This is a genomic window from Bradyrhizobium sp. 61 (assembly GCF_023073075.1).
Taxonomy (GTDB): Bacteria; Pseudomonadota; Alphaproteobacteria; order Rhizobiales; family Xanthobacteraceae; genus Bradyrhizobium; species Bradyrhizobium barranii.
This window is the reverse complement of sequence record NZ_JADPIU010000050.1, coordinates 1-111,824: the sequence shown is the minus strand read 5'-3', so window position 1 is coordinate 111,824 and position 111,824 is coordinate 1. Positions and strand designations below refer to the sequence as shown.

The 111,824-nt window shown below is 64.5% G+C and carries 103 protein-coding genes, 1 tRNA gene and 1 pseudogene (1 of these 105 running past the window's edge); 52 read left to right on the top strand and 53 right to left on the bottom strand.

Annotation, left to right across the window (positions count from 1 at the left end):
• A protein-coding gene (gene gltB / locus IVB46_RS14565) for a glutamate synthase large subunit (RefSeq protein WP_247315752.1) crosses the window boundary here: on the bottom strand, positions 1-3,523 show its 5' portion. 1,211 nt of this gene lie to the left of the window's left edge; 3,523 of the gene's 4,734 nt are visible here — the first part of the coding sequence; its start codon is at positions 3,521-3,523; its stop codon lies off the left edge, out of view.
• A 491-nt stretch (positions 3,524-4,014) separates the two neighbouring features.
• On the opposite strand from gltB, the gene IVB46_RS14560 reads away from it, so the two are divergent.
• Positions 4,015-4,788, top strand: a complete 774-nt coding sequence (locus IVB46_RS14560) for a hypothetical protein (protein ID WP_247315751.1) — start codon at positions 4,015-4,017, stop codon at positions 4,786-4,788.
• Between the two features lie 106 nt (positions 4,789-4,894).
• Here the strand turns inward: IVB46_RS14560 and IVB46_RS14555 are convergent, their stop codons facing one another.
• Together IVB46_RS14555 and IVB46_RS14550 are read right to left on the bottom strand one after the other, a co-directional pair.
• Positions 4,895-5,665, bottom strand: coding sequence for an alpha/beta hydrolase (locus tag IVB46_RS14555; protein ID WP_247315749.1), 771 nt, complete (start codon positions 5,663-5,665; stop codon positions 4,895-4,897).
• A 153-nt stretch (positions 5,666-5,818) separates the two neighbouring features.
• Positions 5,819-6,280, bottom strand: a complete 462-nt coding sequence (locus IVB46_RS14550; protein ID WP_063985698.1) for an Hsp20 family protein — start codon at positions 6,278-6,280, stop codon at positions 5,819-5,821.
• 207 nt (positions 6,281-6,487) lie between these two features.
• On the opposite strand from IVB46_RS14550, the gene IVB46_RS14545 reads away from it, so the two are divergent.
• Positions 6,488-7,435: an alpha/beta hydrolase gene (locus IVB46_RS14545; protein WP_247315748.1), complete on the top strand. Its 948-nt coding sequence runs from the start codon at positions 6,488-6,490 to the stop codon at positions 7,433-7,435.
• 34 nt (positions 7,436-7,469) lie between these two features.
• On the opposite strand, the gene IVB46_RS14540 is transcribed toward IVB46_RS14545, so the two are convergent.
• Together IVB46_RS14540 and IVB46_RS14535 are read right to left on the bottom strand one after the other, a co-directional pair.
• Positions 7,470-10,280, bottom strand: a complete 2,811-nt coding sequence (locus IVB46_RS14540; protein ID WP_247315745.1) for a di-heme-cytochrome C peroxidase — start codon at positions 10,278-10,280, stop codon at positions 7,470-7,472.
• A 190-nt stretch (positions 10,281-10,470) separates the two neighbouring features.
• Positions 10,471-12,267 carry a tetratricopeptide repeat protein gene (locus IVB46_RS14535; protein WP_247315742.1) on the bottom strand — a complete coding sequence of 599 codons (1,797 nt, stop codon included), beginning with the start codon at positions 12,265-12,267 and terminating at the stop codon, positions 10,471-10,473.
• Positions 12,268-12,480: 213 nt separating this feature from the next.
• Here IVB46_RS14535 and IVB46_RS14530 point away from each other — a divergent pair, with 213 nt between their 5' ends.
• Both IVB46_RS14530 and IVB46_RS14525 read left to right on the top strand, forming a co-directional pair.
• Positions 12,481-13,113: a LysE family translocator gene (locus IVB46_RS14530; protein ID WP_071909427.1), complete on the top strand. Its 633-nt coding sequence runs from the start codon at positions 12,481-12,483 to the stop codon at positions 13,111-13,113.
• A gap of 66 nt (positions 13,114-13,179) precedes the next feature.
• A complete protein-coding gene (locus IVB46_RS14525) occupies positions 13,180-13,590 on the top strand; it encodes a GFA family protein (protein WP_247315740.1) in 411 nt (136 codons plus the stop codon).
• Between the two features lie 3 nt (positions 13,591-13,593).
• On the opposite strand, the gene IVB46_RS14520 is transcribed toward IVB46_RS14525, so the two are convergent.
• Positions 13,594-14,346 carry a sulfite exporter TauE/SafE family protein gene (locus tag IVB46_RS14520; protein WP_028148087.1) on the bottom strand — a complete coding sequence of 251 codons (753 nt, stop codon included), beginning with the start codon at positions 14,344-14,346 and terminating at the stop codon, positions 13,594-13,596.
• 92 nt (positions 14,347-14,438) lie between these two features.
• Between IVB46_RS14520 and IVB46_RS14515 the strand changes: the two genes are divergently transcribed.
• Entirely contained in the window at positions 14,439-15,329 is an 891-nt protein-coding gene (locus IVB46_RS14515; protein WP_247315737.1) for a LysR substrate-binding domain-containing protein, read from the top strand.
• 204 nt (positions 15,330-15,533) lie between these two features.
• On the opposite strand, the gene IVB46_RS14510 is transcribed toward IVB46_RS14515, so the two are convergent.
• From IVB46_RS14510 to IVB46_RS14500, 3 genes are all read right to left on the bottom strand, one after another.
• Complete coding sequence (locus IVB46_RS14510; RefSeq protein WP_247315734.1) at positions 15,534-16,499, bottom strand: tripartite tricarboxylate transporter substrate binding protein; 966 nt, start codon at positions 16,497-16,499, stop codon at positions 15,534-15,536.
• Positions 16,500-16,532: 33 nt separating this feature from the next.
• Positions 16,533-17,315, bottom strand: a complete 783-nt coding sequence (gene hisN, locus IVB46_RS14505; RefSeq protein ID WP_247315731.1) for a histidinol-phosphatase — start codon at positions 17,313-17,315, stop codon at positions 16,533-16,535.
• A gap of 547 nt (positions 17,316-17,862) precedes the next feature.
• Positions 17,863-18,753: an N-formylglutamate amidohydrolase gene (locus IVB46_RS14500; protein ID WP_014491809.1), complete on the bottom strand. Its 891-nt coding sequence runs from the start codon at positions 18,751-18,753 to the stop codon at positions 17,863-17,865.
• 329 nt (positions 18,754-19,082) lie between these two features.
• Here IVB46_RS14500 and IVB46_RS14495 point away from each other — a divergent pair, with 329 nt between their 5' ends.
• Together IVB46_RS14495 and IVB46_RS14490 are read left to right on the top strand one after the other, a co-directional pair.
• Positions 19,083-19,442 (top strand): response regulator, encoded by a 360-nt coding sequence (locus tag IVB46_RS14495; protein ID WP_007597092.1) that lies wholly within the window; start codon positions 19,083-19,085, stop codon positions 19,440-19,442.
• 73 nt (positions 19,443-19,515) lie between these two features.
• A tRNA-Val gene (locus IVB46_RS14490) sits at positions 19,516-19,590 on the top strand.
• Positions 19,591-19,779: 189 nt separating this feature from the next.
• Here the strand turns inward: IVB46_RS14490 and IVB46_RS14485 are convergent.
• Both IVB46_RS14485 and IVB46_RS14480 read right to left on the bottom strand, forming a co-directional pair.
• Entirely contained in the window at positions 19,780-20,304 is a 525-nt protein-coding gene (locus tag IVB46_RS14485) for a DUF4440 domain-containing protein (protein WP_247315728.1), read from the bottom strand.
• A gap of 158 nt (positions 20,305-20,462) precedes the next feature.
• Complete coding sequence (locus tag IVB46_RS14480; protein ID WP_247315725.1) at positions 20,463-21,761, bottom strand: heme-binding protein; 1,299 nt, start codon at positions 21,759-21,761, stop codon at positions 20,463-20,465.
• Between the two features lie 472 nt (positions 21,762-22,233).
• Between IVB46_RS14480 and IVB46_RS14475 the strand changes: the two genes are divergently transcribed.
• Positions 22,234-22,707 carry an L-2-amino-thiazoline-4-carboxylic acid hydrolase gene (locus tag IVB46_RS14475; protein ID WP_208084414.1) on the top strand — a complete coding sequence of 158 codons (474 nt, stop codon included), beginning with the start codon at positions 22,234-22,236 and terminating at the stop codon, positions 22,705-22,707.
• Positions 22,708-22,719: 12 nt separating this feature from the next.
• Positions 22,720-22,965: a hypothetical protein gene (locus IVB46_RS14470; RefSeq protein ID WP_247315723.1), complete on the top strand. Its 246-nt coding sequence runs from the start codon at positions 22,720-22,722 to the stop codon at positions 22,963-22,965.
• Positions 22,966-23,091: 126 nt separating this feature from the next.
• On the opposite strand, the gene IVB46_RS14465 is transcribed toward IVB46_RS14470, so the two are convergent.
• The gene (locus tag IVB46_RS14465; RefSeq protein WP_247315719.1) at positions 23,092-23,571 is read right to left on the bottom strand and encodes a tautomerase family protein; all 480 of its coding nucleotides are present in this window, start codon (positions 23,569-23,571) and stop codon (positions 23,092-23,094) included.
• A gap of 164 nt (positions 23,572-23,735) precedes the next feature.
• Here IVB46_RS14465 and IVB46_RS14460 point away from each other — a divergent pair.
• Together IVB46_RS14460 and IVB46_RS14455 are read left to right on the top strand one after the other, a co-directional pair.
• Positions 23,736-23,901, top strand: a pseudogene (locus IVB46_RS14460) (L-2-amino-thiazoline-4-carboxylic acid hydrolase); the annotation flags it as partial.
• 14 nt (positions 23,902-23,915) lie between these two features.
• Complete coding sequence (locus IVB46_RS14455) at positions 23,916-24,158, top strand: hypothetical protein (protein WP_063985692.1); 243 nt, start codon at positions 23,916-23,918, stop codon at positions 24,156-24,158.
• Positions 24,159-24,169: 11 nt separating this feature from the next.
• On the opposite strand, the gene IVB46_RS14450 is transcribed toward IVB46_RS14455, so the two are convergent.
• Positions 24,170-24,637, bottom strand: a complete 468-nt coding sequence (locus tag IVB46_RS14450) for an NUDIX hydrolase (protein ID WP_247315716.1) — start codon at positions 24,635-24,637, stop codon at positions 24,170-24,172.
• Between the two features lie 230 nt (positions 24,638-24,867).
• On the opposite strand from IVB46_RS14450, the gene IVB46_RS14445 reads away from it, so the two are divergent.
• Positions 24,868-25,290: a RidA family protein gene (locus tag IVB46_RS14445; RefSeq protein WP_247315714.1), complete on the top strand. Its 423-nt coding sequence runs from the start codon at positions 24,868-24,870 to the stop codon at positions 25,288-25,290.
• A gap of 12 nt (positions 25,291-25,302) precedes the next feature.
• On the opposite strand, the gene IVB46_RS14440 is transcribed toward IVB46_RS14445, so the two are convergent.
• Entirely contained in the window at positions 25,303-26,391 is a 1,089-nt protein-coding gene (locus IVB46_RS14440; protein WP_247343017.1) for an enolase C-terminal domain-like protein, read from the bottom strand.
• Between the two features lie 195 nt (positions 26,392-26,586).
• Here IVB46_RS14440 and IVB46_RS14435 point away from each other — a divergent pair, with 195 nt between their 5' ends.
• Positions 26,587-28,149, top strand: coding sequence for an adenylate/guanylate cyclase domain-containing protein (locus IVB46_RS14435; RefSeq protein ID WP_247315710.1), 1,563 nt, complete (start codon positions 26,587-26,589; stop codon positions 28,147-28,149).
• A gap of 293 nt (positions 28,150-28,442) precedes the next feature.
• On the opposite strand, the gene IVB46_RS14430 is transcribed toward IVB46_RS14435, so the two are convergent.
• The 5 genes from IVB46_RS14430 to IVB46_RS14410 form a co-directional block, all read right to left on the bottom strand.
• On the bottom strand, positions 28,443-29,666 hold the full coding sequence (locus IVB46_RS14430) for an ABC transporter substrate-binding protein (RefSeq protein ID WP_247315708.1): 1,224 nt from the start codon (positions 29,664-29,666) through the stop codon (positions 28,443-28,445).
• Positions 29,667-30,041: 375 nt separating this feature from the next.
• Positions 30,042-30,974 carry a carboxylesterase family protein gene (locus IVB46_RS14425; RefSeq protein ID WP_247315707.1) on the bottom strand — a complete coding sequence of 311 codons (933 nt, stop codon included), beginning with the start codon at positions 30,972-30,974 and terminating at the stop codon, positions 30,042-30,044.
• Positions 30,975-31,117: 143 nt separating this feature from the next.
• On the bottom strand, positions 31,118-31,633 hold the full coding sequence (locus IVB46_RS14420; RefSeq protein WP_247315706.1) for a hypothetical protein: 516 nt from the start codon (positions 31,631-31,633) through the stop codon (positions 31,118-31,120).
• A 20-nt stretch (positions 31,634-31,653) separates the two neighbouring features.
• On the bottom strand, positions 31,654-33,276 hold the full coding sequence (locus tag IVB46_RS14415; protein WP_247315705.1) for an NAD(P)/FAD-dependent oxidoreductase: 1,623 nt from the start codon (positions 33,274-33,276) through the stop codon (positions 31,654-31,656).
• Between the two features lie 328 nt (positions 33,277-33,604).
• Positions 33,605-34,174: an alpha-ketoglutarate-dependent dioxygenase AlkB gene (locus tag IVB46_RS14410; RefSeq protein WP_247315703.1), complete on the bottom strand. Its 570-nt coding sequence runs from the start codon at positions 34,172-34,174 to the stop codon at positions 33,605-33,607.
• 79 nt (positions 34,175-34,253) lie between these two features.
• On the opposite strand from IVB46_RS14410, the gene IVB46_RS14405 reads away from it, so the two are divergent.
• On the top strand, positions 34,254-34,394 hold the full coding sequence (locus IVB46_RS14405; protein ID WP_007597071.1) for a hypothetical protein: 141 nt from the start codon (positions 34,254-34,256) through the stop codon (positions 34,392-34,394).
• Here IVB46_RS14405 and IVB46_RS14400 read toward each other — a convergent pair.
• The 3 genes from IVB46_RS14400 to IVB46_RS14390 are packed head-to-tail and all read right to left on the bottom strand — an operon-like array spanning position 34,391 to position 38,191.
• Positions 34,391-35,977 carry an ATP-binding protein gene (locus IVB46_RS14400; RefSeq protein ID WP_247343013.1) on the bottom strand — a complete coding sequence of 529 codons (1,587 nt, stop codon included), beginning with the start codon at positions 35,975-35,977 and terminating at the stop codon, positions 34,391-34,393. The genes IVB46_RS14405 and IVB46_RS14400 overlap by 4 nt on opposite strands.
• On the bottom strand, positions 35,974-36,678 hold the full coding sequence (locus IVB46_RS14395) for a response regulator transcription factor (RefSeq protein ID WP_247315700.1): 705 nt from the start codon (positions 36,676-36,678) through the stop codon (positions 35,974-35,976). The genes IVB46_RS14400 and IVB46_RS14395 overlap by 4 nt, the downstream gene beginning before the upstream one ends.
• Before the next feature lie 16 nt (positions 36,679-36,694).
• Positions 36,695-38,191 (bottom strand): DUF4173 domain-containing protein, encoded by a 1,497-nt coding sequence (locus tag IVB46_RS14390; RefSeq protein WP_247315699.1) that lies wholly within the window; start codon positions 38,189-38,191, stop codon positions 36,695-36,697.
• 189 nt (positions 38,192-38,380) lie between these two features.
• On the opposite strand from IVB46_RS14390, the gene IVB46_RS14385 reads away from it, so the two are divergent.
• Positions 38,381-39,724: a glycoside hydrolase family 3 N-terminal domain-containing protein gene (locus IVB46_RS14385; protein ID WP_247315696.1), complete on the top strand. Its 1,344-nt coding sequence runs from the start codon at positions 38,381-38,383 to the stop codon at positions 39,722-39,724.
• Here the strand turns inward: IVB46_RS14385 and IVB46_RS14380 are convergent.
• Together IVB46_RS14380 and IVB46_RS14375 are read right to left on the bottom strand one after the other, a co-directional pair.
• Complete coding sequence (locus tag IVB46_RS14380; RefSeq protein WP_247343009.1) at positions 39,721-41,343, bottom strand: ABC transporter substrate-binding protein; 1,623 nt, start codon at positions 41,341-41,343, stop codon at positions 39,721-39,723. The two genes, IVB46_RS14385 and IVB46_RS14380, sit on opposite strands and share 4 nt — an antisense overlap.
• An 88-nt stretch (positions 41,344-41,431) precedes the next feature.
• Positions 41,432-42,313, bottom strand: a complete 882-nt coding sequence (locus IVB46_RS14375; protein ID WP_247315665.1) for a LysR family transcriptional regulator — start codon at positions 42,311-42,313, stop codon at positions 41,432-41,434.
• 97 nt (positions 42,314-42,410) lie between these two features.
• Between IVB46_RS14375 and IVB46_RS14370 the strand changes: the two genes are divergently transcribed.
• Both IVB46_RS14370 and IVB46_RS14365 read left to right on the top strand, forming a co-directional pair.
• On the top strand, positions 42,411-43,088 hold the full coding sequence (locus tag IVB46_RS14370) for a peroxiredoxin-like family protein (RefSeq protein ID WP_247343007.1): 678 nt from the start codon (positions 42,411-42,413) through the stop codon (positions 43,086-43,088).
• Between the two features lie 104 nt (positions 43,089-43,192).
• A complete protein-coding gene (locus IVB46_RS14365) occupies positions 43,193-43,942 on the top strand; it encodes an SDR family oxidoreductase (protein ID WP_247315656.1) in 750 nt (249 codons plus the stop codon).
• Positions 43,943-43,949: 7 nt separating this feature from the next.
• Here the strand turns inward: IVB46_RS14365 and hydA are convergent, their stop codons facing one another.
• Complete coding sequence (gene hydA, locus IVB46_RS14360) at positions 43,950-45,404, bottom strand: dihydropyrimidinase (RefSeq protein WP_247315653.1); 1,455 nt, start codon at positions 45,402-45,404, stop codon at positions 43,950-43,952.
• 114 nt (positions 45,405-45,518) lie between these two features.
• Entirely contained in the window at positions 45,519-46,127 is a 609-nt protein-coding gene (locus IVB46_RS14355; protein ID WP_247315652.1) for a TetR/AcrR family transcriptional regulator, read from the bottom strand.
• A 103-nt stretch (positions 46,128-46,230) separates the two neighbouring features.
• On the opposite strand from IVB46_RS14355, the gene IVB46_RS14350 reads away from it, so the two are divergent.
• The 6 genes from IVB46_RS14350 (at position 46,231) to IVB46_RS14325 (ending at position 50,464) form a co-directional block, all read left to right on the top strand.
• Entirely contained in the window at positions 46,231-46,926 is a 696-nt protein-coding gene (locus tag IVB46_RS14350) for a PspA/IM30 family protein (RefSeq protein WP_247315651.1), read from the top strand.
• A 40-nt stretch (positions 46,927-46,966) separates the two neighbouring features.
• Positions 46,967-47,242 (top strand): YiaA/YiaB family inner membrane protein, encoded by a 276-nt coding sequence (locus tag IVB46_RS14345; RefSeq protein ID WP_014491840.1) that lies wholly within the window; start codon positions 46,967-46,969, stop codon positions 47,240-47,242.
• A gap of 261 nt (positions 47,243-47,503) precedes the next feature.
• Positions 47,504-48,565, top strand: a complete 1,062-nt coding sequence (locus IVB46_RS14340) for an amidohydrolase family protein (protein WP_247315650.1) — start codon at positions 47,504-47,506, stop codon at positions 48,563-48,565.
• A gap of 71 nt (positions 48,566-48,636) precedes the next feature.
• The gene (locus IVB46_RS14335; protein ID WP_247315649.1) at positions 48,637-49,749 is read left to right on the top strand and encodes an amidohydrolase family protein; all 1,113 of its coding nucleotides are present in this window, start codon (positions 48,637-48,639) and stop codon (positions 49,747-49,749) included.
• A gap of 21 nt (positions 49,750-49,770) precedes the next feature.
• Complete coding sequence (locus tag IVB46_RS14330) at positions 49,771-50,184, top strand: Rieske (2Fe-2S) protein (protein WP_247315647.1); 414 nt, start codon at positions 49,771-49,773, stop codon at positions 50,182-50,184.
• A gap of 73 nt (positions 50,185-50,257) precedes the next feature.
• A complete protein-coding gene (locus tag IVB46_RS14325; protein ID WP_014491844.1) occupies positions 50,258-50,464 on the top strand; it encodes a hypothetical protein in 207 nt (68 codons plus the stop codon).
• 159 nt (positions 50,465-50,623) lie between these two features.
• Here the strand turns inward: IVB46_RS14325 and IVB46_RS14320 are convergent, their stop codons facing one another.
• Positions 50,624-51,469, bottom strand: coding sequence for an SDR family NAD(P)-dependent oxidoreductase (locus tag IVB46_RS14320; RefSeq protein WP_247315643.1), 846 nt, complete (start codon positions 51,467-51,469; stop codon positions 50,624-50,626).
• 183 nt (positions 51,470-51,652) lie between these two features.
• Between IVB46_RS14320 and IVB46_RS14315 the strand changes: the two genes are divergently transcribed.
• From IVB46_RS14315 to IVB46_RS14300, 4 genes are all read left to right on the top strand, one after another.
• Positions 51,653-53,149 carry an aldehyde dehydrogenase family protein gene (locus IVB46_RS14315; protein WP_247315642.1) on the top strand — a complete coding sequence of 499 codons (1,497 nt, stop codon included), beginning with the start codon at positions 51,653-51,655 and terminating at the stop codon, positions 53,147-53,149.
• A gap of 208 nt (positions 53,150-53,357) precedes the next feature.
• On the top strand, positions 53,358-54,221 hold the full coding sequence (locus IVB46_RS14310; RefSeq protein ID WP_247315641.1) for an outer membrane protein: 864 nt from the start codon (positions 53,358-53,360) through the stop codon (positions 54,219-54,221).
• Between the two features lie 156 nt (positions 54,222-54,377).
• A complete protein-coding gene (locus tag IVB46_RS14305) occupies positions 54,378-55,505 on the top strand; it encodes an alkene reductase (protein WP_247315640.1) in 1,128 nt (375 codons plus the stop codon).
• Between the two features lie 226 nt (positions 55,506-55,731).
• Entirely contained in the window at positions 55,732-56,238 is a 507-nt protein-coding gene (locus tag IVB46_RS14300; protein ID WP_231143646.1) for a GFA family protein, read from the top strand.
• Here IVB46_RS14300 and IVB46_RS14295 read toward each other — a convergent pair.
• On the bottom strand, positions 56,192-56,623 hold the full coding sequence (locus IVB46_RS14295; RefSeq protein ID WP_247315638.1) for a TfoX/Sxy family protein: 432 nt from the start codon (positions 56,621-56,623) through the stop codon (positions 56,192-56,194). The genes IVB46_RS14300 and IVB46_RS14295 overlap by 47 nt on opposite strands.
• 151 nt (positions 56,624-56,774) lie before the next feature.
• On the opposite strand from IVB46_RS14295, the gene IVB46_RS14290 reads away from it, so the two are divergent.
• Positions 56,775-58,436, top strand: coding sequence for a thiamine pyrophosphate-binding protein (locus IVB46_RS14290; RefSeq protein WP_247315636.1), 1,662 nt, complete (start codon positions 56,775-56,777; stop codon positions 58,434-58,436).
• A gap of 229 nt (positions 58,437-58,665) precedes the next feature.
• Here IVB46_RS14290 and IVB46_RS14285 read toward each other — a convergent pair whose 3' ends face one another.
• Positions 58,666-60,045, bottom strand: coding sequence for an LLM class flavin-dependent oxidoreductase (locus IVB46_RS14285; RefSeq protein ID WP_063985670.1), 1,380 nt, complete (start codon positions 60,043-60,045; stop codon positions 58,666-58,668).
• A gap of 295 nt (positions 60,046-60,340) precedes the next feature.
• Here IVB46_RS14285 and IVB46_RS14280 point away from each other — a divergent pair, with 295 nt between their 5' ends.
• The 6 genes from IVB46_RS14280 (at position 60,341) to IVB46_RS14255 (ending at position 66,089) form a co-directional block, all read left to right on the top strand.
• Positions 60,341-61,726, top strand: a complete 1,386-nt coding sequence (locus IVB46_RS14280) for a M20 family metallopeptidase (protein WP_247315633.1) — start codon at positions 60,341-60,343, stop codon at positions 61,724-61,726.
• Between the two features lie 100 nt (positions 61,727-61,826).
• A complete protein-coding gene (locus IVB46_RS14275) occupies positions 61,827-62,738 on the top strand; it encodes an amino acid ABC transporter substrate-binding protein (protein ID WP_063985668.1) in 912 nt (303 codons plus the stop codon).
• Positions 62,739-62,854: 116 nt separating this feature from the next.
• The gene (locus IVB46_RS14270) at positions 62,855-63,586 is read left to right on the top strand and encodes an amino acid ABC transporter permease (protein WP_071909464.1); all 732 of its coding nucleotides are present in this window, start codon (positions 62,855-62,857) and stop codon (positions 63,584-63,586) included.
• A 4-nt stretch (positions 63,587-63,590) separates the two neighbouring features.
• Positions 63,591-64,283, top strand: a complete 693-nt coding sequence (locus IVB46_RS14265) for an ABC transporter permease subunit (protein ID WP_166083568.1) — start codon at positions 63,591-63,593, stop codon at positions 64,281-64,283.
• A gap of 12 nt (positions 64,284-64,295) precedes the next feature.
• Complete coding sequence (locus IVB46_RS14260; RefSeq protein WP_247315630.1) at positions 64,296-65,027, top strand: amino acid ABC transporter ATP-binding protein; 732 nt, start codon at positions 64,296-64,298, stop codon at positions 65,025-65,027.
• 201 nt (positions 65,028-65,228) lie between these two features.
• Complete coding sequence (locus tag IVB46_RS14255; RefSeq protein ID WP_063985665.1) at positions 65,229-66,089, top strand: D-amino-acid transaminase; 861 nt, start codon at positions 65,229-65,231, stop codon at positions 66,087-66,089.
• Positions 66,090-66,229: 140 nt separating this feature from the next.
• Here IVB46_RS14255 and IVB46_RS14250 read toward each other — a convergent pair whose 3' ends face one another.
• From IVB46_RS14250 to IVB46_RS14240, 3 genes are all read right to left on the bottom strand, one after another.
• Positions 66,230-66,691 (bottom strand): carboxymuconolactone decarboxylase family protein, encoded by a 462-nt coding sequence (locus IVB46_RS14250; protein ID WP_007615070.1) that lies wholly within the window; start codon positions 66,689-66,691, stop codon positions 66,230-66,232.
• A gap of 40 nt (positions 66,692-66,731) precedes the next feature.
• The gene (locus tag IVB46_RS14245; protein WP_247315628.1) at positions 66,732-68,348 is read right to left on the bottom strand and encodes an MDR family MFS transporter; all 1,617 of its coding nucleotides are present in this window, start codon (positions 68,346-68,348) and stop codon (positions 66,732-66,734) included.
• Between the two features lie 116 nt (positions 68,349-68,464).
• Complete coding sequence (locus tag IVB46_RS14240) at positions 68,465-69,616, bottom strand: HlyD family secretion protein (RefSeq protein WP_247315625.1); 1,152 nt, start codon at positions 69,614-69,616, stop codon at positions 68,465-68,467.
• Positions 69,617-69,757: 141 nt separating this feature from the next.
• Between IVB46_RS14240 and IVB46_RS14235 the strand changes: the two genes are divergently transcribed.
• A complete protein-coding gene (locus tag IVB46_RS14235) occupies positions 69,758-70,666 on the top strand; it encodes a LysR family transcriptional regulator (RefSeq protein WP_071909470.1) in 909 nt (302 codons plus the stop codon).
• Between the two features lie 117 nt (positions 70,667-70,783).
• Here the strand turns inward: IVB46_RS14235 and iaaH are convergent, their stop codons facing one another.
• Positions 70,784-72,202, bottom strand: a complete 1,419-nt coding sequence (gene iaaH, locus IVB46_RS14230; protein WP_247315621.1) for an indoleacetamide hydrolase — start codon at positions 72,200-72,202, stop codon at positions 70,784-70,786.
• Between the two features lie 76 nt (positions 72,203-72,278).
• Positions 72,279-75,728, bottom strand: a complete 3,450-nt coding sequence (locus IVB46_RS14225; RefSeq protein ID WP_247315618.1) for an indolepyruvate ferredoxin oxidoreductase family protein — start codon at positions 75,726-75,728, stop codon at positions 72,279-72,281.
• A 152-nt stretch (positions 75,729-75,880) separates the two neighbouring features.
• On the opposite strand from IVB46_RS14225, the gene IVB46_RS14220 reads away from it, so the two are divergent.
• The gene (locus tag IVB46_RS14220) at positions 75,881-76,336 is read left to right on the top strand and encodes an Lrp/AsnC family transcriptional regulator (RefSeq protein ID WP_247315615.1); all 456 of its coding nucleotides are present in this window, start codon (positions 75,881-75,883) and stop codon (positions 76,334-76,336) included.
• Between the two features lie 253 nt (positions 76,337-76,589).
• Here the strand turns inward: IVB46_RS14220 and IVB46_RS14215 are convergent, their stop codons facing one another.
• The 3 genes from IVB46_RS14215 to IVB46_RS14205 are packed head-to-tail and all read right to left on the bottom strand — an operon-like array spanning position 76,590 to position 79,830.
• Positions 76,590-77,375: a fumarylacetoacetate hydrolase family protein gene (locus tag IVB46_RS14215; RefSeq protein ID WP_208084445.1), complete on the bottom strand. Its 786-nt coding sequence runs from the start codon at positions 77,373-77,375 to the stop codon at positions 76,590-76,592.
• Between the two features lie 15 nt (positions 77,376-77,390).
• Positions 77,391-78,758, bottom strand: coding sequence for an LLM class flavin-dependent oxidoreductase (locus tag IVB46_RS14210; RefSeq protein ID WP_247343002.1), 1,368 nt, complete (start codon positions 78,756-78,758; stop codon positions 77,391-77,393).
• A 19-nt stretch (positions 78,759-78,777) separates the two neighbouring features.
• Complete coding sequence (locus IVB46_RS14205; protein ID WP_247315611.1) at positions 78,778-79,830, bottom strand: Ldh family oxidoreductase; 1,053 nt, start codon at positions 79,828-79,830, stop codon at positions 78,778-78,780.
• Positions 79,831-80,125: 295 nt separating this feature from the next.
• Here IVB46_RS14205 and IVB46_RS14200 point away from each other — a divergent pair, with 295 nt between their 5' ends.
• Entirely contained in the window at positions 80,126-84,241 is a 4,116-nt protein-coding gene (locus tag IVB46_RS14200; RefSeq protein ID WP_247315609.1) for a GAF domain-containing protein, read from the top strand.
• Here IVB46_RS14200 and IVB46_RS14195 read toward each other — a convergent pair.
• From IVB46_RS14195 to IVB46_RS14175, 5 genes are all read right to left on the bottom strand, one after another.
• Positions 84,215-84,556, bottom strand: coding sequence for a hypothetical protein (locus IVB46_RS14195; protein ID WP_247315607.1), 342 nt, complete (start codon positions 84,554-84,556; stop codon positions 84,215-84,217). The genes IVB46_RS14200 and IVB46_RS14195 overlap by 27 nt on opposite strands.
• Positions 84,557-84,779: 223 nt before the next feature.
• Positions 84,780-85,772 carry a UDP-glucose 4-epimerase GalE gene (gene galE, locus IVB46_RS14190; RefSeq protein ID WP_247315605.1) on the bottom strand — a complete coding sequence of 331 codons (993 nt, stop codon included), beginning with the start codon at positions 85,770-85,772 and terminating at the stop codon, positions 84,780-84,782.
• A gap of 19 nt (positions 85,773-85,791) precedes the next feature.
• Positions 85,792-86,598, bottom strand: a complete 807-nt coding sequence (locus IVB46_RS14185; RefSeq protein ID WP_247315603.1) for a WecB/TagA/CpsF family glycosyltransferase — start codon at positions 86,596-86,598, stop codon at positions 85,792-85,794.
• On the bottom strand, positions 86,591-88,969 hold the full coding sequence (locus tag IVB46_RS14180) for an exopolysaccharide transport family protein (RefSeq protein WP_247342999.1): 2,379 nt from the start codon (positions 88,967-88,969) through the stop codon (positions 86,591-86,593). Before IVB46_RS14180 ends, IVB46_RS14185 begins: the two co-directional genes overlap by 8 nt.
• A 282-nt stretch (positions 88,970-89,251) precedes the next feature.
• Entirely contained in the window at positions 89,252-90,052 is an 801-nt protein-coding gene (locus IVB46_RS14175; protein WP_247315599.1) for a class I SAM-dependent methyltransferase, read from the bottom strand.
• 396 nt (positions 90,053-90,448) lie between these two features.
• On the opposite strand from IVB46_RS14175, the gene IVB46_RS14170 reads away from it, so the two are divergent.
• Entirely contained in the window at positions 90,449-91,477 is a 1,029-nt protein-coding gene (locus IVB46_RS14170; RefSeq protein ID WP_247342995.1) for a glycosyltransferase family 2 protein, read from the top strand.
• Between the two features lie 6 nt (positions 91,478-91,483).
• On the opposite strand, the gene IVB46_RS14165 is transcribed toward IVB46_RS14170, so the two are convergent.
• Entirely contained in the window at positions 91,484-92,470 is a 987-nt protein-coding gene (locus IVB46_RS14165) for a glycosyltransferase (RefSeq protein WP_247315894.1), read from the bottom strand.
• Positions 92,471-92,718: 248 nt separating this feature from the next.
• On the opposite strand from IVB46_RS14165, the gene IVB46_RS14160 reads away from it, so the two are divergent.
• The 3 genes from IVB46_RS14160 (at position 92,719) to IVB46_RS14150 (ending at position 96,449) form a co-directional block, all read left to right on the top strand.
• On the top strand, positions 92,719-93,786 hold the full coding sequence (locus IVB46_RS14160; protein ID WP_247315594.1) for a glycosyltransferase family 1 protein: 1,068 nt from the start codon (positions 92,719-92,721) through the stop codon (positions 93,784-93,786).
• A gap of 50 nt (positions 93,787-93,836) precedes the next feature.
• Positions 93,837-95,189 carry an O-antigen ligase gene (locus IVB46_RS14155; protein WP_247315591.1) on the top strand — a complete coding sequence of 451 codons (1,353 nt, stop codon included), beginning with the start codon at positions 93,837-93,839 and terminating at the stop codon, positions 95,187-95,189.
• A gap of 117 nt (positions 95,190-95,306) precedes the next feature.
• A complete protein-coding gene (locus tag IVB46_RS14150; protein WP_247315588.1) occupies positions 95,307-96,449 on the top strand; it encodes a GNAT family N-acetyltransferase in 1,143 nt (380 codons plus the stop codon).
• Between the two features lie 21 nt (positions 96,450-96,470).
• Here IVB46_RS14150 and IVB46_RS14145 read toward each other — a convergent pair whose 3' ends face one another.
• Positions 96,471-97,010 (bottom strand): alpha/beta fold hydrolase, encoded by a 540-nt coding sequence (locus tag IVB46_RS14145; RefSeq protein ID WP_247315586.1) that lies wholly within the window; start codon positions 97,008-97,010, stop codon positions 96,471-96,473.
• 122 nt (positions 97,011-97,132) lie between these two features.
• On the opposite strand from IVB46_RS14145, the gene IVB46_RS14140 reads away from it, so the two are divergent.
• Together IVB46_RS14140 and IVB46_RS14135 are read left to right on the top strand one after the other, a co-directional pair.
• Positions 97,133-97,609 (top strand): Lrp/AsnC family transcriptional regulator, encoded by a 477-nt coding sequence (locus tag IVB46_RS14140; RefSeq protein WP_014491880.1) that lies wholly within the window; start codon positions 97,133-97,135, stop codon positions 97,607-97,609.
• A gap of 113 nt (positions 97,610-97,722) precedes the next feature.
• Positions 97,723-98,607 (top strand): methyltransferase, encoded by an 885-nt coding sequence (locus IVB46_RS14135; protein WP_247315583.1) that lies wholly within the window; start codon positions 97,723-97,725, stop codon positions 98,605-98,607.
• Positions 98,608-98,622: 15 nt separating this feature from the next.
• On the opposite strand, the gene IVB46_RS44890 is transcribed toward IVB46_RS14135, so the two are convergent.
• The 4 genes from IVB46_RS44890 to IVB46_RS14120 all read right to left on the bottom strand — a co-directional run bounded on the left by IVB46_RS44890 (position 98,623) and on the right by IVB46_RS14120 (position 101,151).
• Positions 98,623-98,757, bottom strand: coding sequence for a hypothetical protein (locus IVB46_RS44890; protein WP_256468604.1), 135 nt, complete (start codon positions 98,755-98,757; stop codon positions 98,623-98,625).
• Between the two features lie 129 nt (positions 98,758-98,886).
• A complete protein-coding gene (gene wrbA, locus IVB46_RS14130) occupies positions 98,887-99,486 on the bottom strand; it encodes an NAD(P)H:quinone oxidoreductase (protein WP_208084459.1) in 600 nt (199 codons plus the stop codon).
• Between the two features lie 163 nt (positions 99,487-99,649).
• Positions 99,650-100,348 carry a pirin family protein gene (locus tag IVB46_RS14125; RefSeq protein WP_247315580.1) on the bottom strand — a complete coding sequence of 233 codons (699 nt, stop codon included), beginning with the start codon at positions 100,346-100,348 and terminating at the stop codon, positions 99,650-99,652.
• 50 nt (positions 100,349-100,398) lie between these two features.
• On the bottom strand, positions 100,399-101,151 hold the full coding sequence (locus IVB46_RS14120) for an SDR family oxidoreductase (RefSeq protein WP_247315577.1): 753 nt from the start codon (positions 101,149-101,151) through the stop codon (positions 100,399-100,401).
• A gap of 117 nt (positions 101,152-101,268) precedes the next feature.
• Between IVB46_RS14120 and IVB46_RS14115 the strand changes: the two genes are divergently transcribed.
• Both IVB46_RS14115 and IVB46_RS14110 read left to right on the top strand, forming a co-directional pair.
• Complete coding sequence (locus IVB46_RS14115) at positions 101,269-102,207, top strand: LysR family transcriptional regulator (protein WP_028147962.1); 939 nt, start codon at positions 101,269-101,271, stop codon at positions 102,205-102,207.
• 129 nt (positions 102,208-102,336) lie between these two features.
• Positions 102,337-102,858 carry a transposase gene (locus IVB46_RS14110; protein WP_247315575.1) on the top strand — a complete coding sequence of 174 codons (522 nt, stop codon included), beginning with the start codon at positions 102,337-102,339 and terminating at the stop codon, positions 102,856-102,858.
• A 128-nt stretch (positions 102,859-102,986) separates the two neighbouring features.
• Here the strand turns inward: IVB46_RS14110 and IVB46_RS14105 are convergent, their stop codons facing one another.
• A complete protein-coding gene (locus tag IVB46_RS14105; RefSeq protein ID WP_247315573.1) occupies positions 102,987-103,244 on the bottom strand; it encodes a hypothetical protein in 258 nt (85 codons plus the stop codon).
• Between the two features lie 150 nt (positions 103,245-103,394).
• Between IVB46_RS14105 and IVB46_RS14100 the strand changes: the two genes are divergently transcribed.
• Positions 103,395-104,381 carry a tripartite tricarboxylate transporter substrate binding protein gene (locus tag IVB46_RS14100; RefSeq protein WP_247315892.1) on the top strand — a complete coding sequence of 329 codons (987 nt, stop codon included), beginning with the start codon at positions 103,395-103,397 and terminating at the stop codon, positions 104,379-104,381.
• A 95-nt stretch (positions 104,382-104,476) separates the two neighbouring features.
• Positions 104,477-104,830, top strand: coding sequence for a cysteine rich repeat-containing protein (locus IVB46_RS14095; RefSeq protein WP_063985643.1), 354 nt, complete (start codon positions 104,477-104,479; stop codon positions 104,828-104,830).
• Positions 104,831-104,902: 72 nt separating this feature from the next.
• Here the strand turns inward: IVB46_RS14095 and IVB46_RS14090 are convergent, their stop codons facing one another.
• The 3 genes from IVB46_RS14090 to IVB46_RS14080 form a co-directional block, all read right to left on the bottom strand.
• Positions 104,903-105,769, bottom strand: a complete 867-nt coding sequence (locus IVB46_RS14090; RefSeq protein ID WP_247315571.1) for an adenylate/guanylate cyclase domain-containing protein — start codon at positions 105,767-105,769, stop codon at positions 104,903-104,905.
• A 188-nt stretch (positions 105,770-105,957) separates the two neighbouring features.
• Positions 105,958-106,425, bottom strand: a complete 468-nt coding sequence (locus IVB46_RS14085; protein WP_247315569.1) for a YbaK/EbsC family protein — start codon at positions 106,423-106,425, stop codon at positions 105,958-105,960.
• 41 nt (positions 106,426-106,466) lie between these two features.
• Complete coding sequence (locus tag IVB46_RS14080; protein ID WP_247315568.1) at positions 106,467-107,198, bottom strand: haloacid dehalogenase type II; 732 nt, start codon at positions 107,196-107,198, stop codon at positions 106,467-106,469.
• Positions 107,199-107,730: 532 nt separating this feature from the next.
• On the opposite strand from IVB46_RS14080, the gene IVB46_RS14075 reads away from it, so the two are divergent.
• From IVB46_RS14075 to IVB46_RS14065, 3 genes are all read left to right on the top strand, one after another.
• Positions 107,731-108,327 (top strand): Fe-Mn family superoxide dismutase, encoded by a 597-nt coding sequence (locus tag IVB46_RS14075; protein WP_028147969.1) that lies wholly within the window; start codon positions 107,731-107,733, stop codon positions 108,325-108,327.
• Between the two features lie 71 nt (positions 108,328-108,398).
• On the top strand, positions 108,399-108,992 hold the full coding sequence (locus IVB46_RS14070) for a hypothetical protein (RefSeq protein ID WP_247315566.1): 594 nt from the start codon (positions 108,399-108,401) through the stop codon (positions 108,990-108,992).
• Between the two features lie 38 nt (positions 108,993-109,030).
• A complete protein-coding gene (locus tag IVB46_RS14065; RefSeq protein ID WP_247315565.1) occupies positions 109,031-109,528 on the top strand; it encodes a heme-binding protein in 498 nt (165 codons plus the stop codon).
• Between the two features lie 98 nt (positions 109,529-109,626).
• Here IVB46_RS14065 and IVB46_RS14060 read toward each other — a convergent pair whose 3' ends face one another.
• On the bottom strand, positions 109,627-110,511 hold the full coding sequence (locus IVB46_RS14060; RefSeq protein ID WP_028147972.1) for an amidohydrolase family protein: 885 nt from the start codon (positions 110,509-110,511) through the stop codon (positions 109,627-109,629).
• A 329-nt stretch (positions 110,512-110,840) separates the two neighbouring features.
• Between IVB46_RS14060 and ykgO the strand changes: the two genes are divergently transcribed.
• Both ykgO and IVB46_RS14050 read left to right on the top strand, forming a co-directional pair.
• Positions 110,841-110,966 carry a type B 50S ribosomal protein L36 gene (ykgO, locus tag IVB46_RS14055; protein WP_006611362.1) on the top strand — a complete coding sequence of 42 codons (126 nt, stop codon included), beginning with the start codon at positions 110,841-110,843 and terminating at the stop codon, positions 110,964-110,966.
• Between the two features lie 107 nt (positions 110,967-111,073).
• The gene (locus IVB46_RS14050; protein WP_094184308.1) at positions 111,074-111,730 is read left to right on the top strand and encodes a tetratricopeptide repeat protein; all 657 of its coding nucleotides are present in this window, start codon (positions 111,074-111,076) and stop codon (positions 111,728-111,730) included.
• Positions 111,731-111,824 lie beyond the last annotated feature (94 nt).

Genomic DNA, 111,824 nt, shown 5'->3' with positions numbered 1-111,824 from the left:
TGAGGTGGCACTTGCGCATCATGATGCAGCCGGCCGCGATCAGCGGCGCGGTGGCGAAGCCGAACTCGTCGGCCCCTAAAAGCGCGCCGATCACGACGTCACGGCCGGTGCGGAACCCGCCGTCGACCTGGACCACGATGCGGCTGCGCAGCCGCTCGCGCACCAAGGTCTGGTGGGTTTCGGCAAGGCCGATCTCCCACGGTGAGCCGGCATGCTTGATCGAGGTCAGCGGCGAAGCGCCGGTGCCGCCCTCGAAGCCCGCGATGGTGACATGGTCGGCGCGTGCCTTGGCAACGCCGGCGGCGACGGTGCCGACGCCGATCTCGGAGACCAGTTTGACCGAGACGTCGCCCGTCGGGTTGACGTTCTTGAGGTCGTAGATGAGCTGCGCCAGATCCTCGATCGAGTAGATGTCGTGATGCGGCGGCGGCGATATCAGGCCGACGCCCGGCGTCGAGTGACGGACCTTGGCGATGGTCGCGTCGACCTTGTGGCCGGGCAGCTGGCCGCCTTCGCCGGGCTTGGCACCCTGCGCCATCTTGATCTGCATCATGTCGGAGTTGACGAGATACTCCGTGGTGACGCCGAAGCGGCCCGAGGCGACCTGCTTGATCGCCGAACGCATGGAATCGCCGTTCGGCATCGGCTTGAAGCGGTCGGCTTCCTCGCCGCCTTCGCCGGTGTTCGACTTGCCGCCGATCCGGTTCATGGCGATCGCGAGCGTGGTGTGCGCCTCGCGCGAGATCGAGCCGAAGCTCATCGCACCGGTGGCGAAGCGCTTGACGATGTCCTTGGCCGGCTCGACCTGGTCGATCGGGATCGGCTTGCGCTTCTCCTCGTCCGCGTTCTTGATCCGGAACAGGCCGCGCAGCGTCAACAGCCGCTCCGACTGCTCGTTCAGGATCTTGGCGAAGGCGCGGTAGCGTTCCAGCGAATTGCCGCGGGCGGCGTGCTGGAGCAGCCCGACCGACTCCGCGGTCCATGCATGGTCCTCGCCCCGGCTGCGATAGGCATATTCGCCGCCGACGTCGAGCGCGGTCTTGTAGACCTGCGCCTCGCCGAACGCGTCGGCATGACGGCGCACCGCTTCTTCCGCGATCTCGGCAAGGCCGACGCCCTCGACACGGGTGTGGGTGCCGGCGAAGAACTTGCCGACGAAGTCCGCCTTGAGGCCGACGGCGTCGAAGATCTGCGCGCCGCAATAGGATTGGTAGGTCGAGATGCCCATCTTGGACATCACCTTGAGCAGGCCCTTGCCGATCGACTTGATGTAGCGCTTGACGATCTCGTAGTCGTCGAGCGAGCCGGGCAGGCGGTCCTTCATCGCGATGATGGTTTCGAACGCCAGATAGGGATTGATCGCTTCGGCGCCGTAGCCGGCCAGGCAGGCGAAGTGATGCACTTCGCGCGGCTCGCCGGATTCGACGACGAGGCCGACCGAGGTGCGCAGTCCGACGCGGATCAGATGATGATGCACGGCGGCGCAGGCCAGCAGTGCCGGGATCGGCACCCGGTCGCTGCCGACCATGCGGTCGGACAGGATGATGATGTTGACGCCCTCGCGGACGGCGGCTTCCGCACGCGCGCAAAGCTCGTCGAGCACCTGGTCCATGCCGGCAGCACCGAGACCGGCGTGGAAGGTGGTGTCGAGCGTGCGCGACTTGAAATGCGACTCGGCGACGTCGGAGATCGAGCGGATCTTCTCGAGATCCGCATCGGTCAGGATCGGCTGGCGCGCTTCGAGACGCTTGGTGGTGGCGAGGCCTTGCAGGTCGAACAGGTTCGGCCGCGGTCCGATGATGGAGACGAGGCTCATCACCAGCTCCTCGCGGATCGGGTCGATCGGCGGGTTGGTGACCTGCGCGAAGTTCTGCTTGAAGTAGGTGAACAGCGGCTTGGCCTTGTCCGACAGCGCCGAGATCGGCGTGTCGTTGCCCATCGAGCCCGCGGCTTCCTCGCCGGTGGAGGCCATCGGCGTCATCAGGATGGAGATGTCTTCCTGGCTGTAGCCGAACGCCTGCTGGCGATCGAGCAGCGACAGGTTGGAGCGCACGCCGGTGGTCGGCACCTTCGGCAGCTCTTCCAGCACGATCTGGGTCCGCTCCAGCCACTCCTTGTAGGGATGGCTCCGGGCGAGTTCGGCCTTGATCTCGTCGTCCGGAATCAGGCGGCCCTGCTCGAGGTCGACCAGCAGCATCTTGCCGGGCTGCAGCCGCCACTTGGTGATGATCTGGTCCTCGGGGATCGTCAGCACGCCCATCTCGGACGCCATCACGATGCGGTCGTCCTTGGTCACGAGATAGCGCGCCGGCCGCAATCCGTTGCGGTCGAGCGTGGCGCCGATCTGGCGGCCGTCGGTGAAGGCGATCGCGGCGGGGCCGTCCCACGGCTCCATCAGCGCGGCATGATATTCGTAGAAGGCGCGGCGCTTCTCATCCATCAGAGGATTGCCGGCCCACGCCTCCGGAATCATCATCATGACGGCGTGAGGCAGCGAGTAGCCGCCCTGCACCAGGAATTCGAGCGCGTTGTCGAAGCAGGCGGTGTCCGACTGGCCTTCGTAGGAGATCGGCCAGAGCCGGTTGATGTCCTTGCCGTAGAGCTCGGAGCTCACGGAAGCCTGGCGCGCCGCCATCCAGTTGGTGTTGCCGCGCAGCGTGTTGATCTCGCCGTTATGCGCGATCATGCGATAGGGATGCGCCAGCGACCAGGCCGGGAAGGTGTTGGTCGAGAAGCGCTGATGCACCAGCGCCAGCGCGCTCTCGAAGTCCGCCTCGTGCAGATCGGGATAGTACTTGCCGAGCTGGTCGGCGAGGAACATGCCCTTGTAGATCACGGTGCGGCACGACATCGAGCAGGGGTAATAGCCCGCAAGGCCGCGGTCGCGGCGCTGGTAGATCGCCTGCGAGATCGACTTGCGCAGGATGTAGAGCCGGCGCTCGAAATCGTCCTCGGTCTTGGCGGTGCCGTTGCGGCCGATGAACACCTGCATGCAGGCGGGCTCGGTCGGCTTCACGGTGACGCCGAGCGAGGAATTGTCGGTCGGCACGTCGCGCCAGCCGAGCAGGGTCAGGCCCTCTTCCTTGATCTGGTCGGCGATGATGCTCTTGATGACGTTGCGCCAGGCGGTGTCGCGCGGCATGAACAGCGCGCCGATGGCGTATTCGCCCGGAGCCGGCAATGCGAAGCCAAGCTCCCCGGCCTTGCGGCTGAAGAAGGCGTGCGGGATCTGCACCAGGATGCCGGCGCCGTCACCGGCGCGCGGGTCGGCGCCGACGGCGCCGCGATGCTCGAGGTTGCAGAGGATGCTGAGCGCGTCCGCGACGATCTCGTGGGACTTCTTGCCCTTGATGTTGGCGATGAAGCCGACGCCGCAGGAATCCTTCTCCAGGCTCGGATCGTACAGACCTACAGCCGGCGGGCGCGAATTGTGTTCCTGAATCGGATCAGTCGTTTTCGAGGCGACCGTCGCCGACAGTTCTTCTGCCACGATGTTTGCGCGCTCGAATTGCGACCCGTTCATTGTTCCAATCCTCTCCATGCGGCAAGCTGCCTCACCGCTATCTTCGGCGCACCTTGGGCGTTCCGCGGCACCCGCCTCTGGGTCACCGCTCGTCCGCTGCGAGCCGCATTTTCTTAAATTCAGGCCAAGGCGTTCTTCGTCCCCGAGAACGGCTTTGCCTGTTGCCTTCCTGGCGCTCGAAAGCACCGACTTTCGTTGCAATCCGTATGCCGGAACTACAAGCAAAATTGAGACAGTCTTCCTGTCCTAACCATCACCTTGCCAAATTTTTGTCTATCACACAAGCGCGCGGAAGTCCCGATTCCCAGAGTGTCAATCAGCGCTTTCCGCATGGCACGCGGCCCCGGTTTTGAAGCAAACGCGCCCTGATCCGGCCCTGCCGACGCCGAAATCCCGAATGAAGCTTCGGATCAGCCCTTCGAAAGGCGCGCCACGCCGCAAGAAGCGAAAGAGCGCGAGGCATTCGGGGGCCTGACAGGAGCGTGTCGACCATGAAGTTTTTCACAGGATGTGTGGCCGCTGCCACGCTGGCGCTGGTGGCAACGGCCGCCGAGGCACAAGTTCCGGCAAACGGCGCTGCGCGGGGCGCCTATATCGCGGTCTCGGATTTCGACGGACCCTATGGGCCGCCGGAAGCCGCGCCGCCACCGCCGCCGCGTTACGGCTACGGCTATGGCTACGAGGAGCGTGGCCCGGCGCCGGCGCTGCTGCCGTCGATCGAGGTCTACGCGGTGCTGCGCGACAACGGCTTCTCGCCGCTCGGCATCCCGCGCCTGCGCGGCAGCGTCTACACCATCGCGGTGATCGACCGCCGCGGCGACGACGGCCGGCTGGTGATCGATGCCCGCGACGGGCGAATTTTGCGCTTCATGCCGGCCGCTGACGCCTTCGGCATGGCCCCCAGTGATGAGGTGCCGACGGTTGCACCTTACCGTCCGCAAAGCGCGCTGCCGCCGCCGACCATGGTCCGCGGCGGCCCGCCGCGTCCGCCGGCCTCGATCCCGCATGTCGCCAGCCGCACCGTGCCGCTGCCGAAGGCCGCCCCGCGCCGCGGCGAGGCGCCTGTCGCCGCCGCCAAGCCGGCCGCGCCAGCTGCGCAGCAGGCAGAAGCGCCGCAGGCGCAGCCCGCACAACAGACCGCTGCGGTGCAGGCAAAGCCCACTGAAGCCGCAACTCAAACCGCCGCGCCAACCGTCGGTCAGGCCAAGCCGGCCCCGACGATCATGCCGACGCAGGAGATGCCGGCGGCGCAGGGGCTGGACTAGCGCGCGCTAGTTTGACGCGACTGCGCGCCACGCGCCGGACGGAGACCTGAGCAAAACAAAAGCGCCCGAAGACCTCGGGCGCTTTTTCATTGCGGCGATCGCGTGCTCAGCTGCGCGCATACCCCGCGGCTTCCAGGATCAGGTTCGCCACGTCCTTCGGATGCGACACCAGCGAGAGGTGGCCGGCATCGAGCTCGATCGTGGTTGCGTTCATGCGCTTGGCGAGGAAGCGTTCGAAATCGGGATTGATGGTGCCATCGTTCTTCGACACCGCGTACCAGCTCGGCTTCGTGTGCCATGCAGCTTCCGTGGTGCGGCCGGCGAAGATCGAGGCGGCCGTCGGCCATTGCACGGCGTAGAGCTCCCTGGCCTGCTCCGGCTTCACGCCATTGGCAAAATACTTCAGGAAGGCGTCTTCCGAGAGTTTTGTGTAGCCGTCGCGCTCGACGATGCCGGCGCGGGCCGGGCCTGCCGGAAACTGCTTCGACAGCGCGACGAAGTCTTCGTTCGCATCGGGCGCGCGTGCGGCGACGTAGACGAGGCCGGTGACCTTGGGGTCGTTGCCGACCTGGCTGATCACGGTGCCGCCCCAGGAATGCGCGACCAGCACGGTCGGACCATCCTGTTCGGCCAGCGCACGCTTGGTCGCCTCGACGGAGTCCGCAAGCGACGACAGCGGATTTTGCACGGCAGTGACGTGCAGGCCCGCGGCCTGGAGGATCGGGATCACCTCCGACCAGCTCGATCCGTCGGCCCAGGCGCCGTGCACCAGCACGACGTTCTTCGCCTTCACCGTCTGCGGCGTCTGCGCGTGAGCAAGGCCGATGGGGGCCGCCAGCAGGCTCGCTGCGACGAAAAGGCTGCGCCAAAGTGACATGATCGTGCTCCGTAGTGTTTTTGCTGCGATGCCCAAAGGACGGAGCGCGTGGTCGCGGCGTTACGTGTCCTCACCGTTCTGTGATGCAATGCAAAACGAAAAAACGCCCCGGGGCACCGGGGCGTTTTCGCAACTTGGCGGCTGTCGGCGTGCTTAGGCGGCGACCGAGCTCTCGATCACCTGCGCCTTCGGCGCGCCCGCGTTGATGGCGATCTGGCGCGGCTTCTTGGCTTCGGGAATCTCGCGCACGAGGTCGACGTGAAGCAGCCCGTTCTCGAGCGAGGCGTCCTTCACCTGCACGAAGTCGGCAAGCTGGAAGGCGCGCTCGAAGGCACGCGCGGCGATGCCGCGGTAGAGCACTTCGGACTTCGAGTTCTCGTTGGCGACTTTCTCGCCCTTGATCGTCAGCGTGTTTTCCTTCGCGACGAGGGAGAGCTCGTCCTTGGCGAAGCCGGACACCGCAACCGTGATGCGGTAGGTGTTCTCGCCGGTACGCTCGATGTTGTAGGGGGGATAACCGGGGCTGCCGTCCGAACCGGCCTGGTCGAGCAGGCTGAAGAGGCGGTCGAAGCCGACGGTGGAACGGTAAAACGGAGTCAGGTCGTAGGTACGCATGGTCTAGTCCTCCATTGAGCGACTGTTGGCAACCCGCCCGCCAATCGGGCCGGGCTTTAGTCTGTGTGCAGCCTGATGTTCCGGTTCCGAAACACTGGTAGCGGCCTGCACCATGGTGATATGGGTTCAGGGGAACGGCGTTCAAGAGGGCGGCAAGTTGCGCCTTTTCGGCGCTCCAGCCCCTTGATTTGCAGCATTTCTCGCCCAATGACGCTGATCTCGATTCCGTCCAATCCCGTTCCCGAAGACGTCGTCAGCGGTACCATCAAGACGCCCGATGGCGCCGAGCTGCGCTTTGCGCGCTGGGCGCCGCCGGCGAACCGCAAGGGCACGGTCTGCGTCTTCACCGGACGCAGCGAGCAGATCGAGAAATATTTCGAGACCGTGCGCGACCTGCGCGACCGCGGCTTCGCGGTGGCGATGATCGACTGGCGCGGGCAGGGCCACTCCTCGCGCCGCCTGCGCGATCCGCGCAAGGGCTATGTGCGCGACTTCTCCGATTTCGAGATCGACGTCGAGACCTTCGTGCAGCAGGTGGTGCTGCCGGATTGCCCGCCGCCGTTCTTCGCGCTCGCCCATTCCATGGGCGGCACGGTGATGCTGCGGGTGGCGCACGCGGGCAAGCGCTGGTTCGACCGCATGGTGCTGTCGGCGCCGATGATCGACCTGCCCGGCCGCGCCACCTCGTTTCCGGCGCGGGCGCTGCTGAAGACGATGCGCCTGATGGGGATGGGCGGTCGCTATGTCCCCGGCGGCAGCGACCACATCACCGGGCTCAATCCCTTCATCAACAATCCGCTGACCAGCGATCCCGTGCGCTATGCGCGCAATGCCGCGATCCTGGAGGAGGATCCGACGCTCGGGCTCGCGTCACCAACGGTCGCCTGGGCCGATACCGCCTTCCGCGCCATGAACACCTTCAAGGGCAAGAACTACCCGTCCCAGATCCGCCAGCCGATCCTGATGCTGGCGGCCTCCAGCGACACCGTGGTCTCGACCGCGGCGATCGAGGAGTTCGCCTATCATTTGCGCGCTGGCTCCCATCTCGTGATCGCCGGTGCCAAGCACGAGATCCTCCAGGAGCAGGACCGCTACCGCTCCCAGTTCTGGGCCGCCTTCGACGCCTTCGTGCCGGGCACGCCGCTGTTCAAGTGAGGAAGCAGCGGCGGTGCGAGGTAAGAAGACCAGCTTACAGCGTCTTCAGATACTCGATCAGGTCGTAGCGCTCTTGCTCCTTGAGCACGCGGCCGATGGTGCCGTCCTTGCCGGGGCCGGGCGTGCCATCGAACGAGTGACCGGCATTGCTGTTGCCGAAGGTCTCGGTGCCATCAGGCGCTCGCGTCGAGAAGTGCGACTGGCCGGTCTTGCAGCTCTCGCCGTCGACGACCGCGAAGCCGACCTGCTTCGGATCGTAGTCGCGACCACCACCCATGCAGAACGATTTGGGGCGCTCGGCCGCGGGGCTCAGCATCCAGTAGAGCGAGGGCACCGATCCGTTGTGCAGGTAAGGCGCGGTGGCCCAGACGCCGTTGAGCGGGCGCGCGCGATACCAGGGCGGCGGCTCCTTCGCCTCGGCCGGCTGCGGACCGGGATTCGGGCAGTTCTTGCGCTCACCCCACCAGGCCTGCTGAACCTTCGGGTCGATCTTCGCATCGTCCATCGCTTTGCGGCTGACGATGTCGACGAGCACCATCAGCCCGACCGAGTACGGCATGTCGGTCGAGGAGATAGCCGGCAGATTGCAGCTCCACCAGGCATTGAGCTTCTGCGTGGGATCGAGCTCGAGAAAGCCCGGGACCTGAACCGTCCGCGTCTGCAGCACGCTCGCCTGAGCGGGATCGGTCCCCATGCCTTTGACGCTCTTCTGGACCTCGTTCAGGAATTTGTCTTTGCCGATGGTCTCCCAGCGCGACGAGGACCAGATGCTCTGGTCCGGAAACTCGGTGTCGAACACGGGATCGTTGACCGGCCCGAGATGGCATTCGACGCAGATCTGCGCGTAGAGCTTGCGGCCGTTCTTGACGCGCTCGCCATCGATCTTCCAGGCATTGTCGCCGAAGATGTCCGACGGCCATTTCGGCGATGTCAGTCCGGAGAGCTGCTTTTTCGGATAGGGCGCCGCCCCCTTCAGCAGATCCTCGATCAAGTTCAGATTCTTGATATCCATCGACGAGCGGAACAGCGTGTCCTTGGGGCTATTGTCGGACAGATTGAGCAGCGCCGTCACGCCCAGCGCCTCGCCGGCGTTGCGGATCAGCGGTTGTTCGATGGACGCGTCATATTGCGCGAATTTGAGCCAGGGCACGGTCCAGATCGGCGGGAAGCTGACCGGCGCGTCCTTGGCATGCAGATTCTTTTCGAAGCCGCTGAGGCCGCTGAGCGTCATGTCCTGGGCGAAGACCTGATTGCCGATGCGGTTGAGCGCGTCGAGACGGCCGTATCCTTCCTCGGTGTCCTGCTGCTTCTCTTCCCGCTTCGTCTTCTCGTTGAACCTCGTCTTGCCGTCGATGGTTTTCGCGTAGGTCTTCTCCCAGTCGATCAGGAACGTGCTGATCGTGCGCAGCTTCTGCTTCAGCGCATCGCGATCCGCATCGCTGGCGGAGGGGCCGAGCACACGGTCGGCGAAGCGCGTAAAGCGACCCGGCACGAGGAGCGTGTAGGCGATCGACAGACCCGTCGTGACCTCGAGCTTCCTCAGATCGGTCATCGCCGGGCCGCCGTCGAAACGGATGTCGATGCCTTTGTAGTGAATCTGGCCGGTGTGGCAGGCGGCGCAGGTCAGGCCGATCCGGTCCTCGCCAACCTGGCCGGTCGCAGGATCGGGTACGCCGGTCATGCGTGCAAAGCCGACGGGCAGGCCGTCGACGTTTTCGGCCTGGGTGCCCCAGTTAACCGGCGGATCCCAAAGCCGCGCCGGCACGGGCTTCGTCTTGTCGTAGACGTTGGCATAGCCGAACCGGCGCAGCGTGGCGTCGTCGGTGTTGATCGTCTGCGGGCTCGGGATGAAGCCGAAGCGCTGCAGATGGTCGCTGTCATGCAGCATCCCGGGCTTTGCGAAGAAATGAAGCCGCGGCTGCTCGAGCGCCATGAACCAGCTGTAGGGCACCGGGAAGGTCGCGGTGCCCTGGCTGGCGTGATGAAACCAGTGCCGGTCCTCCAGCGCCCAGTTTTGCTCGAGCCAGTACGCGGCCCGGGGTTCGACAAGCTTCGGCAATGGCGGCGCCACGAGGTCACCGAGGATGCCGGGCAGCATCGGCTGGAATTGATCGGGAAAGCGCAGCGCCACGACGCCAAAGACGAGCAGCGCGGCGACTAACCCGCCGGCAACGCGCAATATGAGCGAGGGCGGTTTGACCGGCTGGCTGACGACCCGCTGCGTGATCCTCTCAGGGAATTTGCGCTCGTTGAACAGCGTACGCACGTCGGCGATGCCGAGGTAGCGGTTCTCGCCTTCGCCCTTGCCCATGATCTTCAGCAGGATGGGCCATTCGAACTGCATCAAGATCCGATAGTACCAGCGCGCAGTGCTCCCGGCGCGCTTGAGGTTGTCGCGCATGTAAGTTTGTATTTCCGACGCGTTGATGCCGGGCTCGGTGCCGCCGCCGTTCGGATCGGTATAGTCCCTGCCGAAGCTGGCCAGGCGGGCGATCTGATCCTCATTGACCTTGCCGTCGACGCCGAGGATGCGCGAACCGGCGCCGCGCTTGTCCAGGGGGCCGCCGCGCAGCGCATCGAGCTGTGCGCCCGAAAAGATGCTCTTCAGGATGTGACCGAAGCCGTTGGCGATCAGCGCGATGCCGCGGGTCTCGACGCGGGCCACCGTCTTCATCAGCCCCTTGTCGCCGCTCGCATTCGCGATCGTCTGCGATAGCTTGCCGATCGGGACGGTCCCGCCGTCGACGAAGCCTTCGCCGACCAGGCCGCGCAGGAAGGGGCAGGGATTGTCTGGCGAGACCTGGATCGAGGGATCGAAGGGAGGCTTCGAGGCGGGGTCGTTCATGGCCCAAAATCCTGAAAACAGCGAATCGTGAAATGAAGACGCGCCGATAGAGCGCGGAAAGTCCTAACAAACCGACAGCAACTTATACTACTTCAGCGTGTAAAGAAGTGTGGCTGAATTCACGGTCCTGTCAATAAAAGCCGGCCCGAGGTTGCGAGGGGACGGGGGCGGGACCGAGAAGGCCCGCCTGTCAGGACTCGGCCGCGCGTTTGACGTCGCTTTGCACCAAGGTCAGCTTGCTGAGCGGCACGCCCGCGTTCAGAAGCCCCTCGCGGTAATGGGCGAGGTCCTCGGGCCGCTTCCAGTGGAAATTGCGCAAGTGACGATCAACATTCAGCGTCGGGTAGTTGCGCATCAGCACGCCGACGGCCTCGCCCGCTTCATCGTCCCGGCCCAACTGTGCCAGCGCCGCGGCACGGATCGCCAGCGCCTGCATGTGGTTTGGGTTGATGTAGAGCTGCTCGCGCGCCCAGGACAGGGTCGCGTCGTATTGCCCCAGCAGATAATGGCTGAAGGCGTTCAGCGCGGCCCATTGGTAGCGCGGGTCGCTATTGTCGCGCTGCGCGGCCATCGAAAACAGCTCGATCGCCTCGCGGTGCTCGCCGATGACGAAATGGCAGATGCCGAGCACGCCGCGTGCGCCGTTGTCGTAGGGGTTGAGCGCAACCGCGCGCTTGGCGGCGTCCATCGCGGCCTCGTAATGCGCCTCCATGGCATGCGCCCAGGACAGGATCGAGAAGGCGAAGGAGGAGCGCGGATCGAGCCGGACGCTGGTCTCGGCGAGGGCCATCGCCTCGGCCCACATCTCGCGCGTGCCCTTGACCCACCCGAACTGGATGCTCTGGATCTGGATCGTGGCGAGATAGGCGTGCGCGATCGACAGTTTGGGGTCGAGGCTGATGGCTTCGCGGAACAGGTCGACGGCGGTGGCCAGGTCCTCCTTGGTCTGCCGGTAGTAGTGCGACAGCCCCTTGAGGAAGCGGTCCCAGGCGGTCACGTCGGTGGAGAGCCGCGCCGGCGCCGAGGCCTCCGCCCGGACGATCTCGGTGGCGATGGCGGCGGACAGATTGGTGGTGATCTCGTCCTGCATCGCGAACAGTTCGCCGATGTCGCGGTCGTAGCGGCCGGTCCAGAGCTGCTCGCCGGTCTCCGGCGCGACCAGCTCGGCGGTGACGCGGATCTTGGCTCCGGCGCGCCGCACCGAGCCCTGGATCAGATAGGTGGCATCGATCTCGCGCGCGATCAGGCGGGTGCTAGTGTTCTTGCCCTTGAACGCGAAGGTCGAGTTGCGGCTCAGCACGCGATAGAAGGATTGCAGCGACAGCGCGTGGATCAGATCCTCGGTGAGGCCGTCGGAGAAATATTCGTCCTGGGCGTCGCTGAGATTGGCGAAGGGCAGCACGCCGACGATCGCTGTGCGGTACTGCTGCGACAGCACCGACGCCTCCCGGAGCTCGGGCGCGAGCGCTGGCGCACCCTCGGGCATCCAGGTCCAGACCCCGATCGGGTCCTTGATGTTCTTGAAGCGATGGTTGCCGGCATCGACCAGCAGCGCGGTCAGGTGCTTGCTCGCCTCCCGGTAGGCCTTGGCCGAGATGGCGAAGCCGCCGGGGCTCGCCACCGCTTCGAGGCGGACGGCAATGTTGACGTCGTCACCGAATACCTCGTCCTCGTCGGCGATGACGTCGCCCATGTGGATGCCGAGGCGAAACTGCATGGCGCGCTCGGCCGGCAGGTGATGGTTGCGCTCCGCCATCAGCGTCTGCATCGCGATCGCCGCCTCGGCGGCGCCGACGATGCTCGGGAACTCCAGCAGGAAGCCGTCGCCGGTGTTTTTGACGACGCGGCCGCCATGGTTGAGGATGATGGGATGGATCGCGCTGCGATGGGCCTTGAAGGCGGCATGGGTGCCGGCCTCGTCGCTGCCCATCATGCGCGAATAGCCGGCGACATCGGCGCAGACGATGGCGGCCAGACGTCTTTCCATAATCCGGAGCTCCAAGGGATCGATGACCGGCCCCCGCGTGGCAGTCGCCTCGAATCCCGCACTTCCAAGAACCTGCCTTTATAGAGCAGATAAGGCCGGGCGAAAGCATGATCCGCATTGCAAATTTGAGGTAAATTCTCCGCAATCCTGGCGGTGGACGGCGGCGGCCGAACCGAATAAGCCCGCCTTTCAAGGCTGACGGGGGCACCTCACATGCTGGGCATTCACGAGATCTGGCTCTTCATCCTGTCGGGCATATTGCTCAACATCACGCCCGGCCCGGACTCGGTCTACGTGATCGGCCGCAGCATGCAGATGGGCTGGCGGGGCGGCGCCGCGGCCGCGCTCGGTATCAGTTTTGGCTGCTTTTTCCACGTTGCGGGCGCGGCAATCGGCCTTTCGGCGCTGCTGATGGCCTCATCGACCGCCTTCTCGATCCTGAAGCTGGTCGGCGCGGCCTATCTCGTCGTGACAGGACTTCAGATGCTGTGGTCGCGCCCGGCGCTGGCCGCAGCCATCGACGAGCCGGAGCGGAGCCCGCTGCGGCGGGTCTTCCTCCAGGGCGTCTTCACCAACGCGCTCAATCCCAAGGTCGCGCTGTTCTTCCTGGCCTTCCTGCCGCAATTCGTCGCAGCCGATTCCCCGCACAAGCCGCTCGCCTTCCTGACGCTCGGGCTGATCTTCATCTTTACGGGAACGTTGTGGTGCCTCGTGCTGGCGGCGTTCGCGGCAAGGGCGGCCCACCGGCTGCGCAAGTCTGAGGGCGCGATCGCCTGGGTCAACCGCGCGCTCGGCGGCCTCTTCATCTATCTCGGCATCCGCGTCGCCATGCTGGAGACGCGATAACTCATTCGAACGGATGACTGGTCCGGCATGCAGTCGGCCCGATAGAGGCCGCGCGGGGAGGTTTCGATGGTTGGTGGAAGCTGCCTATGCGGCGTCGTGCGTTTCGAGATCGATCAGGTGCGTGCGCTGACGCATTGCCATTGCGCCAATTGCCGCAAGCTGACCGGTGCCGCCTTCGCCACCTACGCCCATGTCGATGCCGACAAGTTTCGCTTTGTTGCCGGCGAGGACATGACGGTGGCTTACGAATCCGCACCGGGGAGCTTCCGCCATCGCTGCAAGACCTGCGGCTGCCTGACGCCGGGCAAGGCGAGTTATCTGCCGACCGTCAGCATTCCCGCCGGCCTGCTCGATGACGATCCCGATGTCAGGCCCCGCCTCCACGTCTTCACCTCGTCGCGCGCACCGTGGTGGACGATCCAGGACGATCTGCCCCAGCACGAAAAATGGGTGCCGGGATACGAACCCAAATCGTAGGCCTCAGGCGAACTCCTTCAGCAGCGCGCTGCCCGCGAGATAAACGCCGAGCAGGATCATCGCGATCAGGAACCAGCGGCGAAACGCTTCCGCCGGCATCCGCGCCCGCACCGACTGGCCGACGAACATGCCGGCAAAGGCCATGGCCATGCCCACGGCGCCCGGCACGGCGTTCGCCGGCGTCAGTAATCCGCCGGCGGTGAGATTGAAGGCGAGCGCCAGCGTCGCCGTCGTGAAGAACACGCCGAGCGCCTGCACCAGTTCGTCCTTCTCCATGCCGATCGCCTGCATGAACGGCATCGAGGGGATCACCTGCACGCCTGTCGAGGCCGAGATCACGCCGGTGATCACGCCGACCACGCCGCCGACCCATTTCTCGTTCTGCGGCGCGACGTGGAACTTGAATTTGCTGAGCCCGATGATCGCGTAGATCACGAGCAGGATTCCGAGCACGATCGTGCCGTAACGGGCATGCGGGCCGGTCAGCGCGCCGGCATTGAGCCAGCATCCGATCACGGTGCCGATCATCAGCGGCCACAGCCGCCTCAGGATGTCGCGCAGATAGGGGCCGGCGAAGGTCTGCCAGATATTGGTGACGATGGCGGGCACGATCACGATGGCGATCGCGCGGCTCGGCGCCATGTTCACCGCGAGCAGGCCCATGGACACGGTCGGCAGGCCGAGCCCGACCACGCCCTTGACGAATCCGGCGATCAGGAAGACGGCGGCGATGAGGATGAGGAGCGGGTCAATCATATCTTGCACATTGACCGAAGCCGCGCGCGGGCACAATCTGGAGGTTACGGAGACAGCCTTCGTTCCCGGCGGAGGCTGAGGAGAATCCAGCCATGCGCTTCGACCTCGTCGACCTCCAGCTCTTCATCGCGGTAGCCGACCAGCGCAGCATCACGCGCGGCGCGGAGCGATCGAATCTCGCCTTGGCCTCTGCCAGCGCGCGCATAAAAGGGCTCGAGGACGCGCTCGGCGTCGCGCTGCTCAAGCGCGGGCGGCGCGGTGTCGAGCTGACTGCGGCGGGCGAGAGCCTGCTCGATCATGCACGGGTCGTGATGCACCAGGTCGACGCCATGCGCGGCGATCTCGCCGGCTTTGCCAGCGGCGTGCGCGCGAGCGTGCATTTTCTCGTCAACACCTCGGGGCTGTCGGAGCATCTGCCGAAGGCGCTGGCGGGCTTCCTGCGCGAGCATCGCGACGTCGCCATCGACATCGAGGAGCGCGAGAGCACCGATATCGCGGCAGCGATCACCGCCGGTGCCGCCGATCTCGGCTTTGCCGCCGAGCACGCGCTGCCCGACCATATCGAGCGCTTCGTCTTCAGCGAGGACCACCTGACGCTGGTGATGTCCAGGCGCGGCCCGTTCGCCGGCCGTCGCCAGATCGATTTTCAGGAGACGGGGGATTGCGAGTTCGTCGGGCTGACCAGCGCCACTGCGCTCCAGATGCACATTTCGAAGCACGCCGCCCGGCTCGGCATGCGTCCGCATTACCGTGCGCGTCTGCGCGACTTCGACGCGATCTGTCAGATGGTCGCCGCTGACGTCGGCATCGCCCTGGTGCCGATATCTGCCGCCCGCCGCTGCGCCAAGCTGATGCCGCTCGCCATGGTCCGCCTGCGCGATGCCTTCGCCAACCGCAAGCTCGTGATCTGCGCACGCAGCTTCAAGGCGCTGCCAAGGCCGGCCAAGATGCTGGTGGAGCATTTGCGGGCGGCGGCGATGTGAGCCTACGCTGCGGCTGTGCGCACAACTGCGCTCCCTCCCCCCTTGCGGGGGAGGGCGGGGGAGAGGGGTACCCAGGAAAAGGTGTCTCTGTCGCGAAGAAGAGAGATCGATGGAGTCCCCGTGTGGACCCCTCTCCCTGGCCCTCCCCCGCAAGGGGGGAGGGAACGCACCTGTCGCGTTGTGAGGCCGTTCGCCTACCGCGCGCTACTTCGCCGTCTCGACTCCGGCGTCCTTGATCACCTTCGCCCACTTCTTCGTCTCGTCCGCGATGAAGCTGCGAAAATGCTCCGGCTCGTCGCCGATCAGCGTCGCGCCTTGGGCGGCGAGCTTTTCCTTTACGGCCGGATCCGCCATGGCCTTCGTCGCCAGGCCATGCAGCGCGGTGACGATCTCCTTCGGCGTGCCCTTCGGCGCCACCATGCCGTACCAGTTCTCGATACGAAGATCAGCAAAGCCCGCTTCCGCGGTGGTCGGCACGTCGGGCGCGGTCGCGGAGCGCTCGGCCGAGCCGACCGCGATCGGCTTCAACGCGCCCGCCTTGACCTGCGGCAGCAGCACCGGAAGATCCAGGAAGGTCATCTGCACCTGCTGGCCCAGGAGATCGTTCACCGCGGGAGCTGCGCCGCGATAGGGCACGTGCACGATGTCGATCCTGGCCGTCAGCTTGAACAGTTCGCCGGCGAGGTGCGGCAGGCTGCCGGGGCCGGAGGAGGCGAAATTGAGCTTTCCGGGCTGCGCCCTGGCGAGCGCGATCAGCTCGCCGATGTCCTTTGCGGGCACGTTGGTGGCAACCACCAGCATTTCCGGCAAGGTCGCAACCAGCGTCACCGGTGTGAGGTCGCTCGCGGTGTCGTAGGCGACCCGCTCCATGCTCGGGCTGATCGCGAGCGCGCCGGCTGAGGAGATGGCGATGGTGTAGCCGTCGGGGGCGGCCTTGGAGACCGCGTCGGTGCCGAGCACGCCGCCCTGGCCGCCGCGATTGTCGATCAGCACCGGCTGGCCCGATAGCTCCGACATGCGCTGGCCGATCACCCGCGCGATGATGTCGTTGGGCCCGCCGGCCGGGAACGGCACGATCAGCTTGATCGGTTTTGCGGGGAAATTCTGCGCGGAGGCGAGGGCGGGAAACAGGAGCAGGAATGCGAGGAGGAGCTTAGGCCAGTTGTTCATGCAGGCTCTTTTCATGCACGCTCCTTGGGGCGCTTATCCGTTGAGCAGTTTCAGTGCTTCTTCGTGAACTCTAGCGTCGCCGGCCGCGACGATGCGGCCGCCGCCCTGGGCCGGCTTGCCTTCCCAGGTGGTGACGACGCCGCCGGCGCCGGTGACGATCGGGATCAGGGCTGCGATGTCGTAAGGCTTCAGCTCGGTCTCGACCACGAGATCGACGTGACCGGCCGCCAGCATGCAATAGGAGTAGCAGTCGCCGCCATAGCGCGACAGCCGCGCGCCCTGTTCGATGCGGCTGAAAATGGCGCGGTCGCGTTCGTTCATCAGCAGCGGGCTGGTGGTGTAGCTCGTTGCTTCCGACAGCGAGGCGCAGCGACGGACCTGGAGCCGGCGCTCGCCGGACGGGCCTTTATAGGTGGCGGAGCCGTTGTCGCCGGAGAAGCGCTCGCCGATGAAGGGCTGGTGCATCATGCCGTACACCGGCGCGCCCTTGTGCAGCAGCGCGATCAGCGTGCCCCAGATCGGAAAGCCGCCGATGAAGGATTTCGTGCCGTCGATGGGGTCGAGCACCCAGACATAATCGGCGTCCTCGCGCTCATTGCCGAATTCCTCGCCGACGATGCCGTGCTGGGGGAAGCTCGCCTTGATCAGCCGGCGCATCACCGCCTCCGCGGCGCGGTCGGCCTCCGTCACGGGGTCGAAATCCTTGGTCTTGCTCTTGTCGTCGATTGACAGCGAGGTGCGGAAGAACGGCAGGATGGTTTCGCCGGAGGCGGTGGCGAGCCGTCCGATGAAGGCTGAGAAGTCGATCACCGTCACGGCGCATCCTCAAAACGAAAGTCGGGTGAAGCTCGCTCCTGCCTAGCTCAATTCGCTTCTCGCGTGCAGCGCTGAGTTGGTTTGCTCCCTGGTATTTTGGATGCCGCAACCGGCTGCCCCATCCCAGTCATATGCTGGCCAAATATCGATCATAGAGTTGAAAACTTAGTTCCGAGTATGCCTCGTTCGTATGCAAACGGTTATCAACCCATTGAATTTCCTTATCAAAGAAACTGAATCTGGGTTTCGCCATAAGCAATTGAGCCATGTGCATATTGCATGGGAAACGGCTCAAAAGCCCTTGCACTTTGTGCGTCGCGGCCGCATATTGTTGCGGTGCGGTAGCGCTCTGCGTTACCGCTGCCCTCCTTGGGCGTTTCCTCCCTAGACTTGGGCCGCTTCTTCATCAGAAGCGGCCCTTTTTTCTTTGAGCCTCGATCTTCACTTCGAGCGCGCGAAAACGCGAAGCGAAGATTCGACGCACGATACGCTGGCAGCTTGATCTGATGCTTGATCGGCGACGCGATCGCGCGGCGACGGCTCGCTATTATTCCGCCGCGGCCTGGAACGGGCCGAGATCGCCGAACGGGATCGTCGTCGCCAGCACGTCGGCGAGCACACCGAAGTCGCTTGCCACTTGCGCAAAGCGCGGACTGCGCTCGCGCCGCCGCTCGTCCATGTAGATCGCGCGGTTGAGCTCGAGCTGCACCGCATGCAGGCCGCTCGCGGGGTTGCCGTAATGCTCGGTGATGAAGCCGCCGGCATAGGGCTTGTTGCGGCCGATCGAATAGCCGAGCCCGCCCATGGTCTCCTCGACCCTGTCCGGAAGCAGCGGTGTGCAGCTCGTGCCGTAGCGGTCGCCGATCACGATGTCGGGCCGCCGCGGCTCGTCCCTGCTGACGCCGACCGAGGGCATCGAGTGGCAATCGACCAGCACCACGGTGCCAAACATCTGGTGCACCTTGTTGATCAGCCGGCGCAGCGCGCGATGATAGGGCTTGTAGAGCGTCTCGATCCGCGCCAGCGCATCGTCGACCAGGATGCGTTCGCGGTAGATCTCCTGGCCGTCGCCGACCACGCGCGGGATGGTGCCTAACCCGCCGGCGACCCGCATCGAGCGGGTATTGGCAAAGCTCGGCAGCCGTCCGGTGAACATGCGGGGATCGAGCTCATAGGGCTCGCGATTGACGTCGACATAGGAGCGGGGAAAGTTGACCCGCACGGTCGGAAAGCCGCGCTCGCTCAAATGGCCGATCAGCTCGTCCATGAAGGAATCTTCGGACCGCCGCAGCGTCGTCAGGTCGATCCTGGAGGCGCTGAGGAATTCGTCCGGATAGGTCGAGCCGGAATGGGGCGAGTTGAAGATGACAGGCGCGCGCCATTGCGCGGGCTCCACGATCTCGAAGGCGGGCGACACGTCGCCGTCAAACCGGGTCATCTTCTCAGGCTTCGTCCCTTCGCGCCGCGGGATCCGGGTCTCGGATCGAATTGATTCGGCCGGTGGAGCGGCTCTTATGTGTCGTCATTGTCTGGAATCGCAACCATTCTGCCAAGCGAAAAGATGTGATCGGCGCTGGAACATGTCTTAACCGTGTGGGCAGGGAAGCGGGGATGCGCCGGCGCGGCTCGATTGATTCGCGCCGCATTCGGGTTCACAAGGGACCGGCAGCGCAGCCAGCCCAGGGTAAAGATTTTCACCCCAAATTTACCCTCTGTCGGGCTTAGTAACCTCTGCTGATATCCTCTGGGGATTTGACGTTTCCTGCCATGCCCAAAATCCTGCTCGCCGAAGACGACAACGACATGCGCCGTTTCCTGGTCAAGGCGCTGGAAAACGCTGGTTTTCAGGTCTCGTCCCATGACAACGGCATGGCCGCCTATCAGCGGCTCCGGGAAGAGCCGTTCGAGATGCTGCTGACCGACATCGTGATGCCGGAGATGGACGGCATCGAGCTCGCCCGCCGGGCCTCGGAACTCGACCCCGACATCAAGATCATGTTCATCACCGGCTTCGCCGCGGTCGCCCTGAACTCGGATTCGGACGCCCCCAAGAACGCCAAGGTGCTGTCCAAGCCCGTGCATCTGCGCGAATTGGTCAGCGAAGTGAACAAGATGCTGGCGGCCTAAATCGGCCCCCTTCGGTCCTTGCACCGGCTCCCCTGAGCCGTTATAGGGACCCGACCCGATCTAGAGAGATCTAGGGCGCGTAGCTCAGCGGGAGAGCACTACCTTGACATGGTAGGGGTCACAGGTTCGATCCCTGTCGCGCCCACCATCCTTCGCTCGCGATAGCCGAGAGAAGGATGCGACGCCGAAGCCCAAAGGGCGCAGGCGGGCTGCAGCTGAGAGCTTCGGCCAGGCAAGCCCAAACAATCCGCGATTGCGAAGCGTGCGTGTAGCCCGGATGGAGCGAAGCGCAATCCGGTGCTGCATCGAGCAACGCCCTGACGATACCCGATCGCAGCTATTTCAGTTCCGTGTTCGCGACCGGCAGGACGGAGGCGACAGACCAGCCGTTCGCATCCCGCACGTAGGTCTGGCTGATCAGAAACGTATTCTGTTGGGGTGGCTTGCCGGGAAGGCCGCGCGTGAAGACGATGGGAACGAGGACCTGCATGACCTCGTTCGAGATCACGGCGACGTGGAATTTCGACATGTCGGGTTCGAGGTGCCAGGTGCCCTCGTAGTAGCCCTTGAAGCGGTCCGCGACCGCATCACGGCCTCTGGTTTCGATGCCTCTCGCAAACAACAGCGTGCCGGGCGAATTCCACAGCATGGCCTTCACATCGTCCGCGTTGTGCGCATTCTGCGCGGCAATGAATTTTTCGAAGATGGTTCGCGCCTCGGCATCATCTGCCGCGGCCAGCGCCGGCCCGGCTGACCAGGCGGTCGCCGCGAGAAACAGCGCTGCGGCAATCGCCGCAACATGACGGCGCCGTGCAAATGGCCGTAACCTGATGGAGCCGCGGGACATCTTGGAAGGGGGCATGATCATCTCTCTTTTGAATGACGATGATCATACCATTGATCGCCGCGCCGGCTTTTCAGGATCGCGCGAGCGGAGGTCACCGTTGCATCACGGATGCGTTGGTTCAGCCACGTCCGATGCCGCGGACGTGGCGCATCGTCGTCACACCGCCACTCGCCTCACGTCAGCGGCAACAGATGATCCGGGATCGGCACGGGTGCGGCCGGCACCAGCGATGCGACCGAGACGTGCGGCCAGGTCAGCCCGGCGAAATCCAGCATGACCTTCTGTGAATACTGGATCTGCGTCGTCGCCACCCTGACGTGGCCGCCCTTGAAGCCCTTGTTGGGCACGAACGGGATCGCGGCGACGAAGCTCGGAACCAGCGGCACGTTGCTCCTCTGGCGCGGTTGCAGGATCACCGGCGGCGTTCCCGGCGGCAGGGCCGGCACGTCGATGTCGTAAACCACCGTCTCGATCCAGAACACCGCGTCCATCTGGAAGGCGTTGGCGTTCGAGCCATTGCCGCCCGGCGTCGGAGCGGGCAAGCCCTGAAGGAACGCGATGTTCGCGGCGCCGCCGGCAAAGCTCGGCGCCTGCGGATGCGGGCCGGGCGAGGGGATGGCCGGCAAGGGGCCGCCGGACAGCGGCGTGCCGGGCTTCGTGGATGTCTCGATGACGATGGTCTGCGTGATGGTCTGATGCGCGATCTGATCGCGCAGCACCGTGTTCGGGTCGGTGATCATCGCCTGGGTGAGCTTGCCGGAAGCCATCAGTGCGGTCAGATCCTGAGGTAGCCTGCGGGTCGTCTTGTTGGTCGCGGTCTGGTTCTGGAATGTGATCTTGTTGCCCGGATTGCCGCCGATGAACGGGGTGATGTCGATCGCTGCGATGGTCGGTTTGCCGGCGACCGGAGGCAGCGCGGTGCCTTGCGCGACGATCGTCGTGCCGTGCGGGATCGACGCCATGCGCGCGACGGTGAACGGCTCGTGCGGAATGGTGGTGGCCGGCACCGCCAGCCAGATGCCGGGTTCGAAGTGAATGCCCACGGGCGTTCCCGTGGTGATGTCGTTGATGGTCTGGAGGTACGGCACGCCGTTGAGGAATGCATCCGCCTGCTGCAGCGAGCCGCGATTGGGAATCGAGCCGAGATTGTTCGAGAACGACATCGTCTCGTCGGTGAGATTCAGCTCCAGCACGTTGTCGTCGGGGTCGGTGGTGCTGATCGGCCCCGGCATCGGCGTCGGCGTGATCTTGCTGTCGGGCCGGAAGATCGTGTTGAACCCCTGTCCGGTGAAGGTGCCCGTGAAGGCCGACAGCGGACCGAGGATGGGCGGCAAGGTGACCGGCGGACGCGCAGCTCGGGCGGCGGCACCAGCGGCGGGCTGCGCGGCGTCCCTGAACACCTCGTCGACCTCGTGGATGGAGAAATTCGCTGTCTTGGTGAATGCACTGGTGAGTGGTTTGGGCTCGTCCATGGTGATCCCTCGCGATGCTGCAGCTGTCGATGCCGGCATTTCCCCGGGCCGGCTGTCCGGGCAGGTGAGTCCTGCGCTATTGCGCCTCGTGATCCCGATCGCGTCTCGTGATCTGCCCGACGCCAGGCATGACAACATCGTTCACGCGCGCTCATGCGCGCGTGCCGACTACGAACATCGATCGGCCCTACGTTGTCGGCCGGGCCGGATACTGAACGGATCTGCGTGAATCGATCGTGATTTTCAACTTGTGGTTCGGGCAAATGTGCGGTCGGGAAATAGCCGAGCCCTGCGAACTGAGTGAAGCATTGCTTCCTTCTCCGTGCTCGAAAATGAGATCATCAAAATGGATGTCGGGCGCCTGGCCGGCTTCGGTTATGATGGACCATCATACAACCTTAAGATGGTCGCAAATGTGTGCCAGGTCACAGGGCCAAAGAGTCGCAGCAACGAGAGACGAGCGAGGCTGCCCATGAGCGTTTCCGTCATCGAGCAAGCAAAGATCCAGGCGCAGGTGCTGGTGCCTCTGGTCAAGGCATTGCAGGCCGAGCTCGGCGAGGCGCGCGCCAACGCGCTGGTGCGCAAGGCGCTCGGCGATCTCTATCGCGGCTTCGGTGAGGAGTTCTGGAAAACGAAGAACGAGACCGATCTCGGCAACGCTGTATCGTCGGCGTTCAAGACCTATGCCCGCGACGACGCGCTCGCCTATGACGTCGTCGAGCAGACGGCGGACACCTTCGCGTTCGACGTGACGCGATGCGCCTATGCCGAGTTCTACAAGGCGCTGGGCGAACCGGAGCTCGGCTTCCTCCTGGTCTGCACCGCCGATTTCGCGACCGCGGAAGGGTTTGGTCCCGACGTCAGGCTCACGCGCACGCAGACGATCATGCAGGGCGCCAGCCATTGCGATTTTCGCTACCGGCGCGACGCCGGGAGATCACAGTGAAGGGAATGCAAAATGATGCGGGCAAGCTGCCTTGCCATCGCTGCGCTGGCGCTGACGGCATCACGCGCCGATGCGGCGATCATCGACTGGCAGGCCGAGCTCCAGCGCTGCCGCGTACTGCGGCAGAACGTGGCGCCGCTGCTTCAGGCCGGCGAGGGAATATCCGCCGTCGGCCGCTCCAACAGATCCGTCCGTCGCTGCATCTGGATCCAGCGCATGGCGGTGCGCAGGAAAATCCCCGGCGCGGAGGCGTGGTAGCAGGCGCCCGTCAGGTGGACTGGCTCTTCTGCCGGAGCAGCAGGTCCTTCAGTCCTGTCGGATAGAGGCTCGGTCCGCCCTGCGGAGCGGCGTCTTGCGTCGATCGACAGTCCTGCGGGCGTCGCCTCAGCCGGCGGACACGCCCGGCTTGAACAGGGCTCCGACCGGCAGCTTTTCCTGGAGGTCATACGAACTCGGCTGGTTCTCCTTGACCCATCTTTTTTCGGCGTGGGATTCGAATGGCGGCGGAATTTGCCCCTGAATCGACCAAAGGTCGGCCGGTAGCTCGTCGATGGTGACCTCCCAGTCGTATCCCCGGTCCTTGACGTAGGGCGCGATCAACTTGTCGACTGCTTTCACCCACCATTCCCTGATGACGGGGCCGGGCATCGTCCTCGCCATGTGGTCGATCTTGAAGCGGACGAATTTCTCGTGCGAAGCTCCGCCGACATAGACCGAACCTGCGGCGACTTCCTCGAAGATCATCACGGCGTAGAATTTCGGGATGGGAATCCTCGCATACATTGCAGTGACCTTCTCTGCGAATTCCTTCTTGTCATGAGCCGAGTAGGCCCCGACGGGGTGATAGACTTTCCACAACGGCACTCGAGTTCTCCTTGACGTTGGCTGGTTCTTAGGGAAGCCCGCGCAGCATTTGGTATGATGGGGATAATATCACTGACTGCGCCGTCGGCTCTTCAGGATCTGGCGATCCGCGGTAACCGCTGAATCACGTCTGCGTTGGCTCAGCCTTGTTGGGGCCGCCACAGCTGGGCGAGCCGGAGCTCGGCTTTTCTCCTTTGTCTGCACTTCCGACTTCGCGACTGCGGAAGGGTCCGGCCCCGACGTCAAGCTGACGCGGGCGCAGACCATCATGCAAGGCGCGCGAGCCATTGCGACTTCCGCTACCGGCGCGACGTGGGGGGATCACAGTGAAAGGAATGCGAACGATGCGGGCGACCTGTCTTGCAATGGCTGTGCTGGCGCTGATGGCGTCATGCGCGGATGCAGCGGTGATCGACTGGCAGGCCGAGCTCCAGCGCTGCCGGGCGCTGCGCGCGAACATCGCGCCGCTGCTTCAGGCCGGCGAGGGGATATCCGCCGTCGGCCGCTCCAACAGATCCGTCCGTCGCTGCATCTGGATCCAGCGCATGGCGGTGCGCAAGAAGATCCCCGGCGCGGAGGTTTGGTAGCCAGGCGCCCGTCAGGCGGACTGGCGCTTCCGTCGGAGCAGTACATCCTTCAACCCGTTCGGATAAAGGCTCGGCCCGCCCTCGACGTCGAGCTCCGCAAGATCGAACCAGCGTGCGACGATCTCTTCCCCGTTATCCTCGCGGAAATCGATGCGGTCCTGGCCGCTGAACGCGCCGTCTGGAAGCGCGATCTCCGCGATGAACATCACCTCATGCCCGGTCGATCCCTCGTGCACAAAAATGTTCTCCATCACCAGCGGCTCGCCGATGATCGTGATGTCGATGCCGAGCTCTTCGTTGAATTCGCGCACCAGCGCAGTCCGCCAGCTCTCGCCAAACTCGATCTCGCCGCCGAGCGGGCGCACGCCCTTGATCCGCCCCGCATCGTCACGCACCTCGGCCGCCAGCAGGCGCCCGTCCCGCCAGTGCAGGCCGAGCGCGACGACGCGGATGTGAGGGTGGGGCCGCCATGTGGACATGGGGGCATCGTTATCGTGCCCGCCGCCGCTGCGCAATGCGCGGTGGCGAGACCTTGTTGGCCCGGATGCGCACTGCCTTCGGCATGCAAATGCTTTGCAGCCTTGATCCGTGACTCTCCGCCTGCCATTGTCCGATCCTCCATTAGGGCGACGAGCCTGGTGAGATACAATTTGCGGCGTTCGGCGAAACGTGTCGCTTCGCCGGACGTGACGAGAAGGCAGTTTTCGAGATGAACAGCGTGAACAAGCCCGGCGGCAACTATTTGCCGGTGATCATCCATGGTGGAATTGCGTATGTCAGTGGTCAGCTGCCGCGTCGCGGTGAGGACCTGCTGTATGCGGGCAAGGTCGGCGCGAATGTCGATATCGCGGCCGCGCAGGAGGCGGCTGCTCTCTGCGTCGATCTCTGCATTTCGGCCATCAACCACGCAACAGGCGGAGAGGACAGGATCGTCCAGGTCCTGCAGCTCGTTGGATACATTGCTTCAGCGCCTGGATTTACGCAGCAGTCGCAAGTCATGAACGGGGCCTCCGACCGGCTGATCGAGCGCTTGGGCGATCGCGGTCGTCACACGCGCACGTCTGTCGGCGTCGCCGAGTTGCCGCGGGGCGCTCCCGTCGAGCTGAGTATGATTGCCGCTGTTCGGTCGTAAGAAGCGGTCTTATCAGACGAGATATTTCTTCACCGCCGCCTCGTCCCACGCGATCCCGTTGCCCGGCTCCTCGCCCGGCAACCCAAAACCATCCTTGATCGCGAGCCGTGTCGCCAGCACCGCGTCGGCCCAGTCGACATATTCCAGCCAATGCGCGGTCGGCGTCACGCAGAGCAGGTGCGCGCTGACCTCGGAGAACAGGTGCGTCGACATCTCGATGCCGGCGGCCTGTGCGAGCGAGGCGGCGCGGAGCCAGCCGGTGACGCCGCCGATGCGCTGCACGTCGGGCATCACGTAGTCGCAGGCCTCCGCGGACAGCGCCGCCTGCATCGAGAAGGCGCTGTCAAAATTCTCGCCGATCTGGACCGGCGTGCGGAGCGCATCCGCAATGCGCGCGTTACCAGCGTAATCGTCGTGGCGGATCGGCTCCTCGATCCAGGTCAGCCCCTCGTCGTCGAGCATCTCGCCGCGGCGGACGGCCTCGGTCACCGTCAGGGCCTGGTTGTAGTCGCACATCAGCGTGACCTGATCGCCGACGGCCTTGCGCACAGCGCGCACCACGGCGAGATCCTCCCGCGCATCGGGCCGGCCGACGCGGATCTTTGCGGCGTGAAAACCTTCGGCCAGCAGCTTGTGGGCCTCGTCCACCGCGGCGCCCGCCGGCATGATGCCGAGCCCCTTCGAATTGTAGGCCCTGACCGGCTTCGGCGCGCCGCCGAGCAGGCGCGCCAGTGGCAAGCCTTTGCTGCGCGCCAGCGCATCCCATGCCGCCATGTCGATACCGGATTGCGCCAGCCGCTGCAGGCCGGCGAGGCCGAGCAGGGTGAAGCGCTGGGTCAGCTTGCGCTCGATCTCGAACGGCAGCAGCTCGTCGCCGGCGACGAGCTCCGACATTTCCGTGACCATCGCCGTCAGCGGCTTCAAGGCCGACGGCGTGATCGAGAACAGATAGGCATGCCCCACCGCGCCCTGGTCGGTCTCGCAGTCGATCAGCACCAGCGGCGCCTTTGCGACCGTGCCGGTCGAGGTCTTGAGCGGCAAATTCATCGGCACGATCACGGGGCGCGCATTGAAGCGCCTGATGCGGATAGTCTCGGTCATATGGAGGATCTCCCGGCGGAGTGAATGCAGGTTCATGCCGATCTTAAACATTCGCCATGAAACGAAAAGCCATTTGCTGCGACCCACCATGAAATGGGGTTGCGCGGCCTCGCATTTGCGGGCTCTGTGCCGCCGCAAGCTCTTGCCGCGAATTCCCGGGATTTGCGACAAGATCGCACACGACGGAGCCACAGGGTGAAACAAGAGATCTCCGAAGAACAGCGCAAGAGTGGCATCCTCACGGGGGCCGTGATCGCCTTGCTCCTGCTCGCTTTGCCGGTCGCGGTGTGGCTGGACCTGACCGACCTCAGCAAGACCGCGCTGCGCCGGCAGGCCGCCGACCTCAACTCGGTCATCACGAGCGTGCGCAGCTACTATGCGTCCAACGTCGTCGGCCGCATCCTGGCCAATCCGAATGGCACCACCAGGGTCGTGCACAATTACGAATCCGTCCCCGGTGCGATCCCGATCCCGGCGACGCTGTCGCTGGAGCTCGGACGGGTGATCGGCGCGCAGCAGGAGAACATCACCTACCGCTTCGTCTCGGATTTCCCGTTCCAGAACCGCGCCGCGCACCAGCTCGACAAGTTCGAGAAGGACGCGCTCGACGCGCTTCGCAAGGACCCCGAGCAGAAGATCGTCGAGACCGAGACCTCGCTGTTCTCCGACAAGGTCCGCCTGGTCGCGCCCGTCACGATGGGCCCTGCCTGCGTCAGCTGCCACAACAGCCACCCCGAGAGCCCGAAGAAGGACTGGAAGGTCGGTGACATCAGAGGCATCCAGGAGGTGATCATTGCGCAGCCGATCGCCGCCAACATCTTCTCGTTCAAGTTCCTGCTGGCCTATTTCCTGATCGCCGCCGGCTGCGGCCTGTCGTTCCTCTCGCTCCAGCGCCGCCAGGCCGGCCGTATCAAGGGCATGAACAAGGAGCTCGAATCCGCCAACGACTTCCTGGCTTCGTTGTCGATGAAGATCTCGCGCTACATCCCGCCGCAAGTCTACAAGAGCATCTTCAGCGGCCAGAAGGACGTCACCATCCATACCGAGCGCAAGAAGCTCACGATCTTCTTCTCCGACATCCAGAATTTTACGGCGACCGCCGAGCGGCTGCAGCCGGAATTGTTGACCCAGCTCCTCAACGAATACTTCACCGAGATGTCGGCGATCGCCCATGAATATGGCGGCACCATCGACAAATTCATCGGCGATGCCATGCTGATCTTCTTCGGCGACCCCGAGACCAGGGGCGACCGTGCGGACGCCGAGGCCTGCCTCCAGATGGCCTGGCGCATGCAGCAGCGTCTTGCCGAGCTCAATGCGAAGTGGCGCGCCTCCGGCATCGAGCAGCCGTTCCGCTCGCGCATGGGCATCAACTCAGGCTATTGCAATGTCGGCAATTTCGGCAGCAGCGACCGCATGGACTACACCATCATCGGTGCCGAAGCGAACCTCGCTGCGCGTCTGCAATCGATCGCCGAGCCCGGCGGAATCGTGCTGAGCTACGAGACCTTTGCGCTGGTCAGCGACATCGTCCGCGCGCACGCGCTGCCCGCGATCACGATGAAGGGCATCAGCCGCGAAATCATTCCTTATTCGGTCGACGCGCTCAACGACGCGGCGGCGGAAAGAAGCGGGGTCATCACCGAGCGCGCGCCCGGCCTCGAACTCTATCTCGACCCCGCCGTGGTGAAGTCAGGCGATGCCGCGCGCGTCCGCTCGCTGCTGGAAAACGCGCTGGCTTCGCTGAAGCCGGCGTGAAGGTGCGCGCAGACTTGCGTAGCCGCGTTTCTGATTGAGAGAGTCCCCGTGCGGACCCCTCTCCCTAACCCTCCCCCGCAAGGGGGGAGGGAACGCATTTGCGCGTGCGGTTGGATTGAGGTGCTGACAATTGGCTTTGGTCCTGTGAACTCATTGAGCTTGTGAGCCCAGCCTTCGCCGCGCGGCACACTGCGCTCCCTCCCCCCTTGCGGGGGAGGGCGGGGGAGAGGGGTGGCCCAGCAAAAGGTGCGTGCCTGAACGCCGCGCTGCACCAACCAGCGTCGACGCGAGACTCACCGCGCCGCCCCTTCCGTGAACGCGGTCTCGATCACATCGCCAAAAGGCTGCCAGGAACGGCCGTCGAACTGGACAAGCCGCATCTGCTTGATCGGCAGATAGCTGTTGGGCGAGGTGCTCATCCTGATGTTGGGCAACGCAACGGAGGGCTGCTGATCCCTCAGCGAAGCCGCCTGACGCATGATGTTCTCGCGCGACAGGTCGTCGCCGCATTGCTTCAGCACCTGCGTCAGCGCCTCGGCTGCGCCGTAGCCGTAGACCGCGGCGCTGTTGTTGGTGCTTTCGACGTGGTGGTACTTGTCCATGAAGGCGAACCAGTCCTTCATGGCGGGGTCGTTCTTCCATGCGGGGTCGCTCGGATCCTTCAGGAACGCCGCCGAGATCACGCCGGCCGAATTCTCCAGGCCCGCGGGCGCCATCGCGTTGGCGATCGAGGCGGAGGCGTCGTTGACGATGATGACCGGGCGCCATTTGAGTGACGCCGCCAGCTTGATCACCTTGGACGCGGTCGATGGCACGCCGAGGAAGACGAAGATGTCCGCGCCGGCGCGCTTGAGGATCGAGACATGCCCTTCGAGATGCTCATCGGCAATGTCGAAGGCGATGTCGACGAGGACGAGGCGGTTCAGGTCGCCAAGACCTTCCTGGATGCCCCTGTAGAGCATGCGTCCGAACTGGTCGTTCTGCCAGAGCACCACGATCTTCTTCTTGGGGTAATAGGCCTGGATATAGTTGGCATAGATGCGCCCCTCCGACCGGAACGACGGCTGCCAGCCCATGGTCCAGGGAAACGCCTTGGCCTGGCTCAGCTCCTCGTCGCCGGAGGCGACGAACAGCTGCGGGATTTTCTTCTCGTTCAGGTACCAGCGCGTGGCGATATTGCCGGGCGTGCCGAACGAGCCGAACATCAGGTGCACGTCGTCCTTCTCGACCAGATTGCGCGTCAGCTCCAGCGCGGTGGTCGGATCGGAATTGTCGTCGCGCGTGATGAAGCGGATCTTGCGGCCGTTGATGCCGCCGCGCGCGTTGACCATGTCGAAATAGGCGGCCTCCGCCTGGCCGATGGCGCCGAATTCCGAGAGCGGTCCCGAATACGGCATCACGTTGCCGATGCGGATTTCATCGCCGCTCGCGGGTTGTTCGGCGTGTTGCTGGGACATCGCGCCAAGCGACGCGATAGCGATCATCGAAACGAACAGCATCCTGCCGATGACGCGCATGCTCGATACCTTGATATTGGCCCCTCCAAGAGGTCGGCTCAATCCGCACCAAGTCCGCTTGATCTACGTCAAGCGTTTGTCAAAGCTGTGGCTGCGTGGGCGCTCAGCAAACGACAGGCGTGCTGACGCGCCGTTCGTGTTGAGGTAAGTCGCTCCGTCATCCTGAGGTGCGAAGCCCACGATGCAGCGCATCGCGGGCGGAGCCTCGAAGGATGAATGGCCCCCGCTACAACCGAGCGGAGACGGCCGGGCCGTCGCCCTTCGAGGGCCGCTGAAGAAGCGGCCACCTCAGGGTGACGGTGATAGCCTCATTGTCGCGGCCGGGTTCGTAGGGCCCGACCATGACGCTGCGGGAGCTTGGAGTGCCCGCGCCCACTACGGCAGCTCCCGCGCCTCGAGCTGATGCACCAGCAGCAGCGTCGGTTCGGCGAGACTGTCGCCGGAGCCGTCGAGGCCGAAGGCGGCGGCGATGCCGTCGCGGCTGCGCAGCAGCGTGCTGCGCGGGCAGTGGCCGGCGCCGCACAGCGTCTTCTTCAAGGTCTCGCCCTGCGCCACGAGGCTCGCCGGATCGTTCGCGGCCCAGGCCAGCACGATCGGCGCATCGACGTTGAGGATGCCGGGGAAGACCGACCGCTTGTCATATTGGGTGGGGTCAGTGCCGAGATAGGCCTTCTCGCTGTCGCTCGCGTCCTTGCCCGCGCGGTAGATCCCGGACACCAGCACGACGGCGGCGACATCGGCGCGGTCGGTCTGGAATTCGGGATGCGCCAGCAAGGTGGCGACATGGAAGGCGCCGGCGCCGTAGCCGACCGCGACGATCTCGCGGGCATCGCCATTGAACAGGTCGATATTGCCGTGGACCCAGGATAGCGCCGCCGCGACGTCGGTTGCACCCATCGGCCAGGTCGCCGCAGGCGCAAAGCGATAGTTGACGCGCACGCCGATCATGCCGTTGCGCGCGGCAAAGCACATCGCCTGGTCCTGGACCTCGCGGGACAGGTCCGGCGCGCCGCGATCGCCGGTGAAGGTGTCGCCCCCCACGAACACCAGCACGGGCCGGGGCGTATCCGCCTTGGTCTCGCTGCTGGTGGCGACGTCGAGCACATTGGCCTCGCTCTCGCCGTAGCGCAGCCCGCGCGAGAACGAGATCTGCTCGCACAGCCGCGCGGTACCGCCGGCGGTCGTGTCGTTGTCGGTGAGGCCCACCCGGACGAGATTGGACGGCCCCGTGAGCCGCGCGGGCGACGGACCGTGTGCGGAGGCTGCCGTCATGCCCAGGATGAGGAAGAAAGCGAGATAATTCTTCATGTTGGTATGTTGGTGCCGGCCCTGCGTGCCCGATATGGGATCGCGCGTTTGACCTGTCTTTTCAATTCGCCTTATTAGTTAGTTCGTCTTGAGGCGATTTCACGGCACCCGGTTTCTTGCCCATGTTCTTGCCCATGCGCGGTTCAATTCCCCGGCTGGAACGTGCAGTCGGCTCCGCTGCCATCCTTGCGACGGATGGCATTGGGGTCGATCGTGCAGCTCAGCTTGCTCAGGCTCTCGAAGCTCGATCCCGCCGCACCATCGGGCGGAATGCCAGCGAGCGCTTCTGTCGCGAAAATTTCATTGGCCGTCGAGCCGTTCACGGTCCTGCTCTTCTTGCCGAAGGTCAGCTCGCAATTGCGTAGCGTGATGTCGACATTGCCGGTGCGGCAGACGATTCTGTCCACGGTCACCACGATCGGCTTCTTGTAGGGAATCTCGGCATTGGCGGCGAACAGCATCGCCACCGCCTTCCTCTCGGCGCCGGTCAGGTCCGGCGACAGCGGCGCGATCACGCCCGCGAGCGCCAGCGCCGTCGAGCCCGAGACTTTTGCAGGCGTTGCCGCCGAGGCTCCGGCGGCGTTGAAGGCGCCGGCAAAAGCGAGCGCGGAGATGATGCGAGCCCAAATCCTGGATCGAGCCCTTGTCGTGAATGTCATTCGCGTTGCTTCCTCTCCGGTCACGGCTTCGCCGCCGCAAGGCGCCCCGAGCCTATGACAGAATTGCTAGTCCGGGCAGAGCCAAGCGCTTCAGGCTGCTTGTCGATCGCCTTGATGATCGCAGCCGCCGCCGTCTGGCCGGACTGGAGAGCGCCTTCCATGTAACCGAAATAGGCAAAGCAGGTGTGCTCACCGGCAAAGAACAGGCGGTCCTCGAAGCCCTTGGCCAGCAGCGGCCCGGCGAGGCACACCTCGCCGGGGGCGGGACAGGAGTAGCCGGCGGCAGTCCATTCGTCGCGCGGCCAGGCCATGAACTCCGGCTGATCGGCCAGATGCGCGACATAGCCCTTGTAGACGCTGCCGATCTGCTGCGCGTAGAACGCGTCGACCTGCGTCTGGTCACCGGGCCGGTAGTGCTTGAGAGCTTCCGCCGCGACGTCGGCGCCGGCAAAAAGGCTGAGCTCGACCGGGTGCTTCGGCGGGGCGATCTGGTTGTCCGTCCCTTCCCAGGTGACACCGAACTGGTTCGAGATGGCCGTTGGGGCGAGGCCCTCGCCGATCCAGAAGCGCTTCTTGAGCGGGCTGAGATATTTCACCGCCGTCCCCATCGTGACGTAGTAGTCGTGCGGCAGGTGGGGCGTGATCGCGATCTTGGCGTTGGGTGAGTCCGGCCACAGGCTCGGGGGTATCGCGAGCACGGCATAATCGGCGGCGAAGGACGTGCGTGCCGTCCCGTTGCCGGAGGGGCTGAACTCCAGGGTCACGCCTTCGCTGTCGATGCGGATGGCGCGCACCGGCGTCGACAGGTGGGTGCTGGCGCCCTTGTCCTCGATGTCCTGCGCGAGACGAATGGCGAGCTCCTGATTGCCTTCCGAGCAGCGCAAAGTCTCGGTCTGGGTGAAGAAGGCGTCGATCTGGTCCTTCATCCGTCCGCCCGCGACGACGGCCAGATTAGCAAGAAGGCTCTGCTTGGTGGTCGGCTGGCCGGCGTCGTTGGAGAACTGCTCCTCCATGGCGTGCTTGGTGAGCTTCGAGCAGTCGAGGCTGGCGATCCACTCCGCAATCGTCCTGGCGTCGAGTTTCCTTGCGCCCTTGGCGCGCCAGGGCTTGTCAGGCTTGACCCTGCCGGCCCAACGACTGAGCTTGCCGAAAGCATCGTCCATCTCGTGATAGACCAGCTTCATCTGGCCGTCGGAGAGCTTGTGGCCGTCGAGAAACACCGGCATGTCGAGCTCGAGCGCGTCGAAATTGGTGTCCGAGGTGATGACGGACAGGCCGAGCTCGAACCGCTTGGCATATTTCAGCCAGAGCGGATGGTTGTAGCCGATCAGCTCGCCGCCGGCCTCGACGATCCCGCTCGGCTTCTTCTTGCTGAGAACCCGGCCGCCGAAGCGGTCGCGGGCCTCGAACAGCGTCACCTCGCAATGCGCGACGAGCTCGGAGGCCGCCATCAGGCCGGCGAAGCCGCCGCCGATGATCGCGACTTTCGGGCGTCGCACCGCCAGCGCGCGGAGCGCGGTGGGTGAGCGGATCGTGGGTGGGGTGGGTTGAAGGGCGAGCTTGTCCTTGACCCGCCGCTGGCGCTCCGCCCCCGAAATCCTGGGCCCGTAACGCCGGTGCAGCCGCGCAAACAGCGAACGCATCGCGAGCTTCCCTTGAAAATGTCTTCTGCCGGGACGGCGCCGTGCCGCGCCCTGAAATGCTGCAACATCGGCTAAAAATGGACCGGCCGATAGAAGCGAGACTAACTTACAATCTTGCGGAGAGTCGAGTGGCGGCTTCTCTTCCGCCCGAAATCTTGCCCCTGGCCGGCAATTGAAGGGAAAATCCGCGAACCGCGCGGCGATTGCGCGGCGCGGCTGTTTTGGTCCGACGCGTCAAACATTTGGGTCGCGCGACCGCGGCCGCATGCCGGCCGCGCGTTCTACTGTGCATGGGGTTGTTTTCGCAGTTTTAGTTTTGGACCGGCCGTTACACCCGCTTCATCGTCCGGAAGGTGATCGAATAGCGGCGTGCCTCGACCGGTGGGATGCTGTGCTCCCATTGCGACCGCGCCTCGCCGTCCATCAGGTAGAGCGAGCGCGGCAGGGCTTCGAGCGCGTGGCGCTCCCATTTGTCGCCGCTGCGGCGGCGGAAGCGGAATTTGCACGGCGAGCCCAGCGACAGGCCGAGGATCTCCTTGAAATGCGGCTTGTCGCGGTGCCAGCCGATGCCGACGCCGGTGTCATATTCGGTGCAGAGCACCTGCCGGACGCTGCCGGCGGCGAGGCCCGCCCAGGCCTCGACCTGCCGCGCGACGGGCAGGACCCAGTCCGGGATCGGCTCCGCCTCGGCCAGCCGTTGCAGCGAATAGTCATAGCGATAGCCGAACGACGCCACCCGGCGGTTGCCCTCGAAGGCACCAAACTGGAAGCGCTGCAGCGGCAATGCTGCGATGCGGCCGATCAAGTCCTGCTCGACGGCGGCCTCGACGAAGTCATCGGTATAGCGAAGCCCCGCAGGGCCGGCTTGCGGGTCGGCGAATAGACCTAGCTGCGTCATTGCTCGCATTTCCGTGATGGAACCTATTGGCGGCTGAAGCGACTTACATAGGACACGGAAAAAAACGTGCGAGGCTGTCATGGCAGAGAAGCATACCGCCGATCCGGCAGAGATCATGCGGGCGACTGGTCATCCTGAGCTGGAATATGCCGCCGGCTGGACCATCGCCGGTCTGGTCACCATCGGCACCATCGTCGCCGCCTGGGTGTTCGCGATCTAGGCGATCGGAAACTGGAGCTCGAAGGCCGCGCCCTCGTCGGTCGGCTTGAGCCTGATCGAGCCGCCATGGCTCGCCATCACCGCGCGCGCGATCGCCAGCCCCATCCCGGTGCCGCCCTGGTCGCGGCGGGTGGTGAAGAACGCATCAAATATCCTGTCGCGGTTCGGCGCCGAAATCGGCTCGCCGTCATTGCTGACCGTCACAAGCAGGGTCGTCCGCTCGTCCTCCGCCTCCAGCCTGATGGTCCTCGCTCTGTGCCGCATCGCGTTGTCGGCGAGATGCGACAGCACGATCAATGCCTTCTCGCCGGACATGCCGATCGCCCGGTCGAGGCGGCCGCTGGCCTCGATTGAGCTGGCCGGAAACCGGCTCCGGAGGTCGGCGATCACGGGCGCAAGCTCGGTGCGCTCGTTCTGCGGCAGGCTCTCGGCGCGGGCGAGTTCGCGCAGCCGCTGCGCCATCGCCTCCAGCCGCTGCGTGTCCGACAGGATGTTGGCGATGAACGTCTTCTGCTCGGCAGGCGTCAGGCCTTCCGGCTTTCCTTGAAACGAATCCTGCAACAGCTCGGCCGCGCCCTTGATCGAGGTCAGCGGCGATTTCAGCTCGTGGGTGAGGTGGGCCGAGAACGTCGCGATATAGTCGGAGCGCCGCGCCAACTGTTCCGCCATGCCGAGAAAGCTGTGCGAGAGCTGGGCGAACTCGCGGGTGCCGTAGTGCCGGAGCGGCCGAAACGCCTCGCGGTCGCCGCGGCCGATCCGCGCGGCGCGGTCGATCAGCTCGCGCATCGGCAGCGTGATGGTGCGCGAGAATACGAGGCCGATCGCGATGGTGCCGAGGATCACGGCGAGCCCCGCCAGCACGAACTTGGCCCGCTCCTGGTAGAGATGGTCAAAGATGTTGCTTGGCGTCCGCGTGGTGTAGATCACCCCGGCAACGCGGTTGTTGACGATGACGGGCATCGCCGAGAACACGTGCACGCCGAGGCCGCGACTGAAGGAATAGATTGGCGGCGGCGGCTTGTCCGGCACGCGGTTGCGCAAGGTGGCGCGGTATTGCCCGTGCAGCGCGTCCGCGACCTCCTCGATATGGGCGAGCGACTGCCCGACCTCCTGCCGCCCGGCGATCACCACGCCCTGCGGATCGAGGATGCGAAAGCCCGCCAGCGTCACCTTCTGGGTCTCGCGGATGATCGGCGTCAGTCTTGCGCCGATCTCGACATAGGCTGGCTGCGCCGGCTGCGGCGCGGCTTGCGCATCGGGTCGCCGCCGCAAGAGATCGTTGGCGGTGAGGTCGAGCGCGGGACGGATCGGGGTGACCTGGTCGCCGGGGTCGGGCAGCACGTTGGGCGGCACCTCGGCGCCGAGCGTCAGGCCGCTGTCGAGCCGCGCCGTGACCTCCTGCGCATAGATCGTCGCAAGCACGCGGCTCTGCGCGATCAGCTCGGCCTGGGTCTGGCGGATCAGCTGGTTGTCGTAGAGGCGGAAGAAGAACAGGCCGACCAGCGGCAGCACGCCGACGGTCGCCAGCACCGTGAAAATCACGAGGGTGAGCGACGGCCGCCATTTGTCGGGCGCTGCGCTCATGCCTCTTTCTCGCAGCGGCCGAGCTTGAAGCCGACGCCGTGGATGGTCTCGATCACGTTCTCGCAATTCAACGCCGCGAGCTTGGCGCGGATGTTGCGGATGTGGCTGTCGATGGTGCGGTCGGAGACCTGGATGTTGAGCTGATAGGCCGCCCGCATCAGCTGCTCGCGGTTGAACACCGAGGTCGGCCGGGTCAGGAACGCGCGCAAAATGCCGAACTCGATCGCGGTCAGCTTCAGCGGCGTGCCGGCGAAGGTCGCGACATGCTGCTCGGGATCGATCAGCAGGCCGCCTTGCGACAGCGCGGCCGGACTTGCTTTGGCCTCGCCACTGCGCGGGCTGAGGCGGCGCAGGATGACGTTGACCCGCGCCACCAGCTCGCGCGGGCTGAACGGCTTGGTCACGTAGTCGTCGCCGCCGATCTCGAGGCCAAGGATGCGGTCGATCTCCTCGTCGCGCGCCGACAGGAACAGGATAGGCACGTCGGACACCTTGCGCACCTCGCGGCAGACATCGAGGCCGTCGAACTCGGGCATTCCGATGTCGAGCACGATCAGGTCGGGCTTGTCGGCGGCAAAGCGGGCGAGCGCCTCCTTGCCGTCGCGCGCCTCGATCACGTCCATGCCGGCCTTCTTCAGGGCGACGCGGATGACCTCGCGGATGTGGCCCTCGTCGTCGACGATGAGAATGCGATGCGCCAAGAACCTCTCCGCTTCCTCAGCCTGCCTGCTGATCCTTCGCCTGCGCGTCCAGCCTGCGCTGGAGTCGCCAGCTCCGAAAGCCCCAGCTCCGCCAGGCCAGATCCTGGCGCTGCTGTTCTACAAGGCGGTCGCGGCGCGACACAAGGCAGCTCTCGGGGGCGCCGGGCCGGAGCAAGATGGCCTTGTCGATGGCAGGCAGCGCCTGCGGCCCGAGCGTCAGGAGATAGTTGATGTCGATCTGCACGCCCTTGCCCGATGCTTCCCGGCTGTGGACGACATTGTAGTCGGCAATGAACGCATCGAAGTTCACGAGCGAGCAGCTATAGAGCACGATCGCCAGCGCGATCAGATTGGCACCGACGAGCCACTGGTTGGACCGGTTGAGCGCGATGCGCGTCACGATCAGGACCAATCCGAGCGCCACCAGCCCCATCCAGATGAAGGCCGCGATCCGCCAATAGGTCAGCATGTAGATGTCGACATAAAGATCGAGGCGGAGGATGGAGGAGGCGACGAGCAGCACGTTCTGCCCGACCCAGAGATAGACCAGCGGCCGGATCACCTTCGATTTCTCGGCCGCCCCGCCCGGGCGCATCGCCACCAGCACGAAGGCGGCGGCGAGCAACGCGGTCGCTATCAGCGGATAGGCGCCGCGATGGGCGTAGGCCGCATAGGTCAAATTGTCGGGCAGCGCCACATGGCCCCAGAGATAGATGCCGTCGAGGATGGACTGCGCCGCGAACAGCAGGTTGAACAGGATCAGCGAACGCAGAATGGTGGAGGGGTTCAGAAATTCGGCCGAGACCAAGGGCGGGAGCGGGGGCGGCACGGGGCCATCGGCAACGGCGGTGGTGACAATCGTCCTGCGCCGCCAGCGCACATGAATGAACGGCCAAACCAGCGCCAGCATCATGGCCCAGAACAGCACGCGCGGGATGCTGATATATTCGAGGATGAGCTTTGGATTGAGCAGCGACACCCACTGCTCGATCACCGGATTGGCCGCAGCGAACAGTGCGACGAAGACGGTGCTCAGCGCGGCAGGCATCAGCCAGAGTGCAATGCCGCGGGTGAACGCCGACATGTTGAAGATCTGGAGCGCCTCGAGGAAGAACCTGAAGGGCCCGAACAGGACAAAGTTGCGCAGCGCGTGGGCACGCTCAGCGAACCCGGTCGTTTCAGGATTGGTCGCGATCAGAAGCGCAATAGCCAGCGCCATGGTGAGGATCAGGAAGGACAGCATGTTCAGCTCCTCGACGGCCGGAACGAGGCCGGCGACGAGAATGGCCGTGCCGATCATGGCGCGCCGCAGATCCAGGGCCGCATGATTGAAGAGCACCGACACGCAGGCCATCGTGATCGCAAAGAGCGTCAGCGACAGCCCGATCCGCTGGCCGTAGAACAGCCAGTCGGCGAGCGCGGCCAGCACCAGCGCGAGGCCGACCTTGGCCGGGATCGAGGAATGCCCGATCGGCTGGATTTCCGCTGCTATCGTCGAAGCCAGGCTCGTCATGTCCAAATGACCTTTCGTGATGGGTGGCATCACGAAGTCTGAACGGCGCTTGTGCAGAAGGCGCGACCATCGTCTGCACGGTTTCAGGAGTCTTTTGCAGTTTTCGTGCAGGCGCGCGTTTGCCTCTCGCACAGCGTGATTCGCTTTGATAGGTGCGAAGCATTCGCCACTCATAGCGTGTGACGCATCATGCAGTTCTTCGGTCGTATCGGTCTCATCCTGCTCTGGCTGACCGCGCCTCTCGTCGCATTCGCGGCGGCCAACAAGAACGATCCCTATCTGGTCCCGCTGCGCGGCGCTGGAAACCTCGCGCTTGTCGTCGCAAGCCTCGCGATCGTCATCCTCCTGCTCCGCAGAGGACGGTGGCGTACCATCGCAGGCAAGCTGCTCGTCGTGCTCTGGTGCCTGCCGCCGGTGCTGATGTCGGCGGCGCATCTGAAGTTCGAGCTGCGCAAGCACGAGGTGCTTGCCGCGAGCGCCACCGAGACGCGTCAGCTCGGACCTCACTTCATGGTGGGCTATTCCTCCTTTCCCGAGGTTGCGCGCCTTGCCGAGCAGGGCTTGATCGGCGGCGTCTACGTGACCCGGCGCAACATCCGCGGCCGGACCGTCGAGACGTTGCGCACCGAGATTGCGGCGCTTCAGGACAAGCGGCGCGCCGCCGGCCTGCCGCCGCTGGTCGTTGCGGCAGACCAGGAGGGCGGCATCGTCGGACATCTCGCGCCGCCGCTGACGAAGGTACCGGCGCTGGCGACGCTCAGCGGGCTCGCTCCCGACGAACAGCAGGCCAGGGCCGAAGAGTTCGGCCGCATCCACGGCCGCGAGCTCGCCGGGCTCGGCGTCAACCTCAACCTCGCGCCGGTGCTCGACCTCAAGCCGCCGGTCCGGCGCAATCGCCTCGATTTTCATACGCTGATCGGTCAGCGCGCGATTGCGACCGACCCTGCCGTCGTCAGCACGATCGCGAGCGCTTATGTGCGCGGGCTGGAAGAGTCAGGCGTCGGCGCTACGCTGAAGCATTTTCCGGGCATCGGCCGCGTCCGCAGCGACACGCATCATTTCAGCGCCAATCTCGATGCGCCGGTGAAAGAGCTCGAAGCCACCGACTGGCTGCCGTTCCGCGAGGTGCTGTCGCATTCGCGCAGCGCGCTCATGGTTGGGCATGTGACGCTCACGACCGTCGATCCCGATCGCGCGGCCTCGCATTCGAAACGCGTCGTCGAAGGGATCATCCGCGACAAGTGGGGTTACCAGGGCATGGTGATGACCGACGACCTCGTGATGGGTGCGATCTACCAGCACGACGTCTGCAAAGCCGTGGTCGAGGCGATTAACGCCGGCGTCGATGTGCTGCTGGTTGCCTATGACGGCGCGCAATTCTACCGGGTCTTCGCCTGCGCGCTGGATGGGGCGCGGCAGGGCAAGCTCGACGCCGCGATGCTGCGCACGAGCGCGGCACGGTTGGCGCGGGGCTTCCCGACCGAGCAGGCGCGAGCCGCCTCGGACGTCGTCCGCGTTGTCGAGCGGCATTAGCCCTTCGCGAATTGGCGGTAGTCGGGTTCGCGATGAAACCAGAACTCGTAGCCGGTGATGGCCTTCTGCATGGCGACGTCGTGGATCGGCTGGTTGAGCGGAATGACGGGAACGTCGCGCATGCAGAGTGCGATGAAATCCTTCACGCACCGGTCGTATTCCGCCGCATCCGCCGTGAAGCGCGCCTTGTCGATCAGCGCGTCCATCGCCTTGTTCTGGTATGACGAGATGTTGAAGATCGAATTGTTGCCGTGGAAATTCCAGTAGAAATAGTACTCGGGATAATCGAGCCAACCGCTGAAGCGGTTGAGCGCGAGCGGCAGCTCCTTCTTGTTCAGCGTCGTGCGCCAGTTCGCGCCGGGGATTTTTTCGATGGACGCCTTGATGCCGATCTTGGCGAGGTTCTCCTGGATCAGAATGGCGGTCGGCTCGCCGACGGTCGCAGTGCCCGTGTCGAGCGATAAGGTCGTCTCCAGGCCGGACTCGAACCCTGCTTCCTTCATCAGCGCCTTGGCTTTGTCGAGATCGGTGACATAGGGAGAGGGCTGTGGCCACACCGGTTTTGAGACGTCTGCCGCTCCGCCGTACATCGGAACGGCGCGTCCGAAGAAGGCACTGCTCTGGATCTGCTCGTAAGGCATCGCCCAGGCGACGGCCTGGCGCAGCTTCACATTGTCGAACGGCGGCTTCGCCGTGTTGAGCGCAACGTACCAGAGCGCGTTCGGGATCGGCACCCCTGATACCTTGACCTTGCCCTCCCGAATGATCTGCTCGAAATCGCGCGGCGCAAAGCCGCTGGAAATATCCGCATCGCCCCGCTCCAGCATCGCGCGGCGCGTGCCGGCCGAGGGGACGTCGCGCGCGATCACGCGCTTTACCTTCGGCAGCGGTCCGCTCTTCCAGTCGTCGAAGCGGGCCAGCACGGTCTCGCTGCCGGGCTTCCAGCTCTCGATCCTGTAGGCGCCGCCGCCGGCCTCGTTGGTCCTGAGCCAGGCCAGCGCCCATGGGTCTTCCGCTGTCGCGTTCTTCTTGGCGAGTTCGGAATTGATGATGAAGGGCACGACGACGGCGACGTTGAACAGAAGCATCTTGTCCTTGCGGACATAATCGATGCGGAAGGTGTGGTCGTCGACCACCACGAACTGCCCGGGCTTTTCCAGCGAACCCGCCGACATCTGGAAGGTCGGGAAGCCGCCGACCTTCACGGCGCGGTCGAACGACCATTTGACGTCCTTGGCGGTAACAGGCGTGCCGTCGTGGAATTTCGCGTCCTTGCGAAGCTTGAAGGTGCAGGACATGCCGTCGGCGGCGACCTCCCAGCTCTCGGCGAGTTCAGGCGCGAGCTTCTCGCGATCATAGGACACGGTCCCGTCGGGCAGCGTCTTGGAGGCGTAGGTCAGCAGGCGGTCGTAGCAATTCCAGGACAGGCCGTTCACGGTCTGGTTGGAGCCGACGCCCTGCATGTCGAGCGAGTTCGGCCCGAGCTCCTGCACCACCAGCAACGTCTCGCTACGCCCCTGCGCCCTGGCGAAGGAGGGTGTGATCGCCGTCAGTCCGGCCGCGCCAAGGCCGCCGAGCACCAAATCGCGGCGGTTGATGTCGAAAGGTGATGCGCTCATCGGTGCCTCTTTTGCCGGAGATCTGCAATGTAAAGAGGCAAGGCGCATGCCATCAGCGGCGCTTCATGGCGTCGCATCCGAGCCGGGCCTATCTCAATTGCTCCGCCAGGAAGTCGACCAGCGCGCGCACCTTGGTCGAGGGCCGCGGACCTGCCGGGAACACGGCGTACACCTCGACCGGCGCGAGCTTGTAGCTCTTCAACACCGGCACCAGCGCGCCTGCCTCGATCTCGGGGCCGGCCATCACCGGCGACGTCATCGCGATGCCGAGGCCTGCCAGCACGCTCGCGAAAACGCCGGGTCCGGAGTCGGTGGTGATGCGGCCGCGGACATCGACCGAGGTCTCCGCGCCGTTGCGGGTGAACGACCAGGTGGTACGGCCGAACAGGCCGGGACCGAAGATGCAGTCATGCGAGGCGAGATCGGCCGGCGTCTTCGGGGTCCCGCGCTCGGCAAGATAGGATGGCGCGGCGACGAGAAAGCGCGACACGGTCGCAAGCTTGCGTGCGCCGAAGCCGGAATCGTCGAGCGGGCCGAGGCGAATGGCGACGTCGGTGCCCTCCACAACCAGGTTTTGCCGTTCGTCTGCGACGGACAGTTCGACGCGCAAGAGGGGATGGGCCTTAAGGAATTTCGGCAGGCGCGGAATGATGTTTCGCGTGCCGTAGACGATCGGCATCGTGATGCGCAGCGTTCCACGCAAGGAATCGACGCCGCGCGCGGCGTCCTCGGCGTCCTCGATATCAGCCAGCACTTCGCGCGCGCGCGTCAGGAACAGTGCGCCGGCGTCCGTGACCGCGATGCTGCGCGTGGTCCGCAGCAGCAGCTTGACGCCGAGCCGCGTCTCCAATTCGCCGATGATGCGTGACACCGAGGGTTGCGACAGGCCGAGCTCGCGTGCGGCCTTCGAAAAGCTGCCACTCTCGGCCGCGCGGACGAAGACGGCCAATTCCTGGAGCCGGTCACTCATTTGAAATCCAGATAAATGTTGTCCGTATCGACCGTATATCCCTTCATTCTCGAATGATCCAGATAGGACGGGCCAACAGCAAAAGATGGAGCTACCCATGGCCCTTCAAGACAAACTCGATGCCTTCAAAGCCGACTTCGAAGGTGGCCGCTTCCCGCTCAAGCCCAGCAAGGAGGCGCTCGACACCATGCACCGCGCCACCGCCGAACTGATCGCGAGCGGCCAGGCGCAGCGCGCCAAGAAGGCCGGTGACGCCGCGCCGGAATTCATCCTCAGGGATCCCGACGGCAAGCAGGTCGCGTCGCGCGACCTGCTCGCGAAGGGACCGCTGGTCGTGTCGTTCTATCGCGGCGTCTGGTGCCCGTATTGTAACCTCGAGCTCCAGGCGCTCCAGGAAGCGCTGCCGGAGATCGCCGCCCGTGGTGCAAGCCTTGTTGCGATCTCGCCGCAGACCGCGCCGAACAGCTGCAAGTCGGAGCGCGAGAACAAGCTGTCGTTCCCGATCCTGAGCGACGTCGCGAGCGGCCTCGCCGACGCCTTCGGCATCCGCTTCGCGCTGCCGGCCGATCTCGTCTCGCTCTACAAGTCCTTCAAGAACGACCTGCCGACGTTCAACGACAATCCGGCCTGGGTGCTGCCGATGCCCGCGCGCTACGTCATCGGCCGCGACGGCATCATCGCCTATGCGGAGGTGAACCCGGATTACACGCATCGCCCCGATCCATCCGAGCTGTTGCCGGTGCTCGACCGGTTGCGGGCCGGCAAGGCGGCCTGATCAAGAACCGGCCGGCTCACGGGCCGGTCACTCTCTCTTCCTCAAATGGTCAACGGCGTGCGCGTGCCGAACGCCCGCGCGCGCCCAAACCAAAGGACTGTGTCATGTCAAAGCTCGAAGGAAAGATTGGCGTCATCACCGGCGGCTCCAGTGGTATCGGTCTTGCTGCGGCGAAGACCTTTGTGGCCGAAGGCGCTTATGTTTTCATCGTTGGACGGCGTCAGGGCGAGCTCGACAAGGCCAAGGCCGAGATCGGGCGCAATGTCTCTGCGATCCAGGCCGACGTCGCCAATCTCGACGATCTCGACCGGCTCTACGCCCGGGTGAAGGATGAAAAGGGTGCGCTCGATATCATCGTCGCCAGTGCCGCGTTCGTCGAGCGTAAGCTCACGGTGGACGTCACTCCGGCGCATTTCGACACGACATTCGGTATCAATGCGCGTGGTGCCTATTTCACGGTACAGAAGGCGCTGCCGCTGATGCGCAAGGGTGGCTCGATCGTGCTGGTGTCGTCCGGTCTGCACCTGAAAGGCCTTCCCGAGCACGGCACCTACGCCGCCACCAAGGCCGCGCTGCGCTCGTTCTCGCGGACCTGGGCGATGGAGCTGAAGGATCGCGGCATCCGCGTGAACACGTTGTCACCGGGTGCCATCGATACGCCGATCATCGACGGCCAGTTCAAGACCCCAGGGGAGGCCGAAGGTGCCCGCGCGTTCTTCGCCTCGATCACGCCGCTCGGCCGGATTGGTCGCCCGGAGGAAATGGCCTCCGCCATTTTATTTCTGGCCTCGGACGACAGCAGCTATAGCACGGGCATCGATCTCGCGGCCGATGGCGGTATTACGCAGGTTTGAGGTAACCCTACGGCGTGACCGCGCCGCGTGCGACCGCGCGCGGGGCGGTCAGTTGCTTCCACGTCGAGTTGGCGACGTGTACCGGCGAGAACGCCGGACGCTCGATGTAGTGGCCGTCGCCGGCCTCGGCGCGGAGATCGCCAGCCTTCCAGACGACGCGGCCACGCGACAGCGTCGCGGCCGGTCCGCCGGTGCAGGCAAAGCCTTCGAACACGTTGTAATCGATCCGGCTCATCTGCCGCTTCGCGCTGATGGTCTTGCTCGCCCTGGGGTCCCACACCACGACATCGGCGTCCGAACCGACGGCGACGGCGCCCTTGCGCGGGTAGATGTTGAGGATGCGCGCGATGTTCGCCGAGGTCACCGCGACGAATTCCTCCTTCGTGAGCCGCCCCGTCGCTACGCCCGCGGTCCACAGCAGTGCGAGCCGATCTTCGAGCCCGCCGGTGCCGTTCGGGATCTTCCTGAAATCGCCGAGCCCGAACCGCTTCTGCTCGGTGGTGAAGGCGCAATGGTCGGTTGCGACCACCTGGAGCGAGCCTGATTGCAGGCCGGCCCAAAGACTGTCCTGATGCGATCTGTCGCGGAAGGGCGGCGACATCACGCGCTGCGCGGAATGGTCCCAGTCCCTGTTCTGGTACTCGCCGGCATCCAGCAGCAGATGCTGGATCAGCGGCTCGCCATAGACGCGTTTCCCAGCAGCCCGTGCGCGGGCAATCGCCTCATGCGCTTCGCGGCAGCTCGTGTGCACGATGTAGACCGGCGTGCCCGTCATGTCGGCGATCATGATGGCGCGGTTGGTGGCCTCGCCCTCGACCTCCGGCGGCCGCGAGTAGGCGTGGCCCTCGGGGCCGGTGACGCCGCGCGCGATCAGCGCCTCCTGCATCAGGGCGACGACGTCGCCGTTTTCCGCATGGACCACAGGCATGGCGCCGAGATGGGCGCAGCGCGCGAACGAGTTGTAAAGCTCGTCGTCGTTCACCATCAGCGCGCCCTTGTAGGCCATGAAATGCTTGAAGGTGTTGATGCCGTAGGTTTTGACCACGGTCTCCATCTCGTCATAGACCTGCTTCGACCACGACGTCACCGCCATGTGGAAGCCGTAGTCGGTCGCCGCCTTCTCGGATTTGTGCCGCCACTCCTGATAGGCCGCGAGCATCGACTGGCCGGGATCGGGCAGGCAGAAGTCCACCACCATGGTGGTGCCGCCGGTCAGCGCCGCCTTCGTTCCGGATTCGAAATCGTCGGCGGTCACCGTGCCCATGAAGGGCATTTCGAGATGGGTGTGCGGATCGATCCCGCCCGGTATGATATAGGCGCCGCCGGCATCGACGATCTCCGCGCCCGTCGGTGCATCGAGCGATGTTCCGATCGCGACGATGGTCTCGCCGTCGATCAGCACGTCCGCACGGCGCGAATGATCATGATTGACGACGGTGCCGCCGCGGATGAGGAGGGGCATGGGAGACTCCGGAGAGAGGACGAGACGCGGCGAAAGCTAAGCGTGCTGCCAGCGATGCGACAGGCGAAATTTTAGTCAGGCGCCGCCGCCGGTTTCGTTGCGCTCGCTCGGCTTCTACGCCGCCCGCGCGATCAAGCCGTCGATCATCGCCCGCACCAGGCCCGCGATTTCCTTCCGCAGCGCCGGCAGCGGCACGGCGACCAGCCTCTGCTCGAGCCCCAGCGCCACCATGCCATGCACGGCCGAGAACAGGCTGCGCGCGGTGATGCCGAGCTCCTCTCTCCCTCTGCCTGGAAACAACGCCGCCAGTGGCGCGTAGATGTGGCGGAACAGCTGCAACTGGTCGTCGACGGACCAGTCGGGGACTTCCTTGTCGGGCGCCATGCGATGCTCGAACATTGCGCGCCAGAGCTCGAGATTTTCTGCGGCGAAATCGCAATAGGCGATCGCGATGCGGACCAGCGTCTCCTGCGGCGACGGATTACCCGCGCTCACCGCCGCGCTGAGCACCTTGTCGAGCCGGAGCAGCGTGCGCGAGCCGACGCGCAGGACCAATTCGTCCACGTCGGCGACGAGATTGTAGACCGCGCCATTGGCGCAGCCGATCTCGCGGGCGAGATCGCGGGTTTTGAGACCCGCCAACCCGCGCTCAGCGATCATCCGCTCGGCCGCCTGGATCAGGTCGGCCCGCAGTTTCTCTCGACGTTCCAAGGCTTTAGTCATTTATTAATCAAATTCTTGAGCGCCGCTCAAATATTTATTGAACGATGTTCAATGTCACTGCTACAAACCATCTGTGAGCAACGCTCATAACAGGGAGCAGCAAATGTTCAAGACCGTAGTGACACTTTTCCGCGGCAGCGTGGCCGCCGCAGGCGAGGAACTGGAAGACCGTACGGCCCTTCTGATCCTCGACCAGCAGATGCGCGACGCGGCCGCCGCCGTCGAGCGCAGCAAGCGGACGCTGGCGCTGGCGATCGCCCAGGACCAGCAGGAAGGCCGCAAGCTCGAGGCGACCGTCGCCCGCATCGCCGATCTCGAGACCCGTGCAGTTGCGGCGCTCGACGGTGGCCGCGAGGACCTCGCCAAGGATGCCGCCGAAGCCATCGCGGGCCTGGAGGCCGATCGCGATGCGGCGATGACCGCACGCGCATTGTTCGCGACCGAGATCATCAGGCTGAAGCGCCATGTCGCGAGCGCGCAGACCCGCATCACCGAGCTCGATCGCGGCCGCCGCGTCGCCCGCGCCTCGGAAGCGGTGCGCTCGCTTCGCCGCAGCGGCATCGAGGCGGCACGCCCTTACGAATCCACGCTGCCGGAAGCGGAGAGCACCTTGAGGCGCCTGCGCGACCGGCAAATGGAAGCCCAGGCCGCTGACGACGCGCTGGTCGAGCTCGATGCGGCCAGCGGTCCGCTCGCCACTGCGGAAAGACTCGCCGAGCAGGGCTTTGGCCCCCGGCTCAAGACGACCGCGGACGACGTGCTGGCGCGGTTGAAGTCCAAGCGCATGCCGACTGCCTGACCCCAAACCCCATCATCATTCGAACCGACAGGAGACCATCATGAACCAGAACGGCCAGCCACACAGCAGCGCCTGGGTGACCTTCACTTACGCGTCCTTCGCAGCCTCCGCCTTCCTCGTCGCCATCGGCATCTTCTTCCTGCCGATCGATCTCTGGATGAAGGGCTATCTCACGATGGGCATCGTGATGCTGATCCAGACCTGCATCACCCTGACCAAGACGGTGCGCGACAATCACGAGAGCAGCCGGCTGGTGAACCGGATCGAGGATGCCAAGGCCGAGCGCCTGCTGATGGAAGTGTCCAAGGCGGCTTGAGGCGAGAGCGCATATAAGGGCAAAGCTACCTGCAATATGGAGCGGCGGATGCCCTGGCATCCACCGCTCGCGCCGTGAGACCATCCACCATCGAGCAGTCGCCGCGTGCGACGATCGCGGAGCTTCATATCGCGCCTGCGAAATGCAACCGAGCCATGACGGATCGCGCGGGCGGGCGACCTTGCGCGCCGGCACGGGCAGGGGCACTCTGCGCAAGCGGCGCACAAGAACGCCGCCAATAAGATTGCGCGAGGAAGCTTCATGGCGGTGACGCGGATCGACTGCGATATCCACCCGGCGGTTGGTGGCACGCGCACGACACTGCTTCCCTATCTCAGCGATCACTGGAAAGAGCAGGTCGTGAGCCGCGCCATCGACGGGCTCGATCTCACTTCTTATCCGCCGAGCATGCCGCTGACCGGCCGTGCCGACTGGCGGCCGGCCAATGGCGCCAAGCCCGGCTCCGACCTTGCCATGGTGCAGAAGGGCGCGTTCGAGCAGCTCGGCGCCAGCCACGCCATCCTCAACGTGCTCTATGGCGCGCAGGCCGTGTTTGATGCCTACATGGCGGCCGATTTCTGCAAGGCCATCAACGACTGGATCGCCGCGGAATGGCTGTCGCGCGATCCCCGTCTGCGGGCCTCCATCGTGGTGCCGATGCAGGATCCGGATCTCGCGATCGAGGAGATCGAGCGCCGCGCCGGCGACAATCGTTTCGTCTCCATCCTGGTGCTAGCGCAGGGCGAGACGCTGCTGGGACGGCGGCATTTCTGGCCGGTCTACCGTCTCGCCGAAAAGTACAAGCTGCCGCTGGCGATCCATGCCGGCACGCAATATCGCCAGGCACCGAGCTCGGCCGGCTGGCCGTCGCATCGCTACGAATATTACTTCGTCGAGGCGCAGGCGATGCAGGCGCAGATTTTGAGCCTGATCTATGAGGGCGTGTTCGGCAAATTTCCTGATCTCAAGGTCGTGCTGATGGAATCCGGCGTGAGCTGGCTGCCGGCCTTCATGTGGCGCGCCAACAAGACCTGGCGCGGCGTCCGCGTCGAGGTTCCCTGGGTCGAACGCGAGCCGGCTGCAATCATCCGCGACAATTTCCGCGTCACCATGCAGCCCTTCGATGCGCCGACTGATGCAAGAAGCGTCGAGGAGATCATCGACCAGATCGGCTCGGAAAAGATGTTCCTGTTCGCGTCCGACTATCCGCACTGGCAGTTCGACGGTGACGATCCGATCCCGCCGAACCTGCCGAAGAGCATCATCGCAAAGATGTGCGTCGACAATCCGCTGGAAACGTTTCCGCGGTTGTCGATCAACTGACGCATGATCCGGGAAAGTGGGTACCGGTTTCCCGATAAGATCATGCGCAAACAAAAAGTTTGGAGGATCGCATGAGTGACGTCATCGACCGCCCGCTGCTCGACGAAGAAAAGCCCGCCACCTCGCGGCTGCGCATCGTCGATTGCGACGTGCATCCGAGCCTGCGCTCGACCGACGATCTCAACGAGTTCCTGCCGAAACGCTGGCAGCAGCATTTGAAGGAGTATGGCAGCCATCTGCGCACGCCCTATCTCTTCACCACGCCCTATCCGCGCTCCTCGCCACTGATCGCGCGCCGCGATGCGTGGCCGCCGACCGGCGGGCCGCCCGGCTCTGATCTCGCCTTCATGCAGAAGCAGCATCTCGACCCGCTCGACGTCGAGTTCGGGATCTTGCAGGTGCTCGATCTTTTCATCTTCTCGCAGCAGAATTTGGAGTTCGGCGCCGCGATCCAGCGCGCCATCAACGATTGGCAACTGGCGTTCTGGTCGCATCGCGATCCGCGCCTGAAGGCCTCGATCCTGGTCGGGCAGGACGGCGTGGATCTCGCCATCGCCGAGATCGAGCGCTGCGCCAAAATCGGCGAATACATCCAGATCAACGTCTCGCCGCGCGCCAACGAGCCGCTCGGCCGCCGTCGCTACTGGCCGATCTACGAGCGCGCGCAGGCGCTGGACCTGCCGCTCGGCATCCATGTTGGCGGCTATGGCGGCCATGCGCCGACCGGTGGTGGCTGGCCGTCTTATTATGTCGAGGAGCATCAGTCCAACGCACACACCATCGCGGCGCAGCTTGCGAGCCTCGTCATCGAAGGCGTGCCGGAGCGGTTTTCGAAGCTGAAGATCGTCTTCATCGAGGGCGGCTTCGGCTGGATCCCCTCGGCGGTGTGGCGGATGGACCAGCATTTCGAGCGCTTCCGCAGCGAGGTGCCGCATCTCAGGCGCAAGCCGTCGGAATATGTGCGCGAAAACTTCTGGTTCACGACGCAGCCGATCGACGAGCCCGACGAGGCGCGGCATCTGCGTTCGCTGATCGAATGGGTCGGCATCGACCGTCTTCTGTTTTCGTCGGACTATCCGCACTGGGATTTCGACGATCCGCGCTTCGCCTTCAAGACGCCGCTCTCTGAAGCCGAGCGGAAGAAGATCTTCAGCACCAATGCCCGCGCGGTCTACAAGTTCTGAGCAAAGAGGTTCTGAACGGATATGGCCCGTCACATCGTCGCGCGCACCTCGGAGATCCCGCCCGGCGGCAACAAGGTCGTCGATATCGCGGGCCGCGACATCGTCGTGTTCCACGTTAACGGCGAGTTCTTCGCGCTGTTGAACCGCTGCCCGCATGAGGGCGCGCCGCTGCAGAAGGCGGCCTGCGTAGCGCGGCTGACCTCGCCCGAGCCCGGCGTCTATGAGCGCTCGCGCGTCGGCGAGATGCTGCGCTGTCCCTGGCATGGCTGGGAATTCGACATGCGCAATGGCCAATCCTGGTTCGATCCGAAACGGGTCAAGATCCGGTCCTATCCGGTCGCGGTGGAACGTGGCGAAGAGTTGCAGAAGGGCCCGTATGTCGCCGAGACGTTTCCGGTGCATGTCGAAGACAGCTATGTGATTGTCGAGGTCTGAGCCGGCATTGCCGATTGAGATTCGAACGCAGGTGCGTTATGGCTCTCGCGCTTTCCAGAGGCGGAGATGAGCTTTGTCGAAACAATCCCTGCGTGAGGAGGCCGAGCGCCTGATCCGCGAATCGATGGAAAAGAAGACCATCGTCGTCAAGCAGGGCTCGACCCGCATCGAGGCCGTCTGCGGCAAGTGCGGCGCGCCGAACCGGGTGCAGGCTGAAAAAGGCCAGAGCCGGGTCAAGTTCGCCTGCAAGAATTGCGGGCATCAGCAGGAGACGCTGTAGGGCGCTTGCGCGGTATTGCTGCGCCGCGAGGCTCTAGCTCCTCATCCTGAGGAGCTCGCTGAAAGCGGGCGTCTCGAAGGATAGAGGCCGAGCTGTCGCAGCGGGGCCTTCATGGTTCGAGACGCGCGTTCCGCGCTCCTCACCATGAGGGTCTGATAGTCACTCCCCCTTCACGAACTTCGCGAACGCGTCGGCATAGTCCGGGTGCCAGCGCGACAGCGGCGGGCGGTTCTCGACGATGTCGCCGGCAGCCCACAGCATCCGCTTCTCGTCGAGCGCGCGCGGCACGTCGTTGTCTGGACACAGGATGTAGAAGTCGCCGGCCTCCAGCCGCGCCAGCATGAAATCCACGGTCTGCTCAGCCGTCCAGGCCCCGGCCGGCTTTTCGATGCGGCCCTTCGCGGTCAGGCCGGTGAAGACGAAGCCGGGGATCAGCAGATGCGCGGTGATGCGGCAGTCCTTCGTGTTGCGCAGCTCGTGTTCGAGCGCTTCCGTAAAAGCCTTCACACCGGCCTTGGAGACGTTGTAGGCGGGATCGCCGGGCGGCGTGGTGATGCCCTGCTTCGAGCCGGTGTTGATGATCAGCCCAGCCTTGCCGCGCGCGATCATGCCGGGCGCGAAGATGCGCGAGCCGTTGACGATGCCCCACATGTTGACGCCGATGATCCGCTGCCAGTTGTCGGGCTCGCCGAACAGCGTGCTGCCCGGCTGGATGCCGGCATTGTTCATGAGGATGTCGGTGGCGCCGAAGCGCTCGCGCACGCCGCGTTCCAGTTCCGCCACGCTCTCGGCCTTGCTGACATCGACCGCGAACGTCATCACATGTGTGGCAGGCGTGACGGATGACAGTTTTGTTGCAGCTTCCGCCAGCCGCGCCTGATCCACATCTGCGATGCACACCTTCGTGCCGGCGCGCGCGAAGGCCAGCGCGGCAGCCAATCCGATACCGGATGCGCCGCCCGTGATCACGGCGACATTGTCTTTGACGATGGCGGAATGTGGCATGGCTGGTCTCCGGGGAAGGGCTCGGTCGAGCTATAACATGGCACTCGCGCGACCCTGCACAAGTCGGCATGGGAGATCTTCGTTCCACGCCGCCTTTACGCCTTTCCGGCGGCGCTGTATTCTATTCGACCTAACGATCCCGCCCAGATCGAACCAATCAATCATTTGACAGGGAGTGCAGCCATGGCTGTGTCGCAGGCTATTCCGATCACGCGCCATCCGTTCGCCAACGGGTCCTACAAGCAGATGCTGATCGACGGGAAGTGGGTCGATGCTGCCTCAGGCAAGCGCTTCGAGACCCACAACCCCGCCACCGGCGAATTGCTGGCGACGGTCGCCGAGGGCGACAAGGAAGACATCGACCGTGCGGTCGCCGCCGCTCGCCGTGCCTTCGAAGGCCCCTGGAGCAAAGTCAAACCGTTCGAGCGGCAGAACCTGCTGCTCAAGCTCGCCGACCTCGTCGAGAAGAATTTCGACGAATTGTCGCAGCTCGACACGCTCGACATGGGCGCGCCGCTCAGCCGCACCCGCGCCTATCGCCTGCGCGCCGTCGGCATGCTGCGCTATTACGCCGGCCAGACCACCGCAATCCATGGCGAGACCATTGAGAACTCGCTGCCCGGCGAAATCTTCTCCTACACGCTGAAGGAGCCGATCGGCGTCGTCGGCGCCATCATTCCCTGGAACGGCCCGCTCACCGCGACGATCTGGAAGATCGGTCCGGCCATCGCGACCGGCTGCACCGTGGTGCTGAAGCCCGCCGAAGAGGCGCCGCTCACCTCGCTGCGCATCGCCGAGCTCGCGATGGAGGCCGGCGTGCCGCCGGGCGTCATCAACGTCGTGCCCGGCTATGGCGAGACCGCGGGCGCTGCGCTTGCCTCGCATCATGATGTCGACAAGGTCGCCTTCACCGGCTCGCATGTCACGGGACAATCGATCATCCGCGCCTCGGCCGGCAACCTCAAGCGCGTCTCGCTCGAGCTCGGCGGCAAGTCGCCGGACATCGTGTTTGCCGATGCTGATCTCGATGCCGCCGTCCCCGGCGCCGCGATGGCGGTGTTCGCCAATTCCGGCCAGATCTGCAGCGCCGGCACGCGCCTGTTCGTCGAGCAGTCGGTCTACGAAGAGTTCGTCGGCCGCGTCGCCGAGTTCGGCAAGAAGCTGCAGGTCGGCAACGGCCTCGATCCCAATGTGCAGATCGGCCCGCTCGTGTCCGAGGAGCAACTCAAGCGCGTCACCGGCTATCTCGACATCGGCCAGAAGGAAGGCGCGCGTGCGCTCGCCGGCGGCGGCCGCGTCACCGAAGGCGCGCTGTCGAAGGGCTTCTTCGTCTCGCCGACGGTGTTCGCAGGCGTGCAGGACAACATGCGCATCGCGCAGGAGGAGATTTTTGGTCCCGTCATCTCCGCGATCGCGTTCAAGGACATGGACGAACTGGTCAAGCGCGCCAACAACACCACGTTCGGCCTCGGCTCGGGCCTGTGGACGCGCGACGTCAGCAAGGCCCATGCGGTCGCGAAGAGCCTGCGCGCCGGCTCGGTGTGGGTGAACTGCTACCAGGCGATGGACCCGGCCGTGCCCTTCGGCGGCTACAAGATGAGCGGCTATGGCCGCGAATCCGGCAAGCAGCATGTCGAGGAATATCTCAACGTGAAGGCCGTCTGGATCAAGACGGCGTAGGGCGTTTCTGCTGCCGCGCCCGGGTTTCAGCGGCTGATCTTGCTTGCGGCGACGAGAGGCTGCTTGCGACGACCAGAAGTTGTTGCCCGGACGCTACAAGCGTTTCTGAAACGGCTGTTGTCCGCGATCTCGCAAGGATTGTTATCCCATTTCGAACGTCGGCCCGTTACTGCTGGTCAACGTCAATGCCCGGGTTGGGATATCGAGAATGCTTCGCTTCACTTCGATCATGCTTGTGGCTTTGGGCGTCGCCTCGGCGCAGCCCGCGGTCGCAGCCGATATCGCCGCGCGTGCGCCGCTCTACAAGGCGCCGCAATTGCCCGTCGCCTACAACTGGTCGGGCTTCTACGCCGGCGTGAATGTCGGATATGGCTGGAGCGATGATGCGATCAAGCTCGCGCCGCACGACCCGGTTTTCACCGCGGGTGTGCTCGACGTGGCCCTCGCGGGTGGCCTTGTCCCGCCGTCATTGGCAACAAGCCCGCGTGGTGTGCTGGGCGGCGTGCAGGCCGGCTACAATGTGCAGACGGGCTCCCTGGTATGGGGCGTCGAAGCCGATATCGCGGCCGCCGGCATCAAGGGCAGTGCGACGGTCTCCCGAACCCTGCCGGTCTTTCCGGACATCATGACCAGGCAAGAGCAGAAGGTCGACTGGTTGGGGACCGTGCGCGGCCGGATCGGTGCCACCGTTACACCCGACCTGATGCTCTACGCGACCGGCGGTCTTGCCTATGGACATGTCAAGGCGTCGACGTCGATCGTGGATCCCACGCTTGCGGCCGGCACGCCCTGCCTCAACGTGATCTGTGGCGCGGGGGCGTCGGAAAGCTGGCGCGCGGGCTGGGCCGTCGGCGGTGGCGGCGAGTACCGCTTTGCGTCGAACTGGAGCGTCAAGCTCGAATATCTCTATTATGATCTCGGCAGCGAGAAATACACTTTCTTCAATCCGCTGTTCCCGTTCACTCCGGGCCCCGCGCGTGGCTTTGACGCAACCGCGGATTTCACCGGCCACATCGCGCGGGTCGGCTTGAACTACAAGTTCGGCTCGGGCCCGGTCGTCGCGAAATACTGATCCGCCGTTCTGGACGGACAGCAAGCCCCGGGCCCGGCCCGGGCTTTTTGCTTCTGCCGCTTCTTTCGGCTGGCCAGCCATCCACCCAAGCGACTTCCGGGCTGCCACTCTTTCTCATATGATCCCCGTCCTCTCATCGATCATTCCGGGGATCACATGAAATTCGAGGCGTTGTTCAAACCGTTGCAGGTCGGTCCGTACAAGCTGGCGCATCGCGTCGCGTTGGCGCCGTTGACGCGCATGCGCGCCGAGCGCGAGAGCTTCTCGCCGCGGCCGCTCAACGCCGAATATTACGGTCAGCGCGCCACGCAAGGCGGCTTGATCATCGCTGAAGCGTCCCCCGTGCTCTCGCATGGCCGCGGCAACCCCGCGACGCCCGGCATCTATTCGGAGGCGCAGATCGCCGGCTGGCGCAAGGTGACGGATGCCGTGCACGCCAAGGGCGGCATCATTTTCCTTCAGCTCTGGCATGTCGGCCGCGTCTCGCATTCGTCCTTCCACGGCGGTGAGACGCCGGTCTCGGCTTCGGCGATTGCGATCAAGGCCGAAGGCATGAAGGCGATGACCGCCGACGGCAAGATTTCTGATTACGAGACCCCGCGCGCGCTGGAGACCGACGAGGTCAAGGGCGTCGTTGAGGCGTTCCGGCAGGGCGCGAAGAACGCGCTTGCCGCCGGCTTCGACGGCGTCGAGATCCACGGCGCCAACGGCTATCTGCTCGAGCAATTCCTGCAATCACGCAGCAACCAGCGCACCGATCAATATGGCGGTTCGATCGAGAACCGCGCGCGGCTGCTCCTGGAAGTCACGCAGGCGGCCATCGACGTCTGGGGCGCGAACCGCGTCGGCGTGCGGCTGTCGCCCCACGGCATCGCCAACGATTCCGGCGAGCCCGATCCGATGCCCCTCTACACCCACGTCGTGAAGACGCTCGACAAGCTCGGCCTTGCCTATCTTCACTTCATCGAGCCGCGCTCCAGCGGCGCTGGCCGTGCCGACGTCCACTGGGAGAACGTGCCGTCGGCGATGGTGCTGTTTCGTCCGCTCTACAGTGGTGTGCTGATGACTGCCGGCGGATTCACCGGCGAGACCGCGAATGCGGCGATCGCCGACGGTCATGCCGACATCATCGCCTTCGGCCGCATCTTCATCTCCAACCCCGATTTGCCGCGCCGCCTTCGGCACGACTATCCGATCACGCCGTATAACCGTGCGACGTTCTACGGCGGCGAGGAGAAGGGGTATACGGATTACCCGGTGTATGACGAGCTCGCGACGGCGTAGAGACCTTCGTAGCCCGGATGGAGCGCAGCGAAATCCGGGTTTCTCACCTCGCCGATAGACTCCCCCGGATTGCGCTTCGCTCCATCCGGGCTACAGGTCTATATTCGTAGCTCCGACGAGCCCACAAACTCCGTCATTGCGAGCGTAGCGAAGCAATCCAGAGTCTTTCCGCAGAGGCAGTCTGGATTGCTTCGCTGCGCTCGCAATGACGACGGAAGGACTTACCATGGCCAAAGCCGCAGTCGCCGCAGGAACCGCCACCGGCCAATGCCTCTGCGGCAAGGTCACCTTCGAGATCGACGTCCCCGCGCGTTGGGCCTGGCATGATCATTCGGCCGCCAGCCGGCGCGCGCACGGCGCGGCCTATGCGACCTATGTCGGAAGCTGGAAGAAGCGCTTTCGCATCACCTCGGGGAAAACCGCGCTCGCCCGCTACGAGGACAAGGCGACCAGGACCGCGCGCAGCTTCTGCGCCCATTGTGGCACGCCGATCGCGTACGAGCGGCCGCGCGGACCGCACATGGTCAACATCCCCCGGGCGCTGTTCAACGAGCGCACCGGCCGCCAGCCGCTCTATCACATCGCGATCGAAGAGCTCCAGGAATGGGCCTATACCGGCGAGCCGCTGGTGCCGCTGAAGGGCTTTCCCGGTGTGGTCTGGCAGCGCTCGAAAAAGAAGAAGCGCGCTAGCGGCGAAGACCCTTTCGAGCTCGGCCGCGAGGAGGTGCTTTAGCCTTGGCGGCGACCTTGGTCTTCGCCGCAGCAGCCTTCCGCGGCGCCGCTTTGCGTCCCGTGGCATTCGCCGCCACGAAGTCGAGCCCGCGCTTGACCCATTTTTTCAGATCGGCATCGCTCTGATAGCCGTCCGGCGCGACGCGTACAAAGCCGGTCATGATGCGCCCGCGCATTTCCATCGGGCTTGTGTGCGGCTCCTGCAGCATGCGTGCATGCGCTTCCGGGCCGACACGGATCAGCATGCCGCCGCGCCCGCTTACGGTGCAGCACATGGTGTTGTTTACCATGAAGCAGAGGCCGCCCATCATCTTCTTTTCCGCGACGTCTCGCTGACCCGCCAGCAATTTGCGCACCCGCGCCGCGGTGTTCTCGTCATAGGCCATCGCGTCTCCCCGTGCAGGTTTACGCCCGAGCATGTTCACAGCTTGCCCGCGCCGACGCAAGTCTGCCATGACGGCGCTTCCTTGCGTGCCTCGGCCAAGTTCGGCCATCATGCCTCACCTTGCGGCAGCGCCCGCGGGGCCTGGAGGAAACATGAAGAACAAGATTACCGGCCGCTCCGCTTTTCTCGCGCTGCTCAAGGACGAGGGCATCACCCATCTGTTCGGCAATCCCGGCACCACCGAGCTGCCGATCATGCATGCGCTGAAGGACCATCCTGATCTCACCTATGTGATGGCAATGCAGGAGAGCCTGGTGGTGGCGATCGCGGATGGCTACAGCCGCGCCTCCGGCAAGCTCGTCGCCTGCAACGTCCATGTCGCGCCGGGGCTCGGCAACGCGATGGGTTCGCTCTACAACGCCCAGTTCACGGGCACGCCGATGATCCTGACCGCCGGCCAGCAGGAGCAGGGCCACGGCCTGATGGAGCCGGTGCTTTATGGCCCGCTGGTGCGGATGGCCGAGCCGCTGGTGAAATGGGCGGTCGAGGTGACGCGGCTGGAAGATCTGCCGCGCATCGTCCGCCGCGCCGCCAAGGTCGCGATGACGCCGCCGACCGGGCCTGTGTTCATCTCGCTGCCGGGCGACATCCTCAACAGCGAGGCCGGCATCGATCTCGGCCGCTCCACCCGGATCGATGCCCGTGTAAAGCCGTCGGACGAGGCGCTGAAGGCGTTTGCCGCGCGGCTGCTCAGGGCCGAACGTCCCGTCATCGTCACCATGGACGAGGTGGTCAAGAGCGATGCACTGAAGGAGGCCGCCGAACTCGCCGAGCTGCTTGGTGCGGCCGCCTATCAATCCTCGACGCCCTACGGCTCGCATTTCCTCTCGGAAAGCCCGAGCTTCGTCGGCACGCTGGCGCGCGTGCAGAAGGTCGCGCGCGACACGCTTGCGCCGTATGACCTCCTGATCGCACTCGGCGGCGATCCCTTGCGGATGTCGGTCTATAGCGAGGTCGATGCGCTGCCTGACGGACTCGGCATCGTCCAGATCGGCCTGGTCGATTGGGAGATCGCCAAGAACTACGGGGCTGAAATCGCGCTCAAGGCGGATCTGAAGGAAACGCTGCGGGCGCTGATCCCGGTGCTGAAGGAGATGGGCGGCGCCGCGCTGGCAAGCCGTGCAAAGCAGCGCCTCGTCGAGCTCGCGCCGAAGAACTGGACCGCGCGGCGCGCCGCGCTGGTCGAGCAGATCGGCAAGAGCGCCGGCCGCAGCCCGATCGATCCGGACTTCCTGGTGCTGCAAATGGTCGAGGCCATGCCCGACCATGCGATCCTCGTCGACGAAGGGCTGACCTCGAGCCGCCAGATCACGGCGCTGCGTCCGCACCGCGACCGCTTCGGCTATCATGGGCTTGCCTCCGGTGGCATCGGCTGGGGCCTGCCGGCCTCCGTCGGCGCCAGCATCGCCAATCCGGATCGCCCGGTGGTGTGCTTCTCCGGCGACGGCAGCGCGATGTATTCGATCCAGTCGTTGTGGACGGCGGCCCATCACAAGCTGCCGCTCAACGTCGTCATCGCCAACAATGGCGGCTACCGCATCATCAAGCAGCGCCTGCTCGCCTTCCATGGCGACGACAATTACGTCGGCATGGATTTTGCCGATCCGCCGGTGGATTTCGCAGGGATCGCGAAGGCGCTCGGCTGCGAGGCGATCAAGATCAGCGATCCCCGGGAGTTGAAGGCGACGCTGGCGTCGGCGTTCGGCCGGCCGGGGACGAAGCTGATCGAGGTAATGGTGGACGGGAAGGTGTAGGGCAGCGCGCCATCGCGTCGGTGCTCGCCACGTTCTCAGCTGTCATCGCCCGACTTGATCGGGCGATCCAGTATTCCAGAGACGGCTGTGATTCCTCGATAGGCCGCGGCGTACTGGATGCCCCGGTCCCGGCTCCGCCAAGGCTACGCCGGGGCCACAAGGGTGCTCGGCCGCCGAAGCCTTTTGGCGAAGGCGGCAAGCCGGGGCATGACAGCGTACCTAGCGGCTTCTACCCCTTCTTCCCCACCCGATACCCCGCCGCCGGATGCGGTGCACCGAGCCTCGCACGGCCGTCGCCGAACAGCTTCTCCCGCAGCGTTCCTTTCGCATACTCCGGCTTGTAACGCCCTCGCTTGGTCAGCTCCGGCACCAGCATGTCGGCGATGTCCTCGAAATCGCCGGGCGAGATCGCAAAGGCGACGTTGAGACCGTCGACGTCAGTCTTCTCGAACCAATCCTCGATCTTGTCTGCGACGCTCTCGGGCGTGCCCACCACGACCGGGCCGGCGCCGCCGATGCCGACATGCTCGATGACGTCGCGGACGGTCCAGACGCGGTCGGGGTCGCCGCGCGTGACGTTGTCGAGTGCGCTGCGGCCGGCATCGTTCTGGACGTGACGCACCTGCTGGTCGAGCTCGTAGCCGGAGAAGTCGATGCCGGTCCATCCCGACATCAGGGCCAGCGCGCCTTCCGGACTGATATGCGACCGGTAGTCGGCATACTTGGCCGCCGCTTCGGCTTCCGTGTTGCCGAGGATGATCGTCATCATGTTGAACATCAGGATCTCCGCCGGGTTGCGGCCGAGCGCGGCGGCTTCCTGGCGGATCGCGGAGACGCGCGGCGCAATGATCTTGGCCGACGGTCCCGACATGAACACGCATTCGGCGTGCTTCGCCGCGAATTGCCGGCCGCGCGGCGAGGTGCCGGCCTGGTACAGCACCGGCGTCCGCTGCGGCGACGGCTCGCTGAGGTGGATGGTGTTGTTGATGCGGTAATTCGCGCTCTCATGATTGATGCGATGAACCTTGCTCGGATCGGTGAAGATGCCGCGCGCCCGGTCGCGCAGAACGGCGTCGTCCTCCCAGCTGCCTTCCCAGAGCTTGTAGACCACCTCCATATATTCGTCGGCGATGTCGTAGCGATCGTCGTGGCCGGTCTGCTTGTCCTTGCCGGCGCCGCGCGCGGCGCTGTCGAGATAGCCGGTGACGACGTTCCAGCCGATCCGTCCCTCGGTGAGATGGTCGAGCGTCGACATCCGCCGCGCGAACGGGTAGGGCGGCTCGAAGGACAGGTTACTGGTGACGCCGAAGCCTAGATTTTTCGTCACCGCCGCCATCGCGGAGAGCAGCAGCAGCGGCTCGTTCGACGGCGTCTGCGCTGCATTGCGCAAGGCCGCGTCAGGGCTGCTGCCATAGACGTCATAGACGCCGAGCACGTCGGCCAGGAACAACCCGTCGAAACGGCCGCGTTCCAGCGTCCTGGCGAGATCGATCCAGTAGGGCAGGCGGTTATATTCGGCGGTGCGATCGCGCGGATGCGTCCACAGCCCGGGTGATTGATGCGCGACGCAATTCATCGCAAAGGCGTTGAGCCTGATCTGCTTGGCCATGATGATCCCCCGGCGCCCTGTACCGAGCGCTCTTCGAATGATAAACGTGCGCCTCAACTTGGCGAAGTTCTTGCATATTCTTGGTCCTTGGCAAGGGCCAAGAATAGAAGGGCTTGCGCTTGGCAAGGCCAAAATCAGCGGCGCTCCCGCTCTTGGCAAGCCAATCTCAAGAGAGCAAGAACGAAATCGCAAGAGAACTACAAGAGAACTCCAAGAACTGTCCAAGTCCCCGCCACTTTCGAAGGGCTACCTGTCTCGGGTATGGTCCTTCGTCCCAACGCTCGAAAAACCAGCCATGACCAGAGCCGACGCCATCGCCCGCGCCCGCGACGATTTCAAATCCGGTGCGTTCCTCACCGAGCTCGACCGCCGTGTGGCCTTCAAGACCGAAAGCCAGAACCCGTCGCGCGGCGCCGAACTGCGTTCCTATCTGGAACAGGAGATGATCCCCTCCTTTGCTGCGCTCGACTTTACCAGCCGCATCGTCGAATCCCCGAGCGGCAAGGCGCCGTTCCTGTTCGCCGAGCATCATGAGAGCGCGTCAGCGCCAACCGTGCTGATCTACGGCCATGGTGACGTCGTCGACGGCATGGAGGGGGAGTGGCGCGACGGCCGCGATCCCTGGCGCACGACGGTTGCGGGCACGCGGCTCTATGGCCGTGGCACCGCCGACAACAAGGGCCAGCACAGCATCAACATGGCGGCACTCCGCGCGGTGCGCGAGGCCCGCGGCGGCAAGCTCGGCTTCAACGCAAAATTCATCGTCGAAATGGGCGAGGAAATCGGCTCGCCCGATCTCGGCAAGGTCTGCGACCTCAATCGCGATGCGCTCAAGGCCGATCTGTTCATGGCGTCCGACGGACCGCGCCTGTCGGCCGACCGGCCGACCTTGTTCCTGGGCTGCCGTGGCGGCATCCGCATTCATCTCGACGTCAATCTGCGCGACGGCGGCCATCATTCCGGCAATTGGGGCGGCGTGCTCGCCAACCCCGCGACCATTCTCGTCAACGCGATCTCGACGCTGGTTGACGGCCATGGCCGGCTTCAACTCGATGCGCTGAAGCCGCCGCGGCTCACCAACCAGATCCGCAGCTATCTCGCCGACGTGCAGGTGGTGCCGACCGAGGACGAGCCGGCGCTCGCGGAGAACTGGGGCGAGGAAGGGCTGTCGGCCGCCGAGCGGCTCTATGCCTGGAACACGCTCGAAGTGCTGGCGATGTCGTCCGGTAATATCGAGAAGCCCGCGAATGCCATCCCCGGCCACGCCAATGCCGTGCTGCAACTGCGTTTCGTGGTCGGCACCAAGGTCGACGGCCTGATCGATGCCGTCCGCGCGCATCTGGTGCAAAAGGGCTTTCCGATGGTCGAGGTGCGGGCCGCCCAGAGCTTTGCGGCGTCGCGCACCGATTTCGACAGCCCCTGGATCACGTGGGCGGCGGATTCGGTGAAGGCGACCACCGGCAAGGCGCCGGCCGTTTTGCCGAATTTCGGCGGCTCGCTGCCCAACGACGTGTTTTCCGAGATCCTGGGCCTGCCGACGATCTGGGTCCCGCACTCCTATCCCGGCTGCTCCCAGCATGCGCCCAATGAGCACATCCTGCTGCCATTGACCGAAGAGGCCTTGACGGTGATGGCCGGGCTGTTCTGGGATCTCGGGGAATTGCCCAAGCCACTCGGCTGAGCCATTAACCTGAGCCGCAATCCAGCCGAAAGTCACATTCTAATCCGGCCCAATCTGTGCTTGCATCCGGGCCGCATCATCCTGAAAGGGGAATAAAAAAGTGAGACATTTCCGTAGCATCGGCCTCGCGCTCGCCGCGACCTTCGCCGTCAGCCAGGCCGGGGCCCAGGAGCTGACCGGCACGCTGAAGAACATCAAGGACACCGGCGCCATCACGCTCGGCTTCCGCGACTCCTCGATCCCGTTCTCCTATCTCGACGACAACCAGAAGCCCGTCGGGTTCGCGATGGACATCTGCTACAAGATCGTCGACGCCGTGAAGAAGGAGCTCAAGCTCGACAAGCTCGAGGTCAAGCTCAATCCGGTGACTTCGGCGACCCGTATTCCGCTGATGGCCAACGGCACGATCGACCTCGAATGCGGCTCGACCACCAACAATGCCGACCGCCAGAAGCAGGTGGCCTTCACCAACACGCACTATCTGACTGCCAGCCGCTACGTCTTCAAGAAGTCGAGCGGCCTGAAGTCGATCGACGATCTCAAGGGCAAGACGGTGGTCTCCACCGCCGGCACCACCAACATCAAGCAGCTCACCGAGGCCAATGTCGCGAAGAGCCTGGGTGCCAATATCATCCCGGCCAAAGACCATGCCGAGGCCTTCCTGATGGTCGAGACCGACCGCGCGGTCGCCTTCGTGATGGACGACGTTCTGCTCGCGAGCCTCGTTGCCGGCTCGAAGACGCCGGACGACTATGTCATCTCCAAGGACGCGTTCTCCAAGCCTGAGCCCTACGGCATCATGCTGCGCAAGGACGACGCGCCGTTCAAGAAGGTGGTCGATGCAGCAACCGCTGCGCTCTACACCTCCGGCGAGGGCCTGAAAATCTACGATAAGTGGTTCACGGCCAAGATCCCGCCGAAGGGCCTCAACCTCAACACCCCGATCTCGGCCGAGCTGAAGAACGAGTTCGCGAAACCTTCGGACTCGCCGAACCCGGACGACTACAAGTAAGATATAACCTCGGTCTCCGGATCGGGATCATGTCCGGCCACTCTTGACACCAGAGTGGCCGGACATTTGCATAGGCGCCGGGACATCCATAGCTGGCGCGTTCGCGCGGGGGACACGTGAACTACCACTGGAACTGGGGAATCTTCTTCGAGCCGAACCCGATGGGGACCGGCACCTATCTCGATATGCTGCTGTCGGGACTGGTGTTGACCCTCAAGACGGCGGCGCTCGCCTGGATCATCGCGCTGATCTTCGGCTCGCTCGTCGGCGTCATGCGCACGCTGCCGTCCAAGGGCGCCTACTGGTTCGGCTTCTGCTGGGTCGAGTTCTTCCGCAACATGCCGCTGCTGGTGCAGCTGTTCCTGTGGTTCTTCGTGCTGCCGGAATTGCTGCCGAAGGCCGCCGGCCTCTGGCTGAAGCAGCTGCCGAACGCGCCGTTCTGGACGGCCGCGATCGGCATCGGCTTCTTCATGTCGGCCCGCGTCGCGATACAATTGCAGGCCGGTATCGGCTCGCTGCCGCGCGGCCAAAAAATGGCGGCGACCGCGCTCGGGCTCACCACCGTGCAGTCCTATCGTTACATTTTGCTGCCGATGGCGTTCCGCATCATCCTGCCGCCGTTGACCTCCGAGTTCCTCAACACCATCAAGAACACCGCTGTCGCCATCACGATCGGCCTGATCGAGCTGACTGGTCAGGCGCGCTCGATGCAGGAATTCTCGTTCCAGGTGTTCGAGGCTTTCACGGCCGCGACCTTGCTCTATCTCCTTGTCAACGCCATTGTCGTGACCGCGATGCGCTTCCTCGAACGCTGGGTCGCGATCCCCGGCTACATCACGGGGAAATAGCACCATGTTCAGCAATCTCGATTTCGAGGTCATCCGCCGCTCGCTGCCCTATCTGTTCTACGAGGGCATGACCTTCACGGTGACGCTGACGGCGCTCGCCGCCCTCGGCGGCCTGATCTTCGGCACGGCGATCGCCCTGATGCGGCTGTCCGGCTACAAGACACTCGGGCGCATCGCGGGTGTCTATGTCGACTTCATGCGCTCGCTGCCGCTGGTGCTGGTGATCTTCTGGTTCTATTTCCTGGTGCCCTATATCGGGCAGTGGGTGACCGGCGCCTCGCGTCCGATCAGCGTCGGCGCGTTCGCATCCTCGCTCATCACCTTCATCATGTTCGAGGCGGCGTACTTCTCCGAGATCATGCGCGCCGGGATCCAGTCGATCTCGCGCGGCCAGCCGGCCGCCGCCAACGCGCTCGGCCTGACTTACGCGCAGACCATGCGCTACGTCGTGCTGCCGCAGGCGTTCCGCAACATGCTGCCGGTGCTGCTGACGCAGACCATCGTGCTGTTCCAGGACACCTCGCTGGTCTACGTGCTGTCGATCCCGGACTTCCTCGGCGCGGCCAGCAAGGTCGCGCAGCGCGATGGCCGTCTGGTCGAGATGTATCTGTTTGCCGCCGTCGTCTACTTCACCATTTCCTGCATCGCGTCTTTCGGCGTTCGCCGCCTCCAGTCGCGCATCGCCATCATTCGATAGAGCGCATCGGTCATGATCGAAATCAGCCACGTCAACAAATGGTACACCCCGACCTTCCAGGTGCTGACCGACTGCACCACCAGCGTGACCAAGGGCGAGGTCGTCGTGGTCTGCGGCCCGTCGGGCTCGGGCAAGTCGACGCTGATCAAATGCGTCAATGCGCTGGAGCCGTTCCAGAGCGGCGACATCTCGGTCGACGGTACCAAGGTCAACGATCCCAAGACCAATTTGCCGAAGCTGCGCTCGCGCGTCGGCATGGTGTTCCAGCACTTCGAGCTGTTTCCGCACCTGAAGATCATCGACAATCTCTGCCTCGCGCAGCAGAAGGTGCTGGGCCGGTCGCACGACAAGGCTGTGACAAAGGGCATGCAGCTGCTGGAGCGCGTCGGCCTGACGGAGCACGCGCAAAAGTTTCCGGCGCAGCTCTCCGGCGGCCAGCAGCAGCGCGTCGCGATCGCCCGTGCGCTCGCCATGGACCCGATCGTCATGCTGTTCGATGAGCCGACCTCGGCGCTCGACCCCGAGATGGTGAGCGAGGTGCTCGACGTCATGGTCGATCTCGCCCGCGAAGGCATGACCATGATGGTCGTCACCCACGAGATGGGCTTTGCCCGCAAGGTCGCCAACCGCGTCATCTTCATGGACCGCGGCGAGATCGTCGAGGACGCGGCGAAGGAGGACTTCTTCGGCAAGCCGCGCAGCGACCGCGCGCAGAAGTTCCTGTCGAAGATCTTGTCGCACTAACTCTCTCTGTCATTCAGGGGCGCGACGCAGTCGCGAGCTACGATGCGCAATTGCGCATCTGAGAATCCATAACCACCATCGGGAGTATGGATCCCGGACTCGCGCTACGCGCGCCCCGGGATGACGAAGAGTAGGGTTTATCGGGCCCGCCAAATCTCCTATACCGGTAGCCAGTTCCCCACTCCCGCCAGGAGACCTGCCTTGGACTCGATCGCCTACGTCAACGGCTCATTCGTCCCGCTCTCGGACGCCAAGATCTCGGTGCTTGATCGCGGCTTCCTGTTCGCCGACGGCATCTACGAGGTCTCGGCCGTGCTCGACGGCAAGCTGGTTGACAACGCTTCGCACCTGACGCGGCTGGAGCGCTCGGTCGGCGAGATCAAGCTGAAGTTGCCGGAGACGGTCGAGCGCATCACCGAGCTCCAGAAGGAGCTGATCGCGCGCAACAAGGTCGAGAACGGCCTCGTCTATCTCCAGGTCACGCGCGGCGCCGACAAGGGCCGCGACTTCGCCTTTCCCAAGGGCGACGTCAAGTCGAGCCTGGTGATGTTCACCTCCGAGAAGGACATCATCAACGCCGCCTCGGCCAAGACCGGCATCAACGTGATCACCGTGCCCGACATCCGCTGGGAGCGGCGCGACATCAAGAGCGTGGCGCTGCTCGCGCAGGTTCTGGCGAAGCAGGCCGCGGCCGAAGCCGGCGCCGGCGAGGCCTGGATGCTGGAAGACGGCTACGTCACCGAGGGCGGTTCGTCCTCGGCGTTCATCCTGACCAAGGACGACGTCATCGTGACCCGCAAGAACTCCAACGCGATCCTGCCGGGCTGCACCCGCAAGGCCGTGGTGGCGCTCGCCGAAGAGCGTCAGCTCCGCGTCGAGGAACGTTCCTTCACGGTCGCCGAGGCGCTCGCCGCCAAGGAAGCCTTCGCCACCTCGGCGTCGCTGTTCGTCCAGCCGGTGGTTGCGATCGACGGCAAGAAGGTCGCCGACGGCAAGCCCGGCCCGATGGCCACGCGGCTGCGGGAGATTTATATCGAGTTCGCCAAGGCGACGGCGGTCTGAGCCGCAAACTCCGCTGTCGTAGGGTGGGCAAAGCGAAGCGTGCCCACCGTTCCTTCAGCGAAGGCGTCAGAAGACGTGGGCACGGCGCAAGTGCGCCTTTGCCCACCCTACGAGATTTGCGCGCGAGGCGGCGTTGCGGCCTACGCCACCGACGCCTTCACCTTGACCGGATGGACCGCGCGGAACGCGATCGCGATCCGGTTCCAGGCATTGATCGCCCCGATCAGCATCGTCAGGTTCACCGTCTCCGCATCGGAGAATTGCGCGCGGACCTGCTCGTAGACGTCGTCCGGCGCGTGGGTCTCGGAGATCAGCGTCACTGATTCCGTCCAGGCCAGCGCGGCACGCTCGCGATCGGTATAGAGCGGGGATTCCCGCCAGGCGTTGAGCAGATAGATGCGCTGTTCGGTCTCGCCGCGCTTGCGGGCGTCCTCGGTGTGCATGTTGATGCAGAAAGCGCAGCCGTTGATCTGCGACGCCCGGATCTTGACGAGCTCGATCAGCGATTTCTCGAGTCCCGTCGATTGGATCTGCTCCTCCAGCGCCATCAGCGCCTTCATCGTGTCGGGGGCGGCCTGGTAGAAGTTCATGCGGGGCTTCATGGTCGTTCTCCTTTGCTTGAGTTAGTCTCTTGGGTTGATCTCAGTGAGCTCCACCGGCCGAGGTCTGGCCGGGTTTCTTCAGGAAGAATACGGCGATCAGGGCCACGATCAGTGCCATGCCGAGCAGATAGAAGGTGTCGCTGAAGGCGAAGATGTAAGCCTGCTTCTGCACGGTGTGGCCGATCGCGACATAGGCGCGATGCGCGGCGTCGGCGCGGTCGAGCACGCCGTGATTGATGAAATATTGAGTGAGCTGCTCCAGCCGGGTCCGCGTCGCCTGCTCGAACACCGAGACCGACTGCGTCAGCACGTTGGAGTGATATTGCTCGCGCTTGGTCAGCAAGGTCTGAAGCAGCGCGATGCCGACGGCGCCGCCAAGATTACGCATCATGTTGAACAGGCCTGAGGCCGAGCCCGCATTCTCCGCTTCGATGCCGGCGGTCGCCACAGCCGACAACGGCGCCATCACGAGCGCTTGGCCGATCGCACGGACGACATTGGGCCACAACAGCTGGTCGGCAGCGTAATCGTTGGTCATATAAATGTTCAGGAAGTTCGAGGCCGCGAACAGGACGAAGCCGACGCCGATGATGATCCGCGCGTCGAACTTCTGCATCAGGCGCGGCACCAGCGGGATCAGCACGAGTTGCGGCAGTCCGGTCCAGGCCAGCACCATGCCGATCTGCTCGGCATTGTAGCCCTGGATGCGCGCCAGATATTGCGGCAGGATGAACACCGAGCCGTAGAGCGCGACACCGAGCAGGAAGTTCGCGAGCATGCCGAAGCCGAAATTGCGGCGCACCAGCAGGCGCAAGTTGAGCAGCGGCTTCTTCGCCGTGAGCTCGATGATCAGGAAGGCGGTCAGCGCGGTGGCGGCGATGACCGACAGCTTGACGATGAAAGGCGAGCCGAACCAGTCGTCCTTGTTGCCCTCTTCCAGCACGGTCTGAAGCGCCGACAGGCCGATCGCCATGGTGATGATGCCGGCCCAATCGCCCTCGCGCAGCAGCGCAAGCTTCATGGGCTTGGCGTCGAGCGCGTACCAGAGCATGCCGACCATGATCGCGCCGGGCACGAGGTTGACGTAGAAGATGTACTGCCAGCCGAAATTCTCGGTGAGATAGCCGCCGATGGTCGGGCCGATCGCCGGTGCGAACGTCGCCGACAGCGCGAACAGCGCAAGGCCGACGGGCTGCTTCGCGCGAGGCAACAGCGTGATGATGAGCGTGAAGGCCATCGGGATCAGCACGCCGCCGGTGAAACCCTGCACCGCGCGCAGCACGATCATTTGCGGCAGGTCCTGCGCCAGCGCGCAGGCCGCCGACAGCAGCAGGAACAGGACCGCGTTGGTTAGCAGATAGATGCGGATCGAGAACACCTGCGCAAGCCAGCCGGAGAGCGGGATCACCACGATCTCGGCGATCAGATAGGAGGTCGAGATCCAGCCGCCATCGTCGATGCCGGCGCCGATCGCGCCCTGGATGTCGGCGAGCGAAGCGTTGACGATCTGGATGTTCAGCACCGCCATGAAGGCGCCGAGGGTCGCGCCGATCACCGCGATCCAGGTTTTTGCGGAAACGGCCGGCGTGGCGGGCGCAGCAGGGGCTGGAATGCTGGCAGCGGGGGCGGCGTCGGCGGTCGGTTGGAGCGTGCTCATGGAAGCCTCGTCTCGGTCACGGAGACAGGATGCATTAGGCGGTTGGTTTCGATAATCGAGGAAGCGCAGGAAGGATCATCCGGCAGGACTTGATAATCCTGCCGGCCTTCCCGGCTTCAGCCGCCGTTCGGGCGGGGTGCGTTGTCGGCGAGTCGCTTGGCCGTCTCGCGCTCGGCCAGCACAGTCGCCTTGGTGTCGATGGTCGGCACTGCCGACATGCCGGGCCTGAGCAGGCCGGTCAGGCTGTGGTCGTCGAGCACGATCTTCACCGGCACGCGTTGCACGATCTTGGTGAAATTTCCGGTAGCGTTATCGGGCGGCAGCAGCGCGAATTCAAGTCCGCTGGCCGGCGAAAGGCTGTCGACGTGACCGCGAAGCGTGCGATTGCGAAAGCTGTCGATCTGCAGCTCGACCGGCTGGCCCGCACGCACATGCGTGAGCTGCGTCTCCTTGAAGTTGGCGACGACATAAACCGCATCGAGCGGCACCACCGCCATCAATTGCGTGCCGGCCTGCACATACTGGCCGACGCGTAATGAGCGTGCACCGACCGTGCCGTCCACCGGTGCGGTGATCTCGGTATAAGACAGGTTCAGCTCTGCCTGCTGTGCGACCGCGCGGGCGCGTTCGAGCTGCGCTGTGGCCTGGGCGCGCTGGGTGGTGAGCACGTCGACCTTGCGCTGCGCGGCCACCAGGCCCGACTTGGCGTGCTGCAATTGCGCGTTGCTGGCGCGCAGTGCCGCATCGGTCTGCTGCGCACGCTGGATCGTGCCGGAGCCCGACTTCATCAGGTCGTCGTAGCGGGCGCGTTCTTCCTGGGCGAATTTCAGATTGGCGTCGGCCGCGGCCACGTCGGCCGTGCTTTGCTCGATGATCGGCTGTTGCAGTTCGAGCTGGGCGTCGATGTTGCGCACCGAGGCTTCGCCGGCGGCGACATCGGCGCGGGCCTGGTCGAGCGCGGCCTTGAAGTCGCGGTCGTCGATCTTCGCGAGGAGCTGGCCGGCCCGGACCTTCTCGTTGTCGCCAACCAGCACCTTCGCGATGTAGCCGGAAACCTTGGGTGCGATGATGGTGGAATCCGCCTTCACATAGGCGTCGTCGGTGGATTCGAGGTAGCGGCCGGTGCTCAGGTAGTTGTAGCCGAAGTCGCCGGCCGCGGCGATTCCGAGGGCCAGCGCCAAGCCGATGGCCGCCCGCTTGATCGCCTGCCGGGACGGGCGAAAGCTGATTTTCTGATTGGTTTCAGTGACATAAGAAGCGTTCGACATGGCATCCTCGGAATTCCCAACCGCCCCGGTCCGAACGGCGCGCCGTTGATGCCAGCAAAATGCGCTGTCTTCCCGCTTGTGATAATCCCGGAAGAAATGGAAGCATTATCCACCCATAGCGGATAATCCGGAGCCAGACCGATGGACCGCTTCACCAGTCTCACTGCCTTCGTCCGGGTGGTCGAAAATGGCGGCTTTTCAGCCGCCGCCCGCCGGCTCAACATGTCCACGACCATGGTGAGCAACCACGTCCAGGCGCTGGAGGACCGGCTCGGGGTCCGTCTGCTGAACCGCACCACGCGAAAAGTGAGCCTCACCGAAATCGGCAAGGCCTATTACGACCGCTCGACGCAGATCCTCGCCGATCTCGAACAGGCCGATGACATCGCCGGCGCGCTGCAATCGACGCCGCGCGGCACGCTGCGCATTCACACCGCCACCCACATGGTGCCGTTCGTCGCGCCCGTGATGGCCGAATTCCTCGCGACCTATCCGGAGGTCAAGGTCGATCTGCGCATGGGCGAGACCAATGTCGATCTGATCGAGGAGGGTTTTGACCTCGCGCTGCGCATGGTCGCGCCGCCGGACTCCAGCCTGATCGTGCGGAGTCTGGCGACCTGGCGGCACGTGCTGTGCTGCTCGCACGGCTATATCGAGGCGCATGGGCGCGTGCAGACGCTCGAAGAGCTTGCCGGGCACAATTGCGTGCGCCACATCAACTATCCCTTCGACGAGTGGCGCTTCTTCGATCGCAAGGGTACGCCGGCCTCGGTGCGCGTCTCCGGCAATCTCGTCACCAACAGCGGCGAAGCGCTCCGTGAGGCGGCGCTACAGGGCGCCGGCATCAGTCTTGCGGCCGGCTTTCTGGTGGGGGATGACCTTGATGCGGGCCGGCTGGTGCGCCTCCTGCCGGAGTACCGGCCGGTCGAGATGTCGATGAACGCGGTCTATCCGCATCGGCATCATCTGTCGGCGAAGGTCAGGACCTTCATCGACATGCTCGTCCAGCACAGCGCCGAGCAGCAGAAGCTGATCAATCCGTATGCGTGAGCGGCGCGGCGGTGGCAGAACTGTAGGGTGGGCAAAGGCGCGAAGCGCTGTGCCCACCATCTTTTCTAATCGGCACCAATGGTGGGCACGCTTCGCTTTGCCCACCCTACAATAGCGTTAGTGTGGCGCGGGCAGCCGCCCGAACACGCTGTCGAGCGCCATGCCGATCCCAAGCAGGCGGCGATCGCTGCCCGCCGGGCCATCCAGCTCAAGTCCGATCGGCAATTTGCTCGTGGCGCCAAGCGCGATCGGGATCTGGACACCGGGAATGCCGGCATTGCTGCCGGGATCGGTGTTCTGGATGATCCGGGCGAAATTCTCGAGGCTGCTGGCGTCCGGGTTGGAGGCAATTGCAACGAGCGGCGTGGTCGGGAAGGCGACGGCGTCGAGCTTGTTGCTGGCAAACGTATTGCTGTAGAGCGCCTGAAGCGCGGGGCGGGCGGTCTTGATTGCGGCGTCATAGATCGGCCTCGCGTCGAACAGCGCGTTGTCGGGGCCGGGCAGTTTTCGCGGGATCACCATGCCATCATAGATGCCTTTCACGTCGGCGCTGGAGATCTTCTCTGCCAGCGCCTCGATGCTGAGGCCGGTCCCGGTGTGCTTGAGATAGGCGACCATGTCGTCATAGGCCTCATACAGCGCGACGGGAAAGCTGACCTGGCCGTTGAGTTCGGCGAGCTCAGGCATCTCGATCTCGACGACCGTGACGCCCTGCGCCTTCACTTTTGCGATCGCCGCGTGGAACGCGGCTTCCGTATCGGCGTCGAGATTGGTCAGCATCGTCTTCACGATGCCGATCCGCACCTGCTTCGGATCAGCCGGCGCAACCTCGTCACCGCCGGCGATCACGCGATCGAGCAGCGCGACATCTGCCATCGTCGCGGCCATAGGCCCCGCGGTGTCGCGGGTGTGCGAGATCGGCGCGATGCCAGCTTGCGGATAGCGCCCGACCGTCGGGCGCAACGCGGCGCATCCGTTCAGCGCGGCGGGGACCCGGACCGATCCGCCGGTGTCGGTGCCGAGCCCGCCCGCGACGATCCGCGCGCCGAGCGCGGCGCCCGTCCCGGACGAGGAGCCGCCGGCGATCAGCGTGCGGTCATAAGCGTTGCGCACGCCGAACTCCGCGCCGGTCTTGAACGCGGTGTTGTAGCCGGAGATGCCGAAGGCGAGCTCATGCATGCTGGTCTTGCCGATGATGACGGCGCCCGCAGCCCGCAGCTTCGCAACCACCGGTGCGTCAGCCTTCGGAATGTAGTCCTTCAGTGCCGGTGTGCCGGCGCTGCAGGGCAGTCCCGCGACCTCGATATTGTCCTTGATCACGATGGGCACGCCGCCGAGCGGCTTTGTCCTGTCGCCCGTCGCGTCGAATGCGGCGGCGGCTTTCAGGGCGCCCGCTTCGTCCAGGGTGACGAAGGCATTGAGCTCGGCATGGGCTTTGGCGCGGCTCAGTGCTTCCGTCGTGAGTGCGGTACTCGTGACTTTCCCGGCGCGCAGGTCGGCGACGGCCTGACTCAGGGTCAACTGGTCCAAATCCATGATGCGTCATCCGATTGCAGGGGCGCCAACAGGGCGCCACCTAAAGTCCGGAGGCTGAGGCCTCACTGGTGCCGCGTCAACCGTGGGCGTGCATCTTTTGCGTTACCGACGTCGTCAAATTCGTGAGCAGCCGCTCGACCTCGGGCTTCACCTTGGCGATCGCGGTGTCCTTCACTGGTCCGTAGCCGCGGATCTCCATTGGCGCTTTTGCGACGGCAACGAGGTCGGGTAGATGCGCTGCGTTGAGCTGGCCGAGCATGCGTTCGATCAGGCCTTCATACCAGGCGATCAATTCCCGCTCGGTGCGCCGCTCATTCGTGTAGCCGAACGGATCGAACGGTGTTCCGCGCAATCCCTTCAACCGCGCCAGCATGGCGAGCGGCATCTGGATCCACTGGCCGAAAGCGCGCTTGCGCGGACGGCCGCGTGCGTCGGGTTTCGACGGCAGGAACGGCGGCGCGAGATGATATTGGATGCTGAAACCATCCTCGAACTCGCGCTTCAGCTCGCCGAGGAAACCGCTCTGCATGTGCAGACGCGCCACCTCGTACTCGTCCTTGTAGGCCATCAGCTTGAACAGGGAGCGCGCGACCGCCTCGGTCAGCACCTCACTGCTCAGAGCGGCTTCGGCCCGGCGGACCCTCGCGACGGTCGCCCGATAGCGCATCGCATAGGCGGCGTCTTGATAGGCGGCGAGGAAATCGGCGCGGCGATCGATGATCTGATCGAGCGTCTCGGCTTCGGGCGCCTTGTCGCCCCCCGGCAAAAACTCCGGATCGGCCGCGGCGATTCGGCCCCAGGCAAAGGCCTGCTTGTTCCGCTCGACCGCGACGCCGTTGAGCTCGATCGCGCGCAACAGCGCTTGCAGCGACACCGGCACCAGTCCGCGCTGCCAGGCAAAGCCGAGCATGATGATGTTGGCATAGACGGCATCGCCGAGCAGCCGTTCGGCGAGCGCGTTCGCATTGATGGTGTCGAGATTGTCGTTGCCAATGACTTGTCGGATCGCGCGCAGGCGGGCGGGTGAGGCGAGATCTGCGTCGCGGAAGCGGACGACGTCGCCGGTTGGCATCTCCGCGGTATTGACCGCTGCGCGTGTGCCGCGGTGATAGGTGCCGGACGCCTTCGGTGAGGAACTGACGACGAGGTCGCAGCCGATCAGCGCGTCGGCCGCGCCCTGGTCGATGCGGACCTGGTGCAGCGCGTCCGGACTTGATGCAAGGCGGATGAAGCTCAGCACGGGACCAAATTTCTGTGCAAAGCCGGTGAAATCCAGCACGGAGACGCCACGCCGCTCCAGATGCGCGGCCATGCCGATCAGCGCGCCGACCGTGATCACGCCGGTGCCGCCGACGCCTGTTACCAGCAGGTCGTAGGGACGGTCGAGCGCGGCGGGAGCAGGCAGGGGAAGCGTAGCCGCGCGACCGACTACGTCGATTTCGCTCGCACTCTTCTTCCGGCGCGTCGCGCCTTCGACGGTGACAAAGCTCGGGCAGAAGCCGTTGAGGCAGGAAAAATCCTTGTTGCAGGACGAGAGGTTGATCTGGCGCTTGCGGCCGAACGGCGTCTCCTTCGGCTCGACGCTGAGGCAGTTGGATTCGACCGAGCAGTCGCCGCAGCCTTCGCAGACGAGATCGTTGATATAGGCAAAGCGCCTTGGGTCGGCCATCTGTCCGCGTTTGCGCCGGCGACGCTTCTCGGTGGCGCAGGTCTGTTGATAGATCAGGACAGAGACGCCGGAAATGTCTCGCAGCTCGCGCTGCACGGCGTCCATTTCCTCGCGAGGATGGATGGTCACGCCGATCGGCAGGTCTGCCGGCAAGAACTGCGCGGGATCGTCCGACACCAGCGCGATGCGCCCGACGCCTTCGGCGCGAACGCTGTGGGCGATAGCATGCACGCTGATGGGACCGTCGACCGGCTGGCCGCCGGTCATCGCCACGGCATCGTTGAACAGGATCTTGTAGGTGATGTTGGCCCTGGCGGCGATCGCCTGCCGGATCGCCATCGAGCCGGAGTGGTAGTAGGTGCCTTCGCCGAGATTCTGGAACACGTGCTTGTGGCCGGTGAAGCGAGACGACGCCGCCCAGTTGACGCCTTCGCCGCCCATCTGGATCAGCGAGGAGGTCTCGCGGTCCATCCAGCTCGCCATGAAATGGCAGCCGATGCCGGCCAGTGCCTTGGAGCCTTCCGGCACCTTCGTCGACGTGTTGTGCGGACATCCGGAGCAGAAATACGGCGTGCGCGTCGCACCGCTGACGTTGATCGTGCGCGCGGCCTCGGGCATCAAGCCGGCCGCGCGTGCGGCGAGATTGAGGCCTGGGAACATCGGATCGAGCCGGCGTGCGAGCACGCCAGCAAGCGCACGCGGCGACAATTCGCCGATCCAGGAGATCAGCCGCGCCCCTCGCTCGTCGTGCTTGCCGACCATGCGCTCGGGCTTTGAGCCTGGATAGTCGTAAAAATATTCCTTGAACTGGCTCTCGATGATGCCGCGCTTTTCCTCGACGACGAGGATCTCGCGCTTGCCCTTCACGAAGTCCATCGCGTCATGCAGCGCCAGCGGCCAGACCATGCCGACCTTGTAGACGTCGATCCCGATGTTGCGGCAGGCCGCTTCATCCAGGCCCATCAGCCGCAGGGCCTCCATCAGGTCGAGATGCGCCTTGCCCGTCGTGACGATGCCGTAAGTGGCGTTGGGAATATCGTAGATGTGGCGATCGATCGGATTGGCTTTTGCAAAGGCGTAAACCGCGTGCTTCTTCGCCTCCAGCCGCTCCTCGATCTGGGGGCCCGGCAGGTCGGGCCAGCGATAATGCAGCCCGCCCGGCGGAGGCGTGAAGTCGGGCGTCTGATAGGCGCGCGGCGGGTGCAGCGCGACGGATGCACCTGACTCGACAATCTCCGAGATCGCCTTGAAGCCGACCCACATGCCGGAGAAGCGGCTCAGCGCGTAGCCGTATTCGCCGAATTCGAGATATTCGCTGACGCTTGCGGGGTGCAGCGTCGGCATGAACCAGCTCATGAAGGCGACATCGGACTGGTGCGGCATCGAGGAGGAGACGCAGCCATGGTCGTCGCCGGCAACGACCAGCACGCCGCCACGTGGCGAGGAGCCATAGGCGTTGCCGTGCTTGAGGGCATCGCCGGAGCGATCGACGCCAGGGCCCTTGCCGTACCAGAGCCCGAACACGCCATCGACTTCGCGATCTGCCTGCGTTTCGACCTGCTGCGAGCCGAGCACTGCCGTTGCCGCGAGGTCCTCGTTCACCGCAGGGAGAAATTCGATGCGATCCCGCTTGAGCCGCTCCTGGATGCGCCAGAGCTCGAGATCGACGCCGCCGAGCGGCGAGCCACGATAGCCGGAGATGAAGCCGGCGGTGTTCAGCCCGGCGGCGCGGTCGCGCCGCGCCTGGTCGAGCGCGATGCGGACGATGGCCTGCGTGCCCGTGAGGAAGACGCGGCCCTCTTCGCGGTCGTAGCGGTCTGAGAGCTCGTAGCTGTCGAGTGATGGAACGGCGTCCATGGCGGACCTCGCGCGGCATCCTGCCTGATGACGGGAGGGTATGCCGGGCAGGCTGGTAGGTCTTGCCTATTCACCCTGTCTTGATCGATAATTCGGTAAAATTTTGCGGAAGATGGCATAATTCGGTAGAAATTACCGAATCGGGGGCTTCCATGATTGAAGAGCAGGACGCGCGGATTCTCGCCCATCTCCAGACGGACGGCCGCGCCACCAACCAGCAGCTCGCCGACGAGGTCGGCATGTCCACCTCGGCGTGCTGGCGCCGGGTGCGAGCGCTGGAGGAGGCCGGCGTCATCCAGGGCTATGCCGCGCTGATCGCGCGCGAGCAGGCGGGCTTTGCGATGTCGGCCATCCTGCATGTCTCGCTGGAGCGGCACGATGCCAAATTCGTCGACGAGTTCGTCGCGCGGGTGACCACGCGGCGCGAAGTGCTGGAGTGTTTCGCGACCACGGGCGACGCCGACTATCATTTGCGCGTCGTCGTGCAGGACATGGTGGCCTACAACAGGTTCCTCGACGAGTTCATGTTCCGCATTCCCGGCATCCGCTACGTCCGCAGCAACGTGGTGCTGAAGGAGATCAAGACGAGTGTGGCGCTGCCGTTTTGATTGCGCGGGAAGTGCCGTGGTGCCGTAGGGTGGGCAAAGGCGCGCTTGCGCCGTGCCCACCATCTCGCCTCCATTACGAATGCGGTGGGCACGCTTCGCTTTGCCCACCCTACGGCACTGTTGATTTCGCGGCGTATACAACTCTATCTCCTCACCCTGAGGAGGCCGCGCAGCGGCCGTCTCGAAGGGCGAGGCCGAGAGCCGGGCCTTCATCCTTCGAGACGCTTGCTTCGCAAGCTCCTCAGGATGAGGATTACCGCTGCTCCCGCACAAACCTGTTCCGCAACGTCCCCACGCCGGTGATGTCGATCTCCACTACGTCGCCGTGCCCGATGTCAGGCGAGGCGCCGTCCGTGCCCATCCAGATCACGTCGCCGGGCCACAGTGTGAAGTACTTCGTCAACTCGACCAGGAACGGCACCACGCCGAAGATCATGTCGTTGGTGTAGAAGCGATTGGTCTCCTTGCCGTTGACCCGGACGACGGTTTCCATTTTCGCCAGATTGGCCTCGGTTTCGATCCACGGGCCCATCGGCTTGAACGTGTCGGCGTTCTTCGAGCGCCACAGGCTGCGGTCGGCCTTCTGCCAGCTGCGTTCGCTGACGTCGTTGCCGATGGTGTAGCCGAACACGCAATCCATCGCATTCTGCTTGGTGAGATGCTTCACCTTCTTGCCGATCACGACGACGAGCTCGCCTTCATAGTGGATCTTGTCCGTCGCAAAGGACGGGATCACGACGTCCTCGTCATGCGCGATCAGCGCGTTCTGGGCGCGGTAGCCGATCTCGGGTCTATCAGGGACGGCCGGCACCTCGCCGCGCTTGTCGGCGGCTTCCTTCAGGTGCTTTAGATAGTTCAAGCCGACGCAATAGAAGGTGCGGGGGATCAGCGGCAGCTCGATCCGAACCTGCGCCAGCGGATGCGTGCGCGAGGTACGCTGCCATTCGCCAAAGGGATCGCCATCGACCGCGATCACCTGGTCGCCCTCGACAATTCCCCAGGAGGTCTTGTCCGAGACAGTGAATTTTAGCCAGCGCATGCTCTGTCCTCGTTGTTATTCCGCGGCATCGCGCGGCTGCACCTTCCAGGCGCCGGCCGTGGGCCGCTTCAGCCCGAGATTTTCTCGCAGCGTTTTGCCGCGATAGTCCTTCTGGAACAGGCCGCGGCGCTGCAATTCCGGTACGATATGTTGCACGAAATCGGCGTAGGAACCGGGCACATAGGTCGCGGCGATGACGAACCCATCACAGCCACGCTCGACGAACATCTCTTCCAGCCTGTCTGCGATCTCCTTGGGACCGCCGACCATGGCGTCGTGGACCTGGCCGCGGCCGGAGAAGGTGACGAAGTCGCGCGCGCTCGGATTGCTCTTGCCGGAATTCTTCAGCACGCCGTCGCGGAGGCCCAGAATGCCCTGCATGCTCTTCAGATCGTCCGTCGTCAACGGCTCGTCGAGGTCCTTGGAGGCGAAATCGTAGTTGAGCGCTTCGGCCACTAGCGACAGCGCGTCGATCTCGAGCGGCAGCTTGTTGATCAGCGCCATCTTGTCCTCGGCCTCGGCTTTGGTCGCGGCGCAGACCGGCGTCGTCAAATTGCAAAGGCGCATCTGATCGGGATCGCGGCCAGCCTTGGCTGCCTCGTTTCGAACGGCGGCATAACCTTCCTTGGCACCAGCGAGATTGCGCGCAGCCGTGAAGATCACCTCGCCCCAATGGCCGGCAAAGCGTTGGCCGCGGCCGGATGCGCCGGCCTGGATGATGACGGGATGTCCCTGGTCAGAGCGCGGCACGGTGAAGGGGCCACGGGACTTGAAGGCCGCGCCCTTGTGATCGAGCCGCTTCACCTTGGCCGGATCGGCAAAACGGCCGCTCTTCTTGTCCATGATGAGCGCGCCGTCTTCCCAGGTGTCCCAATGCCCGAGCACGACCTCCATGAATTCGTCGGCGCGGTCGTAGCGCGAATCATGTTCGGGATGGGAATCGCGGCCCATGTTGAGCGCCTCGCCGTCATTGAGCGAGGTGACGACGTTCCAGCCCGCGCGCCCGCCGGACATCAAATCGAGGGTCGCGAAGCGGCGCGCGACGTCGAACGGCTCGTAATAGGTGGTCGAGCAAGTGGCGCCGAGGCCGAGCTTGTCGGTGACCATGCCCATCGTGGTCAGCACGATCAGCGGATCCATCTTCACGCAGCGGATGCCGTATTCGACGGTGTGGGCGTGGTCATTGCCGTAGCGGTCCGGCATCGCCAGCCGATCGTCGAAGAACGCCATGTGGAACTTGCCGGCTTCGAGGATTTTCGCGATCTCTTGATAATAGTCCGCCGACATCGAATCGTCGCGCGAGTCCGGATGCCGCCACGAGCTCGGCAAATTCGTGCAGTTCTGCGCCTGGAGGAAGCCGACCAGTACCATCTGCCGCGTCATGCTGTTCTCCCAAATTCCGTCAGGCCAGATCGAGGACGGTATCGAGCCGGTACTCGCCCGCCAGCGCGCGCAGTTTTTCCCAGGTCGCGTCCTCGATTTCGATGCCGTCGCGCAGGCGTTGCTGCTCGCGCAACCCCTCGATCTCGCCGGGATAGTACACGCCATTGCTGCCTTCAGAGGGTGGCGTCGATTTGAGATATTGCGCGAATTCGGCGACCTCGCGCTTGAACTCCTTCAGCGGGCGGAAGGCTGCGACGTTGAACACCGCCATGAAGCACCCATCATTATGCCGCCCAGTCGGCTCGACGCCGAATCCCAAACCAGTGAGCAGGCCGCACAGCACCTCGACCATCGCGGCGAGGCCGCTGCCCTTGTAGCCCTCGGTGCCGCCGAGCGGCAGCAGCGCGCCGCCCTTGCGATATTGCGTGGGGTCGGTGGTGTGCCGTCCCTCGGCATCGATGATCCACCCCGTCGGAATCTCCTCGCCGCGGGCGACCGCGAGCTGGATCTTGCCGGCCGCAACCGCCGAGGTTGCCATGTCCAGATAGAACGGCGCGTCGAGATCGGACGGCACCGCGATCGAGATCGGGTTGGTGCCGAGCCTAGCCTCCTTGCCGCCGAACGGTGCGACGTGCTTCGGCGAGCGGCCGGAATCCGCCGTCGCAATCCCGATCATGCCTTCGCGCATCGCCATCAGCGGATAGGCGGCGAGGCGGCCGACATGGCTTTGCCGGAATACGGTGCAGGCGGCAACGTTCGCCGTCTTCGCCTTCTCGATCGTCAGCGCCATCGCCTTGGCGTTGACGTGGAAGCCGAACCCCCACTGGCCGTCGATCACCGTCGTGGTCGGCGATTCCTGGACGATGGTCCATTTGGCGCCGGGCACGATGTGGCCGGCCTTGATGCGGTCGATGTAGGTCGGAACCGCGATCACGCCGTGGGAGTCGTGACCGGCGAGGTTGGCGTTGACGCAGCCCGTGGCCACCGCATCGGCCTCTTCGTCGGAAGCTCCGGCGGCGCGGAGCAGCGCGGCGCTGATGAGCGTGAGGCGGTCGGTCTTGACCATGGGCATGGCGTTCCCTCGGCATTGTGCCCTTAACGGGCTGCTTGTTGGGAGCCATCGTCTCAAAGCGTGGGAGCGATATCAATCTCCCGTAAACCAATACAGGGCTGCAAATTCGTGAAGAGAGCGCGCCTTTCGTCGAAGAATCCTCCCGTGCGGCGGCATTCCCGACAGTTTGGCGCCGGCCGTTCGCAGCTCGTTCACTTTGATCGAGGGTTTGCAGCGCGCAATAACGACCACTTAGGCGGTCGCCGTTCATAAAGCACCCGGGAGAATTAGGCAGAAATGCCCGGGAGCTGAGACCGTGCAGACGACCCTCGCGCGCACCTTTGCAGCGTTGAGCGCCATCAACGAAGCGATCCTTTACGCGAAATCGCCGGACGAGCTGTACCAGAAGGTCTGCGACGCCGGGTTTTCGAGCGGAGACTTTTTGGCCGTTGCGGTTTTCCTGGTGGGGCCGGATGGCCGGCGGCTGTGCTTTGCGGCCGGTTGCGGCGATGACGTTGCGCGGCTGCGTTCGCTCGAGATCACGACTGACTCCGTCACGCCCGAGGGAGCGGGTGTCGGCGGCGAAGCCTTTCGCAATCAGAAGCTGAGCATCAGCAACGATTACCTGAATGATCCTCGCTCGCTGGCGTGGCGCGAGGGCGCAGCCAAGGCCCACATCGGCGCGGCGGCTGCGCTGCCGCTGCTCTGCAACGGTAAGAGCGTCGGCGTGCTGTATGTGACCCGCAGGGAAGCCGGCTCACTGAACGAGCAGATGGTGTCGCTGTTCGAGCGGATGTCGGCCAACATCTCCTATGCGCTGGACAATTTTGCGCGCGAGACCGCGCGGCAGACCAGCGAGCTCGCGACGCGGCGGCTCAACCGCATGTTTGGCGCGCTCAGCGCGACCAACGAAGCCATCCTGCGTGCGAAGACCGAGCGGGAATTGTATCAGCTCGTGTGCGACGCCTCGGTGCACGGCGGCAAGTCGCTGGCGACCTTCGTTCTCCTGAAGGAGCCGGACTCGCATTGGCTGAAGCCTGTCGCCGGCACCGGCGAGAATCTGGAGATCGTGGCCCGGACCCACTACTCCGTCGACCCCGAGAATCCCTATGGTCGCGGCATTTCCGGCGAGGTGTTTCGAACCCAGAAGCCCCATGTCGAACGCGATCTCGCGCGTCGCACCAGGGGAACGCCGTGGGAGCAGGCCAATCTCAACACGGGTGTTGCCGCCTGCATCGCGGCCCCCCTGATCCGGAACGGCGAGAGCATCGGCGTCATCCTGTCCTTCCTCAGCAAGTCCTGGGCGAAGGACGAGGGGGTCGTCGCACTCATGCTGCGCATCGCCGAGAACGTCTGCTTCGCGATCGACAATTTCGACCGTGAGGCCGAGAAGGCGCGGATCGCCGAGGAGGAAGACCGCCTGGCGCGCATGTACGCGGCGCTGAGCGCGACCAATGAGGCGATCCTGCGCGCACGCTCGCGGGCCGAGCTCTTCGACCTCGTTTGCGAAGCGACGGCGAAAGGCGCCAAGTTCACCTCGGCCAACATCGCGCTCGTCGATCACGATGCCGAGCTGCTTCGCGTCGTTGCTTGCTACGGGCCGAACGCGGATATGGTCCGAAATTTCAAATTCTCCACGTCCGACCAGGTGCCTGAAGGCCGAGGGCTGACGGGAACCGCTTTCCGCACGCGCCAGCCCTGCCTCAGCAACGACGTGCTGTCCGACGACCGGATCAAGCCTTGGGCGGCCAACGCCCGCCGCAACGGGATCGGATCCTCCGCGGCGCTGCCATTGTTCAATGGCGACAGGGTCGAAGGCGTCTTCCTCTTCAACTCGCCGGAACGCGGCACGTTCACGCCCGAATTCGTCGAGCTGCTGCAACGGCTCCAGGCCAATGTTGCCTTCGCGCTCGAGAACTTCGATCGCGCCGACGAGAAGGCGAAGGCCGAGATGCAGCGCAACCGTCTTCGGGGCATGTTGGAGGCGCTGAGCGCGACCAACGAAGCGATCATGCGCGTGAAATCCCGCGCCGAGTTGTTCGAAGCCGTGTGCGAGGCCGCCGTGCTCGGCGGAACGTTCTCATCTGCCACCATCGCCTTGGTCGATCCGACGGCGCGCTATCTCGACATCGTCGTCACCAAGGGCGAGTGTCGCAGTCACGTCGAGAACTGGCGTTTCGCGACGTCCGCCGATGAGCCCGAAGGACGCGGGCTCGCCGGCACCGCATTTCGCACCAAGGCACCCTGCGTCGCGAACGAGCTCCTCACGGACGTTCGTGCGACGCACTGGCGTCGAATCGCGCGGGATCAAGGGACGAAATCCGGCGGCTGCTTCCCGCTGCTGAAGAACGGCACCGATGCCGTCGGCGTCCTTCTGTTCCTTTCGCCGGACGAAGGCACATTCACGCCTGACCTCATCCAGTTGCTGGGGCGGCTCGCGGAGAACGTCTCCTTTGCGCTCGACAATTTCGCCCGGGCCGAGGAGCGGTCACGGGCCGAGGCGCAGAAGGAGCGCCTGACGCGCATGTTCGCCGCGCTGAGCGCCACCAATGAGGCGATCGTGCGGGCCAAGTCGCGCGCCGAGCTGTTCGAGCTGGTGTGTCAGGCCGCATCCACCGGCGGCAAGTTCACCTCGACGACCATTGCGCTCGCCAAGGCCGACAGCGACCAGCTCGCGATCGTCGCGGCCGCGGGGCCGTCCGCCGAGACCACGAGGAACGTTCGTCTCTCCATCGACGCCGACCGGCCCGAGGGGCGCGGCATGAGCGGCACCGCGTTCCGCACCCGGCAGCCCTGTGTCAGCAACGACTATGTCAACGACAGCCGTGTGAGCGCCTTCCACGCCGTCCTGCAAGGCGACGGCGCGCGCTCCGGCGCGGCGTTCCCGTTGATCACGCACGATCAGCCCGTCGGCGTCATGATCTACATGTCGACCGAGCAGGAGACTTTCACGGCCGAGTTCGTCGAGCTGTTGCAGCGCCTCGCCGACAACGTCTCCTTCGCGATGGAGAATTTCGATCGCGCCGACGAGAAGAACGAGGCCGACGAGCGGATCGAATACCTCGCCTCGCATGACAGCCTGACCGACCTGCCGAACCGCGAGACCTTCAACGGGCTGTTGCGGGAGGCGATCGACGAAGCTCAGCGCCACGATCACCGCTTCGCGGTGTTGTTCATCGATCTCGACCGCTTCAAGGTCATCAACGATTCGCTCGGCCATGAGGCCGGCGATCTGCTCCTGCTCGAAGTGGGGAGCCGGCTGCGCGGCGCGCTGCGGGAAACCGACGTTGTCGCACGCCTCGGCGGCGACGAGTTCGTGGTGATCCTCGACCAGTGCGGTGAAATCGACGACGTCCAGCGCATCGCGACCGGACTGCTCGTGGCGCTCGCCGAGCCCATGGAGCTGGCCGGCCACGAGTGCCACACCACGGCCTCGATCGGCATCGCGATGTATCCGGCCAACGGCTCCGACGTTCAGACGCTGACCAAGAACGCCGACATGGCGATGTATCTCGCCAAGGAAGACGGCAAGAACGGCTATCGCTTCTTCTCCAAGGAGGTGAAGACGCAGTCGATCGAGCGGCTGTCGCTCGAGAGCGCGCTGCGCCGGGCGCTGGAGCGCGAGCAGTTCTCGCTGAACTACCAGCCCAAGGTGGACATGGAGACCGGCCAGATCACCGGCGTGGAAGCGCTGCTGCGCTGGACGAACCCGGATCTCGGCAGCATCTCGCCGGCGCAGTTCATTCCGCTTGCGGAAGAGACCGGGTTGATCGTGCCGATCGGCCGCTGGGTGGTGAAGGAGGCTTGCGCGCAGGCCATGGCCTGGCAGCGCCGCGGCCTGTTGCCGGTGTCGATGGCGGTCAACCTGTCGCCGCGGCAGTTTGTCGACGAACATCTGCTGCAGGACGTCGACGAGGCGCTGGCGGCGTCCGGCATGTCGCCGGTACTGCTCCAGCTCGAGGTCACCGAGAGCATGATGATGCGCAATGTCGGTCGCGCGCTGAAGGTGCTCGACGCCATCCAGAGCCGCGGCATCCGCCTCGCCATCGACGATTTCGGCACCGGTTATTCGTCGATGTCGCTGATGAAGCATTTTCCGATCGACACCATCAAGATCGACCGCTCCTTCGTGCGCGACCTGCCGCAGGATTCGGAGGACCAGGCGATCGCGCAGGCGATCATCAGCATGGGCAAGGCGCTCGGCATGACCGTGGTCGCCGAAGGCGTCGAGAACGCCGAGCAGGAAGCGTTCCTGCGCGCCCATGGCTGCGACGAGATGCAGGGCTTCCTCATCTCCAAGCCGGTGCCGGCGCGGCAGATGGCCGAGCTGCTGCGGCCGATCGAGCTGCCTGTCGCGCCGCCGCTCCAGCCGGAGCCTGACCTCGCTGCGACCGAAGCCGCGGCGTTACGGCTGAAACGCGCTGTCATCTGACGGCTGCGGGTGCAGCTCGCGGACGTTGTCTTGCTTGACGTCCGCTTTGCGCGGAAAATCATCCGGCCAGGGCTGCGAGGTTTGCTCGGCGAACAGCTCAAGGAGGGCATGCGCACCTTCGGCAAAGCTTGAGCCGTCGCCGAGGCCCAGCTCACAACACCACACCTGTCGCATCGGCTCGTGCGCGTCGACCACCGCCATCGCCGGTCCCCACCACCAGGCCGGTGCGGGCGAGCGTTCGTCCTCCGGCACGGCGTGCCATAGGACGAGCTCGTCCATCACGCGCTCGAATTGCAGGCTTGCGGCCTGATGCATTCGCTCCGTGCTCCCTGGGCCGCGCCTGAAAGCAGGCCGATGCCCGGACTCGATCGTGGCCTTCGCTGTGAAGAACAGGCTCGCGCTATTGGCGGAGCCTCACATGCCGCTTCCATTGGCGGCCATAAGAGCAACATGCGGCGGTCGGGACATGCGCCGCCGCCGGCTGTGACAATCTCTTTAGCTGCTCGGGGGCCCGACCGGCAAGTCGTAATACGGGCGTCTAGCGCGTCCTGAGCGGATGCGCTGTCTGGTGCCAGGCCCAGGCAGTCCGGATCACCGTCTTTAGATCGGAATGGCGCGGCACGAAGTTCAGCACTTTTCGCGCGGCGGAGGCATCGGCGACCAGATAGGTGGGATCGCCGGCGCGACGCGGCTTCATGGTGTGCGGCACCTCGCGCCCGGTCTCCTGCCTGATGGCGTTCAGGATCTCGCGGACCGAAAAGCCGGAGCCGGTGCCCAGATTGAAGCTGCCGCCGGCATGTCCCGTTTCCAGGAGCTTCAGTGCTGCGACATGCGCCGCAGCGAGGTCGGTGACGTGGATGTAGTCGCGGATCGCGGTGCCGTCGGGCGTGTCGTAATCGTCGCCGAACACGGCGAAGTCGACATGGCCCTGCAGCGCCATCATGGCGCGCGGAATGAGATGGGTTTCGTTGTCACGCAATTCGCCGATGCCGCCGGCCGGGTCGGCGCCGCTGGCGTTGAAATAGCGCAGGCAGAACGCGCCGAAGCCATAGGCTGCGCGATAATCGGCGAGCATGCGCTCGATCATCCATTTCGACGCGCCGTAGGGATTGATCGGTGCGCAGGGGAAGTCCTCCGGCAGCTCCTTGGAATCGGCGTTGCCGTAGACCGCGCCGGTCGAGGAGAAAACGATGCGCTGGCAGCCTGCGTTGCGCATCGCCTGCAGCAGCGACAGCGTGCCCTGGACGTTGTTGATGTAGTATTTCTGCGGGTCGGTCATGGACTCGCCGACGAGGCTTGCCGCCGCGAAATGCATCACCGCCGTGACCTTGTGGTCGGCGAAAGCGCGCGCCAGCGCGGCGCCGTCGAGCAGGTCGCCCGTCACCAGCGGGCCGGCGACGAAGCTGCGATGACCTGTCGAGAGATTGTCATAAACGACGGGCTGATAGCCGGCGGCAGACAGTGCGCGGCAGGCATGCGAGCCAATATAGCCCGCGCCCCCTGTGACGAGGACGGTCGGTCGGTCGGTCATGTCGTCTTCTACTCTTCTCTCAGCGATTGGAAGGCCGTTTGCGGCTGAAGAGAAGATAGAGCGCGCGAGGGTTGGTGGTCAAATAGCGCCAGAGCAGGCGGCGCGGCTCGAGCCATGTGCGCCAGGCCCATTCGAGTCCGATCTTCTGCATCCATTGCGGCGCGCGGGACCGGCTGCCCGATAAAAAGTTGAACAAGCCGCCGGATGTCTTGATAACGCCAACATTGGTCAGCAGCGGCGTGTATTGCTCGACGAATGCCTGCTCGTTGGGCACGCCGAGCGCGACCCAGAGATAATCCGGGGCGAGCGCGTTGATCTCCTCGACTTTCGCGCGCAGGGCGTCGCCGCGCAGATAGCCGTGGCTGTACCCGACGATCTTGAGGTTTGGATACAGCTGCCGGACATTCGCGACCGCCGCGGCGTTCTCTTCCTCGCTGGCACCGAACATGTAGAAAGTGCGGCCGACGGCTTCGGCCTTGCGCGCGACCACGTGGAACAAATCGGTGGTGGCGACGCGCTCCGGCAGCGGAAACCAGGATTGCAGCTTTGACGCCGCGACCAGCGGCTGGCCATCGGCGTTGATGAGGTCGGCGCCGCGGAACAGGCGTTCGGTCTCCGGTTCGGTCGAGCAGCGCGCCAGCACCTCGCCATTGGCCGAGGTCAGGTGCAGCGGACGGCCGATGCGATTGTCGGGATCGGTCGCCTCGATCATGAAATCGGCAGTTGCTTCCAGGTCGAGCGCGGCCATGCGAAGGCCGCCGATAGTGATCCGCGGCACGTCGGCGGTTGCGGCCCGGCCGTCCAGATTGACGCGGCGCTCAAGCATATTGTCTGCCTCGCTGGCGCGCTTGAGTTGCGGGGGTGAGCTCGTCGAGCACGACGCCGACGAGCTTGCGCTCGGCGCGGCCGAGCGTGTTCAGGATTTCTTCCAGGCCGTCGTTGATGTCGAGGCTGGTCGGCAGCACCGCCACCAGCGCGTCGGTGTCGTCGAGCAGCTTGCGGCTGGCCGCACCAAGCGGCGTCACGGGGCCGTCGAGGATCACGAGATCGTAGCCGCCGGCGGCGCGCGCCTGCTCGATGGCCTTGCGGATGGCCTCAGTCGCTTTGCCGGCATCGCCGTCGGCGGCCGGCAGCACCGAGATGCCGTTGACCGTCTTGATCTCGCGCGAGGCCTTGCTGCCGATCGAGAGCCAGCCGAGCCGGCTCGGCTCGCTCTTGCCGGGGCGGCTCACCTTGTTGGAGAGCGAGTGTGCCTGATGATCGGCATCGATCATCAGCACGCGGGCGCCGTCGCGCGCGGCCGCGAGTGCGAAATTCAGCGCGGTCACGCTGCGCCCGGTGGTCTCCCCCGCGCCGACCAGCGCGATGACCGGCATGGCCTTGCCGCCGGCACGCCGGGCCACAGCAGTGCGCATGTCGCGCCAGGCGTTGAGCAGCGTCGTCAGCGGAAACCCGGGGCGGAGCGTCGGCCAGCCCAGCCGGGTCAGATCGACGCCGCCGCCGGTGGCGAGGATGGCGCCGAGCGTGTGAATGACGTCGGCCTCCTGGAGGCGCGCGATCAGCGGCTTTCCGATCAGCGTGTTTTCGTCCATCTCAGGCTGCAGCGATGGCGCGGCCAGTTCCGGTAGAGATTGCGCAACCTCCGGAGCTCGCGGAGCCGGCTGCGGCTGGGCTACCTCCGGTGTCCGCGACACCTCTGGCGCTCGCGGAGCCCGCTGTGCCGGCGTGCGCTCACGACGGGCCGGTGTGGGCGCTGCCGGCGCGGTCGCACCGGCGGACAGCAGCTCGGCCGCGACGAACCAGCTTGCGGCAGCGAGCGCGCCGAAGATGAAGCCGATCATGGCGAACATGCTCATCGCCGGCGGGAACGAACGCCGCTGCGGCACGGTGGCTTCGCCGATGACGCGGGCCGCCGAGGTGTTCAGGGTCTCCTGCTCCTCGGTCTCGCGCGAGCGCTTGAGGAAGGACTGATAGACGTCGCGGCTGGCATCGGCCTCGCGTTCGAGCTCGCGCAGACGCACGGCGGCCTGGCTGAGCTGAACGCTCTGCCGCTTCTGCGCTTCCAGGGCCCGGTTGAGCGAGGCTTCAAAATCGCGGGCGCGCGTCAGATCGTTCTTGGCGGACTGCGCGAAGCGATCGATCTCTTCGTTGATGGTGCGCTTGAGATCCTCGACCTGCTTCTCGGTCTGGCGCAGCGCCGGATGCCGCGGGCCGAGCTCGCCGGCCTGCTCCGCATATTTCTTGCGCGCGTCGGCATATTGCGCGCGCAGGTTCGCGATGGTCGGCGATTGTAGCGCTTCCGAATTCGCGCCGGCATCGGCAGCGGTGCGCCGGCTCGCCTCGATCTGGTCGAGCCGCGCCTGTGCGTCCATCGTCGCCGCGCGGGCCGCGGAAAGCCGCTGGTTGCTGGCGGAGAGCTGCTGGTCGCTGATCAGCGCGTCCTGGGTGCCGACGAAATTGTTCTGGGCCTTGTAGGTGGCGAGCGCGGTCTCGGCACTGCGCAGCCGCTCGCGCAACTCCTTGAGGCGGCCGGAGAGATCGTTGGTGGCGCGTCGCGCGGCCGAAGCCTGCGAGTTGCGGGATTCGGCGAGGTAGGCATTTGTCAGCGTGTTGGCGAGCATCGCCGCTTTCGCCGGATCGGTCGACCAGACCTCGATGTCGACGATGAAGCTCTTCTCGGTCTTGCGGACCGTGATGTGCCTGTTCAGCGCGTCGAGTGCCGCGAGCTGCACTTCCTTCGTCTCCGCGGCGGAGGGCGCGCGGGGCTGGAGGCCGATCAGGCCGAGCAGCGACGACATCAGGCTCCTGGCATCACCGCCGCCGCCGAATTCGGGATCCTTGTCCAGATTGGCCTGCTGGATCACCTGGAGCAGCACGCTGTTCGAGGTAATCAGGCGCGCCTGGCTCTCCACCACCATGGCCATGCCGGAGACGTCCTGCGCGCGCGGCGTGAGCTCGCGATCGACGAGCTGAAGCTCGCGCGGGTCGACATAGAGCTGGGCGGTGGCGGTGTAGCGGGGCGTCACGCTCTTGCCCGCGGTGACGGCAAGCGTCGCGCCGAGGAGCGCGGCAGCGGCAATCGCGATCTTTCGCCGCCAGAGCAGATTGACGAGGTCCAGCACGTTGAAGCCGGCTTGAGACCTCTGCTGCGGGGCCTCCGGTCCGGCCCGATCTATCGGCTGGTTGTAGTCAAGCATAGTCCCCAGCTTTCATTCCAACGACCGCGGGCTGAGGGGTTACTCTTCGCTTTACGCCACGCACCCGGGATATAGGCGCCCAATCAACGCAACAGGGAAAATTAACCATACTCATTGAGGGACTATTCACCGAAATGGCAAACAAAGCGTTTAAGCGCATGCCACTCTTCGACGCGTCGCGATGACGCCGAGGTCCCCAAGGGATTAACGGTTCGTTACCGCGCGCAGCGATGCCGCAAGGCGTCACTCGTCCTGCGATGGACCGCGCGCGTGCCATGATTGTCAGCGCTTCCGCAGAATGACGTGGTAATCACCGCGGCGAACGTCGATCCCGCCCGGCAGCACGGCGTTCATCACGGCGGCGGCGGCATCGACCAGAGCGGCGAACAGCGGCTTGCGCCGGCGCATCTCGGGATAGCGCGGACTCTCGACCTCGCGGCGGTAGATCATCTCGAGGCCGTTGGATGCGGCGAATGCTTCGAGCCGCGGCAGCGTCACCAGCGGATGGAAGAAGGTCGGGAACGGCGGCTCGCCGGGCAGGCCGGCATCCTTGATGCCGCGGATATTCCGGTAGAACCAGACGTGAAACCAGTGCGGCGAATATTTGGTGACGACGCCCGACAGCGAGCGCGGATTGGGTGCGCCGATCAGGATCATTCCGCCGGGCTTGAGTGCGTCGCGGAAATTCAGGAGCGCGGCATCGACATGGGGCAGATGCTCGATCACGTTGTAGCAGATCACCAGATCGAAGGTTTCGCGTCCAAAGCTGTAAGTCTGCACGTCGCCTAGGATCGCCTCGTCCGCGTAAGTGTTGTTGCGGACCTGATCCTCGTCGATATCGACGACGGTGACCCTGCTGCGGTTGAGCAGCTCCGGTGGCAGGACGCTGCACGAGCCGCCGCCGGCCTCGTAGGTGGCGAGCTGGCCCTGCGGTAGTTCGCGGCGCAGCATGTCGTGGACGGCGAGCAGGCTGTTGCGGGCTTCGCCGGGGACCAGATCGTGCAGCGCCTGGGTGCGTGCACCGGCCGCTGGGATTTGGATCGCCGTGGCTGTCGCGAAATCGATCGAGGCTGGCTTGTTCATTTTTTCTGACCGCGCTTGTTCGACTCAAATTTACAGGAAAAATCTCGCATGCCCGAAGAGCAAATCCGGTGCCGCGCCGCTTCACCGGTCGCGGTGCTTACGGTCGGGTTAATGCGGGCAGGCGTTAACTACGGCATTGTCCATGTTGGGCTGTTGTCCGCGTGATGGACTGCGAATTGCACTATCACGTATGCAGGAATTTGCAGGAGAAACGCGCAAAAGCGGTTAAGCGTATGGAGGGCGGGAAATCGGCGGCGTAGCGCCGTCGCGAGCCTCGGGCCCGCCGTTCATTTTGGGACTGATCTGTCCCGCGTCGATGTTCCGTCGCAGGACAGCGCCGATTCCTGCGCTATTGACGCAGGGCTTTTTCAATACATCTCGGACATTTTGGATGCCATGACGCTGATCCCGACAGACCTTTCCGCCAGCCGGATCTTGGATGCCGTTCGCGATCCCAACCGGGAGATCGCGGCGAGCTCCCGCGTCATCGACCTGTCGGTCGGCATCGTCGTCTGTATTCCCTGCTTCCGTCGCCCGCACCATCTGCGGCTGACACTGGACTCGCTCGTGAGCCAGCGCACGCCGCGCTCCTTCGCGGTGGTCATGGTCGAGAACGACGCGGCGGGGCGCGAAAGCGCGCCGGTTGCCGCGGAGTATCTGGCCGACGGCCGGCTCCAGGGCGTTTGCCTGGTCGAGAAGCGGCAGGGCAATTGCCAGGCGATCAACGCCGCCTTCGAGACGGCGCAGGCGCTGTTTCCCGCCGCGACCCGCTTCCTGATGATCGACGACGACGAGATCGCTTCGCCCGACTGGCTCGAGCTGATGGTTCGCGCCGCGGAGGCGACCGGCGCCGACGTGGTCGGCGGGCCGGTGCTGCCGGTCTTCGACGACGACAGCAAGCCCTGGCTGGCACGTCATCCCGCCTTCTGCCCCGCCTATGACTACAGTGGCGCGGTGCCGCTGATCTATGGCTGTGGCAACTGCCTGATCACGCGTGCGGCGTTCGAGCGGTTCGATCGTCCCGCCTTCGACCTGCGCTTCAATTTCCTCGGCGGCGGCGACTGCGATTTCTTCGTGCGGTGCCGCGACGCCGGCATGATCTTCCACTGGACGGCAGAGGCGGTCATCACCGAGACCGTGCCGCAAAGCCGCACCAGCCTCGGCTGGCTCGCCAAGCGCGGCCTGCGTATTGGCGCTATCAATTATCGCGTGCAGTACAAGGCCGCACCAAGCGCGGGCGCGCGGGCGCGAGTGTTCGCGCAGATGCTCGGACGGCTGCCGCTGTCGCTGGTGCGTTCCGCTCGTCTGCTCGCGACATCGAAGGTCGTCGTCGCCATGCATCCCGCGCTGGTCGCGCTTGGCTCCATGCTCGCAGCGTTCGGCTTCGCACCGAAGCCGTATGAAGCCTCGAAAATCGTGTCGTGACGCGGGTTAGATGCCCAAACGGGCGAGGGCGACCCTGACCGCGGCGCGGGGTAGCGATTTGAGCGAGCGCCGGCCGACCATCCCGAGATAGGCGAGGGCGTCGCGATATCTGCCGAAGCGGACCGCCTGCATCGCCGAGTAGGTCACAAGATGGATCTCGGCGGCCAGCCGCAGCCCGGCTGCCGTGCCCTCGGGCAGTCTCGCCAGGATCAGCCCATCGTCGAACACCCGCGCGATCGCAGGGAAGAAGTCCTTCGGCGTCCGCACGGCCGCATTCATGGTGTTGGCGGTGTGCAGGCGATAGTCCAGCAGGAGCCTTGGTGCGAACTCGAACTCGCCGATAGCGGCGAGGCGGCACCAGCAATGCCAGTCCTCGCAATATCTGAGGGACGTGTCGAAGCCGCCGATGGCGCGGAAGGCCTCCGCTCGTGCGAGCGCGATGCCGCCATTGACGATGAAATTGCCCGCCGCGAGTCGCGCCAGCACGTCGCCGGACGGCTTGCGGCGTCCCTTCAGCAGGCCCCGCCGGCCGATCTGCCGTCCCTCGCTGTCGATCGTGTTGTAGTCGCCGTAGACGAGAACCGCGCGCGGAGCATTGCGGGCCGCCGCCAGCAGCGCCGCGACCGCACCGGGGCGCAGGCGGTCGTCGGCATCGAGGAAGAGCAGCCATTCGCCGCTCGCATATCGTGCGCCGAGATTGCGCGCGGCGGATACGCCGGCGGAGTCGTTGGTCATCAGGCGCAACCGCGGGTCACGAATGGCGCGGACGATGGCCGTGGTGGCGTCGCTCGAGCCGTCATCGACGACGATCACTTCGGTGATCTCGCCTTGCGCCAGTGCGCTGGCGAGGGTTTCGCCGATATAGGCTGCAACGTTCTTGGCGGGAATGACGACGGACACCGATGTGGTTGAGCCGGCCGGCAGCGGGAGACGCGGCGCCGGAACGACGCGCGAGGTAGCCGGCAAATCGAGAACATCTTCGGCGGTGATCAGAGCCACGGCTCGCCTTTAAAGGTCTGTTAACCAGGGCGCATCTGCCGACTGGCATTGCGATCAATCGCTACATTGGCCCGGCGCGAATGATACTCGCATTACGGCCAAATCGTTGTCGCGAAGGCCTGCGTGCCGCTGGTTTCGTAGATTAGCGTTAAGCCGCGGGCATTAAGCCTGTCGCAAATTTGGAAGAGTGCGACAGCCGGTCCCATGCGAGAATGCGGACCTGTTTGCCGCGGATGGATCTAGTGCCCGCAAAGACGTTCGAACACGACCCCGATGCCATGGTCCTCAACCTCTTCTACGAGGACAAGGATGATCGCTGGTTTCCCGGCGACCGGCATCTGCGGCGCATGGCGCGCCGGATGCTGCTCGGCGAGCCGCGCATGAGCGGGCAGCTTCGCGTGTTCCTCAATCTCTGCGCAGGGCTCGACCGGCTCGGCATCCGCTACCGCGTCAACGACTACGGCTACATCGCGCAACATCCCGACGAGCTTGCCTGCATCATTGGCCGCACCTTCCTGCTCGACAAGTTCGCGTGGAAGAATCCGATCCTGCTCGGCGTCGCCGCCCACAATCATCCGCTGGACGATCCTGATCTGTTCAAGCGGCTGCCGGTGAAGAAGGTCGTGGTGCCCGGCCCTTGGTACGTCGACATGTACCGGCCGTACTGGCCCGACACGGAGGCTTGGCCGATCGGCATCGACACGGATCTCTGGGCACCGTCGGCGCCGTCGCAAAAGACCGTCGACGTCCTGATCTACGACAAGGTCCATTGGGACCGCGAGCGCTATGCGCCGGAGCTGATCGAGCCCGTTCGCGCCCGCCTCCTCAAGGAGGGCCGCTCGTTCACGGAATTGCGCTACGGCAGCTACAAGGAAGAAGACTATCAGGCCGCGCTGGCGCGCTCGCGCGCGATGATCTTCCTGTGCCAGAACGAAAGCCAGGGCATCGCCTATCAGCAGGCTCTGTCCTGCGGCGTGCCGGTGTTCGCATGGGATCCCGGCGGCCCGTGGCGCGACCCGGATTATTATCCGCACCGCGTCCAGTTCGCGCCGGTGTCGTCGGTGCCGTATTGGGATGACCGCTGCGGCGCCAAGTTCATCGACATCGCGGGGTTCGAGGCGGGCTGGGACAGTTTCTGGGCCGGCTGCACCGCTGATGCGTTCGATCCGCGCGGCTTCGTGCTTGACAATCTCACGCTGGAGCAGCGGGCGCTGCAATATTACGAGATCGCGCGCAGCATCGTGCGCCCGCAGGCGGCAACGCAGGCCTCGGGCCTATTGGTTGACGGATGCTTAACAAGGATGGGCTAGACCCAAAGCTTTCCCGGCTTCACCACCTGCCTTGAGCCATGGATCGAAGCATGGATCGCAGCGCCGCTGACATGACCGACGTCGAGACCCGAACGCTGGGTCGCGTCCTGCACGATGGGCTCGCGGGGCTGAATGCCGCGCAGGCGGCGCGCTGCCTCGTCGCGGTTGCGGCGCTGCTGCTGGTGCTGATCACGCTCGATCCGTTTCCCGACCTTCGCAACGAGGATGTGACCACGGTCGTCGGCGGGCGCATGGCGCTCACCTATATCTCCTGGGGTCTGCTGGCGGCGGTCGCGATGTTGTTCGTCGCCGGCACCGATGCGCCAGCGCTGAAGAGCCTGGTGACGCCGCTGCATCTTTGCCTGGTCGGCTGGCTGTTGATCAACATCGTCTTCTCCGAGAGTCGCGGCGTTTCGATCCAGCGCTTCGTGCTGGCGGTCAGCGTGACGTCGCTCGCCGTGCTGTTGCCATTGCTGCCGCCGACACAGCGGACTTTCAACCTGTGCCTTGGCGGCGCCGCGCTCGTGCTGCTGGTGTTGTGCTATCTCGGCGTCTTCCTCGCGCCGCAATATTCGATGCACACCGCGCTCGACCTCACTGAGCCGCAGCTTGCCGGCGACTGGCGCGGCAGCTTCGGCCACAAGAACATCGCTTCGCCGGTGATGACCATCCTGGTCTATGTCGGCATTTATCTCTGCGGCGTCGGGTCGTTCGTGATGGGACCGGCGATCGCCGCGCTGGCCGGCATCTTCCTGATCTTCACCGGCGGCAAGACGTCGACGGTGCTGTGCCTTGCGATCTACGGGCTCGCCTCGCTGGTCTATGTCACGCCAGGCCTGTGGCTGAAGCGGCTCATCTGCTTCGTGCCGCTGATCGTGATGAACCTGCTGACGGTCGGCAGCGTCTTGAGCCCGGCGCTCGGGACGCTGACGCGGCTGCTTCCGCTCGATCCCACCTTCACCGGCCGTTCCGCCATCTGGGAGTTTGCGCTCGCGGCCGTCGCCGAGAAGCCGATCATCGGTCACGGCTATGCGGCCTTCTGGGACGACGTGACCGCGCGGCAGACCGCTCAGGGATCCGAATGGGCGACGTCCGCCGCGCACAGCCACAACAGCTATCTCGACCTCGCGGTCACCATCGGCTTGCCGGGGCTGTTGCTGGTGATCCTCGTCTTCGTGCTCGCACCGCTCGGCAATTTCCAGTCAGCCCAGGCTCACAACCGTAGTCGCGCGCTGGCAAAACTGTTCCTCACCATATGGCTGTTTGGCCTGTATTACGGCGCCACCGAGACCTTCCTGCTCGAACGGCAGAATCCGATCTGGTTCATGTTCGCGCTTGCAGTGGCTGGCCTGCATTTCCTCGCCAGGTTCCAATGCGTTGAACAGACGGAACCGGAGCGCTGACAGCTTGTCGCAGCCGAAGCGATAGTGATGTTGGCTTAACGATAAGCCGTTACGTCACTTGTGGTCTGCGACAAACATAATCTATCTGGAAACATTCAGTAATCGCATGTCCCGCGGATGACGTTTCTCAGCGTCGAGCAATCAGATGGTCTTGTGTCCAGCACGTCGGGAATCGCTGTCGATTTCGTGCGTGACTGGCGGCAGGCCGCATCGCGCCTGAGCGCGGGGCATCGCACCGCATTCCAGCACGGTTACTGGCTCGGCGCATGGTACGAGGCGTTTCACGACTTTGCGCCGCTGATCGCATTGATCTCCGATGCCGCGACCGGCAAGGACATCGCGGTGGTGCCGATGATCAGCCACATCAGGCGCGGCATCCGCATCGTCGAATTCGCCGACCTCGGCGTCTCCGACAACAACGCGCCGATCCTGGCGCTCGATGCCGGGTTGGACGCTGCGGGGACGGATGCGATCGGCAGGGCGCTGGTCGATGCGGTGCGCGCCTTGCCCGACCGCTTCGATCTGCTGCGGCTGAAGAAGATGCCGGCCCATGTCGGTGGCAAGCCGAACCCGCTGGTGTCGCTCGGACGGATCGGATCTTGCTCGCTCAACGGCAACCTCGTGCTGTCGGGCGACGACTATGAAGCCTATCGGGCCTCGATCAAGCGCATGCAGATGCCGCGCTGCTGGCGGGTCTTCAGCCGTCATGCCGGCGCGCGGTTCGAGATCGCCACGGATGTCGCGCGTGCGCGCGAGCTGCTGGACGTGATGGATGTCCAGCAGCAGGCCCGCATGCGAAAGCTCGGCTCGCGCTTCGTCCTCAACGACGACGTTCATGCCCGATTCTATCGCGAGGTCGCCCGCCAGGGTATCGCGGAAGGCTATGCCGTCATCTCGGCGCTGGTCTGCGACGAGGCCGTCGTCGCCACCACGTTCGGTGTCAGGTTTGGTGCGAGCTATTTCCTCCTGCGCATCAGCCACGCCGGCGATTCATGGTCGAACTGCTCGCCGGGGCTGCTCGTCACAGAGCGTACCATGGCGGCGCTGCATGCAGAGGGCGTGCGCCGTTTCGATCTCAGCATCGGCAACCAGGACTACAAGCGCCGCTTCGGCGCCGCGAAGGTCGCATTGACCGATGTCAGCATCGCACTGTCCTGGCGCGGCGCTCCCTATGCATGGCGCGACCATGCCGCGCAGAACCTGCGTCGCTATCCCAGGCTCGCCGCCGTCGCCAGCCGGGCGATACGCAAGATGCGGTGACGGAGGCCGTCCGTACCTGCGTCATCTCGAAAGGCCGGCACTGAAGGCGTCCAGCAGCGCGCGACCCTGCGGCCAGTCGCCGAGCCCGCTCGACGCATTGATGTGGCCAAGGGCGCCCAGCACGATCAGACCGGACTTCCAGGCACGCGCCCGCTGCTGCGTCTTATCGAGCCTGCCAAACGGATCGTCGGTGCTGGCGATGATGAGCGAGGGGAAGCGCAGCGTGCGGTCCGGCACCGGCTTGAACGCAGCCGCCTCCGCGGGAAAATTGGCGCCATCGGGATCGGGCACCGCGACCAGAAAAGCACCCGCGATCGTGGATGGGAAGCGCGTGGCCCAGTGCGCCACCAGCAGGCAAGCGAGGCTGTGCGCGACCAGCACGGGCGGCTTCGCGCAGCGCCCGACCGCCTGATCCAGGGATTGCTCCCAATCGGCGAGCTCCGGCCGGTCCCAGCTCGCCGGCTGAAACCGCGTGAAACGTGTATCGTTGCGCTCCCAGAGTGTCTGCCAATGAGTCTCTGCGGAGCCGCCGAGGCCGGGCAAGGTGATGATGTCGTGCATGATCGTCCCGTGATATCTGAGATGCACGTGCAGTGTGGCCGGTCTTGGTGCTGCGTCACATGGCAAGTCATCGGCGAAAGAGATCATCTGCCGATGATCTCAAGGTGGAATGGAGAATTGTCTTGGATCGCTTCGGAAGCATTGACACCAAGGATCTGAAGATCCTGGAGGCATTGCAGGCCAATGCGCGCGTGCCGCTGTCCGAGCTCGGCCGTTCCGTCGGGCTGTCTCAGCCGGCCATCTCCGAGCGCGTGAAGCGGCTCGAGGAAGCCGGGATTATCGAAGGCTACGGCGCCCGCATCAATCCGCGCGCGCTAGGGCTCGGCCTGATGGCGCTGGTCCGCCTGCGCACCTCGCATGAGCACATCAAGACCTGCCTCAAACGGTTCAGCGAGATTCCGCACATCGTCGAAGTCCATCGCGTGACCGGCGATGATTGCTTCGTGCTCAAGGTGCTGGTTCCGGCGCCGGAAGATCTGGAGACGATCGTGGATCGTATCGCCGGCTTCGGCGCTGTGACGACCTCGCTCGTGCTGCGGAGCGAGCCGGCGCGACCGATCGGTAAAGACCTCATCAGGAAGAAGACCGAACGCGGTTGAGGCGTGGCCCGCGCGATCGACACGTCACCGGGCTGTCACAAAGCCTTCGATTGCGCCGAGCTTCGATGATCGCGCGCGTTGTGCTATCGTCGTCTCCGCTTTCCGGAGGCGACATGGAAGATCGTTCGGCGAAATATCGCGCATTCTATGCACAGTTGATCTGCGCCGCAGCCAAGACGACGGATCCCCGTATCGAGCAGGCCTTTCGCACGGTCAGGCGCGAACCCTTCGTCGGACCCGGACCATGGTCGATCTCCGTCGGTGGCCATCCCTACGTCGTGACGCCCGACGACGACCCCGCCTTCCTCTATCAGAACACGCTTCTGGCGCTGGACCCGGCGCGCGGCCTCAATATCGGGATGCCGGGCGCGCACGCCTATTGGCTCAGCGGCTGTGGCGTGAAGGAAGGCGAGACGGTGATCCAGATCGGCGCCGGCAGCGGCTACTACACGGCCATTCTCGCCGAGCTCACGGGACCTTCGGGCCGTGTCCATGCCTATGAGATCGACGAAGGCCTGGCGGCGCTCGCGCGCGAAAATCTGAAGCACATCCGGCATGTCGAGCTGGAAGATCGCTCGGGCATCGCGTCCGATTTACCGGGAGCGGATGTGATCTATGTCTGTGCGGGTGCGGCGCAGCCGGCCACGGAATGGCTCGATGCGCTGCGGCCCGGCGGCCGGCTGGTGTTTCCGTTGGCGCCGGAGGGCGTGCTCGGTGGCATGTTGATGATCACGCGCCCGGACGAGGGCGCGGTCTGGCCGGCGAAATTCCTGAGTCGAGCCCAGTTCATCGGCTGCGCGGGACTGCAGGACGCGGATGCCGGCCGGCGATTGGCCGAGGCGTTCGCGAAAGGATGGGAGAGCGTGCAGTCGCTGCGCAGAGGCGGCGCTCCGGACGAGACATGCTGGTTTGCCGGTGAGGGCTGGTGGCTTTCGACGGCTGCGGCACCCGTTCCGACGGATTCAATCAAGCCCCACGCCGACCTCACGCAGGCGTGACGGATCGCTCGCGCCTTACGATTTCGCGCACCCGGCGCAATGCAGCCGGCCGCGCGAGGCGCGGAACAGGCTGCGGCAATACCAGCGCCGCGCCAATGCTTGCGCAGGCTTGCGGATCATCTGCGCGATCAACAAGAGTTCGAAAGCCATTCGTATCGCTTTTGGTCAAATATCCCGACCACGTAGATGGGGCGGCATTCCCGAATGAGAATGCCGCCCCCGTCGCATCAGCCATGCAGTCGTTCGTACGTAAAGTCTAACTGCGCTCAGCCATGAAGTTCAGCCATGAAGTTTCTTGGCGGTCTCCGCGATCTGGCGGCCCTGGTAGCGTGCGCCGGCGAGCTCGTTGGCGCTGGGCTGGCGGCTGCCGTCGCCGCCGGTGATCGTGGTGGCGCCGTAGGGGGCGCCGCCGGTGACCTCGTCGAGCTTCATCTGGCCGGCAAAGCCATAGTTCAGACCGACCACGACCATGCCGAAATGCAGCAAATTGGTGATGATCGAGAACAGCGTCGTCTCCTGGCCGCCATGCTGGGTCGCGCTCGCGGTGAAGGCGCCGCCGACCTTGCCGTGCAGAGCGCCCTTGGCCCAGAGTCCGCCGGCCTGGTCCAAAAAGTTCGCCATCTGCGAGGCCATGCGGCCGAAACGGGTGCCGGTGCCGACGATGATTGCGTCGTAATTGACGAGGTCCTCAATCTTGGCGACGGGTGCTGCCTGATCGACCTTGTAATAGGACGCCTTGGCGACTTCGGCCGGCACCAGCTCGGGCACGCGCTTGATGTCGACGGTGGCGCCGGCCTCGCGCGCGCCTTCGGCAACAGCGTTGGCCATCGCTTCGATGTGGCCATAGGCGGAATAATAGAGGACGAGAACTTTGGTCATGGTGGTCTCCGTTGGGATCGATGTTGACTGTTTGTGGGGGACGTCATGCTCGGGCAGAAGCGCGAAGCGCGTCTTCGCGCTAGATGTCCCGGGCATCCACGATCTTGCTTGCTGGTGGAGGGGCGTGGATGGCCGGGACAAGCCCGGCCATGACGGATAGCGCTTAAGCCGCGTCGACGAGCACGAGCTCGGAATCTTCCAGAGCCGTGATCTTCAGCCTGTCCTCGTCGCGGATCGCGGCGCCGTCGCGGGCATTGACGCGCACGCCGTTGATTTCGACCGCGCCTGCCGCCGGCACGAGATAAAGGTGGCGCGACTTCTGAGCTGAATACTCAGCCGTTTCGCCGGCCTTCAGTGTGGTCGCCAGCACCCGTGCATTGGCGCGGATCGGCAAGGCGTCCTTGTCGTTCTCGTCGCCGCTGGCGATGGTGACGAGCTTGCCGGAACGATCCGCCTTCGGAAACGGCTTCGAGCCCCAGGTCGGCTGGCCGCCACGCGCGGTCGGTTCGATCCAGATCTGGAAGATCCGGGTCTTGGTCGGCTCCAGATTGTATTCGGAGTGGCGGACGCCGCTGCCGGCGCTCATCACCTGCACGTCGCCCGCTTCGGTGCGGCCCTCGTTGCCGAGGCTGTCCTGATGGGTGATCGCGCCCTCGCGCACATAGGTGATGATTTCCATGTTGGCGTGAGGATGGGCGGGAAAGCCGGTGTTCGGCGCGATCTCGTCGTCGTTCCACACCCGCAGGGCGCCGTGGCCCATGTTGTTCGGGTCGTAGTGGCTGGCGAAGGAGAAATGGTGCTTGGCCTTGAGCCAGCCGTGATCGGCGCCGCCGAGCTTTGCGAAAGGTCTGAGTTCGATCATTTGCGTAATTCCTTTGTGTGATCCTTTGGGTTGAACGGCTGCCGCCTTGATCAGGCGCCGAACCCGCCGTCGACGTTGAGCACCGTGCCGGTGACGAAGGAGGCTTCCGGGCTTGCGAGGAACACGACGCCGGCGGCGACTTCCTCGGGGCGGCCGAAGCGCTGCAGCGCGTGCTGCTTGCGCTGCGTCTCGGCGAACTCGCCGCCGTCCTTCGGGTTCATGTCGGTGTCGATCGAGCCGGGCTGCACCACGTTCACGGTGATGCCGCGCGGGCCGAGGTCGCGTGCCGCGCCCTTGGTGTAGCCGACGACGGCTGCCTTGGTGGCGACGTAGTCGGCAAGCCCCGGGAACGAGGCGCGGTCGGCGAGCATGGAGCCGACGGTGACGATGCGGCCGCCTTCGCCCATCAATTGCGAGGCAGCGCGGATCGCCGCGATAACGCCGTGTACGTTGATGGAATCCTGCCGCTCGAGCGCGGCCGTGTCAGCCTTCGCATCGTCGATCGCGCCGCCGGCGGCAACGCCGGCATTGTTGACGAGGATGTCGAGATGGCCGAATTCCCTGGCGACGTCATTGACGAGCTGCGTCACGTCCTTGGCCGAGGCCTGATCGGCCTTGAAAGCGCGGGCCTTGACGCCGCGGGCCTTCAGTTCGGTGACGACCGCTTCGGCCTTTTCGGGCGAGGCGACATAGCTGATGGCGACATCCGCGCCTTCATCGGCGAGAGCGCGGGCCGAGGCCGCGCCGATGCCGCGCGAGCCGCCGGTGACGAGGGCAACCTTGCCTGAGAGCTTCTTGTTCATTGGATTTCTCCATTCCTGAATGTCTGGTGACTCTTGGATAAGCCTCCGTCTGTGGTATAGAAATAGAAACTGTTGAAACGCATTGTTTCCCAGAATACCCCAATTGGACCGGCGCACATGGCAAAACTCCCCGATTTCGAGGCGCTCGCGATTTTCGCAAAAGTCGTGGAATTACGGTCGTTTGCAGGGGCCGCGAGCGAGCTCGCGATGTCCAAGGCAACGGTGTCCAAGGCGGTCACGCGGCTGGAGGAACGACTCGGTGCCCGGCTGTTCAACCGCACCTCGCGGCGGCTGGCGCTGACCGATGCCGGGCACAAGCTCGCCGAACGCGCCACGCGTCTGCTCGTCGACGGCGAGGCGGCCGAGAACGAGGCGCTGGCGCAATCGGTGGCGCCGCGCGGCCTGGTCCGGCTCGCTGTGCCCATGACGTTCGGGATCAAGGCGGTGGCGCCGTTGCTGCCGGAGTTCTTCGAAACCTATCCGGAGGTCTCGGTCGATCTGCATCTGAGCGATGCGACGATCGATCTGATCGGCGAGGGTTTTGACATGGCGGTGCGGATCGCGCGGCTGCCGGACTCTTCGCTGATCGCACGGCGGCTCTTCACCATGCCGCGCTTCACGGTGGCCGCGCCGTCCTACCTCAAGAAACATGGCCGGCCGACGCATCCGATGCATCTCGCCGAACACAAATGCTTCAGCTACGCCTATCTCTCCACGCCCAATGTCTGGAACTACACCAATTCGGCAGGCGAGCAGGCCAGCGTCCGTCCGGGCGGACAGCTTCGCGTCAACAACGGTGAAGCGGTGATGCCGGCGCTGATCGCCGGCCTCGGCATCGCCGAGCTGCCCGAGTTCATCGTCGGCGAGGCGATTTCGTCCGGCGAAGTCGAGGTGATCCTGAAAGACTGGAAGCAGGCCGAAGGCGCCGTGCATCTGGTGACGCCACCCGGCGGCCCGCGCCCCGCACGCGTGGAAGCGCTCGGCGATTTTCTCGCGGCGAAACTGCCGGGCACCTGCAAGCGGCGGCCGAAGAAAGGTGTCAACAAAGCGGGGTAGATCCCTTGGTGGGCACGGCGCGTTGCGGCTTTGCCCACCCTACGTGATCTCGCTAGTCTATCCTGCAAACGGCTATCGTAGGGTGGGCAAAGCGAAGCGTGCCCACGCCTTTGCCTGATGGGATCGCAGATGTCTCGATATCGGCGCGCACAGGGCAGCACATTCTTCTTTACGGTCGTGCTCGCCGATCGTTCAAGCACTCTGCTGGTGGATCACGTTGATCGCCTGAGGCGAATTTACCAGACTGTCCAGCAGCGCCGTCCGTTCGAGACGGTCGCAATCTGTATCCTGCCCGACCATCTCCATGCCATTTGGTCGCTTCCAGACCGCGACGTCGATTTTTCGTCGCGGTGGAATCTGATCAAGGGCGGCTTTTCGCGAGGGTTAGAACCGCAAGAGCGCTCCGCGAGTAAGCTGCTCAAGCGCGAGAAGGGCATTTGGCAGCGCCGCTACTGGGAGCACGCGATTCGAGACGACGCGGACTTGGAGCGCCACGTCGATTACATCCACTTCAATCCAGTGAAGCATGGCCTCGTCACGCGTGCGCGCGATTGGTCCCTCAGCAGCTTCCATCGCTACGTCGACCAAGGCACTCTCCCCGTGGATTGGGGAGGGGATATGCGGCATATCGCGGGGCAGTTCGGAGAATGATGGTGGGCACGGCGCGCGAAGAGCGCGCCTTTGCCCACCCTACGAGATCTCGCTCGTCGATCCTCCGCACAACTATCGTAGGGTGGGCAAAGCGAAGCGTGCCCACCATTTCAGATTACGACTTCCGATCACGACACCTTCACGCCGTTGATCGCGACAATGCGCAAGGCAGGCTTCAGCGTCCCTTCCAGCTGCGTCTTCAATTCGTGCACGCGTGGGTCCGTCGAGCGTGCCGCGCAGGCGGCGTATTGATGGACCGATTGCGCCAAGGCGCGCCGCGCTTCCGGCGTTCGCGTCAATTCGGGCTTTGAAAGCTGCATGACGATCGCTGCGAGATTCACCAGCATCTCGTCCAGGGCGACGTCGATGGTCGCAAGATTCCGCATCACTCACTCCCTCAAGAGGGCAACAGCGGGTTCACGGATGCGTTCCGGGCCGGGCCGAACATGGTCAATACTTCGTAAACGCCTTGTTCTGGCCGCTCGGCGCGTTAGGCTGCCAGCGAAACAAAGAAAATCGGGGGCGAGGGGACTATGATGGATCGACGCGATCTCTTGCGCGCGGCTGCGGCACTGCCGTTGTTGCGGGCTGCTTTACCTGACAAGGCCTTCGCGCAAGCCTATCCGGTGCGCAACATCACCATGATCGTGCCGTTTCCGGCGGGCGGTCAGGCCGATCTTGCCGCGCGTCCGGTCGCGATGGCGCTGGAGCGGATCCTCGGCAAGCCCGTCATCGTCGACAACCGCGCCGGTGGCGGCGGCGGATCGGTCGGCAATGCCGCGGCGGCGCGTGCAGAGCCCGACGGCTACACGCTGCTGATGACGCTGTCCTCGCTCGCCGTGCTCCCCGAGGCCGACCGTCTGTTCGACCGACCCGTCGCCTACGAGGTCTCGCAGTTCATGCCGATCGCGCGCGTGCTGGCCGATCCGACGCTGCTCGCTGTGCCGGCCTCGGCGCCGTGGAAGACGGCGCAGGATTTCGTCGAGGATGCGAAGAAACGGCCGGGCCAGATCACTTACGGCTCGTCCGGTCCTTACGGGACGCTGCATGTCGCGATGGAGATGTTCGCGAGCAGCGCCGACATCAAATTGCTGCATGTTCCGTTCCGCGGCGCGGGCCCGGCGCTGACCGCGCTGCTCAGCGGCACCGTGCAGGCGATAGCAGCCGCGCCCGGCACCCTGAAGCCGCAGGTCGACGACGGCAAGCTGCGCGTGCTCGGCAATTGCGGCGCACAGCGCATCGCGAGCTTCCCCGACGTTCCGACCTTTCAGGAGCTCGGCTACAAGGACGTCGAGATGTACATCTGGGCCGGGCTCTTTGCACAGAGCGCTCTTCCTGCGCCGGTCGCGAGCCGCCTGCGCGAAGCGATGGCGAAGGTGATGACGAGTCCGGATGTGCTCAGGAGCTTCGAGGCCTCGGGCAGTCTGGCCGCCTATCAGGACGCGCCGGCATTCTCGCAATTCGTGGCGACGGACAGCTCACGGCTGATCGCGGCGGTGAAGAAGATCGGCCGGGTGGAATAGGTTCCCGTCGCACTTTCACATTTTTTTGTTGGTTCAGAACCTGACCGCGTCTCATTGATTGAAGACAAATCAAGGAAAGCGAGAAGGATCGGGACATGCGAACAGAGCGAATTGCGCTGGGTCTGGCGCTTGCAGTCAGCGGCATCGTCGCGCAGGGCGCGGCATCAGCCCAGGACTATCGCGGCACAATGGAACAGCAGATGGCGTGCACGCCGGATGTCTGGCGCCTGTGCAGCGACCAGATTCCGGATACGAACCGCATTGTGGCCTGCCTGCAGCAGAACACGCCGCAGCTTTCGAGCGCATGCCGGGCGGTGTTCCAGTCGAACAACCAGGCCCAGCCGCAGCAGCCGGTCCCGCGCGGCCGGTCTGTGCCGCCGCCGCGCTACAACAATGCGCCGCCGCCTGTCGCCGCGCCACCACGTCCCTATGATGATGACAACGACTAGAGCATGATCCGGAAAAGTGTGATGCGATTTTCCGAAGAGGTCATGCTCAAGTCATAACCTGAAGCGACCGTCTCACTCCCGACTCGTTTGGCGCTCCCGCTTGCTGTTCGGCTCGGGTCGCTGCCGGAGCGCTGTCCGTAAGAGGGCGCCGAAGAGCAATGCTGCGACTGGCCAATGGAACCAGATCTTGTGCATGCCGGTGAAAACGTTGATCAGAATCAGAAAGCCCGAAACCGTGAGGGCCACTGCGACCGGGCGGGGCAGCTTCGCCAGCCAATCCGAGACGAAGCCCATCCAGGTGGATGGCTCGTGCCTGCTATCAATCCATCGCGCGCCAGTTTCCGAATCTGCAACTGCCCGCCCCTGGGAAGGGAGGCTTTCGTCAACCGGGAAGCTCCGTCGCCCAGCGCTTTGGCGGCTCATGGCCACGCGATAGCTGGTCATGGGAGCAACGTTCTTCATTGGTCGCTGGCCGAGACAGTCGAAGCCAACGGACAATTTGTTGTGCACCTGATCGTAGACGGAGCTTGAGATCACAACGCCGCCGGGTTCGGCGAGCTCTTGCAGCCGCGACGCGATATTGACTCCGTCGCCGTAGATGTCGGACCCGTCCACCATCACATCGCCGAGGTTAATGCCGATGCGAAACCGCATCGGGTTCGCGTGAGGTGGGTCCGAATCCTGGTTGGAAATTTCCTGCTGAATTTCGACCGCGCATTGCACGGCCTCGACGACGCTGGCGAACTCGGCGATCACAGCATCGCCCCAGGTATTCACGATCCGGCCGTCATGGCGCTCCACCAGTCCCGCAAAGGCAGTGCGGTAGCGGCGCAGCGTCTCCAACGTTCCGGTCTCGTCTGCTTCCATGAGGCGGGAATAGCCCTGCACGTCAGCGCACAGGACGGTGGTCAATCGTCGTTTCACCTTGTCGTCGGTCATGGTCCATATGCTAGCCTTCCTGACCGGCAATTGCATCAGGCATCGCATCTGGCCCCATCGCGGCTCAACGACCGGTTGTCCAGTCCCGAAATCGTCATAACCGTGCAACGAATTGCGGCCAGCCAGGTGCCAAAACCGACCTGAGGCCGTCCTCCGCGCCACGATTCATGCGTACAGCCGGAGCCGCCTTAAGGCCTGTGCTCGCAGACATCGACCCATTCGGCCGCGGTGAGCTCCGCCATCCGCTCGGGCGCGATGCGCACGGCGCTGTGGGTCGACCCTGCGGCCGGGACCACTACGTCGAACGCCTTCAGCGACACGTCGCAATAGATTGGCAGCGGCGACTTCAGTCCGAACGGGCAGACGCCGCCGACCTCGTGGCCGGTGATCTCGGCGACCTCTTCCAGCCCCAGCATCTTCGGCTTGCCGCCGAACGCAGCCTTGACCTTCTTGTTGTCCATGCGCGAGGTGCCGGCGGCAACGATCAGGATCACACGCTCGCCGATGCGCAACGACAGGGTCTTGGCGATCCGGCCGGGCTCGACGCCATAGGCTTCGGCGGCCAGCGGCACCGTGGCCGAGCTGATCGGGGATTCGATGACGGAGATGTCGGGGGCTTTCTCGGCGAAGAAGGCGCGAACGGATTGAAGGCTCATTCCAAACAGCTCATTCCAGACTCATGGGCGGGCGGCGATGCTTAGGCGATCGTTGGCAGTTCCGAGAGCGCGCGGACACGATGATCCGGCGCGAACCCAAGCTCGTCCATCTGGGTCCGGATCGCCTTATACATCGTCAGCGGTGCCACGAGTTCGTTCTCGACGCAAGCCAGCGCCATCGCCTCGGGTGTGACGCGTTCGATCCAGGCGACGTTCAGCCCGAACGACTTTGCGCCGGCGACGTCCCAGGGGTTGGACGAGACGAACAGAACCTCATCCGGCCTGGTGCCGAACACCTCGCCGATCAGCGTGTAGGCCTCTGGAGATGGCTTGAAGACCTTCTTCGCATCCACGCTGATGGTGGCATCGAGCAGACGGTCGAGCCCGGAATTGCGCACGAGCGCATTCAGCATGTCCGGACTGCCATTCGAGAGGATGGCGAGTTTTCGCGGCTTCAGCGCCGCAAGCGTGGCGGCTGCATCGGGGTAGAGATCGAGATCCAGATATTTCTCGATCACCCGCTCGAACGCTTCGCCTTTGTAGGCGAGCCCGAGCAGGCGCAGCGTATAGGCGAGCGAGTCGCGCGTGACGGTCGCAAAATCCTGGTAGCGCCGCATCAGCGAGCGCAACCAGGTGTATTCGAGCTGCTTGATCCGCCAGATTTGCGTGATGATCTCGCCATAGCCCGGAAAAGCATCCTCGGTGATCTCTGCGACCGACTGGATGTCGTACAGCGTTCCGTAAGCGTCGAAGACGACGGCCTTGATGCTCATGGCTCGCTCCTTTGGGACTTTGCGGTGGCGCACGGACAATACCGAAACGGCCCGGTACTCGACAAGGTCGGAACCTTCTTCAAACAATCGTCACCCCGTCGACCTCGCGCAGCAGATTGACACTGCCGCCGGCAGGCGTTTAATTCAGGGTACGGGGATTTGCGATCTCCCCGCGAGGCGACATGCCCAAGTATCGCGTCCTGGTCACCAAGGACGCCGCATGTCTTCTTTCATCTCGATCTCATCAGAGAAATTGTCCCGTCAATTGGTGCCGCCAGCGCGCCGACCCTCGTCGATGTCCGTATCGACAAGGACCGCGCGGTCTATTTGCGCACTCGACAAGACGGCGAGCACCAAGAGCTAGCGAGCACACGGGCAAGTCGGGGACGACGATGACGTGGAGGACTCCATGACGACGAATACCGACCGCCGAGACTTCATCAGGGGCGTGGGGGCCGCCGCGGCATCGACCGCAATACTCGCGGGGACGCAAGCCCTTGCGCAAGCCAATCAGCCAACAGGAGCCAGGCCAATGACATACCAGCCCAAGCCGATGCCGTTCGATCCGAAATCCATTGCCGGCATCTCGGAGAAGGTGCTCGTCAGCCACTACGAGAACAACTATGTCGGTGCCGTAAAGCGACTCAACGCAATCGGAACGCAACTCGCCGAGCTCGACTTCGCGAAAGCTCCGAACTTCGTCATCAACGGCCTGAAGCGCGAGGAACTCGTCGCGTCAAACTCGATGATCCTCCACGAAATCTATTTCGACGGGCTCGGCGGTGCCGGCAAGCCGAGCACACCACTTGCCGACGCGATCGCGCGCGATTTCGGCAGCATGGAGCGGTGGCGCGCGGAGTTCTCCGCCATGGGCAAGGCCGAAGGCGGCGGCTCCGGCTGGGTGATTCTTTCCTACTCGCCGCGCGACAAGCGGCTGGTCAATCAGTGGGCCGCCGACCACACGACGACGCTGGCCGGCGGACGCCCAGTACTGGTGCTCGACATGTATGAGCACGCCTATCACATGGATTATGGCGCCGCGGCCGCGAAATATGTCGACATCTATATGGAAGCGATCAAATGGGACAACGCTGCAACACTGTACGATCAATACAGGCGGGAAGCTTAGACGTCGTGCAAAAAACGAGCGTAGCGCTCTTGGGGGCGGCGTTGTTCCTATTGTTGGTGGAAGGAAACGCGATGGCAGAAACTGTAAATTTTGACAACGCAGCAACCGGCGCAGCGCCCGAAGGCTGGACGCTGACGATGACGGGTCGTGGCCTGCCCAAATGGACGGTCGAGGTGGAGTCGACGGCGCCAAGCAAGCCGAACGTCCTGAAACAATCCGGTCAGGCGACGTTTCCATTGGCGCTCAGGAACGGCACCAGCATCCTAGACGGGTTCGTCGAGGTCAAGTTCAAGGCGATCGCAGGCTCCGAGGATCGCGCGGCCGGTATTGTCTGGCGCGCAAAGGATGCCGACAATTACTATGTCGTGCGGGCCAACGCGCTTGAAGACAATGTTGTGCTCTACAAGACGATCAAGGGCGTTCGCAGCGCGCTCGATATTGTCGGCCGGAAAGGCGGCTATGGCGTCAAGGTATCGGTGCCGTCAGGTCAATGGCATTCCCTACGTTGCGAATTCGCGGGAAAGCTATTCAAGGTGACGTATGACGGCAAGCCAATGTTCGAGGTCGAGGACGAATCGATCAGGGACGCCGGCATGATCGGCTTGTGGACCAAGGCCGACAGTGTCACCGTATTCGACGACCTGACATACGGTGCGCTGAACTAGGTTAACATCGGCGTCGACCCGCTCACGTCGGAGAAACCATGCTCGCTCGAACCCTGCTTGCGGCCACCGTCCTGTTGATGCTCGCGCACCCGGCAACGGCGCAGGAGCCGCTCGCGACCTACAAATCCCTGAGTCCCGAGCTGGCGCTTGATCTGGCCCGGGCATCGCTTGGCGATTGCCGATCACGCGGGTACCAGGTCGCCGTCGCGGTCGTCGATCGCTTCGGGGGGACACAGGTGATCCTTCGTGACAGGTTCGCAGGTGCTCACACCGTTTCAACGGCCTCGGGCAAGGCGTGGACCGCAGCAACATTCCGTACCAGCACCACCGAACTGAATGCCGTCAGCCAACCTGGCATGATGCAGGCCGGTATCCGCAATCTCCCCGGCACGGTCATTATAGGTGGCGGATTGATTGTCGAAGCGGGCGGTTCGCTGGTCGGAGCCGTCGGTGTGTCTGGGGCGCCCGGCGGTGATGCTGACGAAGCCTGCGCCAGGGCCGGAATCGACGCCATACGCGACAAGCTGGAGTTCTAGGGCCGCCTTGCCCGCCTCAGCGAGGCCTTGAGCGCCTGAGCGTGAGGGCTTCGGCAACCGGTCGAAGCCCTCAATGCGCCGTGGCGATGAGTACGCGGCTAGATCCCCAGCAGCCTGCGCGCGTTGGCCTTCAGCACCTTCGGCCGGATCTCGTCGCGGATCTCGATCTTGGCGAAGTCCGACAGCCAGCGGTCCGGCGTGATCACCGGCCAGTCCGAGCCGAACAGCATCTTGTCCTGAAGGATCGAGTTGATATAGCGCACCAGGATCGGCGGGAAATACTTTGGCGACCAGCCCGAGAGGTCGATGTAGACGTTCGGCTTGTGAGTCGCGACCGACAGCGCTTCCTCCTGCCAGGGGAAGGAGGGGTGGGCGAGGATGATCTTGAGGTCGGGGAAGTCAGCCGCGACGTCGTCCATGTACATCGGGTTGGAATATTTCAGCCGCATGCCCATCCCGCCGGGCATGCCCGAGCCGACACCGGTCTGGCCGGTGTGGAACAGCGCGATCGCGCCGCCATTGTTGATCTCTTCGTAGAGCGGATAGGCCATGCGGTCGTTGGCGTAAAAGCCCTGCATGGTCGGATGGAATTTGAAGCCGCGGACGCCGTATTCCTCGATCAGCTTGCGCGCCTCGCGCACGCCGAGCTTGCCCTTGTGCGGGTCGATCGAGACGAAGGGGATGAGGACGTCGAGATGGTCGGAGGCGATCTCCAGCATCTCCTCATTTTTGTAGCGGCGGAAGCCGGTCTCGCGCTCGGCATCGACCGGAAAGATCACCGCGGCGATATTCTTGGAGCGGTAGTAGGCCGCGGTCTCCGGCACGGTCGGCGGATGCTTGTGCGGCGACTTGAAATAGTCCGCCATCTGCGCCTGGAAATCGTCATAGCCGTCGTCGGGATGGGTGCCGCAGGGCTCCTCGGCGTGGGTGTGGATGTCGATGGCGACGACATCGTCGATGTTGGGCAGCTTCAGCTTCGGCATTGGTTTCCTCCCGACGGGTTGACGAATTGATTATATGATATAACGAATTTGGCAAGGCACGTCGTCGAAGCGAAGCCCCAAGTCGACAAATGCGTAGATCGGGCCGATCCGGCCGTTTCTACTTGCTTTCTACTTTGCATGGGGTTGTTTTCCAGAATTTGCTGGTTCGGAACCGGGCAGTTAACATTGACATCCGGTCCTCCCATGCCTTAAGAACCGCCCCGTCCCGGGCGGTCGGTCCGCCAGCGGGAAAGATCTCATTTTGCCACATTCGCGCGTGCCGAAACGGTAGTGCCGAACACGGCCTTTCGAACGTTCAGGATTCTGCCATGAAGGTCCGTAACTCGTTGAAGTCGCTGCGCGGTCGCCATCGCGCCAACCGCCTGGTCCGCCGCAAGGGCCGGGTCTATGTGATCAATAAGGTGCAGCGCCGCTTCAAGGCTCGCCAGGGCTGATATTGCCCTCGCGGTCGCCTCGCGCGCGCCCCGCAAGACCACGGCTCACACGAGTTTGACGCCGCCTTTGCTTTGCAAGGGCGGCTTTGCGCGTTTAGACTTTGCGCATGGCAGTGAGATTCCTGGCAGTGAGCTTCCCTTTCGCGCGCACCCTGTGTCTGGCCCTTGTGCTGGGCGCCACTGGCCTTACGCCAGCCCTGGCGCAGAAAGAGCTGCCTGCCCCTCCCGGCAAGGAACAGAAGAAGCTGCCGGAGGCGCCGGCCAAGCTGCCCAAGGTCGACCGCAGCAAGAATCTCGATTTCCTGTTCGGCGCGCTGAAGGCCGCGCCCGACGAGGCCAGCGCCAAGCATGTCGAGGCGCGGATCTGGGCGATCTGGATCCAGACCCCGAGCGACACCGCATCGCTGTTGATGGCACGGGCCAAGACCGCGGTCGACGCGCAGAAGATCGACATCGCGATCAAGCTGCTGGATTCGGTGATCAAGCTCAGGCCCGACTACATCGAGGCCTGGAACCGGCGCGCCACGCTCTACTACATGCAGAATGACTACGGCCGCTCGCTTGCCGACATCCGCGAGGTGCTGATCCGGGAGCCTCGCCATTTCGGCGCGCTCGCAGGCCTCGGCATGATCATGCAGGAGGTCGGTGACGAGAAACGTGCGCTCGAGGCCTACCGCAAGGCGCTGGCCGTCAATCCGCACCTCGAGAAGATCCCCGAGCAGGTCAAGGCGCTGACCGAGAAGGTCGAAGGCCGCGACATCTAGGAGCCTGTCCGAGTAGTCCCTGTTCAATTGGTCGGGAGTCTGATTCTATTTGCGTCCATGAGCAAGTATTTTCGGCCCTGGAAGATTGATCAGC

What these genes read in the sequence shown, in the direction of transcription:
- IVB46_RS14560 (WP_247315751.1), top strand. Translation starts at nt 4,015, where the DNA reads ATGAAGTTTTTCACAGGATGTGTGGCCGCTGCCACGCTGGCGCTGGTG.
- IVB46_RS14555 (WP_247315749.1), bottom strand. Translation starts at nt 5,665, where the DNA reads ATGTCACTTTGGCGCAGCCTTTTCGTCGCAGCGAGCCTGCTGGCGGCC.
- IVB46_RS14550 (WP_063985698.1), bottom strand. Translation starts at nt 6,280, where the DNA reads ATGCGTACCTACGACCTGACTCCGTTTTACCGTTCCACCGTCGGCTTC.
- IVB46_RS14545 (WP_247315748.1), top strand. Translation starts at nt 6,488, where the DNA reads ATGACGCTGATCTCGATTCCGTCCAATCCCGTTCCCGAAGACGTCGTC.
- IVB46_RS14540 (WP_247315745.1), bottom strand. Translation starts at nt 10,280, where the DNA reads ATGAACGACCCCGCCTCGAAGCCTCCCTTCGATCCCTCGATCCAGGTC.
- IVB46_RS14535 (WP_247315742.1), bottom strand. Translation starts at nt 12,267, where the DNA reads ATGGAAAGACGTCTGGCCGCCATCGTCTGCGCCGATGTCGCCGGCTAT.
- IVB46_RS14530 (WP_071909427.1), top strand. Translation starts at nt 12,481, where the DNA reads ATGCTGGGCATTCACGAGATCTGGCTCTTCATCCTGTCGGGCATATTG.
- IVB46_RS14525 (WP_247315740.1), top strand. Translation starts at nt 13,180, where the DNA reads ATGGTTGGTGGAAGCTGCCTATGCGGCGTCGTGCGTTTCGAGATCGAT.
- IVB46_RS14520 (WP_028148087.1), bottom strand. Translation starts at nt 14,346, where the DNA reads ATGATTGACCCGCTCCTCATCCTCATCGCCGCCGTCTTCCTGATCGCC.
- IVB46_RS14515 (WP_247315737.1), top strand. Translation starts at nt 14,439, where the DNA reads ATGCGCTTCGACCTCGTCGACCTCCAGCTCTTCATCGCGGTAGCCGAC.
- IVB46_RS14510 (WP_247315734.1), bottom strand. Translation starts at nt 16,499, where the DNA reads ATGAACAACTGGCCTAAGCTCCTCCTCGCATTCCTGCTCCTGTTTCCC.
- IVB46_RS14500 (WP_014491809.1), bottom strand. Translation starts at nt 18,753, where the DNA reads ATGACCCGGTTTGACGGCGACGTGTCGCCCGCCTTCGAGATCGTGGAG.
- IVB46_RS14495 (WP_007597092.1), top strand. Translation starts at nt 19,083, where the DNA reads ATGCCCAAAATCCTGCTCGCCGAAGACGACAACGACATGCGCCGTTTC.
- IVB46_RS14485 (WP_247315728.1), bottom strand. Translation starts at nt 20,304, where the DNA reads ATGCCCCCTTCCAAGATGTCCCGCGGCTCCATCAGGTTACGGCCATTT.
- IVB46_RS14480 (WP_247315725.1), bottom strand. Translation starts at nt 21,761, where the DNA reads ATGGACGAGCCCAAACCACTCACCAGTGCATTCACCAAGACAGCGAAT.
- IVB46_RS14475 (WP_208084414.1), top strand. Translation starts at nt 22,234, where the DNA reads ATGAGCGTTTCCGTCATCGAGCAAGCAAAGATCCAGGCGCAGGTGCTG.
- IVB46_RS14470 (WP_247315723.1), top strand. Translation starts at nt 22,720, where the DNA reads ATGATGCGGGCAAGCTGCCTTGCCATCGCTGCGCTGGCGCTGACGGCA.
- IVB46_RS14455 (WP_063985692.1), top strand. Translation starts at nt 23,916, where the DNA reads ATGCGGGCGACCTGTCTTGCAATGGCTGTGCTGGCGCTGATGGCGTCA.
- IVB46_RS14450 (WP_247315716.1), bottom strand. Translation starts at nt 24,637, where the DNA reads ATGTCCACATGGCGGCCCCACCCTCACATCCGCGTCGTCGCGCTCGGC.
- IVB46_RS14445 (WP_247315714.1), top strand. Translation starts at nt 24,868, where the DNA reads ATGAACAGCGTGAACAAGCCCGGCGGCAACTATTTGCCGGTGATCATC.
- IVB46_RS14440 (WP_247343017.1), bottom strand. Translation starts at nt 26,391, where the DNA reads ATGACCGAGACTATCCGCATCAGGCGCTTCAATGCGCGCCCCGTGATC.
- IVB46_RS14430 (WP_247315708.1), bottom strand. Translation starts at nt 29,666, where the DNA reads ATGCGCGTCATCGGCAGGATGCTGTTCGTTTCGATGATCGCTATCGCG.
- IVB46_RS14425 (WP_247315707.1), bottom strand. Translation starts at nt 30,974, where the DNA reads ATGAAGAATTATCTCGCTTTCTTCCTCATCCTGGGCATGACGGCAGCC.
- IVB46_RS14420 (WP_247315706.1), bottom strand. Translation starts at nt 31,633, where the DNA reads ATGACATTCACGACAAGGGCTCGATCCAGGATTTGGGCTCGCATCATC.
- IVB46_RS14415 (WP_247315705.1), bottom strand. Translation starts at nt 33,276, where the DNA reads ATGCGTTCGCTGTTTGCGCGGCTGCACCGGCGTTACGGGCCCAGGATT.
- IVB46_RS14410 (WP_247315703.1), bottom strand. Translation starts at nt 34,174, where the DNA reads ATGACGCAGCTAGGTCTATTCGCCGACCCGCAAGCCGGCCCTGCGGGG.
- IVB46_RS14405 (WP_007597071.1), top strand. Translation starts at nt 34,254, where the DNA reads ATGGCAGAGAAGCATACCGCCGATCCGGCAGAGATCATGCGGGCGACT.
- IVB46_RS14400 (WP_247343013.1), bottom strand. Translation starts at nt 35,977, where the DNA reads ATGAGCGCAGCGCCCGACAAATGGCGGCCGTCGCTCACCCTCGTGATT.
- IVB46_RS14390 (WP_247315699.1), bottom strand. Translation starts at nt 38,191, where the DNA reads ATGACGAGCCTGGCTTCGACGATAGCAGCGGAAATCCAGCCGATCGGG.
- IVB46_RS14385 (WP_247315696.1), top strand. Translation starts at nt 38,381, where the DNA reads ATGCAGTTCTTCGGTCGTATCGGTCTCATCCTGCTCTGGCTGACCGCG.
- IVB46_RS14380 (WP_247343009.1), bottom strand. Translation starts at nt 41,343, where the DNA reads ATGAGCGCATCACCTTTCGACATCAACCGCCGCGATTTGGTGCTCGGC.
- IVB46_RS14375 (WP_247315665.1), bottom strand. Translation starts at nt 42,313, where the DNA reads ATGAGTGACCGGCTCCAGGAATTGGCCGTCTTCGTCCGCGCGGCCGAG.
- IVB46_RS14370 (WP_247343007.1), top strand. Translation starts at nt 42,411, where the DNA reads ATGGCCCTTCAAGACAAACTCGATGCCTTCAAAGCCGACTTCGAAGGT.
- IVB46_RS14365 (WP_247315656.1), top strand. Translation starts at nt 43,193, where the DNA reads ATGTCAAAGCTCGAAGGAAAGATTGGCGTCATCACCGGCGGCTCCAGT.
- hydA (WP_247315653.1), bottom strand. Translation starts at nt 45,404, where the DNA reads ATGCCCCTCCTCATCCGCGGCGGCACCGTCGTCAATCATGATCATTCG.
- IVB46_RS14355 (WP_247315652.1), bottom strand. Translation starts at nt 46,127, where the DNA reads ATGACTAAAGCCTTGGAACGTCGAGAGAAACTGCGGGCCGACCTGATC.
- IVB46_RS14350 (WP_247315651.1), top strand. Translation starts at nt 46,231, where the DNA reads ATGTTCAAGACCGTAGTGACACTTTTCCGCGGCAGCGTGGCCGCCGCA.
- IVB46_RS14345 (WP_014491840.1), top strand. Translation starts at nt 46,967, where the DNA reads ATGAACCAGAACGGCCAGCCACACAGCAGCGCCTGGGTGACCTTCACT.
- IVB46_RS14340 (WP_247315650.1), top strand. Translation starts at nt 47,504, where the DNA reads ATGGCGGTGACGCGGATCGACTGCGATATCCACCCGGCGGTTGGTGGC.
- IVB46_RS14335 (WP_247315649.1), top strand. Translation starts at nt 48,637, where the DNA reads ATGAGTGACGTCATCGACCGCCCGCTGCTCGACGAAGAAAAGCCCGCC.
- IVB46_RS14330 (WP_247315647.1), top strand. Translation starts at nt 49,771, where the DNA reads ATGGCCCGTCACATCGTCGCGCGCACCTCGGAGATCCCGCCCGGCGGC.
- IVB46_RS14320 (WP_247315643.1), bottom strand. Translation starts at nt 51,469, where the DNA reads ATGCCACATTCCGCCATCGTCAAAGACAATGTCGCCGTGATCACGGGC.
- IVB46_RS14315 (WP_247315642.1), top strand. Translation starts at nt 51,653, where the DNA reads ATGGCTGTGTCGCAGGCTATTCCGATCACGCGCCATCCGTTCGCCAAC.
- IVB46_RS14310 (WP_247315641.1), top strand. Translation starts at nt 53,358, where the DNA reads ATGCTTCGCTTCACTTCGATCATGCTTGTGGCTTTGGGCGTCGCCTCG.
- IVB46_RS14305 (WP_247315640.1), top strand. Translation starts at nt 54,378, where the DNA reads ATGAAATTCGAGGCGTTGTTCAAACCGTTGCAGGTCGGTCCGTACAAG.
- IVB46_RS14300 (WP_231143646.1), top strand. Translation starts at nt 55,732, where the DNA reads ATGGCCAAAGCCGCAGTCGCCGCAGGAACCGCCACCGGCCAATGCCTC.
- IVB46_RS14295 (WP_247315638.1), bottom strand. Translation starts at nt 56,623, where the DNA reads ATGGCCTATGACGAGAACACCGCGGCGCGGGTGCGCAAATTGCTGGCG.
- IVB46_RS14290 (WP_247315636.1), top strand. Translation starts at nt 56,775, where the DNA reads ATGAAGAACAAGATTACCGGCCGCTCCGCTTTTCTCGCGCTGCTCAAG.
- IVB46_RS14285 (WP_063985670.1), bottom strand. Translation starts at nt 60,045, where the DNA reads ATGGCCAAGCAGATCAGGCTCAACGCCTTTGCGATGAATTGCGTCGCG.
- IVB46_RS14280 (WP_247315633.1), top strand. Translation starts at nt 60,341, where the DNA reads ATGACCAGAGCCGACGCCATCGCCCGCGCCCGCGACGATTTCAAATCC.
- IVB46_RS14265 (WP_166083568.1), top strand. Translation starts at nt 63,591, where the DNA reads ATGTTCAGCAATCTCGATTTCGAGGTCATCCGCCGCTCGCTGCCCTAT.
- IVB46_RS14260 (WP_247315630.1), top strand. Translation starts at nt 64,296, where the DNA reads ATGATCGAAATCAGCCACGTCAACAAATGGTACACCCCGACCTTCCAG.
- IVB46_RS14250 (WP_007615070.1), bottom strand. Translation starts at nt 66,691, where the DNA reads ATGAAGCCCCGCATGAACTTCTACCAGGCCGCCCCCGACACGATGAAG.
- IVB46_RS14245 (WP_247315628.1), bottom strand. Translation starts at nt 68,348, where the DNA reads ATGAGCACGCTCCAACCGACCGCCGACGCCGCCCCCGCTGCCAGCATT.
- IVB46_RS14240 (WP_247315625.1), bottom strand. Translation starts at nt 69,616, where the DNA reads ATGTCGAACGCTTCTTATGTCACTGAAACCAATCAGAAAATCAGCTTT.
- IVB46_RS14235 (WP_071909470.1), top strand. Translation starts at nt 69,758, where the DNA reads ATGGACCGCTTCACCAGTCTCACTGCCTTCGTCCGGGTGGTCGAAAAT.
- iaaH (WP_247315621.1), bottom strand. Translation starts at nt 72,202, where the DNA reads ATGGATTTGGACCAGTTGACCCTGAGTCAGGCCGTCGCCGACCTGCGC.
- IVB46_RS14225 (WP_247315618.1), bottom strand. Translation starts at nt 75,728, where the DNA reads ATGGACGCCGTTCCATCACTCGACAGCTACGAGCTCTCAGACCGCTAC.
- IVB46_RS14220 (WP_247315615.1), top strand. Translation starts at nt 75,881, where the DNA reads ATGATTGAAGAGCAGGACGCGCGGATTCTCGCCCATCTCCAGACGGAC.
- IVB46_RS14215 (WP_208084445.1), bottom strand. Translation starts at nt 77,375, where the DNA reads ATGCGCTGGCTAAAATTCACTGTCTCGGACAAGACCTCCTGGGGAATT.
- IVB46_RS14210 (WP_247343002.1), bottom strand. Translation starts at nt 78,758, where the DNA reads ATGACGCGGCAGATGGTACTGGTCGGCTTCCTCCAGGCGCAGAACTGC.
- IVB46_RS14205 (WP_247315611.1), bottom strand. Translation starts at nt 79,830, where the DNA reads ATGCCCATGGTCAAGACCGACCGCCTCACGCTCATCAGCGCCGCGCTG.
- IVB46_RS14195 (WP_247315607.1), bottom strand. Translation starts at nt 84,556, where the DNA reads ATGCATCAGGCCGCAAGCCTGCAATTCGAGCGCGTGATGGACGAGCTC.
- galE (WP_247315605.1), bottom strand. Translation starts at nt 85,772, where the DNA reads ATGACCGACCGACCGACCGTCCTCGTCACAGGGGGCGCGGGCTATATT.
- IVB46_RS14185 (WP_247315603.1), bottom strand. Translation starts at nt 86,598, where the DNA reads ATGCTTGAGCGCCGCGTCAATCTGGACGGCCGGGCCGCAACCGCCGAC.
- IVB46_RS14180 (WP_247342999.1), bottom strand. Translation starts at nt 88,969, where the DNA reads ATGCTTGACTACAACCAGCCGATAGATCGGGCCGGACCGGAGGCCCCG.
- IVB46_RS14175 (WP_247315599.1), bottom strand. Translation starts at nt 90,052, where the DNA reads ATGAACAAGCCAGCCTCGATCGATTTCGCGACAGCCACGGCGATCCAA.
- IVB46_RS14170 (WP_247342995.1), top strand. Translation starts at nt 90,449, where the DNA reads ATGACGCTGATCCCGACAGACCTTTCCGCCAGCCGGATCTTGGATGCC.
- IVB46_RS14155 (WP_247315591.1), top strand. Translation starts at nt 93,837, where the DNA reads ATGGATCGCAGCGCCGCTGACATGACCGACGTCGAGACCCGAACGCTG.
- IVB46_RS14150 (WP_247315588.1), top strand. Translation starts at nt 95,307, where the DNA reads ATGACGTTTCTCAGCGTCGAGCAATCAGATGGTCTTGTGTCCAGCACG.
- IVB46_RS14145 (WP_247315586.1), bottom strand. Translation starts at nt 97,010, where the DNA reads ATGCACGACATCATCACCTTGCCCGGCCTCGGCGGCTCCGCAGAGACT.
- IVB46_RS14135 (WP_247315583.1), top strand. Translation starts at nt 97,723, where the DNA reads ATGGAAGATCGTTCGGCGAAATATCGCGCATTCTATGCACAGTTGATC.
- IVB46_RS44890 (WP_256468604.1), bottom strand. Translation starts at nt 98,757, where the DNA reads ATGGCTTTCGAACTCTTGTTGATCGCGCAGATGATCCGCAAGCCTGCG.
- wrbA (WP_208084459.1), bottom strand. Translation starts at nt 99,486, where the DNA reads ATGACCAAAGTTCTCGTCCTCTATTATTCCGCCTATGGCCACATCGAA.
- IVB46_RS14125 (WP_247315580.1), bottom strand. Translation starts at nt 100,348, where the DNA reads ATGATCGAACTCAGACCTTTCGCAAAGCTCGGCGGCGCCGATCACGGC.
- IVB46_RS14120 (WP_247315577.1), bottom strand. Translation starts at nt 101,151, where the DNA reads ATGAACAAGAAGCTCTCAGGCAAGGTTGCCCTCGTCACCGGCGGCTCG.
- IVB46_RS14115 (WP_028147962.1), top strand. Translation starts at nt 101,269, where the DNA reads ATGGCAAAACTCCCCGATTTCGAGGCGCTCGCGATTTTCGCAAAAGTC.
- IVB46_RS14110 (WP_247315575.1), top strand. Translation starts at nt 102,337, where the DNA reads ATGTCTCGATATCGGCGCGCACAGGGCAGCACATTCTTCTTTACGGTC.
- IVB46_RS14105 (WP_247315573.1), bottom strand. Translation starts at nt 103,244, where the DNA reads ATGCGGAATCTTGCGACCATCGACGTCGCCCTGGACGAGATGCTGGTG.
- IVB46_RS14100 (WP_247315892.1), top strand. Translation starts at nt 103,395, where the DNA reads ATGGATCGACGCGATCTCTTGCGCGCGGCTGCGGCACTGCCGTTGTTG.
- IVB46_RS14095 (WP_063985643.1), top strand. Translation starts at nt 104,477, where the DNA reads ATGCGAACAGAGCGAATTGCGCTGGGTCTGGCGCTTGCAGTCAGCGGC.
- IVB46_RS14090 (WP_247315571.1), bottom strand. Translation starts at nt 105,769, where the DNA reads ATGACCGACGACAAGGTGAAACGACGATTGACCACCGTCCTGTGCGCT.
- IVB46_RS14085 (WP_247315569.1), bottom strand. Translation starts at nt 106,425, where the DNA reads ATGAGCCTTCAATCCGTTCGCGCCTTCTTCGCCGAGAAAGCCCCCGAC.
- IVB46_RS14080 (WP_247315568.1), bottom strand. Translation starts at nt 107,198, where the DNA reads ATGAGCATCAAGGCCGTCGTCTTCGACGCTTACGGAACGCTGTACGAC.
- IVB46_RS14075 (WP_028147969.1), top strand. Translation starts at nt 107,731, where the DNA reads ATGACATACCAGCCCAAGCCGATGCCGTTCGATCCGAAATCCATTGCC.
- IVB46_RS14070 (WP_247315566.1), top strand. Translation starts at nt 108,399, where the DNA reads ATGGCAGAAACTGTAAATTTTGACAACGCAGCAACCGGCGCAGCGCCC.
- IVB46_RS14065 (WP_247315565.1), top strand. Translation starts at nt 109,031, where the DNA reads ATGCTCGCTCGAACCCTGCTTGCGGCCACCGTCCTGTTGATGCTCGCG.
- IVB46_RS14060 (WP_028147972.1), bottom strand. Translation starts at nt 110,511, where the DNA reads ATGCCGAAGCTGAAGCTGCCCAACATCGACGATGTCGTCGCCATCGAC.
- ykgO (WP_006611362.1), top strand. Translation starts at nt 110,841, where the DNA reads ATGAAGGTCCGTAACTCGTTGAAGTCGCTGCGCGGTCGCCATCGCGCC.
- IVB46_RS14050 (WP_094184308.1), top strand. Translation starts at nt 111,074, where the DNA reads ATGGCAGTGAGATTCCTGGCAGTGAGCTTCCCTTTCGCGCGCACCCTG.